The organism is Streptomyces sp. NBC_00637, assembly GCF_045161545.1.
In the GTDB taxonomy this organism is placed as follows: Bacteria; Actinomycetota; Actinomycetes; order Streptomycetales; family Streptomycetaceae; genus Streptomyces.
The window spans coordinates 915,444-1,029,301 of sequence record NZ_CP109046.1 but is presented as its reverse complement, the minus strand read 5'-3'; the positions used below and the strand labels follow the sequence as shown (position 1 = coordinate 1,029,301).

Below are 113,858 nucleotides of genomic sequence, written 5' to 3'. Positions count from 1 at the left end.
ACCTTGTACTCGGGGCCGAAGAACACCTCCGAGTACTCCTTGTACGGGAACATCCGGAAACCGGGGTAGGGAAGGAAGTCGCTGGACGTCCACTCCCACACGTCGCCGATCAACTGCCGTACCCCGAGCGGGGACTCACCCGCCGGGTAGCTGCCCGCCGGGGCCGGCCGCAGGTGGCGCTGGCCGAGGTTGGCGTGTTCGGGGGCGGGTTCGGCGTCGCCCCACGGGTAGCGCATCGAACCGCCGGTGGCCGGGTCGAAGCGGGCCGCCTTCTCCCACTCCGACTCGGTGGGCAGCCGGCGTCCTGCCCAGCGGGCGTAGGCGTCGGCCTCGTACCAGCACACGTGCAGCACGGGCTCCTCGGGCGGCACGACCTCGGTGGCTCCGAAGTGGCGGCGCAGCCACTGACCGCCGTCCCGGTGCCAGAACAGCGGCGCCCGGATGCCGCTGCGGCGGATGTGCGACCAGCCCTCCTTCGTCCACCAGCGCTCGTCGTCGTAGCCGCCGTCCTCGATGAACGTCTGGTACGCGCCGTTCGTCACCGGGGTGGTGTCGATGTGGAAGGGTGCCACCTCGCGCCGGTGCGCCGGCCGTTCGTTGTCCAGCGCCCAGGGTTCGCCGGAGGTGCCCATGGTGAACGGCCCACCGGGCACCAGGACTTCGGCCGGGCCGGTGGACAGCGGCACGGGATCCGGGTCGGGGGCGGTCAGGGCCCGCGGGCCGGCACGGAGCTGATGGGTGATCAGCATGGTCTCGTCGTGCTGCTGTTCGTGCTGCGCGATCATCCCGAAGGCGAAACCGGCCTCCGTCAGCCGGGTGCCACCGAAGTCGGCCGACTCCAGCACGTCCATCACCCGGCCGCGTACCTCCGCCGCGTACCGGCGGGCCTCGTCCGGCGGCAGCAGCGGCAGGGAGGGACGTTCGGCGCGGGAGTGCTCGAAGGCGTCGTAGAGGCCGTCGATCTCGGGACGCATCGCCTCACGGCCGGCGACGGTACGCAGCAGCCACAACTCCTCCTGGTTGCCGATGTGCGCGAGGTCCCACACCAGGGGGGACATCAGCGGGGAGTGCTGGGCGGTGAGCTCGGGCTCCTCCACGCAGCTCGTCAGGAGCGTGGTGCGCTCCCGGGCCGTGGTGAGGGAGGCGAGCACCCGGGCGCGGAGGGTTTCCGCGTCCACGCCGGGGCCGGTGTCGGGGCCGGGAACGGCGTCCAGGGCCGGCCCGGTGTCCAGGGCGGGGTCGGTCATGTGCGGAGGTCCTTCCCGTACGCGCGGGTGTCCGTGCCGCGCAGGCGGTCGAGCAGGTCGTCGGCGGGCGTGCGGCCCCTGAGGACGTACCGCTCCAGGTAGTCCGACACGGCGTCCGTCACCGCGTCGGTGGCGCCGAGGCGGGGCAGCGCCCGCAGCGCCGTGCCGAAGCAGGTGACGGCGGCCTCGTGCAGCTCCGGGTCGGTCAGTCCGTACCGGGCCGCGTCGATCCACAGCGGATTGTGCGGGGCCGGCAGCGGCTGGGCCCGCTCGGCCAGCGGCTTCACCGCGCGGTAGACGATCTCGGCGGCCTCCGGGTCGTCGAAGAGCGCCGTCGTCACGGCGAGCGGCACGATCCAGCCGTCGTCGCCGGGCTGCGCGTCGATCATGCGCAGCTCCAGGTGGCCGCGTGGTCTGACCGGCGGGAACAGGGTGGTGAGGTGGTAGTCGAGGTCCTCCCGGGTCGGTGTCCCGGCCCGGGTCCACTGCCGGAACGTGAGCCGGTCGGGTACCTCCCACGGCCCGCTGTCGCGCCGGACGCACATCACCGGTGCGTCCAGGACGTGCCGGGCCCAGGCCTCGCGCGGATCGCCGTCCAGGACGGGTCCGCCCGCGCGGCCGGCGCCGATCTCCGTCCACAGCAGCTGCCGGGTGGAGCGCCAGCCGGTGGGGGCGCCGCCGAGCAGCGGGGAGTTGGCGAAGGCCGCCACCAGCACGGCGCCCAGCGTGTGCGAGAGCCACCAGCGCCGTCCGTGCCCCAGGGGGCCCGGCTCCTCGTATCCGGCGTCCAGGCAGACCTGCACGGAGGCCGAGGTGCACATCATGGCGCGGCCGGCCGGCCCCGTGCGGTCGAGGCATGCCTCCATGGCGTCGTAGCGGGGTTCGTGGAGGAACCGGCGGGGCGTGCGCCAGGGGTCCGTGCCATGGCCGGAGAGGGCGAGACCCTGCTCGCCCAGGACCGCGCGGACGGCGGTCAGATCGGCGGCGACGGTGCCCACGCACTCCATCAGGGAGGCGGCGGGCGGTGAGCTCAGTTCCAGCTGGCCGCCGGGTTCGACGGTGAGCGGGGAGCTCAGGGGCAGGGTGCGCAGTGCGGCGTAGGCCGCTTCGAGTCGTTCGGGTGGGACGGGGAGCCGCGGCTCGCGCGGCTCGTGGACGAGCCATTCCACTTCGACCCCGACGGTACGGGGTGGTCCGGTCTTGAAACAGATGCCCCTGACCAGGGCCTCCACCTCGGCTTCGGTGAGGGCGCTGCGGGACGGTGTCTCGTCGGTACAGCCACTGACTGAGTCGGACATGTCGGGATCCTCCTGAGATTCCACCATGCCACCGGTCCGGCCTCGGTGTGGCCGGACAGGCATCGCTCGTCCCACCCAAAACCCTCGAACGGATCCGCACAAGGGTACACAGTCGCACATTCCGGACCCAGTTCGAGCTGTTCTCCGGGCGTTCCCGACCGGTCCGCCCAGCGTTCCCCGGCCCGGGAAACCCTGTTGCACGCCATGTCCAGGATCACTCACGATGCGTGTATGAGCACGACGGGGGAGACGGGCGGGGCGCGGGAGACCGCGCGGCGCACGGCCATGGAGTCCACGGGGGTGGCGCCATGAGCGCGCGGCTGCGCGGCATCGCGCGGGAGACGCAGGACATCGTCGCGGCGGGCCGCTACCGCGCGTCCGACGGGCGGGAGGTCCCCCTCGCCGCGGCGATCGAGACCGCCCGCACGCGGACCCGGATGGTGGGACCGGGGCCGGTCGACGTGCCGGCGGAACCGCCCGTCGACTCCGCGTCGCGCGCCCTCGCCGGCACGTCGATCGAGGTCACGGGCGAGAGCAGCCTGGAGGCGGCCCGCCGGCTCGCCCCCGCGGGCCAGGTCGCCGTACTGAACTTCGCCTCCGCCCGCAATCCCGGCGGCGGCTACCTCAACGGGGCGCAGGCGCAGGAGGAGGCCCTGTGCCGGGCCTCCGCGCTGTACACGTGCCTGCTCGGCGCCCGGGAGTTCTACGACCATCACCGCGCCCACCGCGACCCGTTCTACACGGACCGCGTCATCCACTCACCGGCCGTGCCCGTCTTCCGCGACGACCGGGGCCGGCTGCTCGACGAGCCCTACGGCGTCGGATTCCTGACGGCCGCCGCCCCGAACGCGGGCGTGGTGCTGAGGACGGTCCCGGAGCGCGCGTCCGAGCTGCCGGACGCGCTGGCCGTCCGCGCCGAGCGGGTCCTGGAGACGGCCGCCGCGCACGGCTACCGGCGTCTGGTGCTCGGTGCGTGGGGCTGCGGGGTGTTCCGCAACGACCCCGCGCAGGTGGCGGGGGCGTTCCGGACGCTGCTCGGCCCCGGTGGACGGTTCGAGCGGACGTTCGAACAGGTGACGTTCGGAGTGCTGGACCGGACGCCGGGGAGTGTGGTCCTGAACGCTTTCGCGAGGGTGTTCGACCGGAAGGTCGCTCAGGTCCAGCCGTAGCGTTCGTGCAGGCGGTGCCGGACCAGGTTGAACCGCATCCGGTCCAGGGCGCAGGCCTCGCGGCGCATGCCGTCCTCGTGCAGTCGCAGGACGCGGTCGACGTCCACCCAGGAGTCCCGGCCGGACCGGTCCCAGGGTCCGCCGCCGATCGGCACCCACTCGCGGTCGCCGTCGTGCCGCTTGCTCGACAGCTGCACGGCGAGGAAGGTCCCGCCCGCCTCCCGGGCGACGACGAGCACCGGGCGGTCCTTGCCCCGGCCGTCGTTCTCCTCGAAGGGCACCCAGGTCCACACGATCTCGCCGGGGTCCGGGTCGCCGTCGTGCGCGGGGGAGTACTCGGTGCGCACCCGGCCGACCTCGCGGGGGTCGGCCTCGGTGGTGGCGGAGGGGCCGGAACGGCCCGGGACGTCTTCATCGGTAAACGCGGTCACGGGGGCACCTTAAGCGTGCCCCCGTGACCGCGTCGTCAGCGGGTCACTTCTCCTCGACCGGCACCCGCTGCGCGGGCGGGCCCCCGATCCCGTTGAGCGGCGAAGTCCCGTTCGCACCCTGTCCGTTGGTGCCCTGCCCGTTCACGGCCTGGCCGCTCTGGCTCATCGAGGCGAGCAGCTGACGGGCGAGGCCGAGTCCGGTGCCGCCCATGGTGAGCGCCTTGGCGAACACGTCCGCCATGCCGTCGGCCCCGTTGAGCAGCACCATGTTGTCGACGTTGCCGAAGGCGGAAGCGCCCGCCTTCACGATCTCCGGCCAGTTCTCGGCCAGTTGCTGGGCGACGACCGCCTCCTGGTTCTCGGCGAGGGCGGCGGCGCGGGCCTTGATGGCCTCCGCCTCCGCGAGTCCCTGCGCCTTCGCCGCCTCGGCCTGGGCCAGACCCCTGGCCTGCGCGGAGGCGGCCTCGGCCTCACCGGTGGCCCGGGTGGCGGCCGCGCTGGCCTCACCCCGGGTCCTGGTCGCCTCGGCCTCGGCGCCGGCGGCGGCCTTGATCCGGGTCGCCTCCGCGGCGGCCGCGAGTTCCGTCTCCTTCGCCTTGGCCTGGGCCGCCGAGATCCGGGCGTCGCGCTCCGCCTCGGCCAGCGTGCGCTTCTCGTAGGCCTGCGCGTCCGCCGGTTTGCGGACGTCCGCCTGGAGCTGCTGTTCGCGCCGGTGCGCCTCGAGTTCGGCGACCCGTGTCTCCTGGACGACGACCTCCTGCCGGGAGGCGGCGTCGGCGAGGGGCCCGGCCTGACGGGCCCGCGCGCCCGCCTTGTCCCGCTCGGCCTGGTAGCCGGCCTGGAGGATCTCGCTGTCCCGGGTGGCCTCCGCCATCCGGGCGAACGAGGCCTGCTCCGCCTCCGTGGCCAGCCGGTTCGCCTCCGCCTGCGCGATGCGCGCGTCCCGCTGCACGGCCGCCGCGTGCGGCATCGCCATGTTCTTGATGTAGCCGGTCGGGTCCTCGATCTCGTGGATCTGCAGCGAGTCCACGATCAGGCCCAGCTTCTCCATCTCCGTACCGCAGGCGGCACGGGTCTGACCGGTGAGCTTCTCCCGGTCGCGGATCATGTCCTCGACCGTCAACCCGCCCACGATGGACCGCAGATGACCGGCGAAGACGTTGTGCACCCGCTCCGACATCAGCTTCTGCTGGTCGAGGAAACGCCGGGCCGCGTTGGCGATCGACACGAAGTCGTCGCCCACCTTGAAGATGACCACGCCCCGTACCTTGAGCGGAATGCCCTGGTGGGTCACGCAGTCCACATGCAGTTCGGTCTCGTTCAGGTCGAGCGACAGCTTGCGCACCACCTGCACACCGGGCATCACCATCGTCCCGCGCCCCGTGACGATGCGGAAACCCATGCCCGCCTCGAGGCCCTCCGTACGGTGGTTGGAGCCGGAGATGACGAGTGCCTCGTTGGGTTCCGCGACGCGCCACATCATCTTGAACAGACCGATCAGAGCGAGGACGGCGACAACCGCCACCCCCGCAACGACGCCGACAACCATCGGCATACGCCCCCTTTTGATGGTGCCCTTTCGGCACCGAACGAAGGGAGTCTGCGCCTGCCGGGGTCAGGGTTGAAGACGACGGCGCATCCTTGTTGCAATCTTGACGCTTACGTTCCCGAAGACGTACAGAGCGGCTCTCACCTGCGCCGGGGCAGGCTCAACTGTCGTACGCCCGGGTGACGTAGACCGTCCTGGGGGGCAGGTGCTCCACCACCATCACCACCGTGCCGCACTCGATGTGGCCCGAGCCGTCCGCCGGATGCGCCAGGAAGTGTTCGGCCCCGCCACGCACTCTGACGATCACCTCGCCGACGAGCCCGGGCCCGATCGTCCCGGTGACCCGCCCCATGAGCCCGACCATCGACGCATCGTCCATGGTCACAGGGTACGGGCGGAACCCGCTCATCCGGCCGGGGAGTCCGCGACCGCTTCCCGCGGCCAGTGCTCGTGCCAGCGCAGCTCCGCCTCCAGTTGGGCGGCGAGCGAGATGAGCAGCGGTTCGCTGTTCGCCGGGCCGAGCAGCTGCGCCCCGACCGGCAGCCCGCCCGGCGTGAAGCCGGCGGGGACGTTGACGCCGGGCCAGCCCAGCACGTTCCACGGCCAGGCGTAGGGGCAGGCGGCGATCATCGCGCGGTCGGTGGCGAATCCGCTCAGGTGCAGCATGGCCCCGATGCGGGGTGGGGGAGCGGCCGTGGTCGGCGCGAGGACCACGTCGTACGTGTCGAAGAAGCCGCCGATACGGCGGTGCAGGACGGCCTCCGCGCGTCGGGCGGCCCGCAGCGGGACCCCGCCCAGCAGCCGGCCCAGCCGGGCGGCGCCCCGGGTACGCCGGTCGAGAAGCGCGGGGAAGGGGGCCTCCGCGACGCGTTCGGCGATGCCCGCGGTGGCGCGGGGCACGAAGGTGAGCCCGATCTGCCCGTACGGCGGGTCGGCCTCCTCGACGGTGTGCCCCGACGCGGCCAGCCTCTGGGCGACTTCGAGGACCCGGGCGCGCACCTCGGGGCGCAGCCGGGCGGGTACGGCGGTGAACGGCGGCTTCAGCGACAGCGCGATCCGCAGCCGGCCGGGGTCACGGCCCGCCGCCGCCGAGGCGTCGACGGCGGGCGGCCGGTGCGGGTCGTGCGCGTGGTTGCCGCTCGCCGCGTCGAGCAGCAGCGCCGCGTCCGCGACCGTGCGGGCCAGCGTGCCGTTGACCGTGATGCCGTGGAACGACTCGCCGCGCGGCCAGGTCGAGACGCGGCCGCGCTGCGGCTTGATGCCGACCAGGTGCGTCCAGGAGGCGGGGATGCGGACCGAGCCGGCCCCGTCCGAGCCGAGCGCGGCCGGCACCAGCCCCGCCGCGACGGCGGCCGCCGAACCGCCGGAGGAACCGCCCGGGGTGTGCTCGGTGCTCCACGGATTGCGGGTCGCGCCGAAGGCCGGGCCCTCGGTGAACGGCCACTGGCCCAGCTCGCAGGTGTTGGTCTTGCCGACGATCACGGCCCCGGCCGCGCGCAGCCGCCGTACCGCCTCGCCGTCCTCCGTGACCGCGGGATGCGTCCCCTGGCAGCCGAAGGCGGTCGGTTCGCCCGCCACGTCCATGTCGTCCTTGACGGCGACGGGGACGCCGAGCAGGGGCCGCCGGTGCCCGGCGGCCAACTCCCGGTCGGCGGCGTCGGCTTCGGCGAGCGCGGCCTCGGCCCGGACGATCCTGAAGGCGTTGAGGGTGCCCTGGCTCGCCTCGATCCGGGCGAGGGTGCGCTCGACGAGCGCGCGGGAGGACACCTCGCCCTCGGCCAGCGCGCGGGCGGTGGCCGTCAGTCCTGCGGCACGGTCGGGTGTCATGCGGGGCACCTCCGGGACGACGATGTCTACCGCACGGTAACGTCTGGCGGCCCGGCGGCGGAACGGCACGCGGAGGGCGGGCGTTCGACCACCCGCACCAGGGGTGGCGGCCCGCCCGCCACAGACCTCCCACAGGCATCGTCCGTTCCTGCGCAAAGGATTGACGTGTTCCTGCCTCGCCCCTACCTTCTGATCGACTTTCCGAACTCTGTTCGGAATTTCGAACCTTGAGCCGTAGGAGAGCCGCCATGACGACCCGTCCCCCCGCCCCGTCCCGCCGTGCCCTGCTGCGCGCGATGGCGGTCCTGCCCGCCACGGCACTCGTGCTCGGCGAGCTGCCCGGCCTGCTCGGTACGGCCCTGGCCGCCGCGCCGGCCGCCGGATCGGCCACCCGGTACACCATCGTGCCGTTCCTCAACAGCGACGACGGAACGGTGAACGTCTACCAGTCCGACGACGCCACCGACTTCCGGCTGGTGCAGTCCTCCGCCTACACCCCGCCGAGCAACCGCATCCGCGACGCGAGCATCTTCAAGCACACCAACGGCTACTACTACATCACCTACACGACCCACACCTGGCAGGACGCCAGCACCACCATCGGCTTCGCCCGCAGCTCCGACCGGGTCAACTGGACGTTCCTGTACGACTACACCGTCCCGATCGCCAATCTCTCCCGCGCCTGGGCGCCGGAGTGGTTCGTCGACAGCGACGGCAGCGTCAACGTCATCGTGTCCTGCTCGGTGACCAGCGACGAGTGGATCTTCACCCCGTATCTGCTGAAGGCCACCAACACCGCGCTCACCGCCTGGAGTTCACCGGTCGCGCTGTCGGGTATCGGGTCGAACCACATCGACACCTGCATCGTGAAGGTCGGCTCGACCTACCACGCGTTCACGAAGAACGAGACGGCGAAGTACATCGAGTACGGCACGGCGTCGAGCCTCGCCGGCCCCTACACGATCACCAGGACCGGCGACTGGGCGGGCTGGGGCAGTTACCGCGAGGGCCCCTCCGTCATCCAGCTCGACAACGGCGCCTGGCGGATCTTCTTCGACGGCTACGGCGACGGCAAGTACTACTACAGCGACAGCTACGACTCCTTCGCCACCTGGAGCGCGCCCAAGGCGCTGCCCGGCATCTCCGGCACGGCGCGCCACTTCACGGTCATCAAGGAGACGGTGACCGGCGGCCCCACCCTCACGAAGAACGCCACCCGCTCCCTGCGGTCCGGCAACTACACCACCCGTTACTGGCAGGAGCAGTCCGCCCTGCTCAACCTGCCCGTGGTCACCAGCGCCTCCACCACCGCCGAGAAGCAGGCGTCCACCTTCACCGTCGTGGCCGGTCTCGCCGACGCGAACGCGTACTCCTTCCGCGACGCCGCCGGCAACTACCTGCGCCACTACTCCTTCCGGGGCCGTTTCGACGCCAACGACGGCACGGCGTCGTTCGCCAAGGACGCCACCTTCATCGCCCGGACGGGATCGGCGAGCGGTTCGGTCCGCTTCGAGTCGTACAACTACCCGGGCTACTACCTGCGCCACTACAACTACCAGCTCCGGGTGGAGCAGTCCGACGGTACGGACCTGTTCCGCCAGGACAGCTCGTTCGTGGCGTCGACCGCCTGGGCCTGAGCCGGAGGGCCGGGCCCCGGCGGCGGGGCCCGGCCCGGTGGTGCGTGCGCATCCGTGAGCATGTGCGCGGCTGAGCGCGCGGCGTGGGACGGGCCGTGGGCCGGCCGGCCCGTGCCGGCGGCCGGGCTCAGCGACGGGGTGAGCGGCGCACGGTCAGCACGGCGACGTCGTCGTGCGGGCGGTCCGACCCGGCGTACGCGCGGGCGTCCTCGTGCAGTGCCACGGGCAGCTCGGTGGGGGAGAGGTCCAGGTGCTTCATCAGACGCTCGTCGACCGGGTAGAACGCGCCGTCGGGGGCGCGGGTCTCGGTGAGGCCGTCGGTGGTCAGCACCAGCGTGGAACCGGCCGGGAACGCGAACCACTCGACCGTCGTGGGTTCGGCGGCCAGTTCGGCGAGCCCGAGCGGGGCGCCGGTGTCCACCGCCGGCGTGGTGACGGCGCCGTCGTGCACCAACCGCGCCGGAATGTGACCGCAGTTGACGACCTGTGCCTCCGGGCCCGCGTCGACGCCGATGACGAGGGCGGTGACGAACCGCTCGTCGTCGCCGCTCTGTTCGGCGTACGAGTTGTGCCGCACGACCGAGGCGTCCAGGACGTCCACGAGCGCGGTGAGCGTCGGCTCCCGGTGGGCCGCCTCGCGGAAGGCGCCGATGACGGCGAACGCGGCGCCCACGGCGGCCAGCCCCTTGCCCTGCACGTCCCCGATCAGCACGCGCGTGCCGAAGGGCGAGGCGACGACGTCGTAGATGTCGCCGCCGACGAGCCGGTCCTCCTGCACGGGTTCGTAGACGCCGTTGACCAGCACGTCGTCGGTCAGCAGGGGCAGGGGGTGCAGGATGTGCCGCTGCATGGCGGCGGCGGTGGAGCGCAGCCGCAGCATCTCGTGCTCGCGCGCGATGCGCCGGTGACAGGCGTAGACGGAGGCGGCTCCCAGGCCGAGGGTGAGCAGCACCAGCAGCGCCCGGTCGAGCCACCGGCCGTTGTCGTCGGCCCGTACGAGCACGGTGAGGGTGACGAACAGGCTGGTCCACGCGGCGATGAACTTCGTCTGCTGGACGGTGCACAGCGCCGACGCCGTGCCCGGCAGGAAGACCAGCAGTCCGAGAAGCCACACCTCGGACCCGGACAGGACGCCGAGCACCTCCACCAGGACCGTCACCGACAGCACACCGGCGACCGTCTCGGCGTTGCCCGGCGGCTCGATGGCCTCGAGGGTGTCGGTGGGGCGTGTCCGACGGGGACCGGTCATGGGAACTCCCGCGCAGCTGGTGATCTCTCTGTACTGTAGACAGATCGTCGGCGCGGGCGGGGGTGCCGTCGGTCGCGGGGTCGGCGGACCAGCGGGTCAGGAGAGCGGCTACGCCGTCACGGGCGTGGCCAGGGGCGGCCGCCGATGGCCTCGATCCCGTAGTTGAAGCGCCGCAGATAGCCCGCGAAGGCGGCGATGTCCTCGTCCGGCCAGTCGGTCATCACCTGGTCCAGGATGTCGACGATCCCCTCGCGCTCCGAGTCCAGCAGGCGGGCACCCTCGTCGGTGAGACGGAACTTGCGGGCCATCCCGCCCTCCGGGTCGGGGATCCGTTCGATGAGCCCCGCCCGCATCGCCGCCGCCGTCTGCCGGTTCAGCGTGGAGGCGTCCAGACCGAAGGCCTCGCTGAACTCCCCGATCGACATGGGTCCCTGGACCCGGATCCGGCTGAGCAGGATGTAGGCGCTGCGCTCCATGTGACTGTTCTTGCGACGGCCGCCCCCCTGGTTCAGGAACGTGTGGCGGCTGAGCAGCATCTGCTCGTACTCGACCTCGTGCGTCGGCGTCTCCATGTTCCCGGCCTCCTGCTTCCGTGCGCCCGCACCATCCTGGCACATCGCTGTGCACGACCCACAGCATGTGCTTGATACATACGACATGTACGATGCACATCCTCCGCGTCCCGCACGCAGATCCTTCCCGCGGACCTTCACCGCACCTTCCAAGTCGAGGAGTCCCCATGGGCGCCCCCGCTCTCCAGCCCACGGCACGCCCAGGTGCCGTGATCGCCACGCTGGCCTTCGCCGGCACGACCGCGGCGATCATGCAGACGCTAGTCACCCCCCTGATCGCCGAGCTGCCGCAGATCCTGGGTACCTCGTCCTCGAACGCGGCCTGGGTGATCACGGTCACCCTGCTGGTGGCCGCCGTGTGCGTGCCCGTCGTCGGCCGCCTCGGCGATCTGCTGGGCAAGCGCCGGATGCTGCTCGCCTGTTCCGTGCCGCTGATCGTGGGCTCGGTGGTGTGCGCGTTCGCCTCCGACGTCGTGACGATGATCGTGGGGCGCGGACTCCAGGGCATGGGCATGGGCATGGTGCCGCTCGGCATCGCGCTGCTGCGGGACGTCGTGCCCGCCGAGAAGCTCAGCGGCTCCATCGCGCTGGTCAGCGCCTCCATGGGCATCGGGGGCGCCATCGGCCTGCCGCTGGCCGCAGCCGTCGCCCAGTACGCGAACTGGCGTGCGCTGTTCTGGGGCTCCGCCGCCCTGGCCGCCGCCGTCGCCGTCCTGATCTTCCTGCTCGTCCCGGACGTCCCCGCCGGCGCCAAGGGCCAGCGCTTCGACCTGCCCGGCGCGATCGGCCTCGGCATCGGACTGGTCTCGCTGCTCGTCGCGGTCTCCAAGGGCGCCGACTGGGGCTGGGCCTCGGGCACCACGCTCGGTCTGTTCGCCGTCGCCGTCGTCGCCCTCCTCGTCTGGGGCGCGTGGGAGGTGCGCACCACGGACCCGCTGATCGACCTGCGCACCACGGCCCGTCCCCGGGTGCTCCTCACCAACCTCGCCTCGGTCTTCATCGGCTTCGGCATGTACGCGAGCATGCTGGTGATGCCGCAGCTGCTCCAGTTCCCGGAGGCCACCGGCTACGGCCTCGGCCAGTCGATGCTCGCCGCCGGTCTGTGGATGGCGCCCGGCGGCCTGATGATGATGCTGATCTCCCCGCTCGGCGGAAAACTCACCAACGCCCGCGGCCCGAAGTTCACTCTGGTCTGCGGCGCCCTGGTGCTGGCCGCCGGCTACTTCGTCTCCCTGGCGCTGATGGGTTCCGCCTGGGGCGTCATGGTGGTCACGCTCATCACCAGCGGGGGTGTGGGTCTCGCCTACGGCGCCATGCCCGCCCTGATCATGAGCTCGGTCCCGCTCACGGAGACCGCCGCCGCCAACGGGTTCAACACCCTGATGCGTTCGCTCGGCACCTCGATCGGCTCCGCCGTCATCGGCGTGATCCTCTCCCACATGACCACGACCATGGGCGGCCACACCTTCGCCTCCGAGGACGGCTTCCGCACCGCGCTCCTGGTGGGCGGCGCACTGGCGCTGATCTCCGCGGCCATCGCCGCCGTCATCCCCGCAGCCCGCGCCGCGGGGGCCGGCCAGGACACGACCGACCAGGCCGCCGCGCCCGAGCAGGCCAAGGTCTGACACGGACTCCGGGGTCCGAGACGGACACCGGAGTCCGGGACAAGCACGGAGCCCGGGACGGACACCGGAGGGGGCGGCCGCGTGAGGTCGCCCCCTTTCGCCTGCGCGGGGGCGTCGTCACGTCAGGGCCGTGCCAGCCGCCGCATCGTGAGCGCGAGGTGCAGCCGCAGCCGGCCCTGGGGCGTGCGCACCGGCCACCCCAGAAGATGCTCGGCGTGGGCCAGCCGGTCCTGGAGGGTGGAGTGGTGGACGTTGGCCTCGGCCGCCGCCGACCGCAGACTCGCGGTGGCCGTCACGGCGTGCAGGGTGGTGAGCAGCCAGGGGGAGTCCGCGGCGGCCGCCTCGACCGCGAGGACGTCCGCGGGGGGTTCGGCCCCCGGCGCGACGAGGTCGGCCAGCAGGGCGATGCCGCCCAGTTCGTCGGCGTACACGACACGGGGGCCCGGGTCCTGCGCGGTGCCGTCGGCGGTGAAGCGGAGCGCGGTGCGGGCCGCGTCCCAGGAGCGGGGCAGGTCCGGCACGGGCACGGCGGGTCCGACACCCACCCGGCCGGCCGGCACCGCGTCCCGGGCGTCCGCGGGCAGCACCCGGGGCCGCCCGCCGGGCGTGGCCAGGGCGCGGGCCGGGGCGCCGGGGACCAGGCCGAGGCGGCGGGCCGCGTGCAGCCGGGCCGGTTCGGCGGCCGTGGCGTCGAGCAGCGTCTCGACCAGGGCGGGATCGTCGAGGTGCGCCCGTCCGCGGGTGCGGTCGAGTACGACGCGGGCCGCGCCGGCCGCCCGTTCCAGGATCACGGCGTCCACGACGCTGGGCGTCGCACCGGCACGTTCCAGCCACAGCGCGGGCGGCCCGTCGGGCGTCAGCGCCGTGCACGGCCAGTCCGGGGCGGGCGGCAGCTCCGTGTCCCGGCGCGTGCCGTCGGGTTCCACCCGGACCCGCACCCGCCGGCCGGTGTCGACGAGCCGTGCGGGCACCCCGGCGAGCACCGCGGCCCCGCGCACCAGCGCCTCCACCCCGGCCCGGGACTCGGCCAGCCGGTCGAAGTAGGCGATGACCCGCACGGCGGCGCCGGCGTCCGGGTCCAGCGCGGTCAGGCGCCCGGCCAGCTCTTTCATACGGCCATCATGCGCCACCCGGACGCCGACGCCGAGGGGTGCGGCCACCACTTCCGGTCAGGAACCGTCATCGGCGGTCGGTTCCGGGCGCTGTATGACACAGTGGCGAAAAACTGACGGACCGTGTGGGGTGGGCGAGATGCCGGAGCTCGGCAAGGGCGGGAACACGGCGCTGGGGGCCGGACCGGTACGGGTGGAACTGACCGCCGAGGGCGACCCGCTCGACCTCAGCGCCCTGCTCGTCGCCGCAGACGGCCGGGTCAGATCCGACGCCGACCTGGTCTTCTACAACCAGCCCTCCGCCGAGTCCGACGCCGTACGGCACCGGCCCGCCGACGCCGGCGGTCCCGAGCGCGTCGAGGTGGACCCGGCCGCGCTGCCCGCGGACGTCGACCGGGTGGTCCTGGTGGCCAGCTGCGACCCCGACGACCCGACGCGTACGTTCGGCGGCGTCGGGAACGTCCGAGTGCGGGCCGTGCGGGACGGCGCCGAAGCGATCGTCTTCCACCCGCCGGCCCTCACCGGCGGCGAACGCGCCGTCCTGCTGACCGAGCTCTACCGCCGCGGCGACACCTGGAAGCTGCGCGCCATCGGACAGGGCTACGCCGACGGACTGGCCGGCCTCGCCACCGATTTCGGCATCGACGTCGCCGAGGAGGAGACGTCACAGCCGCCCGAGCCGTCGGTCGTGGAGCTCCCGCCCGCCCCGGCGCCGTCCCCGCCGAGCCTGGTCAAGCCGCCCCTGGGGCGGATCAGCCTGGACAAGGGCGGCCAGGTCGCGCTCAGCCTGGACAAGGCCGACCGCGGCCTCCTCGTCACCGCGACCCTGGAGTGGGACGGCGGCAGCGAGCAACGCCGCAGGGCCGGCGCCGACCTCGACCTGTACGCCCTGTTCGTGCCCGCCGCGAAGGCGCTGCGCGGACCCGACGCGCCCGGCACCGTCGTCAAGTCCCATGTGCCGCGCGGCGAACCGCTGCGTCCCGGCGCGGCGGCGCCGTCCGCGGACCCACCGGCGACGGGAAAGAAGCGGAAGAAGGGCGCGACGCACGACGCCGTCTACTACAAACGTCTCGGCTCCTTGACCGAGCACCCGCACATCCGGTTCGACGGCGACTCCCGCGTCCCCGGCCGGGAGGTGGTGCGGATCGCGCGTCCCGACGAGCAGGGCTACGTCCTGCTGTGCGCCTACTCGGCGGTCGGCAACGGCGCCGGGTCCTTCCACAGCTTCGGAGCCAAGGTCGTCGTGGACGACGGTCGGGGCTCCACGGTGACCGTCCCGCTCTTCGAGAAGACCAGCACCCGGTACTGGGTGGCGATCGCGCTCGTCGATTTCACCTCGGCGGACGGAGCGGCCATCCGTCACATCGAGGCCTACAGCGCCCGGATGACCGAGCGCCGGCCCGTCCTGCACCCGGACGGCACGATCGAGATGAACAAGGGGCCCGTGGAGTTCAAGCGCCGCTGAGCCCCCTGCCCGCGGACGATCACTCGGCGAGCAGCCTGCGCAGCCAGTCCAGGTGGGCCGCCCGCGCCGACTTCGACAGGGCGGCCTGCGGCGCGAAACCGTCGAAGCCGTGGAAGCCGCCCGGCCAGACGTGCAGTTCCGCGACCCCGCCGGCCTGCCAGATCCGGGAGGCGTAGGCGACCACCTCGTCCCGGAACGTCTCGGCGGATCCCACGTCGAGAAAGGCCGGCGGCAGCCCGGACAGGTCATCGGCCCGGGCGGGCGCCGCGTACGGGGAGACGTCCGGGCCGCCGCGCCGCTCGCCGAGCAGGGCCGTCCACCCGGTCTCGTTGGCCGTGCGGTCCCAGACGCCCAGGCCCGCCATCTGGTGGCTGGAGGGGGTGTCGTTGCGGTCGTCCAGCATCGGGCACATCAGCAGCTGGCCGAGCGGCCGCGGCCCCTGCCGGTCGCGCAGCAGCAGGGCGAGCGCGGCACCGAGACCGCCGCCCGCGCTGGCCCCGGCGAGCACGATCCGCTCGGGGTCCGCGCCCAGTTCGGCGGCGTGCTCCGCCGTCCACAGCAGACCGGCGTACACGTCGTCGACGGGTGCCGGATACGGGTGCTCGGGTGCCAGCCGGTACTCCACGGAGACCACGACCATGTCCAGTTCCCGCGCCCAGTCGAGGACCACGTCCACGCCCACGCGGTTGTTGCCGAGGACCATGCCGCCGCCGTGCACGTGATAGACGAGCGGACGCGGACGATCCGGAGCCGGTGAGGTGGGCCGGCAGATCAGCAGCGAGATCTCGGGGGAGCCCTCGGGTCCCGGCACCGTCCGGTCCTCGACCTCGAAGGCCCCGCCCAGGGTCAGGTCCAGTTCGGCCAGCAGGGCGATCCCGGGCCCCTGACGGACGGCTTCGATGTCCTCCGGGGCGAGCCCCGGCTGGATCATCTCCCGGATGAGTTCCAGGGCGGCGCCGAGTTCGGGGTCGAAGGGGGGCGGTGCGGACGTCATGGGCTTCTCCTCACGCGGAGCGCGGTTGCGCGGCGGCTCGTGCGGCCATGATCGGCCCATCGACCGCCCGTCCGGGCACCGCCGTACGGCGGGAGCTGCCCGCCGTTCGGCGGGTGACAGCCTGCCCCGATCCGCGGCTTGCCAGGTCATGACCTGTTGTTCACCTGTGCGGGGTGGTGGAACCCACGGCGGCCGACAACGATCTTCACCCCCACACAGGTACCAGGAGTCACCACCGTGAACGTCTCCCTCTCCGTCTGGCTGCTGACCGTCGGGGCGCTGTGCGCGCTCGTCGCGGTCGACTTCCTCATCGGCCGCAAACCGCACGACGTCTCGGTCCGCGAGGCCGGGACCTGGACGGTCGTCTGGGTCGCCCTGGCCTGTCTGTTCGGCCTCGGCGTGTTCCTCTTCGGGGGCGGCAAGCCGACGGGGGAGTTCTTCGCGGGCTACATCACCGAGAAGTCGCTGAGCGTGGACAACCTCTTCGTGTTCGTCCTGATCATGGGCAAGTTCGCGGTGCCCTCGCGGTACCAGCAGCGGGTGCTGATGGTGGGCGTGCTGGTGGCCCTGGTGCTGCGCGCGCTGTTCATCGCGGCGGGCGCGGCGATCATCTCGACGTTCTCCTGGGTGTTCTACCTCTTCGGGGCCTTCCTGATCTGGACGGCGTGGAAGCTGATCCAGGACGCCAGGAAGGGCGCGCACGAGGAGGAGTACGAGGAGAGCAAGCTGCTGAAGGTCGTGGAGAGGCGTTTCGGCGTGGCCGACCGCTACCACGGGACGAAGCTGTGGATCGAGCAGAACGGCAAGCGGGTCATGACCCCGATGCTCGTCGTGATGCTCGCGATCGGCTCCACCGACGTGCTGTTCGCGCTCGACTCCATCCCCGCGATCTACGGGCTGACCGAGGATCCGTACATCGTGTTCACCGCCAACGCCTTCGCGCTGATGGGCCTGCGGCAGCTGTACTTCCTCATCGGCGGTCTGCTGAAGAAGCTGGTCCACCTCGGCTACGGTCTGTCGATCATCCTCGGCTTCATCGGCGTCAAGCTGGTGCTGCACGCACTGCACGAGTCCGGCGTGCACGTGCCCGAGATCGGCATCCCCTTCTCGCTCGGTTTCATCGTGCTCGTCCTCGCGGTCACGACCTTCACCAGCCTGCGGGCCTCCGCGCGGCAGGAGCGGCGGGACCGGCAGGAGGCGCAGGAGACGCGGGCGCGCACGGAGGAGGCGGTGGGGGAGGGCTCTACTGCGTAGGGGCGGCGTCCGCGCGCATCAGCACGCAGTCGAACTCGATCACCCGTCCCGTCGTCGCCTCGCGCGTCACCGGGTACATGCCGGTGATGCCGAACCCGGCGGCCTCGTACACCGCGACCGCCTCACCCATGCCGGGACTGCCCTCGTACAGCTTCAGCACCGCGACCTCGGACTGCATCCCCACGAACTCCGCGATCCGCTCCCCGGCCCCGGCGAACACCTCGAGGTCGTAGCCCTGGGTGTCCATCTTCAGGTAGGGGCGCGGATCGGCGATGCCGTCCAGCGCCTCGGCCATGACCTCGTCCAGCCGGCGGACGCGGATCTCCTCGGTGTCGGCCTGGTGGAACCTGCTGTAGCGGCCCTTGCCGTAGTCGCTGGCCGGCAGCAGGGAGTTCATCGTCTTCCAGCCGACGTGGATCTCGGCCGTCGTCTCCTCGCGGCCCAGTCCGCACCGGTGCACCTGCCAGTCGAGGTCGTCCGCCGCGGCCTTCTCGAGCCGGGCGAACGTCTCCGAGGTGGGCTCGAAGGACACGATCCGGCCGGTGTAACCGAGCTTGCGCAGCCGCCGGGCGTACTGGCCGTTGTTGGCGCCGACGTCGAAGACGCAGTTCACGCCGTAGAGCTCCAGCATCGCGGCCACATGCTGGGTGCAGAGGTACTCCGCGGCCGCCAGTTGGAGTCTGCGCTCGTCCTGGCCGCCCGGGGTCTCCATCAGGAGGAGCGCGCCGGTGTCGCCCAGCCGGACGGCGCCGCCCTCGGCGACCTCGGCGGCCTGCGGCCGTGACCCGTCCCGGGTCCGCCGCAGCACCCAGGTGTCCTTGTCCGCGCCGGTCACCCGGTACGCGCCGCCGCGCCGTGAGACCACCGCCGTCCCCGGTCCGAGGTCGGTCACCTGGACGCCGATCCGGGGCATCAGGCCGAGCAGTCGTCGATAGAGGGTCCGCATCTGCACAGCCCTACCAGACGCGGCCGGAGGCGGTCCGGGAGTTGAACGACATTCGCCGATCGGATTGCCGCACGGATACCCGCGGGCCGCTCCGGCCGGTCGCCCTCGACGTCGAGAACGCTCCAGGGCGGGTACGCCGAAAGGGGCCCGGAAACGTCCGGACCCCTTCATGGTGGGCGGCGAGCCGCCTCGCCGCCTCGCCGCCTCGTCGCCCCGACGTTGTGTCGTCGGGCGGTCAGCGCCCGGCGGACCGGGTGGTCAGGCGGCCGCGACCTCGCTCGCGTGGCCGTGCAGACGGGCCACGACCTCGGTCAGCTGGGCGGCGACCTCGGCGTCGTCCACGGGGTGGGTCTCGGCGAAGCGGGTCAGCGAGCCGGGGATGGAGAGCTTGAGGTCCTCGATGACCTTGCCGCCGGCGATGCCCACGGCCTTGCGGGCCTCGTCCTGGGCCCACACGCCGCCGAACTGGCCGAACGCGGTGCCGACCACGGCGACGGGCTTGCCGCCGAAGGCGCCGGCGCCGTACGGGCGGGACAGCCAGTCGATGGCGTTCTTCAGGACGGCCGGGACGGTGCCGTTGTACTCGGGGGAGAAGAGCAGGAAGGCGTCGGCGGCCTGGGCGGCGGCGCGCAGCTTGGCGGCGCCGTCCGGCACGCTGCCCTCGACGTCGAGGTCCTCGTTGTAGAAGGGGATCTCGGCCAGGCCCTCGAAGAGGTCGACGGTGGCGCCCTCGGGAGCGACCTTGACGGCCGCCTCGGCGAGCTGACGGTTGGTCGAACCGGCGCGAAGGCTGCCGACGAGCGCGAGGATGCGGACAGACATGGGTACTCCCGGAGGCTGAAACATTGCGGTAACGAATACGGACCGAGGTCCGTTTATTGTTCTAGCACTCTAACCGGACCGCGGTCCAGTTTCATTCCCGATGCTTTACGCTGAGTTCATGTCCGTCGTTCTGCCTCCCTGTCCGGAGCCCGAGGAGCGCCCGGCCGAGCCCGAGTTGCTGCGCCTGGGGCCGGCCGGTGACGAGCCGTGCCTGCGCGCCGACGCGGCCCGCAACCGGGCCCGGCTGCTGGACGCCGCCGCCCGGCTGATCGCCGAGCACGGCGCGGCCGGGGTCACGATGGAGGCGGTGGCGAGCGCCGCGAACGTGGGCAAGGGCACGGTGTTCCGCCGCTTCGGCGACCGCACCGGGCTGCTCACCGCGCTCCTGGACCACTCCGAGCGCAACTTCCAGGCGGCTTTCCTGAGCGGTCCCCCGCCGCTGGGGCCGGGCGCGGAGCCCGTGGAGCGACTGCGGGCGTTCGGCGTCGCCATGCTCAGGCGGGCGGTGGACGAACTGGACCTCCAGCTGGCGGCCGAGCCCGGACCGGACCGCCGGTACTCCGTGCCCCCGCGCCGTGTCCATCACAGCCATGTGGTGCTGCTGCTGCGCCAGGCCCTGCCCGACGCGGACGCCGAACTGCTGGCCCACACGCTGATGGGGTTCCTCAACCCCGTTCTCGTCCACCACCTCACCCGGCAGTGCGGGCTGCCGACGGCGCGCCTGGAGGCCGGCTGGGGCGAACTGGTCGACCGGGTGACCAGCGGTGTGCCGAGCGGGTCGCCGGTCAGGGCCCCGCGGTGAAGAGGTCGACGACGGCCTGCGGGGCGTCCTCGGCGAACAGCGTCTCGCCGCTGTGGGCGGAGTCGGCGGCGGCCTTCGCGCTGCGCGGGAACAGCTTCTCCTCATAGGCGGCCAGCGCGGCCTCGCGCTCGCCGGGACGTGCGGCCAGGGCCAGGCCCAGCTCGGCGCCGTCCAGCATCGCGAGGTTGGCGCCCTCGCCCGCGAACGGTGACATCAGGTGGGCGGCGTCGCCGAGCAGGGTGACGCCGGGGACGCGGTCCCAGCGGTGGCCGACCGGCAGGGCGTGGATCAGGCGTGGCACCAGCGGTCCGTCGGCGTCCGCGACCAGCGCCCGCAGGCTCTTGTCCCAGTCCGCGAAGTGCTTCAGCACGTGACCCCTGGCCGCCTCGGTGTCGCCGAAGTCGATGCCGTCCGCCCAGTCCTCGGCGACCCGCAGAGCGGTGTAGACGTGCAGGCTGCCGTCGGGCTCGCGGTGGGCGAGGAAGCCCTTTCCGTCGCCGAGCGCGAAGAGGAACCCGCCGCCGACCACCCCGGCGCTCACCGGATGGCGTACGTCCGCGTCCGGCAGGTCCGTCTCGACGAACGACACGCCGGTGTACGCGGGCCGGGCGTCGGAGAGCAGGGGGCGGATCCGGGACCAGGCTCCGTCGGCGCCGACCAGTAGATCCGTGGTGAAGGCGGAGCCGTCCCCGAGGGTCACCTCGTGCCGTCCGCCGCCCAGCGGCCGCGCGCCGGTGACCTTGGCGCCCCAGCGGACCGTGCCCTCGGGAAGCGAGCCCAGCAGCAGGTCGCGCAGGGCGCCGCGGTCGACCTCGGGGCGTTCGCCGGTCCCGTCGTCGGCCGCTTCGAAGCGGACCACCGCGTCCTTGTCGAGGACCCGGGTGGCCTGGCCGCCGGAGAGGATCAGCGCCCGGAAATCCTCGTGCAGTCCGGCGGCGCGCAGGGCCTCCTGGCCGGAGTCCAGGTGGATGTCGAGCATGCCGCCCTGGGTGCGGGCGGCGGGGGAGGCGTCCAGATCGAAGACGGCCGCCTCGACACCGTGCACGTGCAGCACGCGGGCGAGGGTGAGGCCGCCGAGTCCGGCGCCGATGATCGCTATGGGATGGTGCACGAGTCCTCCTGTGGTCGTTCCTGTGGTCGTCGTCGGGTGGTCGTCATTCGGGTACGGCGGTCCGCTCGATGCCGCCGATCAGGGCCTGGAACCCCCAGGACAGGCGGGCCTGCGGCGGGCCGGAGAGCAGCGGTCCGGCGAGTTCGGCGATGTGCGGATGGGTCCGCTCCGACGCCTCGCGCACCGCGTGCCGCAGGGCGTCCCAGTCCTCCTGGGAGGCCTCGTCGGTGTGCTCGGCTGCGGTCGCGGTGGCGTGCTGGAGCAGCAGGTCCACACCCCACGCGGCCTGCGCGGGCGGCACCCCGCCCTCGTCGAGCAGGGCCAGCAGGGTCTCGATCAGACCCAGGTAGTGCGGGCCGCTGGGCCGGGCGGTGAGCGCGGAGCGGGCGAGGTCCGGGTAGGCGAAGAGCATCGCGGTGTACGAGGTGAGCACCTCCTCCAGGCGCTCGCGCCAGCTCCCGTCGGCCGGGGCGGGTGCGACCGTGCCGAGCAGTTCGTCGAGCACGGCCGCGTGCAGCTCCGCCGTGTTGCGGACGTACACGTACAGGGAGGCGGGGCCGGTGTCGAGCTCCTCGGCCAGGCGCCGCATGGTCAGCTTCCGCAGACCTTCGGCGCGGAGCACCGTGAGGGCGGCGGCCACGATGCCCTCCCTGGTCAGTGCGGGCTTGGCCGGGCGCTCCCGGCGACTGCGCGGGGTGTCGGGGCGTGCTGTCATGCCCTCAGGGTAGCGAACATGTTCGTTGCGAACAAGTACGTGACGAACATGTTCGTTGACGCCTCATCGGATTTCGATGTGCCCCGCCCGGAGGCTCGCTCACAGCTTCTGCCAAGATGCGGTACGTCATGGTGCAGATACCGAACACGCCCGCGCCGACGAAGTCGCCGGCACCGCGCCCCGTGCCCACGAGCGCCGACGTGGCCCGCCTGGCCGGCGTCTCGCGCGCGACCGTCTCCTACGTCCTGAACAACGCCAGCGCCGTCCGCATCAGCGAGCCCACCCGCCGCCGCGTGCACGAGGCCGCCAAGGAACTCGGGTACGTGCCGCACGCGGCCGCCCGCACCCTGCGGGCCGGGCACAGCCGCATGGTGCTGATGCCCACCCTGCCCGTTCCGGCGGGCCCCCTCTACTCCCAGTTCATGCACGACTTCCAGGGGGCGCTGAGCCGCCTCGACTACACCGTCGTCCAGTACGGCGCCACCGGTCTGCGCGGCGACGACGCCGCCCGCGCCTGGGCCGAACTGCGGCCCGTCGCCGTGCTGGTGCCGAGCCCCGGTATCGGTCCTGAGGGGGTCGCCGTGCTCAAGAGGTCCGGTGCCCGGGCCGTGGTGACCCTCAGTCCCGAGGCGGTCGAGGGCGCCCGCGCGCTGCTCCTGGACCACGCCGACGTCGGCCGCAGCGCCGCCGCGCACCTGTACGCCCGCGGCCGCCGCCGGATTGGCGTGGTCGTCCCGGCCGAGCGGGGCATGGAGATGTTCTCCGCGCCCCGCCTGGCCGGCTCCCGGGAGGCACTGCGCGGCACGGACGCCACCGTCACCGAGCTGTCCCTGGCCTACACGGAGGAGTCCGCGGCCGCCCTCGCCGCCCGCTGGCCCGCCCTCGGCCTCGACGCCGTCTTCGCCTACAACGACGAGTACGCCATGCTGCTGATGCGCGCCCTCCAGGACGCGGGCGTGCGCGTCCCCGGTGACGTCGCCGTCATCGGCGCCGACGACCTGATGCTCGGCCGGCTGCTGCGGCCCCGGCTCAGCACGGTGCGCATCACGCTGCCCTCCGGCCTCGACCTCGCCTCGCTGGTCGACCGGGCGGTGCGCAGCCCCGCGGCCGCCCCCGAGTCGCACGAGCCGTTCGGAGCCACCGTGGTGCAGCGCGACTCCAGCTGAACTACGGTCGCAGGGGAGGCGTGCCATGCGTGCGACGGTCGGCATCATCGGCGGCGGCCCCGCGGGGCTGGTCCTCGCCCGGCTGCTGCACCGCGCGGGCGTCGACTGCGTGGTCCTGGAGAGCAGGACGAGGCAGTACGTGGAGCGGCGCCAGCGTGCCGGAATGCTGGAGCAGGGCACGGTCGACGTCCTGCGCGCGGCGGGCGCCGCCGGGCGGCTCGACACCGAGGGCATGGTGCACCGCGGCATCGAGCTGCGCTTCGACCGCGAACGCCACCACCTCGACTTCCCCGCGCTCACCGGCGGTCGCACGGTCACGATCTACGCCCAGACGGAGATCGTGAAGGACCTCCTGGCTCTCCAACTCGCCGACGGGCCACCCCTGTTGTTCGAGGCGGCGGCGCTCGCCGTGGAGAAGCCGCTGAGCGGGTCGCCCGTCGTGCGGTTTTGGCACGAGGGACGCGAACGGACCCTCTCCTGCGACTGGGTCGTCGGCTGCGACGGCTCGCACGGCGTCGCCCGGGACGCCTTCCCGGCCGCCGCGGGCCGGACGTACACGCACGACTACCCGTACTCCTGGCTGGGCGTCCTCGCCGAAGTGCCGCCCTCCTGCGAGGAGTTGATCTACGCCCGTCACGAACGCGGCTTCGCCCTGCACAGCATGCGCTCGCCGCGGATCTCCCGGCTCTATCTCCAGGTCCCCAACGGCACCGCGCTGCGGGAGTGGCCCGACGACCGGATCTGGGCGGAACTCGCCGCCCGCTTCGCCGTCGACGCCGACTGGACGCTGCGCCCCGGGCCCGTCATCGACAAGTCCGTGACGCCGATGCGCGGTTACGTGCACGAGCCGATGCGCCACGGCCGGCTGCTGCTCGCCGGGGACGCCGCCCACATCGTCCCGCCGACCGGAGCCAAGGGGCTCAACCTCGCCGTCTCGGACGTCAGGCTGCTCGGCAGCGCCTTCGCCGAACTGCACACCACCGGGTCCACGAGGCTGCTGGACGGGTACTCGGATCTCTGCCTGCGACGTGTGTGGCAGGCGACCCGCTTTTCCGACGACATGACTAGGATGTTGCACGCTCAACCAGATGGAGATGCGTTCGACCATCGGATGCAGCTCGCCCGGCTGCGCCGGATCACCGCATCCCGCCACGCCGCCGCCGAACTGGCGGCCAACTACACGGGACCTCCCCTCCCCCTGTGAGAGCCGCGAGTCCCGCGGGTCACCGATCGGAGAGCCTTCATGCCGCTGCTCGACCCCAAGAACTGGCAGTCCCGCACTTTGTCGGGCCCCCGGTACACCGTCACCGAGCCCGCCACCGGCGACCCGCTGGGCATCGTCGACCTGGCGGGCGCGGCCGACGTCGGTCCCGCCGCCGAGGCCGCCCGCGCCGCGCAGACCGACTGGGCACGCCTGCCCCACTTCGTCCGCGCCGGTGTGCTGCGCAAGGCCGGCGACCTGTTCACCGCACACGCCGACGAACTGCGCGAGTGGATCGTCCGCGAGTCCGGCTCCATACCCGGCAAGGCCGACTTCGAGCTGCACGTCGCCGCCCAGGAGTGCTACGAGGCCGCCGCGCTCGCCTCCCGCCCGGCCGGACAGGTCCTGCCCAGCGAGGCGCCCCGGCTGTCGTACACCCGGCGGGTGCCCGTCGGCGTGGTGGGCGTGATCTCCCCGTTCAACGCCCCGCTGATCCTGTCGATCCGCTCCGTCGCGCCCGCCCTCGCGCTCGGCAACGCCGTCGTCCTCAAGCCGGACCCGCGCACCGCGGTGTGCGGCGGTCTGGCCCTGGCCGCGGTCTTCGCGGAGGCCGGCCTGCCCGACGACCTCCTGCACATCCTGCCGGGCGGCGCCGAGACCGGCGCGGCCCTGGTCGCCGACCCGCGCGTGCCGGTGATCTCCTTCACCGGCTCCACCGGCGCCGGCCGGGTGGTCGGCGAGGCCGCAGGCCGCCACCTCAAGCGGGCCCACCTGGAACTCGGCGGCAACTCCGCCCTGATCGTGCTGGAGGACGCCGATCTGGACGCGGTGATCTCCACCGCGGCCTGGGGCTCCTTCTTCCACCAGGGCCAGATCTGCATGACCACCGGCCGCCACCTGGTGCACGCCTCCCTCTACGAGGAGTATGTGGAGCGGCTCGCGGCCAAGGCCGACGCCCTGGCCGTCGGCGACCCGCACCGCGCGCAGGTCCATCTCGGCCCGCTCATCGACGGCGGCCAGCTCGCCAAGGTGCACGGCCTGGTGGAGGCCAGCACCGCGGCCGGCGCCAAGCTCGCCGCGGGCGGCAGGCACGAGGACCTCTTCTACCGGCCGACGGTTCTGGCGGGCGTCGACGACGACACCCCCGCCTACGCGGAGGAGGTCTTCGGCCCGGTGGCGCCCGTACGCGCCTTCGGCACCCTGGACGAGGCGACGGCCCTGGCCGCGCGCAGCTCGTACGGTCTCTCGCTGGGCATCGTCACCCGGGACGCCGCCCGGGGTCTGGACCTCGCCGAACGCGTCCCGACCGGCATCGTGCACATCAACGACCAGACGGTGAACGACGAAGCCGTCGCGCCCTTCGGCGGGGTAGCCGCCTCCGGCACCGGCGCCCGCTTCGGCGGCGACGCCAACCTCGAGGCCTTCACCGACGTGCGCTGGACGACCGTGCGCGCGGACGTGGCGCCGTACCCCTTCTAGGGGCTTCCGGGCTTCCGGGCTTCCGGGCTCCCGCGCGTCCGGGGAGCCCGGAGGCTCCGGGCTCTACTCGCCCTGGGCGGCCGGCGAGCCGTCGGCGCCGGCCTTGGCCTGCTCTTCCTCGATCGACTTGCGGACCTCGTCCATGTCCAGCTTGCGCGCCTGTCCGATGACGTCCGTGAGGGCGGCCTCGGGCAGGGCGCCCGGCTGGGCGAAAACGGCGACCCGGTCCCGCACGATCATCAGCGTCGGGATCGACTGGATACCGAAGGCCGCGGCCAACTCGGGCTGCGCCTCGGTGTCCACCTTGCCGAACACCAGGTCCGGGTTCTCCTGCGCGGCCTTGTCGTAGACCGGGGCGAACTGACGGCACGGGCCGCACCAGGACGCCCAGAAGTCGATCAGGACGAAGTCGTTGTCCGTGACCGTCTGGTCGAAGTTCTCCTTGGTGAGCTCCACGGTGCTGCTCATGGCCTGCATCCTTCTTCCCGGTGCTTCCTGTCGGAGGTCTTCCGACATGGAGTGAAGCCGTCCGCGACAACACGGCCGGCCCGACGCGTATTCCGGCCCCTACCCGTGTGGCTTCCCCGCACACCACCCACCAGACTGACCCCATGACGGAAACGGAAACCAACCTGTACGACGTGGTGGTGCTCGGAGCCGGGCCCGTGGGGGAGAACGTCGCCGACCGCACCCGTGCGGCCGGCCTCACCACCGCGGTCGTGGAGAGTGAACTGGTCGGCGGCGAGTGCTCGTACTGGGCCTGCATGCCCAGCAAGGCGCTGCTGCGCCCGGTGATCGCCCGCGCCGACGCCCGCAGGCTGCCCGGCCTGCGCGAGGCGGTGCAGGGCCCGCTGGACACGTCGGCCGTCCTCGCCCGCCGCAACTGGTTCACCGGCGACTGGACGGACGACGGTCAGGTCGACTGGATCAAGAGCATCGGCGCGGACCTCCATCGCGGCCACGGCAGACTGACCGGCCCGCGCACGGTGACGGTGGGGGACAAGGTGCTCACGGCCCGCCACGCGGTCGTCGTCGCCACCGGTACCCGCGCCGCCCTGCCCGACCTGCCGGGCATCGCCGAGGTCGACCCCTGGACGAGCAGGGAGGCCACCAGCGCCCAGGCCGCGCCCGGCCGGCTCGTCGTGGTCGGCGGGGGAGTCGTCGCCACCGAGATGGCCACCGCCTGGCAGGCCCTCGGCTCGCAGGTCACCCTCCTCGTGCGGGGCAAGGGCCTGCTCGACCGGATGGAGCCGTTCGCCGGCGAACTGGTCGCCGAGGCGCTCACCGAGGCCGGCGCGGACGTGCGTACGGGCACCTCGGTGACGTCGGTGACCCGCTCCGGCGGCACCGTCGTGGTCGTCACCGACACCGGCGAGCGGATCGAGGCCGACGAGATCCTCTTCGCCGTCGGCCGGGCCCCGCGCACCGACGACATCGGCCTGGACACGGTCGGCCTGGAGCCGGGCTCCTTCCTGACCGTCGACGACAGTCTGCGCGTCACCGGCACCGACTGGCTCTACGGCGTGGGTGACGTCAACCACCGGGCGCTCCTCACCCACCAGGGCAAGTACCAGGCCCGGATCGCGGGCGCCGCCATCGCCGCCCGCGCGGCCGGTACCGAGCTGCCGGAGAGCGACCCGTGGAGCGCCTACGCCGCCACGGCCGACCACGAGTCCGTCCCCCAGGTCGTCTTCACCGATCCGGAGGCGGCCGCCGTCGGCCTCTCGCTCGCCGAGGCCGAACAGGCCGGATACCGGGTGCGCGCCGTCGACGTCGACATGTCCTCGGTGGCCGGCGCGGGTCTGTACGCCGAGGGCTACAAGGGCCGCGCCCGGATGGTCGTCGACCTGGACCACGAGATCCTGCGCGGCGTCACCTTCGTCGGTCCGGGCGTCGGCGAGCTGATCCACTCGGCGACGATCGCGGTCGCCGGCCAGGTTCCGCTCGCCCGGCTGTGGCACGCCGTCCCGTCCTATCCGACGCTCAGCGAGGTGTGGCTGCGCCTGCTGGAGGCGTTCAGGGGCTAGCAACCGCCGTCGACGCCGGACGGCGAAAACGCCCTCGGAGGATTTCCCCGTCCGGCGGAAAGTCATAGGCGCCGGAGCTTGCTTCGGGCAGCGAAGCGCCGGGCGCGCCGAGCCGGCAGGGGCTGTCGCCCGGCGGCCGGGGTGACCCGCCCACGCAGCCCGCGCGGCGCGGATTGGCGGCTCTCTCGTTGACGAAGAAGAGCGCGGCGGCGGGGAGGGCGGCCCCCGGCATCGACGACGCGCCGTGCTCCTCTCGGCCCTCGCCCGCACGAACATCGGTTCCGTCGGTCCCGCCTCCCGGCCCCCTCCGACGGACAACGCGCCCGGCGCCCTCCACCGATCGGCCGCGGGCCCACCGGCGTCCTGTACGCGACACCCCGCGACGGAACCTTCTGCGCGCCCGCAACCTCACCGGTGGTCCCCCGCATGCCCGGGGCCCCGGGGCCGACGTCTCCGCGCCGGACAGCGCGGGACCGGCGAGCGACCCGGAGCAGCCCGCACGAGCGCCGCCGGTCGTCTCCCGACGCTCCGTCACCCCTCGTGCGGCGACCGCCGACATCGTGAGGGCGATCGTATTTTGTCTGACACTTGCAAGCCGCGTCAGTCGACGTACCTATGAAAAACCGCTTCTTTCTGCACACTTCTTGTGCCGCCTGGGTGGCGGTGTTAGCTTCGCCTGGCTGGTTGTCAGACAATCCAGGCGCTGCAAGGTGGCGTCCAGGGCACGCACCAGCAGCAGAAGCCGGCCCGCCCCGAGGGCCGTCAGCGTCCGTCGGACCCACCACCGTCACCACACCGCCACCCACAACCGCCGCCCCAGGCGCGAGCGCACGGCCCCGCCTCCTCTACCGCGAGGGGGGAGGCCGAGGAGGCAGACATGTCGACCACACAGCGCAACTCCCCGTCGGAGGCTCTCCGCCTCGACCACGTCACGCTGGAGTTTCCCGGGACTCACCGGCCGGCGATCGAGGACGTGTCGTTCGGCATCGATCGCGGCAAGGTCGTCGCCGTGATCGGTCCCAGCGGTTGCGGAAAGAGCACCATCCTCAACCTGGCCGCGGGACTGCTCACTCCCACACAAGGGCGGGTCCACTACGCGGGAAAGCCGGTCACCTCCGTCAACTCCGACGCGGCGTACGTGACGCAGCAGTCCCACCTGCTGCCCTGGCTGACTGTCCAGGCCAACATCGGACTCGCGCTGAAGTTCCGCAGGGTGCCCAAGGCGGAACGCGATGAGCGGATCGCGCACTGGATCGAGCTCGTCGGCCTGACCGGATTCGAGCAGCACTTCCCACGCGAGCTGTCGGGCGGGATGCAGAAGCGCTGCGCGATAGCGCGAGCCCTGATCTACAACCCGTCCATCGTGCTGATGGACGAGCCGTTCGGACCGCTGGACGCCATCACCCGGCTCGAACTCCAGCAAGAACTGCTCAACATCTGGCGCGAGCAGAACGGGACGCTGATCTTCGTCACGCATGACCTCAACGAGGCCATCTACCTGGCGGACGAGGTCATCGTGATGTCGAAGGGCCCCGGCACGATCCGCCGTGTCCTTCAGGTTCCCTTCGAACGTCCGCGCCAGATCGGCTCGCTCGTCGAGTCCCCCGAATTCGCGGAGCTCTACAACGACCTGTGGAGCCTGTTCGCCGCCGAGCGCAAGGCCGCCGCGTAGCACGGCCGAGCCCCCCGCAGCCGGAGCGCGCTGCGCGCCGCCCACCCGTCCCCGGAGCTCCGCACCCCAAGCCGCCACGCCGGTCGTGCCGTCATGCCCTTTGCCCCGTCCGACGTCGCGCCTGCCCCCGAGTGAGGTTCACAGATTTGATATCGATCACGGAAGAGATCGCTGTTCCGAGTCCGCCCGAACGTGTCTGGGAGATCATCTCCGACCCTTCGGCCGTCGTGTCCTGCATCGGCGGCGCCGAACTCGGCGACTCGCACGACGACGGGTCCTTCGACGGCAACCTGGCCATCAGGTTCGGCGGTCTACGGGTCAAGTTCGCGGCCCGGGTCTCGCTGGATCTGGACGAGTCCGCGCGTGAGGGCCGTCTCGCCGCCCGCGGCGCGGATGGGCAGGGCGCCACCCGCTTCAGTGCCGGCGCCACCTTCCGGGTCGTGGAGGGCGACACCCCCGACACCTCGAGGGTCTTCTGCGACGGGGAGATCAAACTCAACGGCAAACTCGCCAAGTTGATCGAGTCGGGCGCCGGGATGGTGGTCTCCCGAATGACGAAGGAGTTCACCGACCAACTGATCCGGAAGTGCGCCGCGACCTCTGCCGAGCCGATCGCGGCGGCATCCCCCGAGCCGGTCGCGGCAGTGTCCGCCGAGCCCGACACGGCGGTGTCCCACGGCGTGCGCCCGGATCCGTCACGGCCGGCCGGCCTGTTCGCCCGCCTGCGGGCGTGGTGGGCGCGGCGGCGGTCCGAGCGTCCGGGACAGCAGACGCGGCAGACGCAGGAGACGCGGGCGCCATCGCGTTCGCGGAGCACGTCCGGTGAAGCACTCGACCAGGGAGGTCGGCGATGACAACGTCCAGGCTCAACAAGGTCGTCGGCGCGCTGGACGCGGGGCAGCACGTCTTCGCGACCTTCTCCGCGGCCGATCCGGCGTCCGCGATCGAGCTGAGCAACTCGGACTACGACGCCGTGGTGTTCGAGATGGAGCACAAGCCCTGGGACGTCAACGCGCTGAAGGACGGCTTCCAGTACCTGCTCAGCAGGCGACGGGTCCATGAGGCGGCAAGTCTCGCGCCGGACGTCACCCCGATCGTGCGCATTCCCGCCAACGGTGCGGAGAGGGCGCAGTGGCACGCCAAGCAAGCACTGGACCTCGGTGCGTTCGGCATCATCTGGCCGCACATCTCCACGGTGGAGGAAGCCCGGAACGCCGTCGCCGCCTGCCGCTACCCGCGGCTGCCCGACGCTCCCCGCTACGAGCCGGCCGGCCTGCGCGGGGACGGCCCGCACGCGGCGACCCGCTACTGGGGCATCTCCAACATCGAGTACTACGCCAGGGCCGACGTGTGGCCGCTCGCCCCGGACGGCGAGCTCCTGGTCGGCCTCATGATCGAGGACCAGCTCGGCATCAGGAACCTGCCGGACATCCTCGACCAGGTGCCGGGCATCGGGCTGGTCCTGATCGGCGAGGGCGACATGAGCCAGGAACTGGGCTGTCCCCGCCAGTACGAACACCCGCGCGTCCTGGAGTGCAAGCGACGGATCCTCGACATCTGCGGTGAGCGCGGGGTCGCCGTGGGCCACCCGCACGTCACCGCCGACAACGTCGAGCGCGTACTCGACGACGGCTACCGGTTCCTGATGTCGGCTCCGGTGCGGACGTACCCCGGACTGCACAGGGCCCGAGAGCTGACCGGCCGCGCCTGACAGGGGCCTCGGCCCCGCCCGCACCCCAGGCGACCATCGCATCGCAATCTTCGGAGTAACTCATGATCATCGACTGTCATGGCCATTTCACCACGGCGCCACCGGCGCTGGGGGAGTGGCGGGAGAGGCAGATCCGGGCGTTCGAGGGGTCCGGCGCCCGGGTCTCGCCCGACGAACTGCGCATCGGCGACGACGAGATCCGCACCGCCATCGAGAACGGCCAGCTGAAGCTCCAGACCGAGCGCGGCACCGACCTGACGATCTTCTCGCCGGGCGCGGGAAAGATGGCCCACCACTACGGCGACGAGCGGACCAGCCTCGACTGGTCCCGGGTCAGCAACGACCTGATCGCCCGGGTGTGCGGCCTGTTCCCCGAGCGGTTCGTCGGGGCGTGCCAGCTTCCGCAGTCGCCCGGTGACGCACTGGCCGCCTCCGTGCGGAACTCCGTCGCCGAACTGGAGCGCTGCGTCGAGGAGTTGGGATTCGTCGGTTGTCTGCTCAACCCGGACCCGTCCGACGGCTACTACCAGGCGCCTGCGCTGACGGACCGGGTCTACTACCCGCTCTACGAGAAGATGGTCGAGCTCGACGTCCCCGCGATGGTCCACGTCGCCATGTCGAGGAACCCGGCGATGCAGGGCACCTGCGCCCACTACCTCGCCGGGGACACCGCGGTGTTCATGCAGCTGTGCGAGTCGGACCTGTTCAAGGACTTCCCGACGCTGAGGCTGATCATCCCGCACGGCGGTGGCGCCGTCCCGTACCACTGGGGGCGCTACCGCGGAATGATGCGGGACCGCGGCCGGCCACCGCTGCAGGAGTCGATCCTGCGCAACGTCTACTTCGACACGTGCGTGTACCACAAGCGCGGCATGGAACTGCTGCTGGACATCATCCCCGCGCAGAACGTCCTGTTCGCCTCGGAGATGATCGGCGCGGTCCGCAGCGTGGACCCGGAGACCGGGCGGCGGTTCGACGACACCAAGTACACCCTCGACTCCATCGGCAGCCTGAGCGACACCGACCGTCAGGCGGTCTACGGAGGCAACGCGCTGCGGGTCTTCGCACGGCTCGACGGCGTCCTGAAAGCGCGGGCGACGGCCGCGGCGAACACTGAGGAGTCCCAGCGGTGAAGGTCTACGAGGCACTGGCCGAGGCGTTCGTCAAGGAAGGCACCAGCGATGTCTTCGGCATGATGGGCGACGCCAACATGCACTGGATGGCCGCGCTCGCCGACCGAGGGGTGCGGTTGTACGAGGTGCGGCACGAGGGTTCCGGCCTCGGCATGGCGGACGGCTGGGCCCGCGGCGCGGGCCGGCCGGGCGTGGTCACCACGACCAGCGGCCCCGGCGTCTCGCAGCTGGCCACCTCGATGCTCTGCGCGAGCCGCGCGGGCACCCCCCTGGTCGCCTTCTGCGGCGAGACCCCCCTGGGTGACGAGAGCGCCACCCAGTATCTGGACCAGCGGCGCTTCGCCGCCGCCGTCGAGTGCGAGTTCCTCCAGGTGACCCGGCCCGAGAACGCGCAGGAGGCCGTACGACAGGCCTTCTACCTTGCGCGGACCAGGTCGAGGCCGGTCATGATCAGTGCGCCCTTCGACGTCCAGGTCGCCGAGATGGACGACTACGACGAGAACTACGTACCGTCCACCGCCCTGATCGAGACGGCCCGGCCGCTGCCGGACCCGGCCAGGGTCCAGGCGGCCTGCGACCTGATCCAGGACGCCGAGCGCGTGGTGATCATCGCGGGACGGGGTGCGCGCAGGGCGGACTCCGGCGAGGAGATCCTCGCCCTCCAGGAACGGACCGGCGCGCTGCTGGCCACCACCCTGCAGGCGAAGAACTGGCTGTGCGACCGCACCGACTTCCACGTCGGCCTGTCGGGCCTGTTCGGCGACAAGCTCTCGATGGAGCTGTTGCAGGAGGCCGACTGCGTGATCGCGGTGGGGGCGAGCCTGAACCACTACACCATCGAGAGCGGCTACCTCTACCCCGAGGCCGCGTACATCCAGATCGACACCGCCCCGCACCTGGTGATGGGGAACGGCAGGACGGCGGACTGCTATCTGCAGGCCGACGCGGTCACCGCCCTCGGCGAGCTGACCCGGGTGCTGGGGGAGCGGTCCGTACGGATCGAGGGATACCACACCGACCAGGTCCGCCAGCACCTGACCGGCCGGCTCCGACAGCCGGAGTACGTGCGGGAGCCCGGGCGGCTCGACCCGCGCGAGGCGATCTGGATCCTCGACCACGAACTCCCCGGCGAGATCGGGCTGGTGCTGGGCAGCGGGCACCAGACCGACTTCGGCACCATGCTCTTCCAGCGCTCCCGTGACGTGCTCTCCAACTACGGCATGTTCGGCGCCATCGGCCAGGCCCCGTTGATCGCCATGGGCCAGCTGGTCGCGAAGGGCAACCGGCCCGGCTTCGTGGTCGAGGGCGACGCGAGCTTCCTCATGCACCTGGCCGAGTTCGAGACGGCGTGCCGGTACGACATCCCGCTGCTCGTCGTCGTGATGAACGACCAGGGTCTCGGCGCCGAGTACCACAAGGCGAAGGCCAAGGGGCTGGACCCCGAACTGGCGACCATCTCCACGCCCGAACTGGGCGCGGTCGCCCAGGCGCTCGGCGGTGGCGGGGCGACCGTCCGCACGGCGCGGGAACTGCGCGACGCGTTGGCGGAGTACGTGCGTTCCCCCCGGCCCACCGTGATCGACGTCCGCATCACCCGTGAGGTGCTGAGCACGCCGTACCGCCGCATCCAGTACGGCGAGGACGTGTGAGCGGCATGCGGGAGACGCGTCCGACGGCGCCGCTGTCCGTGCTGCTGGGCGACTACCCGCACACCCGGCCGCTCAAGGACGGAACCCTCCCCGTGGCCGGGGTGGACTGCGCGTACCCGGAGTCCGTCCCGCTGCCCCCGGCGTTCGCCCGCATGGTGCGCGACTTGGCCTACGACATCTGCGAGATGCCGACGGCCACCTACCTCCAGGCACGGGACGCCGGCGTCCCGGTCAGCCTGCTGCCGGTGGTGCTGGTCGGAAGCACCCACCACCGCTCCCTGACCAGGCTGCCCGACGGTCCGGAACTCGGCCCCCGGGACCTCGTCGGCCGGCGGGTGGGCGTGCGGTCGTACGGCCAGACCACCGGCCTGTGGGTACGCGGCTGGCTGCGCGAGGAGTACGGGGTCGAGTCTTCCGACGTCACCTGGGTGACCACCGAGGACGTCCACGTCGCGCGGTACGCGAATCCCGCGTACGTGGAGCGGTCGGGCGCCGGGAGGGTCGCGGACCTGCTGCGCTCCCACGACGTCTGCGCAGCGGTTCTGGGCCCGAAGGCGATCGGCGGGCAGGGCGCCGGACTGGTCCCGCTCGTGGCGGACGCCGAGGACGCCGGGCTGGCGTGGACCGAACGGCACAAGACGATCCCGGCGAACCATCTTCTGGTGGTGCGCGACGACGTCCTGCGTACCCGGCCGGAAGCCGTGCTCGCCGTGTACCGGGCCCTGAAGAAGACGATCGACGACACGGCCGGGGGGCGGGACGACTCGCCTGCCGGGCGCGCGGTCGCGGCCGGTTGGAGCGCGTCACTGACCGCCTGCCTGGAGATCGCCGGGCGGTACGCCCTGGAGCAGGGCCTCATCGGCGACCCCGTCGATGTCGCGGCCATCGAGAAGAGGACGGCCTTCCTCGACAGGTGAGGAGGGGATCGGCAGAGGTGCGCCGCCGGGCGGCGCACCCGCGGAAGAACACCGAGTGGAGGAGCAGAGATGGGAGAGCCGGTGGGCCTGCGGAAGCGGGGCAACCCGCCCACACGCAAGCCGGAGGTCTGGACACCCGACCTGCTCGAGAAGGTCGCCTGGCGGGTGAAGGCGGCGGACGAGCCGTTCCGGGGAGTCGCCACTTCGCGGGGTGTCGAGCCGGGACTGTTCCCGCTGCGCGGCACGGGTGCGGACGTCCGCGAGGTGTACCGGGCGGCGGAGGACTACCTCGCCGGCCTGACGCGGAAGCAGCTCGCCGAGGGCCGGTTCGCCATGGACGACGTGAGCTGGCGCCACTGGAACAACGGCGCCAGGTACTTCCTGCGCCACGGCCTGCTGCTGGAGGACTTCGACGACGCGGGCCGCGAACGGGCCCTCGCCGTCATACGGGAGAGTCTCAGCGCGGACGGCTACCGCCAGATGGTCGATCTGATGCACCTCAATCTCACCATCGGCGAGATGAGCGGCAACACGGACGGACTCAACGAGTGGCTGTACTGGTTCTCCCTCTACGGCGAGCCGGAGAACGGCGGCCCGTGGGGCTGGCAGCTCGACGGGCACCACGTCAACATCAACTGCGTCTTCGTCGGGGACCAGATGGTCCTCACCCCCTCCTTCCTGGGCGCGGAGCCGGTGGTCGCCGGCACGGGGAAGTACGCCGGAACCGTGGCCTTCCGAGGCGAAGAGGCGCTCGGCCATGAGCTGTTCACCCAGCTCGACGGCCGGCAGCGGGAGCGGGCCGTCGTCGCGGACACGCTGCCGGACGAGCTGTTCGCCGGAGCCTTCCGGGACAACCTCGAGCTCGACTACCAGGGGCTGCCCCTGAGCGGAATGTCCGCCGGCCAGCGGGACACCGCGCTGCGGCTCCTGGGCCTGTACGTGAACCGGGCCGGCGACCGGCACGCCCGGGTGCGCATGGACGAGGTGCGGGCCCACGAGGGGGACACCCGCTTCGCGTGGGCCGGGGACCCCGACGGCACCTTCTACTACCGCTTCCACAGTCCCGTGATCCTCGTCGAGTTCGAGCACATGGCCGGTGTGCTCTTCGACAACGACTACCCCTCGCGCCGGCACATCCACACCATCGTGCGCACCCCGAACGGCAACGACTTCGGCGCCGACCTGCTGCGGCGCCACCACGAGCGGCACCACGCGCCGCCGACGGCGCCCTCCGGAGAACGCCGAGTCCCCGTTCCCGCGGACAGAGACCGAACAGAGGAGAGAGAAGATGAAGTTGGTGCTCGGCCGTGACGATCTCGCGGCAGCCGCGCTGTCGGCGGCCCGCGCGGCGGGCTCGGAGCCGGAGCGGGTCGCCGTCAAGCCGGTGCACAAGGCCTCCCGCGGTTTCGTCAACGCGTCGGACGTGGACCTGTGCGAGCTGGCGATCGTGACCGTCCTGCAGGCCGTCGCCCACGGCAAGCCGGTGCTGCTGCTGCCGGTCACCACCCTCGGACGCCACCAGCACCAGACCCTGGTGACCCTCGGCGCCCTCTCGGTCGCCGACGTGGAAGGTCACCGCGTCGGAGTCCGTGCCTGGAGTCAGACCACCGGCGTGTGGGTGCGCGGATTCCTCACCGAGCAGTACGGCGTCGACCTGCGCAAAGCGCGTTGGAGGACGTACGAGGGCCACCACGTCGACGGCGCCCAGGACCCGTCCTGGGTCGAGCGGGCACCGGCGGGGACCACACTGCCGGCGGACTTCCTGGAAGGCCGGGTCGACTTCGGGATCATGGGCAACGAACTGCCCTCCGACGCCCGTATCCGCACCGCCGTCGCCGGCGCCCACGAGGTCGCCGAACAGTGGTCGAAGGACCAGGGGTTCATCCCGGTCAACCACGTGGTCGGCGTCTCCGAGACAGCCGCCGCCGAGCATGCCGACGCCGTCCTCGCCGCGTACGACGCCATGCGGGCGGTGCTCACCGCCCAGGAGCAGGGCGGCCCGGTCGCCCTGCACCCGGTCGGCTTCGAGGGGCTGCGCGCGGCATTCACCAAGGCGGCCGGCTACGCGCTGGAGCAGGACGTGATCCCGCGGGCGGTGGACTTCGACGAACTCGTCGAGCGGTCCTGCGCGGCACTCGGCGTCTCACCGACGCGCCTCGGCGGCTGAGAGCCGTGGCGCACCGTCGGACCGGAACCGGACACAACGAAGGACGGCACATGGACAAGCTCACCGTGGTACTCGGAGACTTCCCGCACGCGCGGCCGCTGCTGGACGGCGACACCGAGGTGGACGGGTTCCTGATCGATCCCGTGGAGGTCAGGCCGGTCATCGGCGCCTACCGGCGGATGATCCGGGACCTGGAGTTCGACGTGTGCGAACTCGCGCCGGTCTCCTACCTGATGGCCCGCCAGGAGGGCATCGCGCTGACCGCGATACCGGTGTTCCTCAACCGTCGCTTCCACCACGGCGACGTGCAGTGCGCCACCCGGTCCGGCATCCGCGTGCCCAAGGACCTCGAGGGACGCCGGGTCGGAGTGCGCGCTTACTCGGTGAGCACGGGCGTGTGGGTGCGCGGCGTACTGCGGGACCAGTACGGGGTGGACATCGACAAGATCACCTGGGTGGTGGACGACGACGACCACATCGAAGGCCGGGCCCCCGCCAACGTCGAGCGCGTCACCGACGGCCGGTCGCTGGGCGAACTGCTGCGTGCCGGGGAGATCGACGCCGCCCTGACCGGCAACGCGGGAACCGGCCGGGCGGGTTCGCCCCGGGCGGGCTGGACGGCGGCGACCGACCCGGAACCCGCCGGCGACGCCTCGCCCTACCCGCTCTTCCCCGAGGCCGACACGCTCGCCGTGGACCACTACCTGCGAACCGGCGTCTACCCCCTGCACTCGCTGATCTCGATCCGCTCCGCACTCGTGGAGCGCGACCCCGGCCTGCCGACCAAGCTGTACGCGGCGTTCGCGGAGAGCAAGCGTCGCCACCTCGCCGCCCGGCCCGACTGGTCGGCAGTCCCCCGCCTGAGGCGACAGGGGCGCGCGATCGGCGGCGACCCGGTCCCCTACGGCATCAAAGCCAACGAGGCCGGTCTGGACGCGATGGTGCGGTTCGCGAAGGACCAGTGGCTGCTGGACGCCGACTTCCCCGCCGACCTCACGTCGCTGTTCGCCGCGGGCGACTACCCGGACGCCTGAACCGGCCCGTACGGCACACACCAAGGACAAGGGAGCACCACACGTGGACTTCGTCGACGCGCACTGCCACATCATCTCCGAGGATCCGAGCGCTTATCCCAAGGCCCCGATCGGGGGCAAGCAATCGGAGTGGGCCGCGACCCGGCCGGTGACCGCCGAGGGCATGGTCGCCCGCATGGACGACAGCGGCATAGACCAGGCCGTCCTCGTCCAGGCCACCACCCACTACGGCTACGACAACTCGTACGTCCTCGACAGCAGTCGGCGTCGGCCGCGGCGCTTCGTCGCCGTCGGCACCGTCGACCCGCTGCGCCCGGACGCCGCCGCGAACCTCGGCACCGCGGTCGGCGAAGGCGGACTGTCCGGGGTGCGGCTGTTCACCAGCGGCAGCACCGTACCCACGCAGGGCGAGTGGTTCGTCGCCCCGGAGACGTTCCCCTTCTGGGAGCAGGCCGCGAAGCTGGACCTGCCGGTCTGCCTCCAGATGCGCCTCGGACCGGCCACCCGGCAACTGGTGGAACTCCTGGAGCGGTTCCCGGACGTGACGGTGCTTCTCGACCACATCGGCTATCCCGACATCGCCGCCTCGCCCGCCCGCGCCGGCGCCGAAGTCGCGGAACTGGCCGCGCACCCAGGCCTGCACCTCAAGCTCACCCACCGCAACCTCGAACGGCTGCGGGACGCGGGGGAGCAGGCGGACGACTTCCTCACCCCGGTCGTCGAGGCGTTCGGCGCCGGGCGGATCGCCTGGGGGTCGAACCTGCCGGCGGCCGAGCAGTCCCTGCCCGAACTCCGCGCCCTCGCCGAAGAAGTCCTCACGGGTCTGCCGGAACTGGACCGCCGGGAGATCTTCGCCGGCACGGCCCGGCGCCTGTACCCGTCCCTGGGCGAGCACGGGAGCTGACCTGCCTTGCCGTCGGCTACTGTTCCCGCCTCAGATCTCACTATCACGAAAGACGAGGCTGGTCGCGGTGGAGAGCGAAAGCATGGATGCCGAAACGCGGGCGAAGGCGTCCGGCACCCGCTACAGCCACGCCTACGAGGGGCTGCGTTCCCTGTTGCTGTCCGGGAGCATCGAGCCCGGCACGCGCCTGACCGAGGCGGACCTGACGCGGATGTTCGACGTGTCGCGGAGCACGGTGCGCAGCGCGTTGGTCCGGCTGACGCAGGAGGGCTACGTCACCGGCGAGGTCAATCGGGGGGTGCGCACCCGTCACTTCTCCATCGAAGAGGCGGCGGACATCCTGGAGGCCCGCGAGATCCTGGAGTCCGCTCTGGCCGGCAAGGCCGCGGAGCGGGCCACGGCCGAGGAAGTCGAGAAGCTGCGCCACACGCTCCAGGACATGGAGGAGGCGCAGACCCGCGAGGACCAGGACGCCTACTCGCGCGGCAACCGGAGCTTCCACCAGCAGATCAAACACGCCGCGCACCAGATCACCCTGGCGCGCGCCTACGACACGCTGCTCTACCCCCTGGTGATGCGGCAGTACCGCAACCTCTCCGCGCAGCACCCGCGAACCGGGTCGCTGGAGGAGCACCAGGCCATCTTCCTGGCCATCGTCACCCGCAACCCCGACGCGGCGAACGCGGCGATGCGCCATCACGTCGGCTCCGCCCGCAGGGCGCTGCTGCTCGACAAGTCCCCGGAGCCACTGCGCAGCTGAGCCTCGGCCGGGGCGGAAAGGACCCCATGGGCCGCCCCACCGCGGACACCGAAGCGGGACCCGTCGAAGGCATCCTCTGCCGGGACAGGACCGTCACGGTCTACCGAGGCATCCCCTACGCCGCCCCGCCCGTCGGCGACCTGCGCTGGCGGCCGCCGCAACCACCCCCGGCCTGGGAAGGCACTCGGCGAGCCGACCGTTTCGGCCCCATGTGTCCACAGGCGCCGACCGAGGCGGCCGCGACCGGCGTCGACGTGCCCATGAGCGAGGACTGCCTGAACCTGAACATCTGGACGGGGGCGGGCTGCCGTGAGGAGCGGCGCCCGGTCCTCGTCTGGATCTACGGCGGCGGCTTCCGGGAAGGCACCGGGGCGAACCCCCGTTACGACGGCGAGAACCTGGCCCGCGACGGCCTTGTCGTCGTCACCTTCAACTACCGCCTGGGCGCTTTCGGGTTCCTGGCCACACCCGAGCTGAGCGACGAGTCGGCACACCGGTCCTCCGGGAACTACGGGCTGCTCGACTGTGTGGCGGCCCTGCGCTGGGTGCGTGACAACATCGCGCACTTCGGCGGCGACCCGGACCGCGTCACCATCGCGGGCCAGTCGGCGGGCGCCGGCATGGTGAACTTCCTGGCCATGTCACCCCTCGCCGCCGGGTTGTTCCATCGCGCGATCGCGCAGAGCCACGCCCGGTACGCACGCGATCCCGAGCTCCGATACCTCTCCACCAGCTACCGGGTGCTCGCGGACGCCGAGAGCGCCGGCGACCGCTACGCGCGCACCCATGGCGCGAGCACGGCCGAGGGGCTTCGGTCCCTGCACTGGCGGAAGCTCGTGGACGGGCACCACCCCGTGGACGCGAGCGTCGACACCGGCAGCCTCACGTCGCCACCGCTGTTCCGTCCGGTGCTGGACGGCTGGGCGCTGCCCGCGGGCTACGACGAGACGTACGCCAAGGGCCTGCAGAACGACGTCGACTACCTCACCGGGAACAATCTCGACGAGAGCGGTGCGGTACCCGGGACCATGGTCGCCGCCCTGCGCGGCGGGCGCAGGACCGTCCGGCCGGGCTCGCCCGCGGTCAACCTGAGCCTCGAGCAGCATGTCGCGGCGGCCCGGCGGAAGTTCGGGGTGCTCGCCGAGGAGTTCCTGCGGCTGTACCCGGCCGCCTCGGACGACGAGGCCGCACGGGCGAGCAGTCGTGCGGCCCGCGACAACTCCCGTATCTCGACGTGCCTGTGGGGTGCGGAGTGGATCCGTCACGCCACCGGCAGTCTGCACACCTACTTCTGGACCCACCGCGCCCCGGCGCCGGACGGCGGCCCGAGGCGGGCCGGCCACGGTTCGGAGATCGACTACGTCTTCCGCAACCCCGCGGGCGGCACCGGCGCGTGGACCGAGGAGGACCGGGCGATCGCCCGGACCGTCTCCGCGTACTGGACCAACTTCGTCTCCACCGGCGATCCCGACGGCAGCGGCCTGCCGCCCTGGCCGGCCTTCTCGGGCGCCGCCACCGTCATGGAGATCGGCGCGCGCTTCCGGACCGTTCCCGTGTCCGATCCGGCCCGCACCGATTTCTGGAACCGATTCTTCCGTACTCAGCAAGCCTGGTGAACAAAGGAGTTCCCATGAACTACCGCATGAACCGCCCGCACCTGGCCGTGGCCGTCTCCGTGGTGTGCGGTGCCGCGTGCCTGACCGCCTGCGGCGGCGACGGCTCGTCGGTCGGCTCGGACGGCAGGACCACCGTCTCGGTGGGCGTGAGCGGCAACGTGTTCGACATGTCCATCCGCCTCGCGGACGAGAACGGGTACTTCGACCAGCAGAAGATCAAGATCAAGTACGTGACGCTGACCGCCTCCACCGGCACGTCGGCGTTGCAGTCGAATTCGGTGCAGTTCCTCAACTCCAGCCCGACCAGCTACCTGGCCGGCCTCTCCAAGGGCCTGCCGGAGCTCTCCGTGGCCACGAACGGAGGGGGCAACCCGCTCGGCATCGTCGTCAGCACGGCATTCGCGAAGGAGCACGGTCTGACCGCCGAGACCCCCGCCGCCCAGGTCGCCGAAGCCCTCGCCGACTCGACGGCCGGCGCCAGCTCCGCCAACACCAAGGCCGAGGCGGGCATCTTCCTCGAGGCCCACGGTGTCGACCCGGACAAGCTGAAGTGGGTCTCGCTGCCGAGTCCGGCCGCCGACAAGGCCGCTCTCACCAAGGGTGAGGTCGACTGGTTCATCACCTCCGAGCCGATACCGCTGCAGGTCCAGCACGAGGGTGACGGCATCGTGGTGGCCGACCCGGCCAAGGTGCCGGAGTGGGCCTACGAGCAGGCCGGGTACGGCCAGGTCGTGGTCGTGAAGGAGTCCTACGCCAAGAGCGACTCCGCCACGGTCAGGGGATTCGCCACGGCCGTGCAGCAGGCGACCACCTACCTCGACACCCATTCCGCCGACGACAAGGCCGTGCTGGCGGCGGCGCGCGCGAGCCTGCCGGGCGTGCCCGACGACGTGCTGAGCCAAGCCGTCTCACAGGTGGACTGGCCCACGACCGCCAAGCAGGACGCGGCCGGCTGGAAGAAGACCGTCGCCTTCGTGAAGGACGGCATCAAAGCGGTGCCGGACGCGAGCGTGACCTCCGAGAACTGGACCAACACCTACCTGCCGTGACACGGCCGAACCGCACCGGAAGGGAGCAGACCATGGCAACCGTCATCGACAACTCCGTGGCCGAGCCCGACACATCGGGACGGCCCGCCAGGAAGGCACACCCCGGCTGGCACAGCACGGGTTCGGTCATCGCACTGCGCATCCTGGTGATCGCGGCCGCACTCGTCCTGTGGCAGCTGACGAGCGGCCCCGTCGTACCCGAGTACGCGGTCAGCAAGCCCACCGACGTGTACGACGCCCTCACCACGATGCTCGGGTCCGCCTCCGGGTGGACCGACATCAAGGTGACCACCACCGAGGTGCTGGCCGGCTTCGGACTCGGCGTCGCCGCCGGGACGGTGATGGGCCTGGTCCTGGGGTCCTTCCCGCTCCTGGGCAAGGTGCTCGAGCCGCTCGTCGCGGCGGTCAACGGCATCCCGAAGATCGCGCTCGCGCCGCTGTTCCTGCTGTTCTTCGGCATCGGACAGTGGTCGAAGATCACCATCGCGATGACCGGCGTCGCCTTCGTGGTCTTCTACAACATCTATCTCGGACTGCGGCTGCGAGAGCGCGAGCTCGTCGAGGTCGTCCAGGTGATGGGCGGGCGCAAGCACCACGTCCTGGGCTACGTGACGATACCGACGCTCGCCGCCCCCTTCTTCGCCGCGCTCAAGACGGGCGGCCCGCTGGCCATCCTCGGCGTCATCGGCGGTGAGTTCATCGCCTCCTCCGAGGGTGTGGGACACGAACTGTTCACCGCCGCCCAGAACCTCGACGCGGCCTCCGAGTTCGCCGGCCTGATCGTCCTCGTCGCGCTGACGCTCTCCCTCAACGGCGTGCTCACCGCGCTCGACACCTACGCCCTCAAGCGTCTCGGCCTGGCGGCCCGCCGCCGGCCCCAGCCCAAGAAATGAACGACATCAGCCCGGCACGGAGTGAGAGGAAAGCGCCCTCCATGAACGAACTCCCGCACGCGGCCGACGGTGACGGACCACCGGCACCCGGCAGGCCGTCCCGCAGGACCATACTGGCAGCCGTCACCGCGTCGACCGCGGCGGCGCTGCCCCTGCTCACCACCACCTCGGCCGCCGCCGCCCCCCGGCGGTCCGACGACCTGCTCTACATCGGCACCTGGGGTCGCAACCAGGTGCACGCCGTACGGTTCGACCCCGTCCTCGGGACGATGACGCCCCTCGGTTCCGTGGCGGAGGTCAGTGCGAACTGGGTCGCGGTCCATCCGAGCCGCCCGGTCCTCTACGTCGCGGCCGGCCAGCAGGGCGGCTCCATCCGCGTCTTCCGCATCGACGACACGTCGGGAGCCCTCCGGCAGACCGGCGAGATCCAGACGCAGGAGGCCCCGGGCGCCGTCGGCGGACTGTCGTACATCGGACTGAACCGGAGCGCCGACACGCTGCTGGTCGCCGACTTCTCGACGGGCTCCGCGGCGACGGTTCCGGTCGACGCGCACGGCGGGCTGGGGGCGGTGGCCTCCCGCGTGCACGACACCGGTTCCGGCCCCAACCCACGGCAGGCCGGGCCGCACCCGCACCATGTCGTCGTCGCCCCGGGCGGCAGGTTCGCCCTGGTCGCCGACTTCGGTGCCGACCGGGTGTTCGTCTACGACTACGACCGCGCGACGCGCCGGATGTACGCCGGCACGCCCGACGGCCCCGGTGCGTACGCGACGGCAGCGGGGTCGGGTCCAAGACGGCTGGCCTTCCACCCCGACGGGCGGTCGGTGTACCTGCTGAACGAGCTGACCGCGGACATCGAAGTCCTGGCGTGGGAGGGCGGAACGGGCACGCTGACCTCCCGTCAGCTCCTGACGACGAACGCTCCGGGCCACACCGGCACGACGAGCGCCGCCGAACTGACCATCAGCCGGGACGGCCGCCACGTCTACACCTCCAACCGCGGCGACAACTCCCTGGTCGTCTTCTCGGTCGACCCGGGCACGGGGCTGCTCACCGAGGCGCAGCGCCTGCCCTGCGGCGGCGTCACGCCGTGGAGCTTCTCCCCGCACCCCGACGGGCGCTGGCTGTTCGTCGCGAACGAGGCCGGCAGCACGGTCGACCTCTTCCGGGTGGACCCGCGATCCGGGCGCCTGACGGCCACCGGTACCTCCGTCGCCGTCCCCAACCCCGACTGCGTCGCCATCCGCTCCTCCTACGGCGCGGCGGCGCCCAGCCGCCTCTGATCACGCGTCACCGCCGGGCCCGGCCGATCACCGACCGCCGGGCCCGGCGGTGTCGCGTCCGTCGGGGGAGAGCGGTCGAGCGGACGCGATGAGTCCCACGGCCGTGGCGGCGAGCCCTCCGAGCGGGAGGGCGCCGCGCGGACCGCTCGCCGCCGTGATCGCCCCGACAGTCAGGGGAGTTCGAAGCCCAGCGCCCTCGCGGCCGGGTCCGCCGTCGGCTGCGTCCAGCGTTCGAGCACGGCCTGATTGGCCGAGAGCGAGCGAAGTTCGGCCCGGTCGAGGTAGAGCAGCCCGTCGAGGTGGTCCGTCTCGTGCTGGACGATACGGGCGGGCCAGCCGCCGAACACCTCGTCCAGCGGCCGGCCGTGCTCGTCCGTGCCCGTGAGCCGCACCTCGGCGTGCCGGGCCACCACCGCCTGGTAGCCCGGCACGCTCAGGCAGCCCTCGAAGAAGGCGGCGCGGGCCGGACCGAGCGGCTCGTACGACGGGTTGACCAGGACCCGGAACGGCTGGGGCACCCGTCCACGGGCCAGCCGCACCTCTTCCGGCACCGGCGCCGGGTCCTCGATGACGGCGATCCGCAGCGCCACTCCGACCTGCGGGGCGGCGAGGCCGACGCCCGGCGCCGCGTGCATGGTGACGCGCAGGGCCTCGACGAACCGGGCCAGCAGAGCGGGGTCCAACTCGCCCTCGTAGCGCGGTGTGCCCGTCCGCAGGACCGGGTCCCCGGCCGCGACGATGGGCAACGGGCCGCCCGGGGCGAGGAGTTCCTCGATCCGTTCGGCAAGGGGCGCGCGGGGACTGGGAGATGCCATCCGGCCAGCATGCCACGACAGTGCGGTGTGTGACGCACGTCACTCGAATCGGCGGGAACTCGGCACCACCTTCCGCCGACTACTGGTGCGTCACGGCTGAAAGACGTCCCCCGGACCGCTGTCCCCGACCCACTCCTCCTGCCCCCGGAGAAGCCCCGCCATGTCCACCGCTCCCTCGACCTCCCCCAATCCCGGCTCCGCTCGAACGGGGGCACCCCCGTCGGACGAGACCCCGCACGCAGTGGCCCCCGCGCCGAAGTCCCGCGGCCCCTGGGCCCCCCTGCGCCCGCTGGTACTGCGTCTGCACTTCTACGCCGGTGTGTTCGTCGCGCCCTTCCTGCTGGTCGCCGCCACCACCGGGTTCCTGTACGCCGGCGCGTTCCAGGCCGAGAAGCTCGTGTACTCCCACGAGATGACCGTGCCGGTCGGCGACACGAAGCTGCCGATCTCCGAGCAGGTGGACGCCGCCCGCGAGGCCCACCCCGAGGGCACGGTTTCGGCCGTCCGCCCCTCGCCGCAGGACGACGCCACGACCCGCGTGATGCTGTCCGGCGTCAAGGGCGTCGCCGCCACCCACACCCTCGCCGTGTTCGTCGACCCGTACACGGGCAAGGTGCGCGGCGCGCTGGAGCAGTACGGCTCCACCGGCGCGCTGCCGCTGCGCACCTGGATCGACGAGTTCCACCGCGATCTGCACCTCGGCGAGAACGGCCGCCTCTACAGCGAACTCGCCGCCAGCTGGCTGTGGGTGATAGCGGGCGGCGGTCTGGTGCTCTGGTTCTCCCGGCGACGCGCACTGCGCAAGGTCCGCGGCACCACCGGACGGCGCCGCACGCTGGGTCTGCACGGCACCGTCGGCGTATGGGCCGCCGCCGGCTTCATCTTCCTGTCCGCGACCGGACTGACCTGGTCCACCTACGCGGGCGCCAACGTCGACGTACTGCGCACCTCGCTCGGTCAGGCCACCCCGTCGGTCTCGGCGGCCGCGAGCGGCGGCGAGCACGCCGGTCACGACACGGCCTCCGCCGCCGGCGGGGACGGCGAGCACGGCGTCGGACTCGACACGATCCTGGCCGCGGCCCGGACCGAGGGGCTGGGCGACCCGGTCGAGATCGTCCCGCCCGCGGACGCGTCCTCCGCGTACGTCGTCAAGCAGGTGCAGCGCAGCTGGCCCGAGAAGCAGGACGCGGTGGCGGTCGACCCGGCCACCGGGGAGGTCACCGACGTACTGCGGTTCGACGAGTATCCGCTGCTCGCCAAGCTGACGCGCTGGGGCATCGACCTGCACACCGGGGTCCTGTTCGGGCTGGTCAACCAGCTCGCGCTGATGGCTCTCGCGGGCTCCCTGATCCTGCTGATCGTGTGGGGCTACCGCATGTGGTGGCAGCGCGGCCGAGGATCGGCCTTCGGCCGGCCCGTCCCGCGCGGTGCCTGGGCGCAGGTGCCGCCGTACGTCCTCGTCCCGCTGCTGGCGGGGGTGGCCGTGGTCGGCTACTTCGTCCCGCTCCTCGGCATTCCGCTCGCCGGGTTCCTGGTCGTGGACGTCGTCCTCGGCGAGATCGCGCACCGGCGGGGGCGGCGGACGGCCGCCTGACGGCCCTGTCCACGGAAGCGGCCGGTGGGCCAGCACACAGGTGCGGCCCGCGCGCCGCACAGGAAGCGGCCCGGCGGTGTCACCGCCGGGCCGCTCGTCGTACCGGGCTCAGGCCTCGGGGAAGTCCCCGGCCAGCGCCGAGGCGAGGCGCAGGTGCGGTCCCGCCTCCGTGTGCCGACCCTGCCGTTCCAGGGTGCGGCCCAGCATCAGCCGGGCGTAGTGCTCCACCGGCTCTCGCTCGATGATCAGCCGCAACTCGGTCTCGGCACGCCGAAGTTGGGCCGAGTGGTAGTAGGCGCGGGCCAGCAGCAGCCGCGGTCCGGTCTGCTCCGGCACCTCCTCGACCAGGGAGACCAGCACCCGCGCGGCGGCGGTGTACTCCTTGGCGGCGAAGAACAGCCGCGCCCGCTCCCAGCGCTCGGCCTGCGTTCCGTGGGCGTAGTAGGCGGTGCTGTCGGTCGTCTCGTATGTGGTGTCCACTCGTGCCTCCTTCGAGGCCGACAACCGGAAGCGGTGATTGAATATTCCACTACCCGGGGGGTGCCTCTTCCCGGGCCGGGGTGTCATGTGCGGCCGGGTCGAGCGGCACGTCGAGCAGGAGCAGCAGTTCGCCGACGAGTGTGCGCGTGCGTGGGCTCTCCAGGCCGCCCAGCGGTTCCAGCAACTGTTCCAGCAACCCCTGGACCACCTGGACGGCCCGTCGCGTCACGTCCTGGCCCCGCTCGGTCAGGGCGAGCTGCACGGCGCGCGGGTCGCGGGGAGCCCGGGTGCGCTCGATCAGGCCGGCGGACTCCAGGGCGCGCGCCAGCTTGGAGACGTAGAGCGGCTCCAGGCCGGTGTGGTCGGCCAGGCGGCGCTGGCTGGGGCGTTCGCCGGCGTGCCGCATTCCGTACAACGAGGCGACGAGCGCGTACTGGGCGTGGGTCAGACCGAGCGGGGCCACCGCCCGATCCACGGCGACCCGCCACTTCGTCGACAGCCGCCACACCAGAAAACCGGGCGTCGCCCCTCCGGAGCCGGTGGTTTCACTCATGCCGATACAGTACATGGCTAGTATTCCGGTGGCCGGTGGCCGGTGGCCGGTGGCCGGTGGGGAGGGGCGGGGCCTCGTCGTGAACCGGTGGGCCGTCAGGCGGGCGGCGTCCCGGGAGGCGGGTCCAGCAGCAGCGCCCGGCGGGCGGCGCCGACGTGGTGGCGCATCGCGGCGACGGCCGCGTCGGGATTGCGGGTGACGAGGGAGAGAAGGATCGCCTGGTGCTCCTCCAGCGACCCCGACCTCGGGTGCGGGGCGGAGAGGTTGCGGTACTGGCGCATCACGAGGGGATAGACCAGCGCGTCGTAGGCGCGCGCCAGGGTGTTCTGGTGTGCGGCCAGCTTGATCTGCTGGTGGAAGCGCCGGTTGCCCCGCGAGTAGGCCTCCTGGTCGCCGCGGTCCCGCGCCTCCGCCATCTCCGCCAAGGTGCGCCGCAGGTCGGCGATCTCCTCGTCGGTGGCCCGCTCCGCCGCCTTGCCGGCGAGCGCGGACTCGAGCGTCTCGCGGGCCTCCAGGATGTCCACCGCCTCCTCCACGGAGAAGCTTCTCGTCCGCACCCCGCGGTTGACCTCGCTGGTGACGTAGCCCTCCTGGGCCAGCCGCACCAGTACCGCGCGCATGGTGCTCCGCGACACGGTGAACATCCGGGTCAGATCCGCCTCGGTCAGCCGTGTGCCGGGCGCGACGCTCCCCGACAGCAGCAGCGAGCGAAGGCCCTCGTACGCCTGGCTGTAGCGGGTGGACGACGCCTTCGCCTCGCCCGCGACCTCGTTGGTGTCGTCCTGCTGCACCTTGACCACCCCTGTGTCCCGTGAGGATGAGCACCGCGGCGGGAACCCTAGCCGACCGCGGGCCGGCCCCCCGGCTGCGACGAGCGCGGATACGGCCGTCGAGCCGTTCGACCCCAGGCCGTACGGCCCGCGCCGAACGGCCCGACGGCGGGCGCGCGGACCTCGACGGCGCCGTCCCCGGAGTCCCGCAACGAGCTGAGGCCGCGCGCGATTGTTGGACAATGCTCGGCGGCTCGACGGGCGAGGTCGGCTCCGGAAGGCGGCCGGTGGAGGCCGGTCGACGAGGGCTCGCGGCCCGCCCGCGGGGGCGACCAGGCATGTCGGCGTGTGCGGGGGCGCCCGGACCACGCTCGACGGGTGAAGGCTGCGGGCCCGAGAGGCCGACGGCTCGCTTCAGAGGTTGTAGGAAATTTCGTCACGCATATTGCTCACAATATTGCCGGGCGGTTAGGTTCTCGTACACACCGGCAAGCCCCCACGGCACACAGTGCACGTGACCCGCGCTCCGCTCCGGCCGAGCGGTCGGCCCGACCCACCACGGCCGAGCGGTGTCGGCGCGATCTCCGCGAAGGGCGCCTCCCCCCACTCATCGTCGTCCCCCCACAGCAGTTCACCGTTCCCGATCACGCAGTCAGGAGCTGGGAACCATGAATAGAGCGAGATCATCCCACCGCATCGCCGTCGCCATGGCCGCCGTGGGCGTGCTCGGCCTGGGGCTGCTGTCCCCGGTCGCCGCCGACGCCCTGCGGTCCGGAGCCGACCCGGAACCCGCCGCACACCCCTCGTCGCTCGTGGTGCGCACCGACGCGGGCAAGGTCCGCGGCGACAGCCGGACCGGCTACGACGAATGGCTCGGCATCCCGTACGCCGCCGACCCCTCCGGCCCCGACCGGTGGAAGTCCCCGCAGCCCGTGCCCACCTGGTCCGGTGTACGCGACGCCACCGCCTTCGGCAGCCGGTGCGCGCAGAACTCCGGCTGGGACCCCGGCTACGAGAAGGCCGTCACCAGCGAGGACTGCCTCGCCCTGAACGTGTACGTCCCCGACGGCGCCAAGGCCGGCGCCCCCGTCGTGGTGTGGATCCACGGCGGCGGCAACACCGGCGGCGCGGGCCAGGACACCGACCCGCGCAGGTTCGTGCAGCAGACCGGCGCGATCGTCGTGACCATCAACTACCGCCTCGGTGCACTCGGCTTCCTCAACCTGTCCGAGTTGCGGACCGAGAGCGGCAACGGCCCCGGCAACTACGGCCTCCTCGACCAGCAGGCCGCCCTGCGCTGGGTGCACGGCAACATCGCCCGGTTCGGCGGCGATCCGAGGAACGTGACCATCGCCGGACAGTCCGCCGGCGCCGGCGCGGTCTGTGACGAGCTCGCCTCGCCCACCGCCAAGGGCCTGTTCGCGCACGCCGTCATCGTCAGCGGCAGCTGCAACCTGCAGACGGCGGCCTCGGGGCAGGCGCAGAGCACCGCGTTCGTCAGGGCCGTCGGCTGTGACACCGCTTCCGACGTCCTGGCCTGTCTGCGCGCCACACCCGCCGCCGATCTCCTCGCCGCGCAGAAGAAGGCCGGCGTCTCCCCGTCCGTCGGCGGAACGGCCTTCCCGGTGAACCCCGGGACCGCCGTCCAGACCGGCAACTTCCACCGCGTCCCGGTGATGCTCGGGCAGACCGACAGCGAACGCGGCCTGTTCACCTTCCAGAACTACGACTATCTCGGCACCCCCATGACCGCCGCGGTGTACGAGCAACAGGTGCGCTCCACCTACGGCGCGAACGCCGACGAGGTCCTGGCGGAGTACCCGCTCAGCGCCTACGACACGCCGGGCGAGGCCTGGACCGCCGTCCAGAACGGCTCCACCTCCTTCACCCGGCAGCAGCTGTTCACCGCGCTGTCGAAGTGGGTGCCCACCTATGCCTACGAGTTCGCCGAGAGCGACACCCCGCACTTCGCTTCGATCGACCTGCTCCAGCAGACGAGCGAGACGGCGCGCGACTATCCGTTCGGGGGCGCGGTCCACGTCGACGACCTCGGCTACCTCTGGAACTACCTCGGCCAGACCCTGCCCTACGACGACGACCAACTGGAGCTGTCGCAGCAGATGATCGGCTACTGGGGCAGCTTCGCCGCCGACGGCGACCCCAACGGACCCCGGACGCCCGCCTGGCCGACGTACGACCCCCGGACGGGCGACCTGATGTCCCTGAAGGCCTGCGACACCGCTCCGTCGGGCAACCGGGCCCCGGCGGCCTGCTCCAAGGTCACCGACGGCTTCGCCGCCGAGCACAACCTCGACTTCTGGGCCGGCCTGACGGCCTGACCACCCGACGACAGCCGACCACGCCGCTCCGCGGCCGGCCCCCGCCCCCGGCAGACGGGACGGACGCCGGCCGACGGCCCCGCCTTCCACCCCCGCCTTCCCCCCTCCCGCCCTCTCCCGGGGAGCCGATCCGCCATGCCTTCCTTCGCCCTGCCGTCCTTCGGCACGCCGTCTCGCACCCCACCCGGCCCCGCCAGGCGCCGCGCGACAGCGCTACTGCGCACGCTCGCGGTACTGGCCGCCGCGCTCGTCCTCACGGCGGCCGCCGGTGCCGCCGCACACCCCGGCCGGACGTCCGGCGGCACGCCCCCGCTCGCCCCGGACGTCGTCCACACCGGTACCGGCCCCACCGGATACCGCGTCACCTTCCGCTACAAGGACCCCGACGCCACCCGCGTCCAGATCAAGGGCGAGTGGTACTTCGCCGACCCGTACGAACTGGCCGCGCTCAGCACCGACGACGGCACCGCCCTGGAAACGCCCGGCACACCGCCCACCCGATGGCGGCCGGGCGACATCCCCCTCGCGTATCCCAACTCACCCGCCGCCAACTGGCCCGTGACGGACATGAAGAGGGGGCCAGGCGGCGTGTGGACGTACACCACCCCCCTGCCGTCCGGGGTCTTCACCTACTCCTTCTACGTCGACTGCGCCGACGACACCCAGGCCACCTGCACCGCCGCCTCCGACCCGGCCAACCCGCCGTGGAACGAGCACGACGGCAAGGTCCTGGGCACCGTCGAGCGCACCAGCCAGGTGTACGTGCCCGCGGACACGAGGTTCGGGACGGTCGACGCCGCCTGGCAGGGACCGAGTCCGACCGGCCGGCGCGGCACGCTCCGCCACCTCACGTATCCCGCCCCCACTTCGGTCACCCCGCCCGGCGAGAACCACCTCTCCGTGTACACCCCGGCGGGCTACGACCCCCGGCGCGCGAAGCCGTATCCCACGTTGTACCTCTTCAGCGGCGACGCCACCGAGATGGACTGGAGCACCCAGGGCGACGCGGGACACATCCTCGACCACCTGATCGCCACCGGGCAGATCCCCCCGATGGTCGTCGTGATGCCCAACACGGCGGGGTTCCCCGCCTCCACCGGCTACGCCTCCTTCGACCGGAACCTCACGGACACGCTGATCCCGTACCTGGAGTCGCACTACCACGTCTCCACCACGGCCGGCGACCGCGCGGCCGCCGGTCTCGGCTACGGCGCGTCCCTCACCAACTCCCTCCTGTTCGACCACACCTCCGCGTTCGGCTCGTACGGCGTCTTCAGCCCGGGCCGGCGCGGCAACTACACCCTGCCCGCCGCGTCCGCCCTCACCGACGCCCAGGTCACCGCACTCTCGGCGGCGCGCGTCTACGTCGGCGGCGGATGGCAGGACCCGAGCCACGACTACCACGCCGACGAGGTCTCCCTGCTGAGCGGCCTCGGTGTCGCGGTGACCCCCGGCTTCGTCAACGGCGGCCACAGCTGGTCCGCGTGGCGCGTCAACCTCAAGGACTTCCTCACCCACACCGCCTTCTTCCCGCCCGTGGCGGGATGACATCAGGAGATGCGCATGACCGAATCCCACAACCCGTCGGACAGCCCGTCGGACCGCCCGTCGGACGGCCCCCACCCCCGTCCCACGCCGTCGGGGCCGCGCCGACGGGACGTCCTCGCCAGCACCGCGGGCCTCGCCGCCGGCGCCGTCCTGCTGGACGGCCTCGGGGCACAGCCGTCGTCAGCGGCCGTGCCGTCCGCCTCAGGGTCGTCGGCGTCCGGATCGTCGGGGAACGGGCCGGTGCGGACCGAGTCCGGCCTCGTCTCCGGTGTCCCCGCCGCGACGACCGGTGTCACCGTCTTCAGGGGGATCCCCTACGCGGCCACCACCGCCGGGAAGAACCGCTGGCGCCTGCCGCAGCCGGCACCGTCGTGGAAGGGCGTCCGCAAGGCCGACACATTCGGCGACGCGCCCCCGCAGGCGTCGGCCACCCTCACGATGAGCGAGGACTGCCTCAACCTGAACATCTGGACCGGCGCCCGCAGCGGCGGGGAGCGGCGTCCGGTCTACGTATGGCTCTACGGTGGCGGGTTCTCGGCCGGAAGCGGCTCGGACCCCGCTTTCGACGGCTCGGTACTGGCGGGCAAGGGCGTCGTCGTGGTCACCATCAACTACCGCCTGGGTGCCCTGGGATTCCTCGCCACGCCCGAACTGAGCGCGGAGGACCGGCACGGCGTGTCGGGCAACTACGGGCTGCTCGACCAGATCGCCGCGCTGAAGTGGGTCCGGCGGAACATCGCCGCGTTCGGCGGCGACACCCGTCGCGTCACCGTGGGCGGCCAGTCCGCCGGCGCCGGCTCCACCGACATGCTGTCCATGTCCCCGCTCACCGCCGGGCTCTTCCGGCGTTCCCTCGCCGAGAGCCAGGTCCGCCACCCGGGCGACCCGGAGCTGCGCTACCTCGGCGTGTCCCTGCGGAAGATGGACACGGCCCTCGAACAGGGGCCCGCCTACGCGGCATCGAAGGGGGCGAGCACGACGGAGGAGCTGCGGGCCCTGCCCTGGCAGGACTTCACGGACGGCGCCTCGCTCAAGGACGAGAGCGTCGACACCAAATCCGTCGCGAAGCCACCCCTGTTCCGGCCCGTCGTCGACGGCTGGGTGCTGCCCGCCGGCTACATGGCGACCTACGAGGCCCGTGCGCAGCACGACGTCTGGTACCTGGCGGGCAACAACCTCGACGAAAGCGGGGCCGTACCCGAGACCGCCTTCGCGTACTGGCGCGAGGCGGGCTACCCGGACCGCCCCGGAGCGCCGCCCGTCCATGTCACCCTCGACGACCATGTCAGCGCCGCCCGACGGAAGTTCGGCGCGATGGCCGACGAGTTCCTCGCCCTGTACCCGGCCGCCACGGACGACGAGGCCGCCCTCGCCGGTAACGACGCGGTCCGCGACAACTCGCGTGTCTCGACATACCTGTGGGGCAAGGAGTGGACGAAGGGCGCCCGCCGGCCGGTGTACACCTACTTCTGGACACACCGCCCGCCCGGCCCCGACCACGACATCCGCGGGGCGTACCACGGTTCCGAGATCGTCTACTTCTTCGGCAACCTCTACCCGGGCACCCAGGCCTGGACCGACCAGGACCGCGAGATCGCCGACACCCTGTCCTCCTATCTGGCGAACTACATCACCTCCGGCGACCCCAACGGCCACGGGCTGCCCCACTGGCCCGCCTACCGGCCCGGTTCGCCCACGGTCATGGAGATCGGCGAGCACTACGGACCGATGCCGGTGGCATCCCCCGAGAAGGTCGACTTCTGGAGGCGGTTCTTCGCCACGCAGGAGGCCTGGTAGTCGGCCCGCAGCGAGACGAGCGCCTCCCCGAGGCGGGCGGCGACGGCCTCCGCCGCGCCCCTGCCGTAGCGCGAGTTCATCGCGGTGTAGGTGATCCGCTCGTAACTCCCCTCGTCCGCCATGTACTTGGCGGCGCCGTTGACCATGGTCACCACACAGGTGTCGGGGAACGGCGATGCCGCTTTCACGGCCAGGCCGGTACGGGCGTTCAGCTCGGCCTGCACGCCCGCGTAGACGGCGTCGCCGATCCGGACGACGACGAAGGGCGCGTCGGCGGTGCCGTCGGGCGTGAACGCGTAGCGGGTGGCCGGGCGCAGGTCGTGCGGTCCTCCGGCAGGGGGTACCTGGGCGGGGACGCGCACGCTGTCGTGGATCACCTTCAGGGGTGTGGCCGGGGGCGTGGTGCGGATGGTGTCGCCGACCCGTACCGCCTCGGCGGCCAGGCGTTCGCCGAGCATGTCGACCAGCGTGTGGCCGTCGTCGTGGAGGTCGGAGAGGTGCGGTTCGCCGTCCTCGCCGACGACGCTCCGCACGGCGGTCAGATAGGGCGCCTGGTCGCCGGCGGCGCCGATCAGGAAGAGCGCCACCGCGCCGTCACCGTAGTGGTCCTCGATCCGCCGGGTGGCCGCGCCCGCCAGGTCGGCGCCGACCTGGCGTTCGCCGGCGCGGGTGACGGAGCCGTTCATCACCGACGACTGCACCGCGTGGTTGAGCAGGAGGGCGACGGGGGTGCCTTCGGGCCCGTCGACGCGGAGAATGCCCAGGCCGGGGTCGGTCGGACCGGCGTCGTCGGCGCCGAGCCACCAGCCGTGCGGGGTGCGCACGTTCCGCTGGACGCCGACCCGGCAGGTGCCGTGTCCGAAGCCGACGGTGGCGGGCCGCAGCGTGCGGACGGCGTCCGCGGCGGCCCGGGTCACGGCGTGGTCGACGGCCTCGGCCAGGAGGGCGGTCTTCTCCCGCTCGTTCTGGGGTGTGCGCTCGGGCGGCGGGACGTGCGGGGCGGAGAAGGTATGGCTCGCCACGATCAGGCAGTCGAGCGGATCGACTCCGCAGACCCGGCCGAGGATGTCCCGGGTGCGGGCGAGCTGGTCGTCGAAGACGGAGGTCTGGTCGATCACCGTCAGTGCCAGCCGGGTCGTTCCGTCGTCCAGCACGACCACCCGGACGTACAGCGGATCGTGAACCGAGGTGAAGCCGTCCACGGGGAAGAGGGAGGAGGGCAGGTGCACGGCCGCCTTGCCGGCACCGGCGGTGAGGGGGTTCGTGGGGGAAGTCATGGCGTCCGGTCTCCGTTGCTCAGCCCGTGCGGCCGGTGATCATGCCGATCAGGCCGTCGACGATGGCGCCCTCGGCGTGCCCGCGCCGGATCGGGCAGCCGTTGACCGAGTGGACGGGGCGGTCGAAGCGGGCGTCGTCGGGGAGGTAGCCGATGCGGTCGTTGGCGAGGGAGACGAGCAGGGTGTGGGCCAGGGGCGACTCGGTCCCGAGGCGTCGGCCGATGTCGGTCACGACCTCTCCGGAGACCCCGCACAGGGCCACGTCGTTGAGCCGGACGAGGGCCAGCCGCAGCGGCACGCTGTCGACGGAGTCCTGCCGCATCGTCTCCATGACGTCGTGGCCGGACTTCACCGGGCAGGCCACGGTGCGCTGTTCGGCAGTGATGCGGACGGCCGCGGTGGCGTCGCCGATCCGGTCCGCCACCCGCAGCGCTTCGGCGCCGACCATCAGGCCCTGGGCCTCCATCGCCGCGTAGGCGCGGACCTTCTGCCGCTCGGTCGGAACGACGCCGAACGGAAGCCCGAGAGCGACGCGCGGGGCCTGGTCGCCCAGCGGGCCGGGCATCCACAGGGCCACCACGTCGCCGCCGGAGCGCTCTTCGCCGTCACCGCTCTCCCCGGCATGACCGCCCGCTGCTTCGGCGTAGCCGTCCTCGATGTGGCGGCAGGCCGCGCCCGCCAGGTCACCGCTGACCTCGCCGGTGCCGAAGACCACGGTGGAGTGCACCGCGTAGTGGACGAGGAGGGCGAGGGGTACGCCGTCCAGGGTCTCGAACTTCAGGACCCGGAGCGTCTTGTCGGACGGACCGTCGGGGTTGTGCCCGAGGCTCCACCGGCCGTCGGCGTACTCCTCGCGGTTGACGTTGACGTCGGCGGTGCCGGTGCCCACCCCGAACCGGGCCGGGCGGGCGGTCGCCCGGGCCCGGCGCACGGCGGCGACGATCGCGTCGTAGACGACGTCCGTGTACGCGAAGGACTCCGGCCCGCCCGCGTGGGCCAGCGCACCGGGGGAGACGTCGGCGATCCGCGGGGCGTTGTGGGTGTGGGTCGCCGTGACGACCACGTGCCCGGCCGGGATGCCGAGTTCACGCGCGATCCGTTCGCGGACCGGGGTGATGTCGCCGACCTCGATCAGGTCCAGCGAGACGAGGGCCACCTCCGTGTCACCGTCGGTGAGATACAGCGCGCGCAGGAACAGCGGATCGTGGACGCCGGAGAACGCGCCGGGCATGGGGTGCAGCCCGGTCAGGTCGGCCGGCGTGATGTCCGTCTTGGCGACGCCCGCCCGCAGCCGTACCGGACGGGGCGTGACGGGAGGCGGGCCGGGGGACACGGACCGACCTTCTTCTGGTGCCGGCAGCAAGGGTGATTCTCCTGGTCGTTGGTCGTTGGTCGTTGGTCGTCGGGTGAAGAGGACGGGGGGCGGGGTGGGTCCGGCGCCGGTCGCGGGGCGCCGCTCGCAGAGGGCTCAGCCGGCCTCGGCCAGAGACGTCCCGGTGTTCTCGCGCGCGCCGTCGGACACGGTGGGATCGGCGCCGTCGCGAAGTCCGTGGCGGGGCAGCCGGGGGAGCCAGAGAAGTCCGATCAGCGTGGCGACCGCGCCCAGGGCGATCAGGATGGTCATGAACAGGGTCGGGGCCCGCTGCACGAGCGTCGGCGTGAACAGACCGACACCGGCCATGACGTAGCGGGCGGCTCCGAAGGTGAGGCCCTGGGCGGTGCTGCGGATACCGGTGGGGAAGACCTCCTGGCTCCACACCTTGTACAGGCCCTCACCGGCCCAGGTGCCCGCGATGGTGTTCATGACGAACAGGATCACCAGCGAGACCACCGAGAAGCCGCCCACGACGGCGGCGAGGGGGCCGACGGCCAGGGAGACGAGCCCGACGACGAGAGCGTCCCGCGCGCCGGGGAGTCGGCGAGCCGCTGGAAGAGCATGGCGACGCCGATGCCGACGACCATGGTGGCCCAGCCGATGAGGCTGAACACCCGGATGGTGGAGTGGCCCAGGTCGACGACGAGGAACGCGCCGAACTGGCCGATGGTGTTGGGCATGATGCCGCTGATGACGAAGTAGAGGCCGGTGGCGAGCAGGCCCATGCCGTACGGCTTGCGGAAGACCGCCCGCAGGTCGCGGCGCGCGGCGGGCTCTTTGCGGGAGCGCTGCCAGGCCGCCGACTCGGTCAGTCCGCGCCGCAGGAACCACACCACGAGCGACACGAGCAGGAGATGCCCGAACATGATCTTCGCGCCCAGGGGGCCCATGCCGCCGACGAAGAAGCCGAGGACCTGCACGAGGCCGACGCCGGCCAGCCACAGGGTCTGTGAGTAGGCCACGGTGGAACTCTGCTTACCCGCGGCGGCCTCCTCCGCCATCAGGGCCAGCGAGGTGGGCACGTCCGCGCCCATGGCGAGTCCCGTGATCACCACGCCCGCGAACAGCACGGCCTCGTCAGGCGCGAGAAGGATGGTCAGGACGCCGATCGCGTAGACCACCAGGTCGACGGAGTAGACCGCCCGGCGGCCGAGGATGTCGCCCAGGCGGCCGCCGACGACGGCGCCGGTGGCGAACGTGAGCATGAGGACGGAGTTCAGCGCGCCGACCGCCCAGGTACTCAGCGCGAACTCCTCCTGGAGGATGACGGACGACATCCCGACGGTGACGATGGTCGCGCCGTCGAGGTAGGAGGCCATGCCGCCCAGGGTGGCGGTGTACCAGGGGCGGGGTGGCAGCGGGGTGCGGGGCATGACTGTGCCTCGTTTCGGGGGCAGGCGCTCGGGACCGGGTGACGGGGAGTGGGGTCGCCGGGCAACGGGGACGGGGAAGCGGCGTGCCCGCCCGGAAGGCGGGGCGCGATCGTGGTCCGGGCAGGAGCGAGCCGGAGGGGAGCGGAACCGGGTCACCGCCCGGCAGCGCCGGATGACGCGGGGGAGTGCTGGTCGCGGCGTGGCAGGGAAGGCCGAGGTGCCGACTCAGGCGGGGGTGTCCTCGCGGCCGACGCGGCGGAAGCCCCTCAGGTCGGGGAAGGGCGGCGGACGGTCGTCCTGGAGGTCCACCTGGAAGGTGTTCAGGACGAGGGCGAGGGTCGCGAAGGTGCCCAGGCAGAGCACGAGTTCGACCAGGGTCTCCTCGCCGAACTCCGTGAGCGCGGCGGCGTACGTCTCGTCGTCGACGAAGTGGTCCGTCAGCGCCTGGGCGGCGAACCGGTGCAGCACCTCCTCGTCGGGGCGGGTGAATCGCGGGGGTTCGCGACGGGCCAGCCGACCGAGCGCGTCGGGGTCCAGGCCGGCGGCTTCCGCCTTGCCCACGTGGGCGTTCCACGAGTGTTGCGCGTCGAGGTGGCGCGCCACGGTCAGCAGGGCCAGTTCCCGCAAGCGGGGCGGCAGCGCCGACTGCCGCATGCAGGAAGTGCTCAGTTCCTCCAAGGCGCCGCCCAACGCCGGGCTGCGCAGCAGCACTTGGAAGGGGCCGTGGACTCCGCCGCGGCGCGCCCTGAGCCGTTCACGGAATGCGGCCTGGGCCGGTTTCAGGACATGAAGCGATGACAAGCGCAAGACGCCTCCTAGGGCTGCCCGTGGGGGTGAGATGAATGCGACCCGCTTGCAACATGACCGCAGTCCGAGCGCCGTGTCTACGAAGTGAACGTGCCGCAGAGGGAAGGCATACGTTGCGCAGTGAGCGCTGTACACGGCCCGTCCACCGGTGCGAAAGGGGGCTCCACGCGGTGTCCTGGGGGCGATTTCGTGCGCGTCCCGTCAACCCGCCGGAGCGCAACCTCAGGCTGCGGTGAGGAAGCTGTGAGTCCCCGTCGGCCGGTTGTGGCACCCGCGCGTCCCCGCCCAGCATGGGTCGCGGCCCCGCTCGCGGACGGGCCGTACTCGCCACCGTGCGCCGGCCCGGCCGGCCCCGTTCCGACAGGAGACGTAGTGAGCCTGCGAGGCATCCCCACCCGCGGCGCGTCGACGAGCCCGGACGCCGCGGGTCCGCCCCGGCCGGCAGGGCGGAAGCAGGCGGGGCCCGGCGGTACGGACTCTCCGGGCCCCGATGACTGCCTCCGGGCTACCCCTGGCGGTTCCTGCCGCGGCGTACCGGGACCCGCATCAGGTCGGCGCCCAGGATCATGCTGCCGCCGTAGTCGGCCCGGTGCGCGCTGTCGCGGAGCAGGCGTCGCCATGTCGCGTCGGGGACGGCGGCCGGGTCCCCCGGGCTGAGGTGGGTGGCGACCAGTGTGCCGACACCGGCCTCGGCGGCGATCCGTCCGAGTTCGGCGACGTCGGTGTGGCCGGCCAGGATGTGGTCGATGAGGGACTGCGGAAGGCCCAGACCGGCCAGGCCCGCCGGGTAGAGCGCCTCGTGCACCAGCACGTCCGCGTTCCGGGCCAGGGTGACGACGTTGGGGGAGGGGGCGGTGTCGCCGGAGAAGACGACGCTGCCGTGGTCGGTGTCGAAGCGGTACGCGTAGGCGGGGAACACCGCGCCGTGCGGGACGAGGATCGCGCTGACCAAGAGGTCGTCGTTCTCCATGACGGTGAAGGGCCGCATGGCGGGTGCCGTGTTCGTCGCGGAGCCGCCGGCGGCGGCGGGCGGCAGGACGTCGTGGACGTCCAGCAGGGTGGCCGGGTCGATACCGATGTGCTCGGTCATGAAGAAGGTGGGGGCGGCGGCATAGGCCTGCCCGGCCAGCCTGGTCATCTCCACGGTGCCCGGCACGGGCCCGGGCGCGCCGGCCACGGTGGAGGGCAGACCGGCGGGGCCGGGACCGTGGACGGACACGGGTGTCCGGAAACCCTGACCACCGGACGCGCCGGCCGACAGCAGGGGGAACGCGTAGTAGTCGACGATGTGGTCGGCGTGCAGGTGGGTGAGGAAGATGCCGGTCAGCGAGGGCATCGACAGTCCGGCGCGCATGTACTGGCTGACCGCTCCGCGGCCGCAGTCGACGACGTACGTTCTGCCGTTGACGACCAGGGCGGACGAGATGCCGTACCGGCCGGCCAGCGGGGGCGGGCCGGAGTTGGTGCCGAGCAGGACGAGCGACAAGGCCGCGTCGGAGGCGCTCGTGGGGGTCGCGGCCGCGGCCGGCGCCGCTGCGATCAGCGGCGCGGCGACGGCCGAGGCCGCAACGGCGCCCAGTACCGCTCTGCGGGAGGTGCGGCGCGTCTGCTCCGCCTGCGGCGGATGCGCGCACAGGCCGTGGACCGGTTGTTCGTCGTCGTTCTCTGCGGCTCGGCACATGAGGGTCGGCTCCTTCGCGGTGCGCCGGACGGGAGGAGAGCGGCCGGGGCACGGGACGCGGCGGGGCCCTACCCGCGCCTCGTCCTCGCGCCGCGTGCGGCGACCGCGATCATCCGGCGGAATGCTGCCCGCCACCGCGTACGCCGGGGGAGAGCGCGTCACGCAACCTAAGATGGCGCGCCGCTCGCTCGGGTGCGTCCGACGGCCCCGCGAAGACCGATCCGAAGGCCGGCACGATCATCGGGATGGTCCTGGACCCGGGCGACTCGTGCGGGCTCGTGCGCGGTGCCGGGTGCGCGGCGTGCGGGGTGCGTGGCGCGGCCCCCGCCGACGGTGTGCGCCGTCCCGGCCCGGCCGAGGGGCGAGGGTCCGGGGCCAGGCGCTCGGGGCTACCTCGCGGCGCCGCTCGCGGGCGGCGTGTCGGCCAGGGCGGGCCGCGTTGCCGCGCCGTTCCCCCCCCATGCGGGGTGGCCGTCATGAGGCCGCTAGAACGATTTAGTGTTCCCCTGCTAGCATCCTGCCCCATCCCGTCCCCTTGAGCATTCCTCTCCCCGAAGGAACGCGGGATCCAGGAGGTTGCACCGATGCCGACCATGGAAAGTGCCGCCCCCGAGCGGTCGAGAACCCCCACGCCACCGGAAGGGCTTCCCCGGCCCGGCCGCTGTCTGGTGATGGGCATCCTGAACGTGACGCCCGACTCCTTCTCCGACGGCGGCGTGTACGCGGACACCCGGCAGGCGATCGACCGCGGACTGGAGCTCGCCGGCCAGGGCGCGGACATCGTCGACGTGGGCGGCGAGTCCACCAGGCCGGGCGCGAGGCCCGTGTGTCTCGACGAGGAACTGGCCAGAACGATCCCGGTGGTGCGCGAGCTGGCCCGGGCCGGGGTGTGGGTGAGTGTCGACACCCTGCACGCGCCCGTGGCCCGCGCCGCGGTCGAGGCGGGCGCCCGTCTGGTCAACGACGTCAGCGGTGGCCTGGCCGACCCGGCGATGGCGCGGACCGTCGCCTCGGCCGGTGTCCCGTACGTCGCGATGCACTGGCGTGCGCCCAGTCGCGAGATGGACCGGCACGCGCGCTACGGCGAGGTCGTGGCCGACGTCACGGCCGAACTCGGCGCCGTGCTGCACCGGTTGGCGGAGGAAGGAGTCGACCCCGCCCGGATCGTCCTCGACCCGGGACTCGGCTTCTCCAAGCGCCCCGAGCACGACTGGACGCTCCTGGCCGGTCTGGGGAGCCTGCGGAAGCTGGGTCACCCCCTCCTGGTGGGCGCGTCGAGGAAGCGGTTCATCGGTGCGGCCCTCGCCGAGAGGGGCGCCGGCGAGGTGCCGCCCGGGGAACGGGACGTGGCGACGGCCGCCGTCTCCGCGCTCGCCGCCGTCGCGGGTGCGTTCTGTGTGCGGGTGCACGACGTCCGCGCGAGCCTCGACGCGGTGCGCATGGCGGCCGCCTATGTCGAGTTCCGTGGCCGCACATAAAGATTGCGCGACCAGCGCCTCGCTCGGGCGGGATCGCTTTGCTAGCTTGCGCTAGATCGTTTTAGCTTTCTCCAGCCGTCCGCTCACGCGGCCTGCTGGTTCATCTCTGTCGCTAGCTAGATCGATCTAGCTCTTCCGGGACGGACAGCGACGAAAAGGAGCCGTCATGGCAACCCCCTCCCTTCAGAACGGCATCGACAAGGCCGGATCTCCGATCAGGCTGCTGTGGCAGCCGGGCGCCGCGCCGTGGACCCCCGAGGTCGTCGAGCGCGAGTACACGGGCTGGCGTCAGGAGCAGGCCGCGTGGCACGAGGGTGTGGCCCTGCTCGACCTCTCGCACCACATGTACGACATGTGGATCGAAGGCCCGGACGCCACCCGGGTGCTGGCCGACCACGGTGCCAACAACTTCGAGAAGTTCGCCCTCGGACAGGCCAAGCAGTACGTGCCCGTCACCCGCCACGGCCACATCGTCACGGACGGCATCCTGGCCCGCGAGGGCGAGAACAAGTACCTGCTCAGCGGCATACCCGCGGCCCAGCACTGGGTGCAGTACCACGCGGAGAAGGGCGGCTACGACGTCGGCTTCGCCACCGACGCCTCCTCCGCCTTCCGCCCCGGCGGCGGCGACCCGAAACTCTTCCGCTACCAGATCCAGGGCCCGCTGGCCGCCGAACTCGTCGAGCGCGCCTTCGGCGGGCCGCTGCCGGAGACGAAGTTCTTCCACTCCAGTCCGGTCACCCTGGACGGGCGCCCGCTGCGCGCCCTGCGGCACGGCATGGCCGGCCAGGCGGGCTTCGAGTTCATCGGCGACTGGGAGCACGCCGCCCACGTCCACGAGACCTTCCTGAAGGTCGGCGAGCCGCTCGGCCTGATCCAGGTGGGCGCCCTGGCCTACGCGACCCCGAGCGTGGAGAGCGGCTGGATCCCCTCGCCGGTGCCTGCCGTCTACACCGACCCCGAGCTGGCGGACTACCGGGCGTACCTGCCCCTGTTCGGTATCGAGGGCAAGCGGCCGCTGAACGGCAGCTACTTCTCCGAGGACATCGAGGACTACTACGTCTCCCCGTACGAGCTCGGCTACGGGAAGCTGATCCACTTCGGTCATGACTTCGTGGGCCGGGACGCACTGCGCAAGGCGAAGGACGAGGTGCGGCGCACCAAGGTCACCCTCGTCCTCGACGCGGACGACGTACGCACCGTCATCGGCGACGGCCAGGACCCCGGCTTCGTCCTCTCCTACGCCCGTCACCGGGTGGAGACCGCCGCCGGTCTGGTCGGCGTCACGATGCAGAGCGCGTCCATCGACCCGGTGGGCAGGGTCCTGTCCCTGACACTGATCGACTCCGAGTACGCCGCGCCGGGCACCGAGGTCACGGTGGTCTGGGGCGATCACCCCGGTTCCGGCACCGACCCGGAGGCGGACCTCGGCCTCCCCCGCATCCGCGCCACCGTCCAGCCCGCCCCGTTCGACCAGCACGCGCGCACCCTCTACCGCCGCGACCGCTGACATCCGCAGCCCACCGCACGGCATCGCGACCGGCCCGCCCTCTGACGTGACGTCAGGCCGACGGGCCCCGGCGGTGCCCCGGCCGGGCCCGCGGACTCGGCTTCCGCAGGCGAGAAAGCGAGACGAACACGATGAATCCCACCGGCGCGGCGCGAACAGCGGTCGGCCCGGCCCTCCTCGAGGACTTCTCCCTGGAGATGACCGGGAAGGACGTCCCCAAACTGGAGGAAGCCCGCGACAGCATCCCCCGGGGCACCCGCATCAACGTCACCTTCCTCGGCAACGAGGACCTGGAGATGCGGCTGGCCGCCGCCCGGGCGGTGAAACGCCTCGGCTTCGTGCCGGTGCCGCACATATCCGCCCGCCGCCTCGGCTCCCGGGCCGACTTCGAGCGGTTCCTCGCCGGGCTGCACGCGGACGGCACGTCCGACGACGTGTTCCTCGTCGGCGGCGACCCGGCATCCCCCGAGGGGCCCTTCGCGGACTCCCTGTCCCTGATCGACACCGGACTCCTCCGGGAGTACGGCGTACGGCACGTCGGCATCACCGGCTACCCCGAGGGCCACCCCACGATCGACGGCACCGTGCTCTGGACGGCACTGCGCGACAAGCACGCGGCCCTCGCCGCCCAGCCCTTGGAGGCCGGCGTCATCACCCAGTTCGGGTTCGACGCCGACCCGGTGCTCCGCTGGGTGGAGGAGGTCCGCGACCGGGGCATCGACGTCCCGATCAGGGTCGGCGTGCCCGGCCCCGCCGGAGTGCGCCGGCTCATGTCGTACGCCGCCCGCTTCGGGGTCGGCACCAGCGCCTCCGTGGTCAAGAAATACGGGCTCTCCCTGACCAACCTCATGGGGACGGCGGGGCCGGACCGCTTCCTGCGGGACCTCGCCGCGGCCCACGACCCGGCACGGCACGGCGATCTGAAGATCCACTTCTATACGTTCGGCGGGCTCAAGGCCACCTGCGACTGGGCCGCCCGCTTCCGGAAGGAAAGCCTGGCATGACCCTCACGCAAGCCGCCCCGGCCCGCACCGCCGCGGGCAGGGCCCCCGCCCAGCAGGCGTCGCTCATCGTGCAGGGCGCCGACGCCACGGGCATCGTCGCGGCCGTGACCTCGGTCCTCAGCGGACACGGCGCCAACATCGTCTCCCTCGACCAGTACTCCGACAACCCGCAGGGCGGCGCCTTCTTCCAGCGCACCGTGTTCGGTCTCGACCACCTGCGGGCCGTCCTGCCCGCCCTGCGGGCCGACCTCGACAAGCACCTCGTGGAGGAGTTCGGGCTGAGCTACACCCTGCGGGACATGTCGGTGCCCAAGCGGGTCGCGATCTTCGCGTCCAAGTCCGACCACTGTCTGCTCGACCTGCTCTGGCGCCACCGGCAGGGCCAACTGCCCGTCACCGTCGCCATGGTCGTCTCCAACCACCCGGACGTGGCCGAGGAGGTGCGCGGCTTCGGCATCCCCTTCTTCCACGTGCCCTGCCAGGGAGCGGACAAGTCCGCCGCCGAGGCGGAACACCTGCGACTGCTCCGGGGCAACGTCGACTTCGTCGTCCTCGCCCGCTACATGCAGATCCTGTCGGGCGACTTCATCGACGACGTCGGGGTGCCGATCATCAACATCCACCACTCCTTCCTGCCGGCCTTCATCGGCGCCGGACCGTACGCCAAGGCGAAGGAGCGGGGCGTGAAGCTGGTCGGCGCCACCGCCCACTACGTCACCCGGGATCTGGACGAGGGGCCGATCATCGAGCAGGACGTCGTCCGTGTCACCCACGCGCACACCGCCACCGACCTCACCCGCCGCGGCGCCGACGTGGAACGCGCGGTGCTCTCCCGCGCCGTGCTCTGGCACGCCGAGGACCGTGTCATCCGCGAGGGCAACCACACCATCGTCTTCGCCTGACGGCGCGCCTTCCCTCGACGGGAAGCCCGCCCGGTGCGGGGACGGGTGAGCTCGTCGTACGCCCCCTCCCCACCGGCCGAGCCGGCCGGCGGCCCACCCTGGACCAGAAAGCGGTTCGCCACCATGACCACCACGATCGACGGCACCAGGATCGCCCAGCGGATCCGTTCCCGGGTCGCGGCGGAGGTCACCGCCGCCGCCGTCACGGATCCGGGGAGCGTCCCCGGCCTCGCCACCGTTCTCGTCGGCGACGACCCGGCCAGCGCCGTGTACGTCGCCGCCAAACGACGCGCCATCAGGGAGGCCGGCATGCGGGACTTCCACCGCCACCTGCCCCCGCACGCCACCCAGGACCAGGTGGCCGGGGTCGTCGACGCGTTCGCGGCCGACCCGGCGGTCTCCGGCGTCCTGCTCCAGCTTCCGCTGCCCCCGCAGCTGGACGCGGCCGTGCTGATCGACCGCATCCCCGTCGCCAAGGACGTCGACGGGCTCACCACCGCCAACGCCGGCCTCCTCGCCCGCGGGGAACGCGGACTGCGCCCCTGCACACCCAGCGGTGTCATCGAACTCCTCGACGCCGAGGGCATCGCGCTCAAGGGCGCCCGAGTCGCCGTGGTCGGCTGGGGCGACCTGGTCGGGCGGCCCCTGACCCAGTTGCTGCTGCGGCGCGGCGCGACCGTGTCGGTGGCGCACGAACACACCACCGACCTCGCGGACGTCACCCGGCCCGCCGACATCGTCGTGGTCGCCACCGGCGTCCGTGGCCTCGTCGGTCCCGAGCACGTCAGTCCCGGCGCCGTCGTCATCGACGTCGGGATCCACCGCACTCCCGCCGGGCTCACCGGCGACGTCCGCTCCGCCGAACTCGACGGCATCGCCGACCGCATCACTCCCGTCCCCGGCGGGGTGGGCCCCATGACCATCGCCATGCTCCTCGTCAACACCCTGCACGCCGCCCGATGGGCCGCCGAGCGCGCCGCCGTCGCCGCGTAGACCCGCCTCGGGACTCCTGGCTCCCGTCGAAGAGGCGGCGGCCCTCCGGCAGGGGTCGCAGCGGTCCGGTGAGCGGAGCGCAGGATGAGCGTGAGCGGCGGGAACGAGCGGGTCGCGTAGGCTGGGGCCCGCCGGGCGCGCTTAATCGTTCTAGAGGTGTGACAGCCCTTCTGGCGCAGCCGCGCGGGTCGCCGCGTCCGGTCCGACGGAGAGGGAGTGTGCCGGCATGGGCCGTTCTGGCCGGGTGACGTTGAGCGACGTGGCCGAGTCGGCCGGCGTGTCACGGGCGACGGTGAGCTTCGTGCTGAACGACGACCCACGGCAGACGATCTCCCCGGCCACCCGGCAGCGGGTCATGGAGGCGGCCCGGGAACTGGGGTACGTCCCGCACGGAATCGCCCGCGCGCTGCGCGAGGGGTCTTCCCGCATCGTCGTGCTCCACGTCGACCGGGGCATGGAGGGCAACTTCTCCCGCAGCTATGTCCGGGGCCTCGACGAGGAACTGGCCGAGCACGACCACGTCCTGCTCGTCCGGTACGGGCGCGCGGTGCCCGAGACCACGCAGAAGATCCTCGACGCCATCGTGCCGCGGGCGGTGCTGCGCCTGGGCGAGGTCTACATGCAGGACCACGGGCCCATCCAGGCGGACTGGGAGGACAGCGGGTTCGCGGCCAACGCCGCCCTGCAGATCGGCTATCTCGCCGAACGCGGGCACACCCGGGTCGCGATGGCCGTGCCCGACCACGAGTTCCCGCTGACCGAGGCCCGGCTCGGATTCGCCCAGGAGGCCGCGCGGCGACTGGACCTTGCGCCGCTGAGGCGCTTCGTCGTCCCGCGACCACGGGACGCCGGCGCGGCCGCCGTCGAGGAGTTCCTGGCAGCACACCCGGAGGTGACGGCCGTGGCCGCCTTCGACGACGACATCGCGCTGCGCACCCTCACGGCCCTGCGCGACCTCGGGCGGAGCGTGCCCGAGGACATGGCCGTGATGGGGTTCGACGAGACCGAGTACGGCTCCCTCTCCACGCCCGCGCTCTCCACCGTCCACATCGACGCCGAAGTCCTCGGGCGGCTCGCCGCCCGAGCCGCCCTCGGCATCGACCGGTCGGGCCTGGCCCCGGTGCCCGGCCGGATCGTGGTCCGCGCGTCGGCGTAGCCGCTGAAGCGTCGCCACCGACCGGCACCCGACACGTCCACGTCGAACCCACGTCCACGCCCGAGCCCAGGCGTTCGCCTCGCTCATCGGTGAACTCGGCCTGGACCGCGGCTCGCTGGTGACGACCCTGCTCGGCTTCAATCTGCATCGAGCTGACCCAGCTGCTGGTCGTGGCGCTGGTGATGCCGTCGTTGCTGGTCCTGGCCCGGACGGCGGTCTACCCGGCGTTCCGGATCGGGCTCGCGCTGGTGGGACTGGTGTTCTCGGTGTCGTGGATGCTGGAGCGGTCGACCCTGACGTCCGTTGACCCCTTCGAGAGCGCGCAGACCTGGCTGGTCGGGCATCCCCTGCTGGTCGCGGCGGCGGTGGCGACCGGGGCGGTGGCGGCCCGGCTGCTGAAACCGGCGGACTCGGCCGCGCGACGATGACGCGACCCGCGCACCTGGGCCACCTTCCCGGCCGGACGAGGACGCGCGCACAGGACGAGGCGCCCGCAGGTGGCGACCGAGTGACGGCGGGGTCTTCTGCGCCGGGTGAGGAACAAGCCGTTCGCGAAGGGCGAGTCGACGCGACCCTTCTCGCCACCGCAAGGCCGCGGCCGGTGCCCCCGGCCTGTGGGATTGTCGCCCGGCACGGCACCGAAGGCCGGCCCCGCTCTCCGGGGCGGTGGCCGCGCCCGCGCCTCGCCGGCAGGCCGGGCGCGGGCGCGGCGAGGGGGACCGTGGCGGCGAACGCGGCGTCACCACCCGCCGCCACCTGGGCGTTCGCCGTGATGCACGGGTCATCGTCGGCACGGCCGGGGCCCGTGAGCCGTCGTCTCCGCCAGGCCGCGGAATCAGGCTCGATTGTCGACAGAATCGTCGCCGATATCTGCGATACTGGCACCACCGCCGTTGACATGTACCCCACAACCTCGTCACGTGGCCTCGCACGGCCACGCCCCCACATCGGAGGCCGACTTGTCACAGCGTCCCCTCGACTCAGCCCCGGGCCACCCGACCCGGCGCGCATACCGTCTCGCGGCGGGCGTCGCCGCCGCGCTCCTGGTCGCGACCGTGTTCTCCTCCGGGGCGTCAGCTGCCCCGGAGGCCCCGAGCGGCAACCCCGCCGCGGCGGCCGGCTCGGACAGCACGGCGCAGGCCACGGCCGCGGCGGATGTCCTCACCGCGGTCAACACGTTCCTGGGCACCCTGAGTTCGTCGCAGAAGACGTCCGTGCAGGCATCGCGGACCCAGGCGAACCTGTCCAAGTGGTCCAACCTGCCCGACGCGCTGTTCGCGCGCGCGGGCATCCGCATGGACGCGCTGACCTCCGCCCAGCAGACCGCTGTGCTCGACATCCTCGCGGCCGCGCTCAGCCCCGAGGGCTTCACGCAGGTCACCGGCATCACGTACGGCGACGGCGTCCTGAAGGCGCAGGGCGGGGTCGACCTCGACTTCGGCGCGGACCACTACTGGATCCGGATCCTGGGCACGCCGTCCGCGACCGGGAAGTGGACGATCCAGTACGGCGGTCACCACCTCGCCGTCAACATCACGCTGTCCGGCGGCACCATCACCCTCGGCCCGACCCTGTGGGGCGCCCAGCCCGCCTCCTACACGCGCGGCGGCGCGACCGTGGAGCCGCTGGCCGGCGAGGCCTCGAAGGCGTTCGCCGTCGTCCGGTCCCTGAACGCGACGCAGTTGGCCACCGCCGTACTGGACACCCCGGTCAAGGAGATCATCCTCGGCGCGGGCCAGGACGGAAAGACCCTGTCCTACGAGGGCGTCAAGGGATCCGCCCTCACCAGCGCGCAGAAGACGCTGCTGCTCTCCCTGATCAACGAGTGGATCACCCCGCTCGACAGCGAGCAGGCGGCGCCGAAACTGGTGGACGCGCAGACCAACCTCGACGCGACGTACTTCGCCTGGTCCGGCTCCACGACGGTCGGCCAGCCGATCTACTACCGGGTGCAGAGCCCGACCTTCACCATCGAGTTCGCCCACCAGCAGGGCGGCGGAGCGAACGCGGGCGGCGTCACCCACATCCACTCCATCTACCGCGAGAACGGAAACGACTACGGCGCCGAGGACTAGGGAGTGAGTTTCCGACGTCGGTCGGCCCGGTGGGCGGCAGCAGTGATGCTGGCGGCCATCGGGTCCGGCCTCACCGCCCCCTCCGCCGCGGCGCACCCGAGCGACGAGACGGTCCAACAGGTGTACCTGACGCCCACCACGTCCCGACTCGACGTGGAACTCGACCTGACGCCGGGGGTGCTGGTGGCGCCGGCCTTCGCCCGAGCCGTCGACACGGACGGAGACGCGAAGTTCAGCCCGAGTGAGACGGCCGCGCACCTGCGCCGGGTGACGTCGGCGCTCCGGCTCAGCGTGAACGGCAGGCACGTCGCGCTCGAGGCGACCGGGAGCACGTACCCGGCGTACGAACTGCTCGCCGCGGCCGGCGGCACGGTCACCGTCGATCTGATGGCCGACCTGCCGCCCTCCGGGGGGAGCGTGGTGCTCACCGACGGATACGAGCCCGGCCGTACGACGGTCCAGACGAACGTGATGGTGGCGGCCGAGAACTCCAGGAGCGCCGCCGACGTCGAGCGTACGGAAGGGGGACGCACCATCAGTCTGACGCTCGCCGGAGCGGGAGCCGGAGCCGGAGCCGGAGCGGGAGGAGGAGCGGGAACCGATTCGCCGGGCCGCTCGACCAGCGGTGCGCAGGAGGCGTCGGGCGGGGACACGATGCTCGGCGCACTGCGCTCCCCGCTGTCCTCCCCCTGGGCGCTGCTGGCGCTGGTCGGCACCTGCGCCCTCCTGGGAGCGCTCCACGCCCTGACCCCGGGACACGGAAAGGCGCTGCTCGCCTCCTATCTGGTCGGCGCGGACAGCAGGCCCGGGCAGGCGGTGATCCTGGGAGCGGTCATCACCGTCACGCACACGGCCTCCGTGATCGCCCTCGGCGCGGCAGTGCTGTTGGCGGGGGGTCTCGTCGTACCGGGCGTGCTGGTACCGATCCTGGAAGTCGCCAGCGGGATCGTCGTCCTCGTGCTCGGCGCCCGGCTGCTGCTGCGGCGATGGCGGCAGCGACCCGACCACAGGCCTGGTCACAGCCATCCTCACGGCGACGGCCATCATCACCACGACGGCCACTCCCATGACGACGGCCACCGCCACGACCACGACCACGGAACCGGGGCACACCACCACCATCACCCGCTCGTCATGCCCTCGAACTTCCGGGGCATCGCGACCATGGGTGTCACGGGTGGGATCATCCCGTGTCCCGAGGCGTTGAGCGTGCTCCTGCTGGCCATCGGCCTCAACCGCACCGCTCTGGGCCTGACGATGATCGTGGCGTTCAGTACCGGCCTGGGCGCGGTGCTCGTAGCCCTGGGGCTGATCCTGGTCAGCGCGCGTACGACGCTGGAACGGTTCCGACGCCCGCGCGACAGTCCGCTCGTCCAGTGGCTGCCGGTCGTCTCCGCGGCCGTCGTGACCGTCCTCGGACTGGCCATGGCGGCAGGCGGGGCCTCGGGACTCATGGACTGACAGGTCGGGAGACCCCGGCACGCACCCCGCGTTCGCCGGCAGCCCCCGGACGCTCCGCGGCCGAGGCCGTCGGCGCGCTGGGGGCGCTCCGGTCGGGGCCGCCGGGGCGGAAGACCGACTTCCCGCCCCGGCACCTTGCTCATTGCGCGGCCGGGCCGGAACATCATGGGGCAGTCCGAGAAGACGGGTACACCAGACATGACAGCCGAACTCGGCGAGACGAGGCGCGGGTGGCCGCTGCCGCGCTTCACCCTCGCGCTCTGTGCCGTCGCGGTCGCGCACTTCGCGACCGCCGTCGCCTTCGGCCACTCCGTCGGGGAAGCCCTGGGCGCCCTGGCCGAGGACACGGTCATGCTCCTCGTGGTGCTCTCGGTGGTCGCCTACGTCAGGGCCAGGACGCGGCCGAAGGCACCGAGCGGCTGAGTGACTCCGTCCAGCGGCACGCCGGGGGAGCGGATCCCTACGTCGGTGCCTGGAAGCCGCCGATCTCCTGTTCGAGCAGCTCGGCCAGTCGAAGCGGGGTGCGGTCCTCGAACAGGGGGCCGATGAGCTGCACTCCGACCGGCAGACCCCCGGGGGAGCGGCCCGCGGGTACGGCGGTGGCGGGGAGACCGGGCATGGTGGCCACACCGGCCCAGACGAGCTGGTCGAAGTACGGGTATCCGACCCCGTCGATGTCGAGGACGCGCTCTCCCAAGCGGGGGTTGTGGTCGTGCGGGAACGCGGGGGTGGGCGTGATGGGACACACCACGACGTCGAACTCGGCGAAGAGCCGCCGCCAGCCGTGGCGGTGGAGCTCGCGACGGTTGTTCGTCTCGATCCAGTCGCGGTGGCTCAACACCATGCCGCGCAGCCGCGCCGCGTCGAGACTCCGGTCGTCCGCGGCCAGTCCGGCGGCGCGGGTCCGCAGTTGCTCGTAGCCCTCGACGGGAAAATGGGCGACGGAGCCCGAGAACAGGAACTGCGTGTAGAGCACCGCGGCTTCGGACTGATCGGGCAGCAGCGGACTGTGCCGCTCGACGCGGGCGCCGCCGGCGACGAGCGCGTCGGCCACCCGGTTCACGCCCGCCCGTACGGCGGACCCGGTCGGAATGAGCGGGTGCTCGTCGAGGACCAGCACCCGGAAGTCGCGGAGCCGCTCCCGGCGGGCCGGCGGCAGCGTCAACCGCTGCGCCACACCGAGCGTCAGCGGGTCCGGTCCGGCCATGACGTCGAGCAGGAGCGTGAGGTCACGGGCAGCGCGTGCCATCGGGCCGACGACGGCCAGGTCGGGCTCGGTCGGCAGGGCCGGCGCGGACGGCGGGACCATACCGCGGGTCGCCGCGAGCCCGAGCGTCGGCTTGTGCGCGTAGACACCGCAGAAATGCGCGGGCGTCCGCAACGAACCGGCGAGGTCGGAGCCGATGGACAGCGCGCCGAACCCGGACGCCAGGGCCGCCGCCGACCCGCCCGAGGACCCGCCCGACGTACGGCCGTGATCCCACGGGTTGTTGGTGGTGCCGTAGATCTCGTTGAAAGTCTGCACATCCTGCAGTCCCAGGGGCACGTTGGTCTTGCCGAGCACCACCGCGCCCGCGGCCCTCAGCCGCGAGACCTGCACCGCGTCCTCGGCCGGCAGGTGGTCCCGGTACAGCGGCATGCCCCAGGTCGTGGGCAGTCCGGCGATGTCGTAGGACTCCTTGACCGTCACCGGAATGCCGAGCAGCGGCCGGTCCTCACCGCGGGCGCGCGCCCGGTCGGCACCGCGCGCCGCGGCCCGCGCACGGTCGAAGTCCGGCACACAGATCGCGTTGATCGTCTTGTCGTCACGCTCGATACGGGCGATCGCCTGTTCGGTCAGTTCCGCCGAGGACACTTCACCGGCGCGCAGGGCAGCCGCGAGTTCCTCGGCCGTCGGGAAATTCGACTCCATGCACCGGACCGTACCGACGTGCCGGAGGGGCCACGAAATACCGCTTCGCACAACGGGGTTGGGCGTCCCCATCCCTCCCCGTCCCGCCCTCCCGGAGAAGCGGCGGAGTCCTCCTGGACGCGGGTGCGGGTCACGCGTGCCGATCGGCGCGGTCGGCGGTGAGGCGGGCCTCGAAGCCGTCGAGGATGGACCGGAGGCCGAACGCGAAGGTGTTGTCGGGCGCCGCGGCGTACTCCGAGGCCGCGGTGGTGCCGAGGCGTTCGCGCAACCGCGGGAAACCCAGGGCGATCTCGGTGCTGCGGGTCAGGGCGTCCGTCATCGACTGCTCCGCGTTCGCGCCGTTTCTGCTCAGCCGGCGGTTCAGCGAGACCTGCGCGGCCGGTCCGAGGGCGCTGCCGAGGACGAAGACGAGCACGGTGGCCGCCGCCCGGTCCGCGTCGGCGGGGGTGAAGCCCGCCTTCTCGTAGAGGGCGAGGCTGAGGTCGGTGTGGCGGGCCTGGCCGGGACCGTAGAGGGGTTGGCTGCCGAACGCCTGGCCGAGCCAGGGGTGCCGGGTGAGCATCGCGTGCATGCCGGTGGCTTGCGCGGTGGCGGCCGTCCGCCAGTCGGTGGCGTCGAGATCGGGCAGCTCGACCTCGTGCCAGATCGCGTCACCGGCGAGCCGGACCAGGTCGTCCTTGGTCTTGATGTGCCAGTAGACGGCCGTGGCGGCCGAGCCGAGCCGTCCGGCGAGGCTACGCATGTTGAGGCCGTCCAGTCCCTCCTCGTCGAGCAGCTCGATGGCCGCCTGGACGATCCGGTCTGCGGTCAGCGTGTTTCGCGGCATGGCCGTCACCTTACTTGCACTTAGTTCACGCAGGGACTTGCACTTTGTTCGAGTCGCTGCCTACGCTCTCTCTCGTACTTAGTTCAAGTCTTTGGAGGGGGAGCGATGTCGCAGGAGAAGCTGTCGGATGTCCTCGCGTCACAGGCCGAGGCGTTCGGCGTTCCCGGTGCCGCCGTCGGGGTGCTGCTGGGCGGCCGGGAGATCTACGCGTCGCACGGGGTGACGAGCGTGGCGAACCCGCAGCCGGTCGACGAGAAGACGCTGTTCCATCTGGCGTCGGTGTCCAAGACCTTCACGGCGACCGCGTTGATGCGCCTGGTCGCGGAGGGGAAGGTGCATCTGGACGCGCCGGTGCGACGCTACGTCCCCGAACTGGAGCTCGGCGACGAGCGGGCCGCTGAGCGGATCACCGTCCTGAACCTGCTCAACCACACCGCGGGCCTGGACTGGAACCTGATCGACGACGGCAAGGGTGACCGCTCCCTGGCCGGCCTGGTGGCGAAGCTGCCCGAACTGCCGCTGATCGCACCGCCCGGAGCCCGCGCCTCGTACAGCCAGGCCGGGTACGACCTGGCCGGCCGGATCGTCGAGAAGGTCACGGACCTGCCCTTCGAGCAGGCCATGGCCGCGCTCGTCCTGGAACCGGTGGGCCTTGCCGACACCGTGTACGGCCTGGCCGAGGTGATGGTCCGCAAGTTCGCCGTGGGCCACAATCGCGGCGACGACGGCGAACTGCACGTCGCCCGGCCCTGGGGAGCGTTCAAGGAGGGCGCGCGCGGCGACAACCCCGGCGGCGGCCTCGCCTCCTCCGTGAGTGATCTGTTGCGCTGGGCGCGCTTCCAACTCGGCGACGGCGAGGGCGTGCTGCCCGAGTCGGCGTTGCGCCGCATGCGGGAGCGGACGGTCGGGCTGCGCGCCAGCACGCTCGGCGAGGGCTTCGGCATCTGCTGGTTCCTGCACGACCTCGACGGCGTCCACGCGATCGGGCACGGCGGCTCGGGCAACGGCCAGTTCGCCGAGCTGCTCATCGTGCCGGAACGCGACTTCGCGGTGGTCTCCCTGGCCAACGCCGGCCCGGACGGCTACCCCCTCAACCAATCCGTCGTGAAGTGGACGCTCGAGCACTACCTCGGCATCGTCCAGCGGACCCCGGAGCCGGTCCCGTACGACGAACGGCAGGCCGCGCCGGTCGTCGGCCGCTACGAGATCGACGCCATGAACCTCGACATCGCCACCGACGGCACCCGCCTCACCCTCGCGGTCGGGATCAAGCCGGAGATCCGTGCGGCGTCGGACGAGGAGATGCCCCCGGATTACCCGGCCGCCGCCATCGGCTTCCTCCCCGGCGACGGCGACGAATACATCGTCACCGAGGGCGGCCTCGAGGGGCAGCGCGGCTACTTCTCCCGCGACGACGACGGCACGATCGTCGGCGTCGATCTCGCCGGCCGGCTCTTCGGCCGGACGACGAAGGCGAACTGAACCGGACCACGCCGCGCCACGCCGACCCGGGCGCGCGGCGGCGGCACGGGCGAGCGTGAACTGACGCGCAACGCGGCCCTGTTCATCACCGCACCGGGCAAGGCGTTCGCCGACGTGATGGCCGACGACACGGATCTGCTGCTGTCGTCGACCACCCCGGCCCCGCTCGGACGGCACCTCGCCGAGGCCACGGGCCGGCTGCGCGAAGGCCCGCGTCGGCCTGCCGTCGGCCACCAAGGGCTACACCAGGACGGGAAGCGAGGTGAGCCCGCGCACGAGGCGGGTGCGCCGCCACTCCAGTCGATCGGACGGTACGGCGAGCCGGATTCCGGGAAACCGGGTCAGCACCGCTCGCAGGGCGATCTCCGCCTCGGCCTTCGCCAGGGGAGCGCCGACGCAACGGTGAATGCCGTGGCCGAAGCCGAGATTGGAGGCCGCGTCGTCCCGGTCCAGGTCGAGCAGGTCCGGCGACGGGAATCGCTCCGGGTCCCGGTTGGCCGCTCCGAGAGCCACCACGACCGGGACGCCGGCCGGGATCTCGGTGCCGCCGAGTGTGACGGCCTGCGTGGTGAACCGGAAAGTGGCCGTGGTGACGGGGGAGTCGAACCGGAGCAGCTCGTCCAGCGCGGCAGGAATGTCGTCCGGGCTCTTCCGAAGTCGATCCAGCTCGTCCGGGCGCCGGAGCAGCGCCAGGGTGGCGTTGCCGAGGAAGTTGGTGGTGGTCTCGTGTCCGGCCACGAGCAGCAGCACCGCCAGGGAGACCAGTTCCTCCTCGCTCAGGCGATCGTCTCCGTCCCGCGCCGAGACGAGCCGGTCGAGGAGAGAGCCGCCGGGGTCGCGGCGCTTGGCGGCGACGAGGCCCGTCATGTAGTCGGCCATCGCGTGCGAGGCCGCGTCGACGACGTCGGACCGCCCTGCCGCGAACAGTTCCCCGGACCAGCGCCGGACATCGGACCGGTCTCCCTCCGGAACTCCGAGCAGCTCGCAGATCACGATCACCGGCAGCGGTACCGCCAAGTCGGCCACGAAGTCGAACCGTTCGCCGACGGGCCACTGATCCAGCAGCTCGTCGGTGAGCCGGGCGATGAACGGGCGCAGTTCCGTGACGGCCCTTGTCGTGAACGCGCTGGTCACGAGCTTGCGCAGCCGGGTGTGCCGGGGCGGGTCGCAGGCCAGCATGGTGTGGGCCACCGCGGGGTGCAGCCGACGCCGTGACCCCTTGCCCGCCTTGTCGGCGTTGTCGGTGTCTTCTGTGATGTCCGCGTCCGCGAAGAAGGCGGCCGTGTCCTTCGAGAGCCGCGCGTCGCCGAGGGCTTTCCTCGCTTCCGCGTAGCCGGTGACCAGGTAGCCGGGGCGCCCACCGGAACCGGTGGGTATGGCCTGTACCGGACAGCCGGATCGCAGGGCCGCGTAGACGGGATAGGGGTCCTGGAGGAAGCGGGGATCCCGCGTCGGGTCGGTCATGCTCTCGGGCTCCCACTCGTTCCGGATCGGCCGTCGTCGGCGACGCCCCGACACGGTCGACGTAGGCGTCCGCCACCAGGATGAGCCACACCGACGTCAGGCCCATTGACTTTCCCGTGCGGCTGTCACTACCGTCTCGCAGCATTTCGAACAACGTTCGAGACTTCGAACATGAAATCCCTCGCATGAGTGTCCAATGGAGGTCACCTCTATGCGTTACCGCCTCAGACGTAGCAGCCGCGTGTCGGCCGCCCTGTGCGGCTCGGTCATGGTCGTGAGCCTGTTGTCGGCGGGGCCGGGGGCCGGCGCGGCCCACGCCGCCGACGACCCCGACGCGATCGCGCTGGACAAGGACGCGATCCTCGCCGCCAACCAGCTCGACGAGCGGCAGTGGTACAAGGACAACATCCCCTTCGTCGACACCCCCGACAACGACATCGACGACGTCTACTACTACCGCTGGAGCACCTACAAGCGCGCGCTCCGCTACACCGTGCCGGGCACCGGGTACGTGTCGACCGAGTACGACGTGCCGATCGGCTACGCGGGGAACCCGTACACGGCGCTGCCGGACGCGACCGGCTACCACCTGCTCGACGGCCGCTGGCTGCGCAACCGCGACTACGCGGGTGACTACCTGGACTTCTGGCTGCGCGGAGCGGGCAACCCGGGCGTGCGGAACTTCAGCGAGTGGATCACGAGCGCCGCGTACCAGCGATATCTCGTGACCGGTGACGCCGCGCAGATCAAGTCGGCCCTTCCCCACCTGATCGCGCTGTACAAGCGGTGGGACTCGAACCTCACCAACGACATCACGGTGAACGGCACCCCGTCCTCCAGCGACCTGTATCACCAGAGTCCGCTGTCCGACGCCACGGAGTACACCGAGACGTCGATGCACAGCAGCGACTGGTTCGGCGGCGGCCGCGGCTACCGGCCCACGATCAACGGGTACATGTTCGCCGCCGCCCAGGCGATCGGCAAGATCGCCACCATGAAGGGCGACACCGCCACGGCGAGCGAGTACGACGCCAAGGCCGCGCAGCTCAAGGCCGCCGTGCAGAACTCGCTGTGGGACCCGCAGCGCGACTTCTTCATGCAGGTCTACAACACCGACAACTCCAACGGGACACTGAAGCAGACCAGGACGACCTGGCGTGAGCTGATGGGCTACGCGCCCTGGGCGTTCGACCTGCCCGACGCGCAGTACTCGTCGGCGTGGAAGTACCTGACGGACGCGAAGCGGTTCAAGGCGCCGTTCGGGCCGACGACGCTGGAGCGGGTGCACGACTTCGAGGCGGAGCAGGCCACCCGCAACCACGCGAACCTCTTCACCTCGTCGACGGCCTCCAACGGCCAGTACGTCGGGCAGATCGACTTCGACGACAGCTATGTCACCTTCACCGTGGACGCCCCCGGCGCCGGCACCTACCCGGTGACCGTGTACTACGCCAACGGCACCACCGGCACGTCGACCCACACGCTCGTCGTCAACGGCGACACCGCGAGCCCGATCACGGTCGCCTACGCGCCCACCGGTGCCTGGCAGAAGTTCTCCGAGTCGCAGGCCGTCACCGTGCAGGTCCCGATGAAGGCCGGGGCCAACACGCTCAGGTTCACCAAGGGCACCGGCTTCGCCGAGATCGACCGCGTCACGGCGAACCCGTACTTCGACTACCAGGCGATCCCCGCCTCGCAGCAGCGCGACGACGCCAACTGCTGCCACTGGAACGGTCCGAGCTGGCCCTACCAGACGAGCCAGGTCCTCACCGGCATGGCGAACCTGCTCCAGGACTACCCGGCGCAGAGCTACGTCACCAAGGCCGACTACGCGACCCTGCTGGCCCAGTTCGCCGACCTCCAGCACAAGGACGGCAAGCCCTACGTCGCCGAGGCCGCCGACGGCGACACCGGCGCGTGGATCTACGACGGACTCAACTTCAGCGAGAACTACAACCACTCCAGCTTCAACGACCTGGTACTCACCGGTCTGCTGGGCATCAAGCCGCAGGCGAACAACACGCTGGTGCTGAAGCCGCTGATCCCGTCGACCTGGGACTGGTTCGCGGTGGAGTCCCTGCCCTACCACGGGCACACCTACGCGATCCGCTGGGACAAGGACGGCACCCACTACGGCAAGGGCGGCGGCCTCCAGATCTTCCAGGACGGCCGCCGCATCCACCAGTCCTCGACCCTCGGCGACACCACCGTGAACGTGGCCGCCCCGGTCGACCCGGCACAGTCCACGCGGATGATGAACGTGGCGGCCAACCCGCTGACCGCCGAGCAGGACTGGCTCGGCCGAGCCGTCACCCAGCCCTACCCGAAGGCCTTCGCCTCCTACACCAACACGGTCTCCAACGGCCCGCACTGTCACAGCGGCCAGACCTGCAAGCCGACCACGTTCGACGCTCCGCTGCGGGCGACGGACGGCTGGATCCGCTACGACAGGACTCCCGACGACCGGTGGACCAACTCCGGCTCACCCAACGCCACCGACCACCTGGGCGTCGACTTCGGGGCGCCGCGCAAGATCAACGAGGTGAAGTTCTACACCTACGACGACGGCGCGAACGTCCGGGTGCCGGCGAGCTACACCGTCCAGTACCTGAAGGACGGGACGTGGGTGGACGTCCCGAGCCCGACGAAGAGCCCGGCGGCACCGGTCGGCGACAACGCCAACGAGGTGACCTTCCCGACGGTCACGACGGCCCGGTTCCGGGTTGTCTTCACGCCTCAGCCGGGCAAGTTCGTCGGCGTCACCGAGCTCGAGTCCTGGTACCCGGAGACACCACGGGTGAAGATCACCAACAAGAACAGCAACCTGGAGCTCGGTGTCGCCGGCTCCTCGATCGCCGCCGGAGGGGCCGTACAGCAGCAGACCGCCGACACCACCGACAACCACTGGTGGAAGATCGTCCCGGCCGAGGACGGCTACTACAAGATCTTCAACGCCAACAGCGGCCAGGTGCTCGGCATCAAGGATGGCTCGACGACGGCCGGCGCGACGGCGTTGCAGTGGGGTGACACCCTCACGGCCGACCACCTGTGGTCCCTCGTGGACGCCGGGGGCGGCTACGCCAAGCTCGTCAACAAGGGCAGCGGCAAGGTGCTGGGGATCGACGGGATGTCCACATCGTCCGGGGCCGCGGCCCTGCAGTGGGACGACAACGGCACCGCCGACCACCTGTGGCGCATCACCGCGGCCGACGGCTCCACACCCTTCACGTCATGACCGGCCCGCACACCTGCTGACGGACCGTCCGCCGCGGCCCCCCGAGGGCCGCGGCGGATTCTCCTCGCGGAGAGCTCAGCGGGCGGGCTGGATGTCGCCCTGGGTGGTGAGGGCGACGGAATCCCGGTGGGCGAAGGCGCCCGGCGGGATGCCCGGGAGATGGCCCGCCGCCCCGGTGGACTCGCGGGCGGCCGCGGGGCCCAGGGTGAGACGGGAGACGATCCGGTAGCGGTCGCCCCGGTAGACGGAGTGGACGTACTCGACGGGCCGCCCGTCGGTGTCACGGGTGAGGCGCTCGAACAGCAGCGCGGGCGACAGATGGGGGACGCCGAGAAGCTTGGCCTCCGCCTGACTGACGACCGTGGGCTCGATGGTCTGCACGGCGTCGCTGACCTGGATTCCGTGCCCTTCGCGCAGATGGTCGTACAGGTCGCCGGCCTCCAGTTCCCGAGCGGTGAGCGCGGGGACCAGGTCGGCGCGGATGTGCAGATGCTCGATGGCCATGGGGGAGCCGTCGACGAGGCGCAACCTGGCCGCGTAGACGACGAGGGCGGCCGGCGACACATGCAGCTTGCGCCCGACGCGGGCGCCCGCCGCGATGGTGGTGAACTCCAGCAGGCGGCTCGACCAGGCGCCGGAGGCCCGCGGGAGGACCATGGCCCGCTGGTCGGAGACGAGTTCCTGGGTGATCTTCTCCGGCGCGACGAACATGCCGCGCCCGTGCTCGCGGACGAGGAGGCCCGCCGCGACGAGTTCGTCGACGGCCGCCCTCAGGGTCGGACGCGAGACGCCCAGGTCGCTGCAGAGGGACCGCTCGGAGGCGATGGCGTCGCCGGGATTCAACGACTCGATGAGTTCGAGGATGTAGTCGCGGACGCGTTCCCGTTTGAGGACCGCTCCTGACCCGCCAGCGCTCATGTACCGCTCCCACCCGACTGTGTGCGATGTCGCGCGACGCCTTGTCAGCCCTCGTCACGCCCCTTGACCAGTTCCCTCTTTGTTGACCACTTGTCCGGCACTGGTCAGATGCAGTGTAGCCACTCGGGCCCCGCCGGACGGAAGATTTCGTATCCGTGGCCTCAAAACCCGGGTGAACGAGGGGGGTTGACGGCCTGATTGGTCTATGCCACCTTCATCGACCAACAAGAGGTCACCTGTCCAGTTCGGTAACTGGTCAGGTGGCCCGGCGCTTTCTCCCAGGGGTGAACTGTGAAGCTCCGCATGCTTGCAGGTGTCTGCACACTGGTGATCGCCGGAGGCCTGAGCGCCTGCGGCGGTTCCGATTCGTCCGGTGACGCCGCCGGGGGCACGACGACGATCGACGTCTGGCTCATGCGCGACAGCGTCTCGGCCCAATTCCAGAAGGAGTTCGTCCACGGCTTCCAGTCCGCGCACCCGGACATCGAGGTCAAGGTGCAGATCCAGGAGTGGGACGGGATCGGCGAGAAGGTCACCGCCGCACTCGCCAGCAACGACGCCCCCGACGTCATCGAGACGGGCAACACCCAGGTGGCCCAGTTCGCGCAGAGCGGCGGACTGCTCGACCTCAGCGACAAGGTCGGCGAACTCGGCGGCGCGCACTGGCTGCCCGGTCTGGCCGAGCCCGGCGCGTACGAGGGCAAGCAGTACGGCATCCCGTACTACGCGGCCAACCGGGTCGTGGTCTACCGCACCGACCTGTTCGACAAGGCCGGCGTCGACCCGGCCGCCATCAAGACCCGCGACCAGTGGATCGCCGCCACCGAGAAGCTCAACAAGGGCGGCACACAGGGGATCTACCTTCCGGGGCAGACCTGGTACGCGCTCGCCGGGTTCGTCTGGGACGAGGGCGGAGACCTCGCCAAGCCGTCCGGCGACTCCTGGAAGGGGACCCTCGACACCCCCGAGGCCCTGCGCGGCATGGAGTTCTACAAGAAGCTCCAGGCCCTGGGGAAGGGGCCGCGGGACTCCGACGAGGCGCAGCCGCCACAGGCGGAGGTCATGGCCAAGGGGCAGGTCGCGCAGATCATCTCCACGCCCGGCGGAGCCAACGTGGTCACCGAGAGCAACCCCGAACTCAAGGGCAGACTCGGCTTCTTCCCCATCCCCGGCAAGACGGCGGACCGGCCCGGGGCGGTGTTCACCGGCGGCTCCGACCTGGTCGTCCCGGCCGCCTCCGGCAAGCAGGCGGCAGCGTTCACGTTCATCAAGGAACTGACCGGCGACGCCTGGCAGCGCAAGCTCGCCGTCGCGATGAGCTACGTGCCCAACAAGACCACCCTGGCCGACGCGGTCGCCTCCGATCCGGGCACCGCGGCCATGGCGGCGGGCGCGGCGGTCGGCCGGGCGACGCCGAACACCCCCGGCTGGGCCGCCGTGGAGGCGAAGAACCCCATCAAGGACTACATGACCGCGGTGCTCACCGGCGCCGACGCCCGGACCGAGGCCGCCAAGGCCTCCGAGTCCATCACCGAGGCCATGGAATCGGGCTCCTGAGCCGCCGCCCGCGCCCCGTACCGGAAGGAGACGACGTCGTGCCGGTCATCCGCGAACGCACCGCGGCACACCTCCCGCTCGGCCGGCCGTCACGACGGCGGTCACAGCGGGGCTCCGCACCCCGCCCCCGGCGGCCGGCCCCGCCGATCCGCGACCACGACGGCCCGCGCGGACGGCTCCGCCCCGGCAGCGCATGGCCGTACCTGCTGGTCGCGCCGACCGTGCTGGGCATGCTGTACCTGCTGGTGTACCCCCTCGCCCGCGCGGTGCTGATCTCGCTCCAGGACTTCCGGTTGCGTCAGCTCATCAGCGGCGACGCACGGTTCGTCGGGCTGCGCAACTACGAGACGCTGCTGACGGACGGACACTTCTGGCAGGTCGTGCGCCGCACGTTCCTGTTCATGGCCGTCGACGTGGTGCTGATCATGCTGCTGGCCACCCTGGTCGCCCTGGTGATCGAACGGCTCGGCCGGCCGGGCCGCACCGCGGTGCTCAGCGCGCTCGTGCTCGCCTGGGCCATGCCGGTCATCGCCGCCACCACCGTCTTCCAGTGGCTGTTCCACTCGGAGTTCGGCATCGTCAACCACACGCTGACCGGGCTGGGCTTCGACTCGTTCGACCGCTATCCCTGGTTCGCGCACGGCCCGGCGGCGTTCACGATCCTCGTCGTCCTGATCGTGTGGCAGTCCGTGCCGTTCGCGGCGATCACCCTGTACTCGGCGCTGGCCACGGTGCCGCCGGAGCTGTACGAGTCGGCTCGGATCGACGGCGCCCCGGCCGGCCGCATCTTCCGCTCCGTCACCTTTCCCATGATCCGGCCGATCTTCATGCTCGTCCTCTCCCTCGAGGTGATCTGGACGTTCAAGGCGTTCGTGCAGATCTGGGTGATGACGAACGGCGGGCCGGGCGACGCCACCACCATCCTCCCGGTGTACGCCGTCCAGACCGCGCTCGCGAGCCAGCGCTACGACCTCGGCTCGGCGGCCTCCATGGTCACCGTGCTGATGATGGCCGCCGTGCTCGTCGTCTACTTCCGTCAGCTGTTCCGTCAGGAGGGCGAAGCCCTGTGAGTGCGCCGCGCGCCCGACTTCGACGCCTTCCGCTGCACGCCGCCGCGGGGACGACGATCGTCGTCTGCCTCTTCCCCGTCTACTGGATGGTCGTCACCGCGTTCAAGCCCAACCGGGACATCCAGTCGGACAGCCCGCGGCTCCTGCCGCAGACCTGGACCCTGGACCACTTCCGCGCCGCCGTCGACGCCGACGGGTTCGCCCAGTTCTGGCGCAACAGCATCCTCGTCACCCTGGGAGCCGTCCTGCTCGCCCTGGTGGTGGCGCTCGGCGCCGCCTTCGCCGTGGCCCGGATGCGGTGGCGGGGCCGGCGCCAGTTCCTGCTCATGGTGTTCATCGCGCAGATGGCGCCGTGGGAGGCACTGATCATCCCGGTGTACATCATCTCCCGCGACACCGACATGCTCGACCGGCTGCCCACGCTCACGCTCGTCTACTTCATGATGACGCTGCCGTTCACGATCGTGGTGCTGCGCGGATTCATCGCCGCCATCCCCGCCGAACTGGAGGAAGCGGCGCAGGTCGACGGCTGCACCCGGCTCGGCGCTTTCCGGCACATCGCCTTCCCGCTGCTGGCCCCCGGCCTGATGGCCACCTCGCTGTTCGGCTACATCACCGCCTGGAACGAGTTCACCTACGCCAACTTCCTGATCATCAAGCACCAGGACAGCCGCACACTGCCGGTCTGGCTCTCCTCGTTCCAGAACGTCTTCGGTACGGACTGGGGCGCCACCATGGCCGCCTCCACGCTGTTCGCCCTGCCCGCCCTGGCGGTGTTCCTGCTTCTCCAGCGCCATGTGACGGCCGGCTTCGCGGCCGGCGCCGTCAAGGGCTGACCGCCCCGCCTTCCCCGCCCGCGTGACCCCCCCCGGGAGACCACCGTGCCCGCACCCCCACTGGACGCCACGCTGCTGCCCCGGCCGACCAAGGCCCGCACGAGATCAGGACAGTTCACCTTCACCGCCGACACCCGGGTACGCGTCGGCGAGGGGGCCGAGGACGCGGCACGCCTGCTGCGCACCCTCCTCGCCCCCGCCACGGGACTGCCGCTGCACCCCGCCGACGACGGAGCGGTCGTCCTCGCCCTGGACCCGGATCTGACGGGACTCGGCACCGAGGGCTACGGACTCACGGTCGGTCCCCACTCCGTGCTGCTGCGCGCCGCACGGCTCACCGGCCTGCTGCGCGGGGTGCAGACGATCCGGCAGCTCCTTCCCGTGCAGGCCCTGGCGCGGGCCCCCGGGCGCGGGGTGCGGTGGACGCTGCCCTGCGCCGAGATCACGGACGTCCCCCGCCATCCGTGGCGCGGGGCCATGCTCGACGTGGCCCGCCACTTCCAGCCGGTGGAGTACCTGCGTCGCTATGTCGACCTCCTGGCCCTCCACAAGATCAACGTGTTCCATCTGCACCTGACCGACGACCAGGGGTGGCGCATGCCGGTCACGGCCTACCCCAAGCTGACCGAGATCGGCGGCCACCGCACCCGGTCCATGACCGGGCCGACGGGCGACGTGTACGACGGCACCGCACACGGCGGCGCCTACACCCGGGCCGAGCTGGCGGGCCTGGTGGAGTACGCGTCCGCGCTCGGGGTGACGGTCGTGCCCGAGATAGAGATGCCCGGCCACGTCCGCGCCGCCCTGGCCGCCTATCCGCGGTTGGGCAACGCGCCGGACCGGGCCCTGGAGGTCTGGACCCGGTGGGGAGTCTGCGACACCGTCCTCGGCGTCCACGACGAGGTCCTCGACTTCTGCCGCACCGTGCTGGAGGAGGTCATGGAACTCTTCCCGTCGCCCTACCTCCACGTCGGCGGGGACGAATGCCCCCTCACGGAATGGGAGCGCAGTCCCCTCGCCCGGGCACGCATCGCGGCCGAGGGTCTGCACGGGCCCGCCGACCTGCACCGTTGGTTCCTCGCCCGGATCGGCGACTTCCTCGTCCGCAACGGGCGGCGCCCGGTCGGCTGGGCCGAGACCGGCACCGAACTGCCCGACGGCTTCACCGTGATGGCCTGGCGCGATCCCGCGCACGCCCTCGCCGCCGCCCGCCGCGGCCATGACGTGATCAACGCCCACCACCGGGCCACCTATCTCGACCACCCCCAGAGCGCCGATCCCCGGGAGCCCCCCGGCCAGCCGGGAGCCGTCGTCGCCCTGCGGGACGTCCACGGCCACGACCCGGTGCCCGCGGGCGCGACCTCGGACGTCGCCGCGCGCGTGCTGGGCACGCAGGCCCAGCTGTGGACCGAGTTCGCCGCCACCCCCGAGCGCCTGGAGTACCTCACCTATCCGCGCCTGTGCGCCCTCGCGGACCGCGGCTGGAGCGGCCCCACCGAGTGGGGCGACTTCCGGTCCCGCCTCGACCTGCACACCGCCCGGCTCGACGCACTCGAAGTCCGCCGACACCCCTGAGAGCCGCGCGGCCGCGCGCGGACAGCCCGGATCCAGCAAGGCCCAGCACCCTCTATCCAGCACCGAGCCCCCTGCAAGCACCCAGCCCCGGAAAGGAACATCATGACGTCGAGAATCCGTACGAGCAGGCTGCGCGTCGCCGCCGCCTCGGCCGTGGCGGTCGCCCTGGGCGCCGCCGGCCTCGCCGCCCTGCCCGCCACCGCCCGCGCCGCCGCCGCCGACGTGAGCGTCCAGTACCGCACCAGTGCCACGGGCGCCACGGCGGACCAGTCCGAGCCCTGGCTCAAGGTCAGGAACACCGGTGACGGGACCGTCCAGCTCGCCACCGTCAAGGTCCGGTACTACTTCAAGGCCGACAGCGCCGGCGCGGGCTACCGCTTCGCCTGTTCCTGGGCCGTGAAGGGCTGCGCCAACATCACCGGTACCTTCGGCGCACTCGCCCACCCCACGGCGACCGCCGACCGCTACCTGGAGATCGGCTTCACCTCGGGCGCGGGCGCCCTCGCACCCGGCGCCGACACCGGGGACATGCAACTGCGCTTCCACCGTGCCGATTGGCAGACCCTCAGGCAGAGCGACGACTACTCGTTCGGTGCCTCGCAGACCGCCTACGCGGACTGGCCGAAGGTCACCGCCCAGCTGTCCGGCGCCACGGTGTGGGGAACCGCCCCCGCGGGCAACGACCCGACCGACCCGCCCACGGATCCGCCCACCGACCCGCCCACCGGCGGGCAGAGCCTGTTCGACGACTTCGACTACACCACCTCCGGCGACCCGAGGATCGCCGCGAACGGCTGGAACGTGCGCTCGAACCCGGGCGGTCCCGGGGTGCCCGGCGCCACCTGGGCTCCGGAGAACGTCACCTTCGTCGACTCCGCCGGAAACTCCGTGATGAACCTCCGGACGTCGACCGCGGGAACGGCGGACAGCACCAAGCAGACCGAAGTCCTCACCAAGGCGACGAAGTTCAAGAAGGGCACCTACGCGGCCCGGGTGAAGTTCTCCGACGCGCCGCTCTCCGGGCCCGACGGCGACCACCTCGTCCAGACGTTCTTCACCATCAACGACCTCACCGCCCCGATGGCCGACGACTACTCCGAATACGACTTCGAGTACCTTCCCAACGGTGGCTGGGGGGAGACCTCGGACATCCTCTACACGACGTCCTGGGAGACCTACGCCCCGGACCCGTGGCAGGCCGTCAACCAGCACACCGAATCCCGCCGGAGTTACGCCGGCTGGCACGACCTCGTCGTGACCATCGACGACAGCACCATCACGTACTACGTCGACGGCGTGCTCTTCGGTGCCCATGACGCCGCCTATCTGCCCGAGCGGCCCATGTCGATCAACTTCAACCAGTGGCTGATCGACCTGACCGGGCAGACCGCGACGACCGCCCGCGCCTACGATCAGCAGGTCGACTACGTCCTCCACGTCAAGGACCAGGTCCTGACACCGGCCCAGGTCACCGCCAAGGTGAACGCCTACCGTGCCACCGGAACGACGTTCGAGGACACCGTCCCGGCCGGCTGAGCCGTCTTCCGAGGTCACGCGGCGCCTCCCGCCCCGGCGGGAGGCGCCGCCGCACCGCGCGAGGGTGAAGGGCGCACGACCATCCGGACGCCCCGTGCGTGGCGGCGTGGCGGCCCACGGCGCGCGTGGTGTGCGCTGGACCGCCAGGACGGATCACCCGTGAAGGAGACGTACGCATGCTCGGTCAGTCGCAGGCGTTCAGCGGTTTCTCGGTCGACGATCTCGACAAGGCCCGCCGGTTCTACGGCGAGGTTCTCGGCCTTCAGGTGCAGGAGACCGGCAGCGGCGAGATGCGGATGCTCATCCTCGAGCTCGGCAGCGGCGCGCAGGTCTTCGTCTACCCCAAGGAGCAGCACGCTCCCGCGACGTTCACGGTCCTCAACTTCCCCGTGGACGACATCGAGGCCGCCGTCGGCGAACTGCAGCGACGCGGTGTGACCCTCGAGCGGTACCCCGGATTCGACCACGACGAGCAGGGCGTCGTCCGCGGTGACGGCGAAGGCCCGGCGGCGATCGCCTGGTTCACCGACCCCGCCGGAAACGTTCTCTCCCTGCTCCAGGAGAACTGACCCGCCGCCCGGGTCGCCCGCCGCGGCAGCGCCCGCGACCCGGTGTCCGCCTCATATCGGTGACCTTCTCCGCTGACACAGGGACTCCTGCCGTCCGTATTCGTTTGCAGACAGAAGGCCGGGCACGCCGGACGAGACGCGTGCCCGGCGGATCACAGGAGAGCAGGCGCGCATGAACCCCAGTGCTCACATCGAGGCCGTCTACGCACAGGTCTGCCGGCGCAACCCCGGCGAGACCGAGTTCCACCAGGCGGTGGGAGAGGTGCTGCACACGCTGGCGCCCGCCTTGCAGGCACACCCGGAGTACGTCGACGCGATGATCCCCGAGCGGCTGTGCGAGCCCGAGCGGCAGCTGATCTTCCGAGTGCCGTGGGTGGACGACACGGGCCGGGTCCAGGTCAACCGCGGCTTCCGGGTCGAGTTCAGCAGCGCGCTCGGCCCCTACAAGGGCGGTCTGCGCTTCCACCCGAGCGTGAACCTCGGCATCGTGAAGTTCCTCGGCTTCGAGCAGATCTTCAAGAACGCGCTGACCGGCCTGGCGATCGGCGGCGGCAAGGGCGGCTCGGACTTCGACCCCAAGGGCCGCAGTGACCACGAGATCATGCGCTTCTGCCAGGCGTTCATGACCGAGCTGTACCGGCACCTGGGCGAGCACACCGACGTCCCCGCCGGTGACATCGGGGTGGGCGGGCGCGAGATCGGCTACCTCTTCGGCCAGTACAAGCGGATCACCAACCGCTTCGAGGCGGGAGTCCTGACCGGCAAGGGTGTCTCCTGGGGCGGCTCGCAGGCCCGGACCGAGGCCACCGGCTACGGCGCGGTCTACTTCGCGCAGGAGATGCTGGCCACGCGCGGACACGGTTTCGACGGCCGCAAGGCCGTCGTCTCGGGCTCGGGGAACGTGGCGGTCTACGCGATCGAGAAGGTGCACGCGCTGGGCGGGTCCGTGGTGGCCTGTTCGGACTCCTCCGGTTATCTGGTCGACGCGGACGGCATCGACCTGGAGCTGCTGAAGTCGGTCAAGGAGGTGCGGCGGGCGCGTCTGTCGGCCTACGCCGAGGCCAAGCCCACCGCACGGTTCTCCGACCGGGGCTCGGTCTTCGAGGTGCCGTGCGACATCGCGCTGCCGTGTGCCACGCAGAACGAGCTGGGCGGACAGGAAGCGGGGACGCTCGTGAAGAACGGCGTCCTGGCCGTCGCCGAGGGTGCCAACATGCCGTGCACGCCGGAGGCGATCGAGATCTTCCGCGAGGCGGGAGTCCTGTTCGGGCCCGGCAAGGCCGCCAACGCGGGCGGCGTGGCCACGTCCGCGCTGGAGATGCAGCAGAACGCCTCGCGCGACGTATGGACCTTCGAGCAGACCGAGACCCGTCTGGCCGCTGTCATGCGGGCGGTCCACGCCCAGTGCCGCGCCACCGCCGAGACCTACGGAGGCACCCCCGACGACTACGTCCTGGGCGCCAACACCGCGGGCTTCCTGCGGGTGGCGGAGGCGATGACGGCCCAGGGCGTCGTATAGGGGCGGCCTCGCCGGCTTGCGCTGGAGTGCGCTCCAGGTCGTAGCGTCGCAGACACCCGGCGCGCGAAGCCCCGTTTCGTCCGGTACCTCTCACGGGATGCCGGGCGCCGGATTCCGTCGCTAGATGGAGGTGGGGCTCCGCGCGCTCCGACCGACGAACAAGTGTGTAGCGAAAGGCTGGGACACGACATGCAGAAGCGCAGTCTGCGGGATCTCCAGGTATCGGCCATCGGCCTGGGGTGCATGGGTATGTCCGCCTTCTACGGATCCGCCGACGAGGCGGAGGGGATCGCGACCATCCGCCATGCCCTCGACGTCGGGGTGAACTTCCTCGACACCGCGCAGATGTACGGGCCGCTCACCAACGAGTCCCTCCTGGGCGAGGCGATCCGGGGGCATCGCGACGAGTACGTGATCGCGACGAAGTTCAACTACCGGATGGACGGCGCCGTACCCGGAGACATCAGCACGGTCGGCCCGCAGGACGGTTCCGCCGAGCACGTGCGCAGCTCGGTCCACGGCTCCCTGGAGCGGCTGGGGACCGACCACATCGACCTGTACTACCAGCACCGGGTCGACCCGGACGTCCCCATCGAGGAGACGGTCGGCGCGCTGGGCGAGCTGGTCGCCGAGGGCAAGGTGCGGTGCATCGGCCTGAGCGAGGCGAGCGCGGAGACCATTCGCCGCGCCCACGCCGTGCACCCGGTCACCGCGGTGCAGAGCGAGTACTCGCTGTGGTCGCGGGACGTGGAGGACGAGGTGCTGCCCGCCTGCCGTGAACTGGGCATCGGCTTCGTGCCGTACTCGCCGCTCGGCCGCGGTTTCCTCGCCGGGCGGTTCACCTCGCCGGACGAGCTGGACGCGAACGACTGGCGCCGTGAGAACCCGCGCTTCCAGGACGCCAACCTGGCGGCGAACGTGCGGCTGGCGGCGAAGGTGAAGGAGATCGCCGCCGAGAAGGACGTGACCCCCGCCCAGCTGGCCATCGCCTGGGTGCTCGCACAGGGCGAGGACCTGGTGCCGATCCCGGGCACCAAGCGTCGTACGTACCTGGAACAGAACGCCGCCGCGGTGGATGTCACGCTGACCGAGGACGACCTGGCCCGCATCGACGCGGAGCTGCCGGAGGCGGCGGGGGAGCGCTACGACGAGGCGGGGATGCGATCCGTCAACCGCTAGCGGGGGCGCCCGGCAGGGCGTACGCGAGAGCGGCGCCCTGCCGGGTCAGCGCACCCGTCCGCGTGGTTTCAGCGGCACGGCGGGCAGCTCGGGCGCGGGCAGGGGCGCGCCGTCGTAGCCCTTCACCTCGCCGAACCGTGACCCCCGCATCCAGTCCTCGCGCGCCTGCACGATCTCCTCCTGGGAGCGGGCGACGAAGTTCCACCACATGACGAGCTCCTCGTCGAAGGGCTCGCCGCCCAGCAGCATCAGGGCCGCGTCGGACTCGGCGCGCAGCGGCAGTTCGGTGCGGCCGCAGCCGAGGTAGAGCATCGAGCCCGGCAGCACCGGCACCCCGTCCACCCGCGTCTCGCCGGACATCGACAGCACGCCGTACTCGAAGTCGGGCACGAGCGTCAGCCGGACGTCGGCGCCCCGGGCGAGGGCCAGGTCGGCGCCCACGAGGGGGGTGTACGTCGTCCCGGGGGAGGAGGCGCCGTCGAGCGCGCCGAGGAGGACGGTGGCGGTGAGGCCGGGGGCGGTGACCGTGGGCAGGCCGGCGTGGTGCTCGAAGCGGGGGTCGGTGTGCCGGTGGGCGTCCGGCAGCGCGACCCACAGCTGGGCGCCGTGCAGGTACCGGGCGTGCGAGCGCGGGCTCTCCTCGGAGTGGCTGATCGCCCGCCCCGACGTCATCAGACCGAGTTCCCCGGGCCGGATGGTCTGGAGGCTGCCGGTCGAGTCACGGTGCAGCACCTCGCCCTCGTGCAGCCAGCTGACCGTCTGCAGGCCCATGTGCGGATGCGGCGGGACCTGCATGCCGGGCTCGTCGGCGATGTCGTCGGGGCCGTAGTGGTCGACGAACGCCCAGGCGCCGATCATGCGCCGGCCGAGGTTCGGCAGCAGCCGGCGCACCTCGGTCGACCCGCCGAGCTTCACCTGCCGGGGGCTCAGCAGTTCGCGGACGGGTTCGGCGACGACGAATCCACGGCCGCCGCACACACTCGGTACGGGCGCGCGGTCAAGGTTGCTCATGCGGTCAACCTAGCGGTCGGGTACGGCGGTGCGCGGAAGGAGCGGCACCGGGTGGGGTGTGCCCCGGGGCGTGCTGGTCACTCGGCCAGGGTCGCGGCGAGTTCCGTGGTGGCCCGCACTATCTCGGTGTCCGGCTCGGCGAGCAGTTGACGCAGGACGTCGCGCTGGGCGTGGACGGCGTGCCGGGCCGCGCGTTCCCATCCCACGTAGTTGTCGGGGTGGTGCAGCAGCTTGGGATACGCGGCGGCGGTGGTCTCCCACTGCCGGGTGTCGGCGATGCTCTTCAGCAGGCGCAGGATCTCCGCGCGGCAGGTGACCTGGGGAAGCCGGACCAGTTCCCAGAGGAAGGGCACCGTGGCCGCCGTCGCCTCGTCGACGACGAAGCCGAACTGGCAGATGCGGCGGCGCAGTTGACCGAGTGCGGAGCCGGCGCTGTCGGCGTCGCCGCGGGCGACCGTGGTGAGCAGGAAGGGGATGCCCGCCGCGGAGCCGGTGGAATCCTTGATCTCGGGCCATGGCACGTGTCCCAGGTCCTTGAGCGGGGCGGGTCTTTTCGTCGCAGTCATCTCAGGTGTCAGATATCGGGTCGGAGTCGGTGGCGGGACGGGAGCGGGTCGGCAGCATCGCCCAGACGGTCTTGCCCACGGGTGCGCGCCGGGTCCAGCCCCAGTGTTCGGAGAGGGCCTCGATGATGTGCAGTCCGCGGCCGTGTTCCAGGAAGGCGTCCGAGGCGCGCGAGTGGACGGGCAGGCTGTCGCTCGGGTCGGTGACCGCGCACACCAGGTGCGCGCGGCGCAGGGTGAGCCGGAGCCGGATCGGGAACTCGTTCGTCGAGGTGTGCGGGAGCGCGTGCAGGACGGCGTTGGCGGCCAGTTCCGTCACGACGGTGAGCGCGTCGTCGGTGCAGCGCCCCAGGGACCAGCAGTCGAGGGTGCGCTGGGTGAAGTCCCGTGCCTGGGCGAATCCCTCGCGGCTGCCCGTGAGGTACAGGGCGGCGGTTCTGGGGGAGTCGCGGACGGAGACGGACTCGTGGCTCCGGATCTGCGCAGGTGATGACACGGGGCATCTCCCTGAGGCGGCGTCAGGACGTGGAGTTGGAAGTGCGGTTGACGGCATGGCTATTATCCACGCTGACGAGGTCCTCGTGCAATTTCACGAGAAATTGCGCGTACGAGCGAGGAGAGTGCCATGTCGTCAGCGTCGAACGGAGTCCGGGCGAGCTCGCTGGGTGTCCGCTGGATCAAGAGCAGTCACAGCAACGCCGAGGGCAACTGTGTGGAGGTCGCGGCCCTGGAAGGGGGAGGCGTCGCGTTGCGCAACTCCCGCGACCCCGACGGTCCGGCGCTGGTGTACACGCCGGCGGAGGTGGCCGCGTTCGTGGCCGGGGCGAAGGGCGGGGAGTTCGACCACCTGGTCCGATAGAGCTGCATGGAGGCTCAATTCCCGTGCCGCGTGCGCTCGGAGGGCTTCGGATGCGATACTGCGGTCTGTCGTCTGCCGGTCCACGGGGAGTCAGGATGTCCGTCGAGTCGCCTCGAGTGTCCCGTCTCGAACCGTATCTGAACCGGGCCGAGCCCGCCCCGACCTTGCTGAAAATGCTGGTCGGCGTACAGCTGGCGGGTATCCGGGAGGACGCCGGTCTCTCCCAGGACCAGGCCGCGCGGGCCGTCGGGTTCAGTGCGGCGAAGCTGTCGCGCATCGAGGCGGGCAAGGGCCGCAGGCCGCCCGTCGAGGCGGACGTCCGCGCGCTGCTGTCGCTGTACGAGACCGACGACCACGAGGCCTCCGTACTGCTTCGATTGCTGCGGCAGGCGGGTGAACCGGGCTGGTGGCAGCGTTACGACAAGCGGCTCATGCCCGAGTGGTTCGACCGGCTGGTCGGTCTCCAGGAGGCGGCCACCGCGATCCGTACCTTCGAGATCCAGTACGTGCCGGGCCTGTTGCAGACGCCCGCGTACGCGCGTGCCGTCGTCGAGCGCGGGCTGCCCTCGGCCACCTCCCGGGAGGTGGAGCGCCGGGTGGAGCTGCGGACGCGCCGCACCGAACTGCTGCGGCGTCCGGACGCCCCGCGGATCTGGGCGGTCCTCGACGAGTCCGTGCTGCTGCGGGTGCTGGGCGGCCGGGACGTGATGCGCGAGCAGCTCGCCCACCTCGTGGAGCTGGCGGAGCTGCCCCATGTCACGGTCCAGGTCGTGCCGCTGGACGTCACGCACGCCTCCGCGCCGGCCATACCGGTCACCTATCTGCGATTCGGCGGCGTCGATCTGCCCGACGTCGTCTATCTGGAGCAGATCAGGAGCGCGACCTTCCTGGAGGACCGGGACGAGACGGAGGAGTACCGGGTCGCGCTGGACCGGCTCGCCGACGAGGCGCTGGATCCGCGTGCGTCCATGGCGCTGCTGAAGGAGACGGCGGAGCGGCTCTACCCCGCCGCCCCGTGAGGTGAGACGGTTCAGCCCAGACGGCCCACGCCGCCGAACTCGATCCACTCCTGGGTGAGTTGACGCGGCGCGACCTCGGTGTCGGGGCGCCAGGTGGAGACCTCCACGAGCCCCGGTTCGAGGATCTCCGTGCCCTCGAAGAACGAGGCGACGTCGCTCTGCCGGCGCACCCGGCCCCAATGGCCCTGTGTGGCCTTGTCCATGAAGTCGGTGACGAACTCCCTGACCTGGGGATCCTCGCTGACCAGCTGACACATCACCAGGAAGCTGCCGGGCGCGAGGCGTTCCGTCACCCGGCGCACCACCGCCTGCGGGCCGTCGGTGTCGCTGTCGGGGATGCAGTGGAAGACCGAGTTGAAGAGCACGGCCACCGGCTGCGAGAAGTCGATCAGGCGCCGGGTGTCCTCGTGCGCGAAGATCGCCTCGGTCTCGCGCAGATCGGCGTGGATGACGGTGGTCCGCTCGTCCTGCTCCAGCAGGGCCCGGCCGTGCACGAGCACCATGGGGTCGTTGTCGACGTAGACGACATGCGCGGTCGGGTCGACGCGCTGGGCGACCTGGTGCACGTTGTCCTGGGTGGGCAGGCCGGATCCGTGGTCCAGGAACTGCCGGATCCCGAACTCCTGGGTGAGGGTCTTCACGACCCGTTGGAGGAAGCGCCGGTTGTTCAGCGCGAGGGCGCGGGTGCTGGGGACGACCTTGTCGAGTTCCTCGCAGGCCGCCCGGTCGGCCGCGTAGTTGTCCTTGCCGCCCAGGTAGTGGTCGTACATGCGCGCCGCTGTGGGGACGCCCGCATCGATCGACGTGGACAGCTGCTTGCCAGGCTGCATCTCTTCCCCCAGATCGCCGCCGTGCCACGAACGGGCGCGGTCGACAACCCATCCTAGATAAGCGGCAATTGGCGACACCACCCCCTTGATCGACGGTTCCCCTGAAGGTGTCCGCGCGGCCGCCTCCGATCCTGGACTGCTGGTCCAGTGTCTGGACGTGTGGTCTAATCGATGTCATGGAATCCCGGGAGACCGAGCGGGACGTGATCCTGCGTGCGCTCACCCCCGTCGTCGACGGGATCGCGGCGACGTTCGGGCCGGTGTGCGAGGTGGTGCTGCACGACTACCGCCGACCGGAGAAATCCGTCGTCGCCGTGGCCGGATCGGTGACGGGCCGGACGGTCGGCGGGGCGATGAGCGAGATCGGCATGCGGGTCCTCGCCCGGGGCGCCGACGCCGTCGACGAGCTGAACTACGTCACCCGCACCGGCGCCGGACGGCTGGTGAAGTCGTCCACGATGGTGCTGCGCGACTCGGCGGGCGCCGTCTTCGGGGCGCTGTGCGTCAACGTGGACGTCACCGAGGTCGATCGGGTGCAGGGCCTGCTGGCCGCGCTCGCGGGAGCGGCGGGCGGCCGGGCCGAGACCCCGGTGACCACGTTCGGCGACGACATCGACTCCGTCGTCGACGCCCTCCTCGACGCGCATCTGCGGAGGCAGGACCAGACCTGGGCCGGCCTCGACCGGGCGCGGCGCCTGACGCTGTTCCGCAGCCTGGACGAACGCGGCGTGTTCGCCGTACGCCGTGCGATCGAACAGGTCGCCGCCCGCCTAGGCATCTCCCGCGCCTCCGCCTACAGCTACCTCTCCCAGGCCAGGGCCACAGCCGATACCCCGGCCCATGGCACCGCCACCACCGAAGGCACCGACGACCACCCCGAGGGAGCACACCCGTGACGACCACACCCCCGCCGATCACCCTCGACGACGTGCGCGACGCGGCAGCCCGGCTCAAGGGCGTCGCGCACCGCACGCCCGTGCTCCGCTCCCGCACCCTGGACGCGCTGGTGGGCGCCGAGGTCCTGCTGAAGTGCGAGAACTTCCAGCGCGTCGGCGCGTTCAAGTTCCGCGGCGCCTACAACGCCGCCTCCCGGCTGGCCCCCGAGCAGCTCGCCCGGGGCATCGCCGCCTACTCCTCCGGCAACCACGCCCAGGCCGTCGCCCTGGCAGCGCGCGAACTCGGCACCACCGCCGTGATCGTCATGCCCGAGGACGCGCCCCGCTCCAAGCGGGCGGCGACGGAGGGCTACGGCGCCGAGATCGTGACCTACGACCGCTTCACCGGCGACCGGGTGGCCATCGCCGAGGCGCTGGCCGCCGAGCGGGGTCTGGCGCTGATCCCGCCCTACGAGCACCCGCACGTCATGGCGGGGCAGGGCACCGCCGCGCTCGAACTGATCGAGGAGGCGGGCGAGCTGGACGCCCTGCTGGTACCGGTCGGGGGCGGCGGACTGATCGCCGGCAGCGCGACCGCGGTCAAGGGGCTGCGGCCCGGCACCCGGATCGTCGGGGTGGAACCGGAGGCCGGGGACGACACGAAACGGTCGCTGGAGGCGGGCCGGCGGGTCGAGATCGCGGTGCCGCGCACCATCGCCGACGGCCAGGCCCTGAACACGCCCGGGGAGCTGACCTTCTCGGTGAACCGGCGGCTGGTGGACGAGATCGCCCTGGTCTGTGACGACGAGATCCGCGCCGCCATGCGGTTCGCCTTCGAACGGCTGAAGATCGTGGTGGAGCCGAGCGGCGCCACCCCGATCGCGGCCCTCCTCGCCGGGCGGGCCGGTGCTCTGCCCCCGCGCGTCGGCGTGATCATCTCCGGCGGCAACATCGACACGGGCCGGTTCGCCGAGCTGTGCGGCGGCTCCTGAGGGCCGCCGTGACCGATTGGCGGCCCTCGTGGGACGGGCGGAGGATGGAGGGGTGGGGCTCGGCCCCCGACCGGCGACGTCCAGGCCGCCGGGGAGACCGGCCCCGGCCGTGGTGAGGCGCGGCCGGAAGGAGGAGCGTCATGATGGAAGTGAAGGCGCTCGCGAAGCCGGACGAGCGGCGCGATTTCCCCCGCGGTCACCTCGAGGCGGTCCATATGACGGGACTGGACTTCGCCGTGGCGACCTTCGAACCGGGATGGCGCTGGTCCGAGTCGCTGGCGTCGCTCGCGGGCACCGACACCTGCCAGATCCACCACAACGGATACGTGGTCCAGGGCCGTATGCACATCACCATGGACGAGGGCGGCGAGGGCGAACTGGGCCCAGGCGACGTCTTCGTGGTGTCGCCCGGCCATGACGCCTGGGTCGTGGGCGACGAACAGTGCGTGGTGTACGACTTCGCCGGGTCGATGGCCAAGGACTACGCGAAGGCGAAGTAGGGCGAAGTAGGGCCGGACCGAGCCCGGCGGCCCCGGACCGAAGGCGACCGCCCCCGACCCACGGCTTCCCTCCCCGGCCAGGGGTCCGCCCAGGCCGGGGCAACCGTCTCAGACCGGGAGCAACCGCCCTACCAGTGCGCCGAGTTGGTGAGCGTTGCGGCACTCGTGCATCGCGACCGACTCGGCGTACTCGGGGGCCGCCGAGTCGCCCGTGCCCCACAGGGACCGGGGCTCCGGGTTCAACCAGTGCACATGACGGGCCTGTTCGGCGATCTGCCGCAGCGCGGCCAGGTTCGGATCGCTCATGTTCGTCCGGGCGTCGCCGAGCACGAACACCGTGGAGCGGGGGCCGACCGCCGCACCGTACCGCTGGGCGAACTCGCCCAGGGCCATGCCGTAGTCGCTGCTGCCGTGGTAGCCCGTCAGGTTCGCCTCGGACCGGATGCGGGCGCCGAGACCCTCCGGATCGGCGGCGCCGCGTTCGAGCAGGCCGGTCACCTCGTCGACGCGGTTGACGAAGGCGAACACCCGCACCTTGCCGAACTGGTCGTGCAGTGCCTGCACCAGCAGCATCGTGAAGTCGGAGAAGCCGGACACCGACCCCGACACATCGCACAGCAGCACCAGTTCGGGACGGGCCGGACGGCGGCGGCGCAGCACGGGCCGCATCGGAACACCGCCCGTCGACAGCGAGCCGCGCAGGGTACGCCGCAGGTCGATGGTGCCCCGGGAGGCCCGGCGCCGGCGCGCGGCCATCCGGGTCGCCAGCTTGCGGGCCAACGGCTGTACCGTCCGCCGCAGTTCGGCCAGCCGGTCCTTCCCGGCGTACAGGAAGTCGACCCGGTCGGCGGTGGGCGCCACCGCCCGCCGGGCGATCTCGTCCCGCCCCCGGCGCTCCGCCACCCGGCGCCGCGCCTCCCCGGCCACCAGGCCGCGGAAGGCCTCGATGCGCCGCCGGATCTCGTCCTCCAGGAGGCGGTCGGTGAACCCGGCGCCGCCACCCCGGGCGCGGATGTCGTCCCGCACCCGGGCAAGCAGCGTCTGCGGGCGCAGGCGTTCCAGCGTCTGGTGCGACGACCAGCCGTCGGAACCGGGCGAACTCCCGTACCCGCCCAGCCCGTCGACCGCCTCGATCGCCAGCCGGGCCAGCATCGCCGCGTCGTCGGCGGCGAGCGCGGCGGCCAGCCGGTCACGCAGGTCGTCCCGGTCGCCGGGATCTCCCTCGGGCGCGCCCACTCCGTACGGGAAGTACAGGTCGAAGACGGTGTCGAAGACCCGCCGCTGGTCCGGGGCGTGCAGGAGCGTGGCGGCGAGCCCCTCGCGCAGCAGGCCGCGGTCGGCGAACCCCAGTGCCGCCGCCGCCTCCGCGGCGTCCACCGTCTCTCCGGTGCCGACGCGCAGGCCGTGCGCCCGCAGCGCGGCGACGAAGCCGACCAGCCGGTCGCCGACCTCGGCGCTCACACGGCGTCCAGGTCGAGCTTCGCGCCGGCCTTCAGGATGTCGTCCTGGTGCTTGAGGATCACGCCCAGGCTGTCGCGTACGACGTGCTCGTCGAGAGCGGTGGCGCCGAGCGCGAGCAGGGTGCGCGCCCAGTCGATGGTCTCGGCGACGGAGGGCGCCTTGCGCAGGTCCATCGCGCGCAGCGCGCCGATCACCCGGACCACGGACTCGGCCAGCGCGGCTTCGATGCCGGGTACCTTCAGCCGGACGATCCGCCGCTCCAGTTCCTCGTCGGGGAAGTCGATGTGGAGGAACAGGCAGCGGCGGCGCAGCGCCTCCGACAGCTCACGGCTCGCGTTGGAGGTGAGGAGCACGAACGGACGGCGCGTGGCGGTGATCGTGCCGAGTTCGGGGACGGTGACCTGGAAGTCGCCGAGTACTTCGAGGAGCAGTCCCTCCACCTCGACATCGGCCTTGTCGGTCTCGTCGATCAGCAGGACGGTCGGCTCGTCGCCGCGGATGGCGGTCAGCAGGGGGCGGGGGAGCAGGAACTCCTCGCTGAAGATGTCCGTGCGGGTCTCGTCCCATGTCTCGTCGCGGCCCGCGGTGATGCGCAGCAACTGCTTGGCGTGGTTCCACTCGTACAGCGCCCGGGACTCGTCGACGCCCTCGTAGCACTGGAGCCGCACCAGCCGGGCCCCCGCCACCTGGGCCACGGCCTTGGCGAGTTCCGTCTTGCCGACTCCGGCGGGGCCCTCCACCAGCAGCGGCTTGCCGAGCCGGTCGGCGAGGAAGACGGTCGTGGCGACGGCGGGGGAGGCCAGGTAGCCGCTCTCGGCGAGCCGGGCGGAGACATCGTCGACGGACGTGAACAACGGGGCCTCCCGGCGGATCGGTGGTGGTCTCGGCAAGCGTTCGATCACCTATCTAAGCGCTTGTTCACCCTGGTTGTCATCAGCGGCCGGGGGCGTTGTCGGTGGCGGGCGGTACGTTGCGATCATGGGTGTCTATCTGGTGAGCGTCACCGCGCGGGACTGGTCGGAGCCCGGCGAGGACGGGTACGGGGACGTCGCGGCCGCGCTGAACACGGAGTTGCGGCGGCGCGGGCTGCCGCCGTACGCGCCGCGCGCGGCGGCCGTGCGTGGCGCGCGCGGCTGGTTCGAGGAGAAGATCAGCCCCTCGATGGACGGCTTCACCGCGCTGTGCCGGGCGCACCTGACCGGTGCGGAATCGTCCGCCCTCCTCGACTGGTCCGTCCTGGTGCCGCTGCCGCTGGAGGAGGAGATCGTGCTCCCGGTCGCCACCGCGTACACCGGGGACGAGACGTCGGTCGCGGGCGCGGCCCGGGTCCTCGCCCTGGCCGAGCGGCTGGCCGGAGCCGTCGCGTTGCCGCTGGACGCGCTACCGGCGGGTGAGAACCTCGCGCTGAGCCTGTGGTTCATGGAGGAGTTCAAGGGCGGCGGGGCGAGGAAGGCGGCCGAGGCGCGGCCGGGGCCGTGGGCCGACGACCCCGACGCGGCCTTCTATGTCGCGCTGTACCTGCGCGCCGCCCAGTACTCCCTGCGGCACGGCTGCCCGATGACCTACGTCTGACCGTCGATCGCGGCCACGGCCGCGAGCGGGGACCACCATCGCCGCATCGCCGCCGCGGCGCACCCCCGGGCACCGCCGCAGCGGCTCACCGACGCGCCGATTCACCGACTCGCCGACTCACCGGAACGCGGCCGCGTTCCGGCGCGCCCACTCCTCGAAGGGGCGCGGCGCGCGGCCCAGCACGCGTTCCACGTCCGGGCTCACTAGGCGTTCGGCGGGCGTCGGTTCGCCGAGGATGGACAGGGTGGTCTCGACGACCGGCTCGGGCATGAACGCCAGCATCTGCGCGCGCGCCTCCTCCCGCGTCTGCTCGACGAACCGGACCGGCTCGCCGATCGCCCTGCCGATGGCCTCCGCCCGCCCGCGCGGCGTCGTGGGGGCGGGCCCGGTCAACTCGTGGATCCGGCCGTGATGTCCCTCCTCGCGCAGGGCCACGGCGGCGACCGCGGCGATGTCGGCCGGGTCGACGGTGGGCAGACCGATGTCGCCGAAGGGGGCCGCGACGGTGCGGTGGACGCGGACCGGCTCCGCCCAGGCGAAGGCGTTGGAGTGGAAGCCGCCCGGCCGCAGGATCGTCCACCGCAGCCCCGACTCCCGCACGGCGTCCTCGATCGCGCCCGCCAGCCGGCCGTGCGACTCCGACTCCGGCCGGGTCGACACCCCTTGGGACGACAGCAGCACGACGCGGCCGACCCCGGCGGACTTGGCCACGTCGAGGAGATCGCGCGGGCTGAGCAGATGGAGGCCGGCGCCACCGTTCTGGAGGAACAGGGCCTCGGCCCCGTCGAGCACCGGCCGCAGGCTCTCCGCGTCGGTGAGATCCGAACGCGACGGCCGCACGGCGTCCGGGACGTCGGTCTGCGAGATGTTCCGGGACGTGGCGGTCACCCGCTCGCCCTCGGCCGCCAGGAAACGGACCAGTTCACGGCCGACGTTCCCGGTCGCCCCCGTCACTACGATCATGGGTAACTCCTTGTTCCGCATGGGTGGTTGACCTCGCGGAACGACGCTAACACCGCCGGTATAGTAGGTACCCAGAGGAAAGTGGCTTCCCGAGAGGTGCGCATGACCGGCGACCCGACCGATCCCGAACTGGCCTGCCCCATCGCCCCTGTCGTGGACATCGTCTTCAGCCGCTGGACCACGCCGATCCTGTGGACGCTGCACGCCCGGGGCCGTCAGCGCTTCGGCGAGCTGGAGCGCGCGATCACGAACATCACGCCCAAGGTGCTGACCCAGCGACTGCGCCAACTCGAGCGGGACGGGCTGGTGGTGCGCACCTACCACCCGGAGGTGCCCCCGCGCGTCGAGTACGAGATCAGCGAACTCGGCCTCAGCCTGGCCCCGCTCTTCGCCCACCTCGCCGACTGGGCCACCGGAAACCTGCCCAAGGTGGCGCAGGCCCGGGAGGGGTACGACCAGAGGGGATGAGACCGGTCCGCGGCGCCCCGCACCCCCGGCGGCCTTCCGGACGGCGCTCCACTCGCCGGAGCGGAGGTGCTCAGCCGACCAGGATCACTTCGAGGGTGCGCGGGCCGTGCACCCCCTCCACCCGGTCCAGCTCGATGTCGCTGGTCGCCGAAGGACCCGAGATCCACGTCAACGGGCGCGCCGGATCCAGCCGTTCGAGCGCCTGCGGCACGGAGGACACCACCTGCTCGGGCACCCGCACCACACAGATGTGGTGGTCCGGGACCAGGGTGATCCGGCGCCGCCCCTGGTCGGGACCGCCGTCCAGCACGATCGTCCCGGTCTCGGCGACCGCCACCGCGCACGCCGTCACCACGCTGTCCACCCGGTCGAGTTCGGGCGCGCCGCTCTCCGCCCGGTCCGCCACCCGGGTGGCCTCCGCCTCCGCCAGCCACGTCTCGTCGAGGCCGGGCGGCACGAGCACGGTCGACGCCTCGCGCTCCGTGAGCAACCGGGCCAGCACGGACGGCAGTTCGTCCGCACCGCACCGGTGCACGACGGCCCGGTAGTCCGCCAGGTTCTCCGCGAGCAGTTCGACCGTCTCCTCGGTGCTCCTGGCGCCGTGCTCGCGCAGATAGTCGCGCGCGACGGCCTCCCCGTACGGGGTGTCGTCCTGCGGCACATCGGCCAGCGCGCGCCGCACCCGGCCCAGAATCCGCTCCCTGCTGCTCACTTCGCCGACCCCTTCCCGGTGGTCCCGTCCCCGGTGGTCCCGTTTTCGATGTTCACGTTTCCGGTGTTCACGGCGGTTTCGCCGTGGGTACGCCGCCACCAGTCGCGGAACGGCTCCGCGGGTACCGCCGGCAGATCCCGCGTATCACTCCAGGCGCTGCCGGGACCGGGCAGCGTACGAGGGTGGAACCGGCGGGTCCGGGACGCCAGCCGCTGCCCGGCGCGCAGGGCGCCGGGCCGGCCGAACGCCCAGCGCGCCGCCCGCATCGCGGCCCGCTCGGCGCCATGACCCTTGGCCGGCTTCAGCACCACCTTGTTGCCCTCCCGCGTCACCGGGCCGCCCTGGACGACCCGTTCGCGCAGGTGCACCAGCACCTCCGGGATGTCGATGGCGACCGGGCACACCTCGTAGCAGGCACCGCACAGCGACGAGGCGTACGGCAGGGAGGCGTCGATCTCGCTCTGGGTGCCGCGGAGCTGGGGGCTGAGGATCGCGCCGATCGGACCCGGGTAGACCGAGCCGTAGGCATGGCCGCCGGCCCGCTCGTACACCGGGCACACGTTCAGACAGGCGGAGCAGCGGATGCAGCGCAGGGCCTGCCGGCCGACCTCGTCGGCGAGGGTGTCGGTGCGGCCGTTGTCCAGCAGCACCAGATGGAAGGTGCTCGGGCCGTCGCCGTCCGTGGTGCCCGTCCAGGTCGACGTGTACGGGTTCATGCGCTCGGCCGTCGAGGAACGGGGGAGCGTCTGGAGGAAGACCTCCAGGTCACGCCAGGTCGGCACGATCTTCTCGATGCCGACGACGGAGATCAGCGTCTCGGGGAGGGTGAGACACATCCGGCCGTTGCCCTCGGACTCGACGACCACCAGGGTGCCGGTCTCGGCGACCATGAAGTTCGCGCCGGAGACGCCGACCTTGGCGCGCAGGAACTTCTCGCGCAGGTGCAGGCGGGCGGCGTCGGCGAGTTCGGCGGGGGTGTCGGTCAGCCCCTCGGGGGCGGGGCGGCCCCACTCGCTCATCTCGCGGGCGAAGATCTCCCGGATCTCGCCCCGGTTGCGGTGGATCGCCGGGACCAGGATGTGCGACGGCCGGTCCTTGCCCAGCTGCACGATGAGCTCGGCGAGGTCGGTCTCGTAGGCGCGGATGCCCTCCGCCTCCAGCGCCTCGTTGAGGCCGATCTCCTGCGTGGCCATGGACTTGACCTTGACGACCTCCGACTCGCCGGTCTCCTTGACCAGGTCGGCCACGATCCGGTTGGCCTCGTCCGCGTCGGCGGCCCAGTGGACGACGCCGCCCGCCGCCGTCACCGACTCCTCCAACTGCACGAGATAGCGGTCGAGATGACGCAGCGTGTGGTCCTTGATCCGCTTGCCCGCCTCCCGCAGCTCCGCCCAGTCGGACACCTCGGCCACGGCAGCCGCCCGCTTGGCCCGGATGGTGTGCGTGGCGTGCCGCAGATTGGCGCGCAGGGTCTGGTTGCCGACCGCCTCGTGCGCGGCCTTCGGGAAGGCGGGCATTCCCACGAACGTTCCGCTCATGACGCCGGCTCCTCCTTCGTGCTCGCCAGGATCTCCGCGAGGTGCACGGGCCGCATGCCGGTCTCCAGCCGGGCCATGGTCCCGCCGATGTGCATCAGGCAGGAGTTGTCCGCCGCGCACAACACCTCGGCGCCGGTGGACTCGGCGTTGCGCACCTTGTCGGCGCCCATCGCCGCCGAGACGTCGGCGTTCTTCAGCGCGAAGGTCCCGCCGAAGCCGCAGCACTCGTCGGCGCCCGGCAGCTCCACCAGCTCCAGCCCCTCGACCGCCCGGAGCAGCCGCCGGGGCCGCTCCCCGAGGCCCAGGCTCCGCAGCCCGTGACACGTCGGGTGGTAGGTCACCGTGTGCGGGTAGTACGCGCCGACGTCGGTCACCCCGAGCACGTCCACGAGGAACTCGGTGAGCTCGTACGTCTTCGGGACCACCGGCGCCAGGGTGGCGGCGAGGGTGTCCCCGCGGCCCTCGGCCCGGGCCCGCTCGCCCATCCGCGGATACAGCTCCCGCACCATCGCCCCGCACGATCCGGAGGGCGTCACGATCGCCTCGTAATCCCCGAATACATCGGAGAAATGCCGGGCAAGGGGCTCGGCCTCATGGCGGTAGCCGGTGTTGTAGTGCGCTTGGCCGCAGCAGGTCTGGGCCATCGGGAAGTCGACCTCGACGCCCAGCCTGGTCAGCAGTTTCACCACTGCGCGGCCGGTCTCCGGATAGAGCGTGTCGTTGACACAGGTGAGGAACAGTGCGACACGCATCGCGGCTCCTTGCGGTTGGGTCATCGGATGAGTGCTGGGGGCACCACCCACACGCGTGCAGCGTAGTGGGGGAAGGCCGGTGCGGGGGCCCGGGGGGAGACCCCGGCTCACCGCGTGGTGAGCCGGGCCTCCGCTTCGCGCCATCGCCCGGTGCCGCCCTGCGGCTCGTAGCGGGTCAGGGGCTGCGTACGGGCGAGCAGCCGGCGCATGTCGGTCCGGTCGCCGACCAGTCCGTGCGCCCGCGCCTGGACCAGCACGTTTCCGAGCGCGGCGGCCTCCGTCGGACCGGCCACCACCGGCAGTCCGCACGCGTCGGCGGTCAGCTGGCACAGCAAAGTGTTGCGGGTGCCGCCGCCGACGATGTGCACGACGTCGACGGGGTGGTCGGCGAGCCGCCGGGCCTCCTCGACGGCCCGCCGGTGGGCCAGGGCGAGCGAGTCGAGGATGCACCGGGTGATCTCTGCGGGCGAGGCGGGCACCGGCTGTCCCGAGGCGCGGCACGCCTCGGCGATCCGCTCCGGCATCCGCCCGGGCGCCAGGAACGCGGCGTCCCCGGCGTCCACGACCGAGCGCAGCGCGGGCACCTCCGCGGCTTCCCGCAGCAACCCGCCCAGATCGGGGTCGCCCCAGGCCCGCAGACATTCCTGGAGGAGCCACAGCCCCATGATGTTGCGCAGGTAGCGGACCGTGCCGTCCAGCCCGAGCTCGTTGGTGAAGTTGGCGGCCCGGCTCTCCTCGGTGAGGACGGGCGCCGTCAGCTCCAGGCCGGCCAGCGACCAGGTGCCGGTGCAGATGTAGGCGAACCGCTCACCGGTCGCCGGGACCGCGGCCACGGCGGAGGCGGTGTCGTGCGAGCCGACCGTCGTCACCGGCACGGGCCCGGTCAGCCCCGTCTCCTCCAGCACCTCGTCGCGCAGCAGCCCCGCCGGGTCGCCGGGGCGCCGCAGCGGCGCGAACAGCTCCAGGTCGATGCCCAGCCGGGCGGCGGTGTCGTACGACCAGTCGCCCGTCCGGGGATCGATCAGCTGGGTGGTGGAGGCGTTGGTGAGCTCGGTGCCCTGCTCACCCGTCAGCCAGTACGCCAGCAGGTCGGGGATGAGCAACAGGCGGCGGGCGTGGGCCAGTTGGCGTGTCCCGTGGGCCGCCGTGAGCTGGTAGAGGGTGTTGAAGGGCGCGTACTGGAGGCCGGTGGCCGCATAGAGCTCGGCCGCCGGAACGGTCGCCCACACCTTCTCGGCGACCCCCTCGGTGCGGGCGTCCCGGTAGTGCACCGGGTTGCCGAGCAGGGCCCCGTCGGCGTCGAGCAGGCCGTAGTCCACGGCCCAGCTGTCGATGCCGACCGAGTCTACCGGGCCCGCCGCCCGCAGCCCGGCCAGTACCCCCGCGTACAGGGACAGCACATCCCAGCGCAGTCCCTCCGGAACCCGGACCGGCCGGTTGGGGAAGCGGTGCGCCTCCGCCAGTTCCAGGAAGTCCGGGCCCACCCGGCCGACCATGACCCGTCCGCTGGACGCGCCGAGGTCGACCGCCGCGTACGACCGCACGGCCGTCACCGGAGGAACGCGGCCGCCACACCCGCGTCGACGGGGACGTGCAGTCCGGTGGTGTGGGTGAGTTCGCCGCCGGTGAGCGCGAAGACCGCGCCCGCGACGTGTTCCGGCAGCACCTCACGCTTGAGGATGGTCCGCTGGGCGTAGAACTCGCCGAGCTTCTCCTCCTCGATGCCGTAGGTCGCGGCCCGCTGCGCGCCCCAGCCGCCGGCGAAGATGCCCGACCCGCGCACCACACCGTCCGGGTTGACGCCGTTGACGCGGATGCCGTGCTCGCCCAGCTCGGCGGCCAGCAGCCGGACCTGGTGGGCCTGGTCGGCCTTGGTCGCGGAGTAGGCGATGTTGTTCGGGCCGGCGAACACGGCGTTCTTCGACGCGATGTAGACGATGTCGCCGCCCAGCTCCTGCGCGATCATCACCCGCGCGGCCTCGCGCGAGACGAGGAACGAACCGCGGGCCATGATGTCGTGCTGAAGGTCCCAGTCGCGTGCCGTCGTCTCCAGCAGCGGCTTGGAGATGGAGATCCCCGCGTTGTTGACGACGAGGTCGACCCCGCCGAAGGCGAGCGCGGCGGCCCGGAAGGCGGCGGCGATCTGTTCCTCGGAGGTCACGTCGACGGTGACGGCGACCGCCTTGTCGGCCCCGCCGAGCTCGTCGGCGACGGCGGCGGCGTTCTCGGCGTTCAGATCGGCGACCACGACACACGCGCCCTCGGCGACCAGCCGCCGGGCGATGGCCTTGCCGATCCCGCTGCCGGCCCCGGTGACCAGGGCCACCCGGGTGGCCAGCGGCTTCGGCGCGGGCATCCGCCGGAGCTTGGCCTCCTCCAGGGCCCAGTACTCGATGCGGAACTTCTCCGACTCCTCGATCGGCGCGTACGAGGACACCGCCTCCGCGCCGCGCATCACGTTGATCGCGTTGACGTAGAACTCGCCGGCCACGCGCGCGGTCTGCTTGTCCTTGCCGAAGGAGAACATGCCCACGCCCGGGACCAGCACGATCGCCGGGTCGGCGCCGCGCATGGCGGGCGAGTGGGCGTCGGCGTGCCGGGCGTAGTAGGCGGCGTACTCCTCGCGGTACTCGGCGTGCAGCTCCTTGAGCCGCGCGACCGCGTCCTCCACCGCGACGGTGGGCGGCAGGTCCAGGACCAGCGGCCGCACCTTGGTCCGCAGGAAGTGGTCGGGGCAGGAGGTGCCGAGCGCGGCGAGCCGGGGGTGCTCGGCCCGGGCCACGAAGTCGAGTACGGCGTCGGAGTCGGTGAAGTGCCCCACCTGAGGGCGGTCCTGGGAGGCGATGGCCCGCACGTACGGCGCGAGGGCGGCGGCCCGCTCCCGGCGCTCGTCCTCGGGCAGCGCGGTGTAGCCGTCGAGGACCGGCCCGAACGGGTCGGCCTTGCCCTTCTCCGCGAGGAAGGCCTCGGCGGTGCGGATGATGTGCAGCGAGTTGCGCTCGCACTCCTCGGAGGTGTCGCCCCAGGCGGTGACGCCGTGGCCGCCCAGGACCACGCCGATCGCCTGCGGGTTGGCCGCCTTGATGGCGGCGATGTCCAGTCCCAGCTGGAACCCGGGACGCCGCCAGGGCACCCACGCGACCGTGTCCCCGAAGCATTCGGCGGTCAGCTTCTCCCCGTCGGCCGCGCAGGCGAGCGCGATCCCGGAGTCGGGGTGCAGGTGATCGACATGGGCGGCCTCGACGAGCCCGTGCATCGCGGTGTCGATGGACGGCGCGGCCCCGCCCTTGCCGTGCAGGCAGTAGTCGAACGCGGCGACCATCTCGTCCTCGCGCTCGACACCCGGGTACACGTCGACGAGTCCCCGCAGCCGGTCCAGCCTCAGCACGGCCAGCCCGGCCTCGGTGAGCGTGCCGAGGTCGCCGCCCGACCCCTTGACCCACATCAGCTCGACGTCCCCACCGGTCACGGGATCGACATCGGTGCCCTTGGCGGACGTGTTCCCGCCGGCGTAGTTGGTGTTGCGGGGATCGGCGCCGAGCCGGTGTGACCGATCGAGGAGGGCGTCGGCTTCGGGGTGGGTGGACATGCGGATTCCTTACTTCTCGAACGCGGGCGACGGAACGCGCCCGGAAAGGGGCGCGGGGCTGTATCGATGTGCGGCTGCCGCCGCGCGGGCGCGACCAGCCACAACGGGCCCGCGGTCCGCGACGGACAGGTGACGGCTGACGCCTACGCCCCCCACCCCGCCTGCTCCCCACCGACCCGGGAGGCGACGATCTTCTCGGCGTACCCGGACGCCCGGTAGGCCACCATGGGCTCGGGGTCCAGCCCCATCTCCTCCCGGACCTCACGCAGCAGCGGACGGACGTCCGTGTTGTACGCGTCCATGACGACCGCGTTCGCCTCCAGCACATCCCCGGAAGCCTGCGCGGCGGCCAGCGCCGACCGGTCGACCAGCAGCGCCTTCGCCGTCGCCTCCTGGACGTTCATCACGGACCGGATGATCGCCGGGATCTTCGCCTCGATGTTGTGGCACTGGTCGAGCATGAACGCCACGTCGGAGGTGAACCCGCCCCCGCGCACGACCTCGTACATGATCCGGAACAGCTGGAACGGGTCGGCGGCGCCCACCATCAGGTCGTCGTCCGCGTAGAACCGGGAGTTGAAGTCGAACCCGCCGAGCTTCCCCTCGCGCAGCAGCGTGGCGACGATGAACTCGATGTTGGTGCCGGGCGCGTGGTGTCCGGTGTCCACCACGACCTGCGCCTTGGGGCCGAGCTTCAGACAGTGCGCGTAGGCCGTGCCCCAGTCCGGCACGTCCGTGGAGTAGAAGGCGGGCTCGAAGAACTTGTACTCCAGCAGCATCCGCTGCCCGTCCCCGAGCCGCTCGTACACCGCGGAAAGACCCTCGGCGAGCCGGTCCTGCCGCTCCCGGAGGTCGTCCTGGCCGGGATAGTTCGTGCCGTCGGCGAACCACAGCTTCAGATCCGCGGAGCCGGTCGCGTCCATGATGTCGACGCACTCCAGCAGATGATCGAGAGCCTTGCGCCGCACCGCCGCGTCCGGGTGGCAGATGCTGCCCAGCTTGTAGGCGTCGTCCTGGAAGGTGTTGGAGTTGATCGCCCCCAGCTTCACCCCGCGGTCCTCCGCATGTTTCGCAAGTGCGGAGTAGTCCTCCACCTTGTCCCACGGGATGTGCAGGGCGACGGTCGGGGCCACACCGGTGAACGCGTGCACCTGGGCCGCGTCGTCCAGCTTCTCCTGCGGGGTGCGCGGGACGCCCTCCTGGGCGAACACCTTGAAACGGGTGCCTGAGTTCCCGTACGCCCACGACGGCGTTTCGACGGCCTGGGTCTTCAGAGCGGCCTTCACCGCGGCGAGGTCGGTCACTTCGGGCTCCTGAGACATCGGTCCGGAACAACTCCCGGATGAAACGATTCAGAACGGGAAGCTATGAGCCCGAGGGGAGAGTGTCAACCCCTCCGGACTGCAACGCCCTTCGTGACCGCCGCGTGACCTTCGGCTATCGAAAACTTTTCGAGACGTACCCATTGACGTGACATGGCCGGGATGCCTAACGTCCCGGCAATCCAGTTGAAACCTTTCACGACGCCGTGAGGCCACGTCCCGGGCGTCGTCGAGGAGCCATCCATGACCCACCCGTCCGACGCGGGACCGGCCCCGGTGCTGGCGTTGAGGGACGTATCCAAGTCCTTCGGCGCCGTTCGCGCCCTGCGGGGCGTCTCCCTGGAGCTGTTCCCCGGCGAGGTGCACGCCCTCGCCGGCGAGAACGGCGCGGGCAAGTCCACGCTCATCAAGAGCCTCGCGGGGGTGCACCGGCCCGACACCGGTCAGGTGCTGCTCGACGGTGAGCCCGTCGTCTTCCACGGCCCCGGCGACGCCCGCGACGCCGGCATCGCCGTGATCTACCAGGAGCCCACGCTCTTCCCCGACCTGTCGATCGCCGAGAACATCTTCATGGGCCGCCAGCCCCGGCGCGCTCTCGGCCGCATCGACCACAAGGCCACCCACTCGGCCACCGCCGACCTGATGCGACGCCTGGGCGTCGAGCTCGACCCCGACCGTCCGGCGCGCGGCCTGTCCATCGCGGACCAGCAGATCGTCGAGATCGCCAAGGCGCTCTCCTTCGACGCCCGGGTCCTGATCATGGACGAGCCGACCGCCGCTCTCACCGGCAGCGAGGTCGCCCGGCTGTTCGGCGTCGTACGCACCCTGCGCGAGCAGGGCGCGGCGGTGCTGTTCATCTCGCACCGGCTGGAGGAGATCTTCGAGATCTGCCAGCGGGTGACGACCCTGCGCGACGGGGCGTGGATCGCCAGCGAGCCGCTGGCGGACATGACCGAGGACGACCTGGTCCGCCGGATGGTCGGCCGCGACCTCGACGAGCTCTACCCCAAGCAGGACGTGACACCGGGCGAGGTCGCCCTCAGCGTCCGCCGGCTGACCCGTGAGGGGGTCTTCACCGACGTCTCCTTCGAGGTCCGCCGCGGCGAGATCGTCGGCCTCGCCGGACTCGTCGGCGCCGGGCGTACGGAGGTCGCCCGGGCGGTCTTCGGCATCGACCGCTGGGACGCCGGGGAGGTCGCGGTGGACGGCCGCACCCTGACGAACGGCGCACCCTCCACCGCGATGGCCGCCGGACTCGCGCTGGTCCCCGAGGACCGGCGGGCCCAGGGCCTGGTGATGGACATGTCCATCGAGCGCAACATCGGCCTGACCGGCCTGCGCACAACCGTGAAGGCCGGTCTGATGGACCGGGGCGCCGAGCGCAGCCGCTCCCTCGACTGGGCGGTCAAGCTCCAGGTGAAGTACGCCCGGATCGCGGACACCGTCAACACGCTGTCCGGCGGCAACCAGCAGAAGGTCGTCCTCGCCAAGTGGCTGGCCACCGGCCCCAAGGTGCTCATCGTCGACGAGCCGACCCGAGGCATCGACGTCGGCACCAAGGCCGAGGTGCACCGGCTGCTCAGCGAGCTGGCCGCCGACGGGGTCGCCGTCCTGATGATCTCCTCCGACCTGCCCGAGATCCTCGGCATGGCCGACCGCGTGCTGGTGATGCACGAGGGCCGCCTCGCCGCCGAGATCCCCCGTACCGAAGCCACCGAGGAAACCGTGATGGCCGCAGCCACCGGGAGGGCAGCCGCATGACGGTGACCACCTCTCACGAGGCCCCCGTCGCCGAGGTGCCGAAGTCCAGTGGCACCCGGCTGGTCGACCGCGTCTTCAAGATGCGCGAACTCGCCATCCTGGTCGTCTTCCTGGTGATGATCGCCGTCACCCAGGCCGGCAACAGCGAGTTCCTGTCCGAGCAGGGCATCAAGGACCTGCTGCTGAACGCGACCATCCTGGTGCTGGTCGCCACCGGCCAGTCCCTGGTCGTCATCACCCGCAACGTCGACCTGTCGGTCGGCTCCACCCTCGGCATCAGCGCCTTCGCCGCGGGTACCTATCTGCACGGCGGCGGCAACCCGGTGATCGCGATCGTGCTGGCGGTCCTGCTGGGCATCGGCTTCGGGCTGCTGAACGGCCTGCTGGTCAGCCTCGGCCAGGTGCCGGCCCTCGTCGTCACCCTGGGCACGCTGTACATCATCCGCGGTATCGACTCCATCTGGGTCGGCTCCCGCCAGATCACCGCGGCCGACCTGCCGAACTCGTTCGTCGACTTCGGCTCCGGCGGTCTCTCGGCGGTGCCGTGGCTGGCGCTGATCGCGCTCGCCGTCCTCGTCGCCACCGCGTACTACCTCAAGCACTTCGGCAGCGGCCGTGAGCTGTACGCGCTCGGCTCCAACCCGGAGGCCGCCCGGCTCGCCGGCATCCCGGTCCGCAAGCGGATCCTCGCCGCCTACACCTTCTGCGGCGGTCTCGCCGGCCTCGCCGGGGCGATGTACCTGGCCCGGTTCGGCAACGTCGACTCCGGGACCGGCAACGGCTACGAACTCACCGTCGTCAGCGCGGTCGTGGTCGGTGGCGTCGTCTTCACCGGCGGCTCCGGCAGCGTCTACGGCGCGGCCCTCGGCGCCCTGCTCCTCACCTCCATCAACAGCGTCCTGCCCGCGCTCGGCGTCAGCTCGGTCTGGGTGCTCGCCATCAACGGCGTGCTGCTCCTGCTGGCCATCGCGGTCGACCGGGTGGTCGCCCTGCGGGTGGCGGCCGCGCTGAAGAAGAAGTCGGCCGCGGCCCGCACCACCGCCCCCGTGAAGACCACCGTCAAGAAGGGAGACGCCGGCCATGCCTGAGTCGCTCACCCGCGCCGTCCGCTGGGACACGGTCGTCGGCGCCCTCCTGATCGTCCTGCTGCTGTTCTCGTTCTCCTTCGTGGACGGCTTCGGCAACGCCCTCAACCTGTCGTTCCTGATCGGCAACACCCTGCCGATCGCGCTCATCGCGCTGCCGATGACCCTGCTGGTCGTCGCCGGCGAGATCGACCTGTCCGTCGCCTCCACCGCCGGGCTGTCCGGCGCGGTGATGGGCGCCCTGTGGAACCAGGGCCTGACGATCGAGGCGATCATCCCGATCTGCCTGCTGCTCGGTGTGGTGTGCGGGCTGGTCAACGGCCTGCTCGTGACCCGCCTCGGGCTTCCCTCGCTGGCCGTCACCATCGGCACCATGGCCGCCTACCGGGGCATCGCGCAGATCGTGCTCGGCTCCGACGCGGTCACCGACTTCCCCACCCAGTACCTGGACTTCGCGGCCGGCCGGCTCGGGGACACCTTCCTCCCGCAGGCCTTCCTGCCCTTCGTCGTCCTGCTCGCGATCGCCGTGGTCGTCCTGCACGCCACCCCGTTCGGCCGCTCGCTGTTCGCCATCGGCGCCAGCGAGGAGGCCGCCCGGTTCGCCGGCATCCGGGTCAGGCGGCACAAGCTGATCCTGTTCACGGTGACCGGTCTGATGGCCTCCCTCACCGGCATCTTCTGGGCCCTGCACTACGCCAGCGCCCGCTACGACAACGCCACCGGCCTCGAACTCTCCGTCATCGCGGCCGTCCTGCTCGGCGGTATCGACTTCGACGGAGGCAAGGGCACGCTCGGCGGCGCGATCGCGGGAGTCTTCCTGCTCGGCGCCGCGCA

Annotated in this window: 101 protein-coding genes (2 of these 101 cut by a window edge); 59 read left to right on the top strand and 42 right to left on the bottom strand. The window is 71.8% G+C overall.

Translation table 11 applies throughout. The features are described from left to right. Positions 1-1,247 carry the 5' portion of an ergothioneine biosynthesis protein EgtB gene (egtB, locus tag OG440_RS04430; protein WP_406005504.1) on the bottom strand. The gene continues 124 nt to the left of window position 1, outside the view, so the window shows 1,247 of its 1,371 coding nt (coding positions 1-1,247); its start codon is at positions 1,245-1,247; its stop codon lies off the left edge, out of view. After that, complete coding sequence (gene egtA / locus OG440_RS04425) at positions 1,244-2,545, bottom strand: ergothioneine biosynthesis glutamate--cysteine ligase EgtA (protein WP_406005503.1); 1,302 nt, start codon at positions 2,543-2,545, stop codon at positions 1,244-1,246. The genes egtB and egtA overlap by 4 nt, the downstream gene beginning before the upstream one ends. A 308-nt stretch (positions 2,546-2,853) precedes the next feature. On the opposite strand from egtA, the gene OG440_RS04420 reads away from it, so the two are divergent. Further along, positions 2,854-3,714 carry a TIGR02452 family protein gene (locus OG440_RS04420; protein WP_406005502.1) on the top strand — a complete coding sequence of 287 codons (861 nt, stop codon included), beginning with the start codon at positions 2,854-2,856 and terminating at the stop codon, positions 3,712-3,714. Here OG440_RS04420 and OG440_RS04415 read toward each other — a convergent pair. From OG440_RS04415 to OG440_RS04400, 4 genes are all read right to left on the bottom strand, one after another. Further along, a complete protein-coding gene (locus OG440_RS04415) occupies positions 3,699-4,145 on the bottom strand; it encodes a type II toxin-antitoxin system PemK/MazF family toxin (protein WP_171400962.1) in 447 nt (148 codons plus the stop codon). The genes OG440_RS04420 and OG440_RS04415 overlap by 16 nt on opposite strands. Positions 4,146-4,188: 43 nt before the next feature. Further along, positions 4,189-5,700 (bottom strand): flotillin family protein, encoded by a 1,512-nt coding sequence (locus OG440_RS04410; RefSeq protein WP_406005501.1) that lies wholly within the window; start codon positions 5,698-5,700, stop codon positions 4,189-4,191. 154 nt (positions 5,701-5,854) lie between these two features. Further along, entirely contained in the window at positions 5,855-6,073 is a 219-nt protein-coding gene (locus tag OG440_RS04405) for a hypothetical protein (RefSeq protein WP_406005500.1), read from the bottom strand. Between the two features lie 26 nt (positions 6,074-6,099). Beyond that, positions 6,100-7,521 (bottom strand): amidase, encoded by a 1,422-nt coding sequence (locus tag OG440_RS04400; RefSeq protein ID WP_406005499.1) that lies wholly within the window; start codon positions 7,519-7,521, stop codon positions 6,100-6,102. Positions 7,522-7,769: 248 nt separating this feature from the next. Here OG440_RS04400 and OG440_RS04395 point away from each other — a divergent pair, with 248 nt between their 5' ends. Continuing rightward, positions 7,770-9,158 (top strand): glycoside hydrolase family 43 protein, encoded by a 1,389-nt coding sequence (locus OG440_RS04395; RefSeq protein WP_406005498.1) that lies wholly within the window; start codon positions 7,770-7,772, stop codon positions 9,156-9,158. Between the two features lie 127 nt (positions 9,159-9,285). On the opposite strand, the gene OG440_RS04390 is transcribed toward OG440_RS04395, so the two are convergent. Next, positions 9,286-10,407 carry a PP2C family protein-serine/threonine phosphatase gene (locus OG440_RS04390; RefSeq protein ID WP_406005497.1) on the bottom strand — a complete coding sequence of 374 codons (1,122 nt, stop codon included), beginning with the start codon at positions 10,405-10,407 and terminating at the stop codon, positions 9,286-9,288. 116 nt (positions 10,408-10,523) lie between these two features. After that, on the bottom strand, positions 10,524-10,979 hold the full coding sequence (locus OG440_RS04385) for a MarR family winged helix-turn-helix transcriptional regulator (RefSeq protein WP_406005496.1): 456 nt from the start codon (positions 10,977-10,979) through the stop codon (positions 10,524-10,526). A 167-nt stretch (positions 10,980-11,146) separates the two neighbouring features. On the opposite strand from OG440_RS04385, the gene OG440_RS04380 reads away from it, so the two are divergent. Continuing rightward, the gene (locus OG440_RS04380; RefSeq protein ID WP_406005495.1) at positions 11,147-12,604 is read left to right on the top strand and encodes an MFS transporter; all 1,458 of its coding nucleotides are present in this window, start codon (positions 11,147-11,149) and stop codon (positions 12,602-12,604) included. A gap of 122 nt (positions 12,605-12,726) precedes the next feature. On the opposite strand, the gene OG440_RS04375 is transcribed toward OG440_RS04380, so the two are convergent. Then, positions 12,727-13,716, bottom strand: a complete 990-nt coding sequence (locus OG440_RS04375) for a helix-turn-helix domain-containing protein (protein WP_406005494.1) — start codon at positions 13,714-13,716, stop codon at positions 12,727-12,729. Between the two features lie 139 nt (positions 13,717-13,855). On the opposite strand from OG440_RS04375, the gene OG440_RS04370 reads away from it, so the two are divergent. Continuing rightward, entirely contained in the window at positions 13,856-15,181 is a 1,326-nt protein-coding gene (locus OG440_RS04370) for a TerD family protein (protein ID WP_406011248.1), read from the top strand. Between the two features lie 19 nt (positions 15,182-15,200). Here OG440_RS04370 and OG440_RS04365 read toward each other — a convergent pair whose 3' ends face one another. Beyond that, positions 15,201-16,175, bottom strand: a complete 975-nt coding sequence (locus tag OG440_RS04365) for an alpha/beta hydrolase (RefSeq protein WP_406005493.1) — start codon at positions 16,173-16,175, stop codon at positions 15,201-15,203. Between the two features lie 237 nt (positions 16,176-16,412). Between OG440_RS04365 and OG440_RS04360 the strand changes: the two genes are divergently transcribed. Then, positions 16,413-17,429 carry a TerC family protein gene (locus OG440_RS04360; protein ID WP_406005492.1) on the top strand — a complete coding sequence of 339 codons (1,017 nt, stop codon included), beginning with the start codon at positions 16,413-16,415 and terminating at the stop codon, positions 17,427-17,429. Here the strand turns inward: OG440_RS04360 and OG440_RS04355 are convergent. Beyond that, positions 17,419-18,375, bottom strand: a complete 957-nt coding sequence (locus tag OG440_RS04355) for an FkbM family methyltransferase (RefSeq protein ID WP_406005491.1) — start codon at positions 18,373-18,375, stop codon at positions 17,419-17,421. The genes OG440_RS04360 and OG440_RS04355 overlap by 11 nt on opposite strands. A gap of 258 nt (positions 18,376-18,633) precedes the next feature. Continuing rightward, positions 18,634-19,197: an NAD(P)H-dependent oxidoreductase gene (locus tag OG440_RS04350; RefSeq protein WP_406005490.1), complete on the bottom strand. Its 564-nt coding sequence runs from the start codon at positions 19,195-19,197 to the stop codon at positions 18,634-18,636. Positions 19,198-19,315: 118 nt separating this feature from the next. On the opposite strand from OG440_RS04350, the gene OG440_RS04345 reads away from it, so the two are divergent. Further along, positions 19,316-19,999: a TetR/AcrR family transcriptional regulator gene (locus OG440_RS04345; protein WP_406005489.1), complete on the top strand. Its 684-nt coding sequence runs from the start codon at positions 19,316-19,318 to the stop codon at positions 19,997-19,999. Here the strand turns inward: OG440_RS04345 and OG440_RS04340 are convergent. Continuing rightward, positions 19,983-21,110, bottom strand: coding sequence for an FAD-dependent oxidoreductase (locus OG440_RS04340; protein ID WP_406005488.1), 1,128 nt, complete (start codon positions 21,108-21,110; stop codon positions 19,983-19,985). The genes OG440_RS04345 and OG440_RS04340 overlap by 17 nt on opposite strands. Positions 21,111-21,153: 43 nt before the next feature. Further along, positions 21,154-21,825, bottom strand: a complete 672-nt coding sequence (locus OG440_RS04335) for a TetR/AcrR family transcriptional regulator (protein WP_406005487.1) — start codon at positions 21,823-21,825, stop codon at positions 21,154-21,156. Positions 21,826-21,953: 128 nt separating this feature from the next. On the opposite strand from OG440_RS04335, the gene OG440_RS04330 reads away from it, so the two are divergent. Genes OG440_RS04330 through OG440_RS04320 form a run of 3 tightly spaced genes read left to right on the top strand, consistent with a single transcriptional unit; the run spans position 21,954 to position 25,671 of the window. Further along, a complete protein-coding gene (locus OG440_RS04330; RefSeq protein WP_406005486.1) occupies positions 21,954-22,991 on the top strand; it encodes a LacI family DNA-binding transcriptional regulator in 1,038 nt (345 codons plus the stop codon). A gap of 25 nt (positions 22,992-23,016) precedes the next feature. Continuing rightward, the gene (locus OG440_RS04325) at positions 23,017-24,195 is read left to right on the top strand and encodes a 4-hydroxybenzoate 3-monooxygenase (RefSeq protein ID WP_406005485.1); all 1,179 of its coding nucleotides are present in this window, start codon (positions 23,017-23,019) and stop codon (positions 24,193-24,195) included. Positions 24,196-24,234: 39 nt separating this feature from the next. Next, positions 24,235-25,671: an aldehyde dehydrogenase family protein gene (locus OG440_RS04320; protein ID WP_406005484.1), complete on the top strand. Its 1,437-nt coding sequence runs from the start codon at positions 24,235-24,237 to the stop codon at positions 25,669-25,671. A 63-nt stretch (positions 25,672-25,734) separates the two neighbouring features. Here OG440_RS04320 and trxA read toward each other — a convergent pair whose 3' ends face one another. Then, positions 25,735-26,139 carry a thioredoxin gene (gene trxA, locus OG440_RS04315; RefSeq protein WP_020127589.1) on the bottom strand — a complete coding sequence of 135 codons (405 nt, stop codon included), beginning with the start codon at positions 26,137-26,139 and terminating at the stop codon, positions 25,735-25,737. 143 nt (positions 26,140-26,282) lie between these two features. On the opposite strand from trxA, the gene OG440_RS04310 reads away from it, so the two are divergent. The 16 genes from OG440_RS04310 (at position 26,283) to OG440_RS04235 (ending at position 44,486) form a co-directional block, all read left to right on the top strand. Further along, the gene (locus OG440_RS04310) at positions 26,283-27,698 is read left to right on the top strand and encodes a dihydrolipoyl dehydrogenase family protein (RefSeq protein WP_406005483.1); all 1,416 of its coding nucleotides are present in this window, start codon (positions 26,283-26,285) and stop codon (positions 27,696-27,698) included. An 877-nt stretch (positions 27,699-28,575) separates the two neighbouring features. Beyond that, positions 28,576-29,370, top strand: a complete 795-nt coding sequence (locus OG440_RS04305) for an ABC transporter ATP-binding protein (protein ID WP_406005482.1) — start codon at positions 28,576-28,578, stop codon at positions 29,368-29,370. A 146-nt stretch (positions 29,371-29,516) separates the two neighbouring features. After that, positions 29,517-30,224, top strand: coding sequence for an SRPBCC domain-containing protein (locus OG440_RS04300; RefSeq protein WP_406005481.1), 708 nt, complete (start codon positions 29,517-29,519; stop codon positions 30,222-30,224). Continuing rightward, a complete protein-coding gene (locus OG440_RS04295; RefSeq protein ID WP_406005480.1) occupies positions 30,221-31,081 on the top strand; it encodes an HpcH/HpaI aldolase/citrate lyase family protein in 861 nt (286 codons plus the stop codon). Before OG440_RS04300 ends, OG440_RS04295 begins: the two co-directional genes overlap by 4 nt. 62 nt (positions 31,082-31,143) lie before the next feature. Beyond that, the gene (locus tag OG440_RS04290) at positions 31,144-32,214 is read left to right on the top strand and encodes an amidohydrolase family protein (protein ID WP_406005479.1); all 1,071 of its coding nucleotides are present in this window, start codon (positions 31,144-31,146) and stop codon (positions 32,212-32,214) included. After that, on the top strand, positions 32,211-33,863 hold the full coding sequence (locus OG440_RS04285; protein ID WP_406005478.1) for a thiamine pyrophosphate-binding protein: 1,653 nt from the start codon (positions 32,211-32,213) through the stop codon (positions 33,861-33,863). The genes OG440_RS04290 and OG440_RS04285 overlap by 4 nt, the downstream gene beginning before the upstream one ends. Positions 33,864-33,868: 5 nt before the next feature. Next, positions 33,869-34,780 (top strand): hypothetical protein, encoded by a 912-nt coding sequence (locus tag OG440_RS04280; protein ID WP_406005477.1) that lies wholly within the window; start codon positions 33,869-33,871, stop codon positions 34,778-34,780. Positions 34,781-34,849: 69 nt separating this feature from the next. After that, entirely contained in the window at positions 34,850-36,091 is a 1,242-nt protein-coding gene (locus OG440_RS04275) for a DUF3500 domain-containing protein (protein ID WP_406005476.1), read from the top strand. After that, entirely contained in the window at positions 36,069-36,947 is an 879-nt protein-coding gene (locus OG440_RS04270; RefSeq protein ID WP_406005475.1) for a hypothetical protein, read from the top strand. The genes OG440_RS04275 and OG440_RS04270 overlap by 23 nt, the downstream gene beginning before the upstream one ends. 50 nt (positions 36,948-36,997) lie before the next feature. Next, a complete protein-coding gene (locus tag OG440_RS04265) occupies positions 36,998-37,981 on the top strand; it encodes an ABC transporter substrate-binding protein (protein ID WP_406005474.1) in 984 nt (327 codons plus the stop codon). Positions 37,982-38,024: 43 nt separating this feature from the next. Next, positions 38,025-38,885, top strand: coding sequence for an amidohydrolase family protein (locus OG440_RS04260; RefSeq protein WP_406005473.1), 861 nt, complete (start codon positions 38,025-38,027; stop codon positions 38,883-38,885). Between the two features lie 82 nt (positions 38,886-38,967). After that, positions 38,968-39,645: a GntR family transcriptional regulator gene (locus OG440_RS04255; protein WP_406005472.1), complete on the top strand. Its 678-nt coding sequence runs from the start codon at positions 38,968-38,970 to the stop codon at positions 39,643-39,645. A gap of 26 nt (positions 39,646-39,671) precedes the next feature. Then, the gene (locus tag OG440_RS04250; RefSeq protein WP_406005471.1) at positions 39,672-41,261 is read left to right on the top strand and encodes a carboxylesterase/lipase family protein; all 1,590 of its coding nucleotides are present in this window, start codon (positions 39,672-39,674) and stop codon (positions 41,259-41,261) included. Between the two features lie 14 nt (positions 41,262-41,275). After that, a complete protein-coding gene (locus tag OG440_RS04245; RefSeq protein WP_406005470.1) occupies positions 41,276-42,310 on the top strand; it encodes an ABC transporter substrate-binding protein in 1,035 nt (344 codons plus the stop codon). 32 nt (positions 42,311-42,342) lie between these two features. Further along, on the top strand, positions 42,343-43,203 hold the full coding sequence (locus tag OG440_RS04240) for an ABC transporter permease (RefSeq protein WP_406005469.1): 861 nt from the start codon (positions 42,343-42,345) through the stop codon (positions 43,201-43,203). Positions 43,204-43,244: 41 nt separating this feature from the next. Further along, positions 43,245-44,486, top strand: a complete 1,242-nt coding sequence (locus tag OG440_RS04235; protein ID WP_406005468.1) for a lactonase family protein — start codon at positions 43,245-43,247, stop codon at positions 44,484-44,486. 170 nt (positions 44,487-44,656) lie between these two features. Here the strand turns inward: OG440_RS04235 and OG440_RS04230 are convergent, their stop codons facing one another. Then, complete coding sequence (locus OG440_RS04230) at positions 44,657-45,301, bottom strand: peptide deformylase (RefSeq protein ID WP_406005467.1); 645 nt, start codon at positions 45,299-45,301, stop codon at positions 44,657-44,659. Positions 45,302-45,461: 160 nt separating this feature from the next. Between OG440_RS04230 and OG440_RS04225 the strand changes: the two genes are divergently transcribed. Continuing rightward, positions 45,462-46,895 carry a PepSY-associated TM helix domain-containing protein gene (locus tag OG440_RS04225; RefSeq protein ID WP_406005466.1) on the top strand — a complete coding sequence of 478 codons (1,434 nt, stop codon included), beginning with the start codon at positions 45,462-45,464 and terminating at the stop codon, positions 46,893-46,895. Positions 46,896-47,003: 108 nt separating this feature from the next. Here the strand turns inward: OG440_RS04225 and OG440_RS04220 are convergent, their stop codons facing one another. The 3 genes from OG440_RS04220 to OG440_RS04210 all read right to left on the bottom strand — a co-directional run bounded on the left by OG440_RS04220 (position 47,004) and on the right by OG440_RS04210 (position 48,719). After that, positions 47,004-47,375, bottom strand: a complete 372-nt coding sequence (locus tag OG440_RS04220; protein WP_406005465.1) for a tetratricopeptide repeat protein — start codon at positions 47,373-47,375, stop codon at positions 47,004-47,006. 49 nt (positions 47,376-47,424) lie between these two features. After that, positions 47,425-47,928 carry a MarR family winged helix-turn-helix transcriptional regulator gene (locus OG440_RS04215; RefSeq protein ID WP_406005464.1) on the bottom strand — a complete coding sequence of 168 codons (504 nt, stop codon included), beginning with the start codon at positions 47,926-47,928 and terminating at the stop codon, positions 47,425-47,427. 95 nt (positions 47,929-48,023) lie between these two features. Next, positions 48,024-48,719, bottom strand: a complete 696-nt coding sequence (locus OG440_RS04210; RefSeq protein WP_406005463.1) for a GntR family transcriptional regulator — start codon at positions 48,717-48,719, stop codon at positions 48,024-48,026. Positions 48,720-49,366: 647 nt separating this feature from the next. Here OG440_RS04210 and OG440_RS04205 point away from each other — a divergent pair. From OG440_RS04205 to OG440_RS04195, 3 genes are all read left to right on the top strand, one after another. Continuing rightward, positions 49,367-51,037, top strand: a complete 1,671-nt coding sequence (locus OG440_RS04205; protein WP_406005462.1) for a carboxylesterase/lipase family protein — start codon at positions 49,367-49,369, stop codon at positions 51,035-51,037. Positions 51,038-51,172: 135 nt separating this feature from the next. Further along, a complete protein-coding gene (locus OG440_RS04200; RefSeq protein WP_406005461.1) occupies positions 51,173-52,585 on the top strand; it encodes an alpha/beta hydrolase-fold protein in 1,413 nt (470 codons plus the stop codon). Between the two features lie 15 nt (positions 52,586-52,600). Continuing rightward, positions 52,601-54,382 (top strand): carboxylesterase/lipase family protein, encoded by a 1,782-nt coding sequence (locus OG440_RS04195; protein ID WP_406005460.1) that lies wholly within the window; start codon positions 52,601-52,603, stop codon positions 54,380-54,382. Here OG440_RS04195 and OG440_RS04190 read toward each other — a convergent pair. The 6 genes from OG440_RS04190 to OG440_RS04165 all read right to left on the bottom strand — a co-directional run bounded on the left by OG440_RS04190 (position 54,304) and on the right by OG440_RS04165 (position 60,895). Next, complete coding sequence (locus OG440_RS04190; RefSeq protein ID WP_406005459.1) at positions 54,304-55,659, bottom strand: hypothetical protein; 1,356 nt, start codon at positions 55,657-55,659, stop codon at positions 54,304-54,306. The genes OG440_RS04195 and OG440_RS04190 overlap by 79 nt on opposite strands. Positions 55,660-55,678: 19 nt before the next feature. Next, positions 55,679-56,992 (bottom strand): neutral/alkaline non-lysosomal ceramidase N-terminal domain-containing protein, encoded by a 1,314-nt coding sequence (locus OG440_RS04185; protein WP_406005458.1) that lies wholly within the window; start codon positions 56,990-56,992, stop codon positions 55,679-55,681. Between the two features lie 135 nt (positions 56,993-57,127). Continuing rightward, positions 57,128-57,463: a hypothetical protein gene (locus tag OG440_RS04180; RefSeq protein WP_406005457.1), complete on the bottom strand. Its 336-nt coding sequence runs from the start codon at positions 57,461-57,463 to the stop codon at positions 57,128-57,130. Positions 57,464-57,474: 11 nt separating this feature from the next. Further along, a complete protein-coding gene (locus OG440_RS04175) occupies positions 57,475-58,407 on the bottom strand; it encodes an MFS transporter (protein ID WP_406005456.1) in 933 nt (310 codons plus the stop codon). Between the two features lie 225 nt (positions 58,408-58,632). Then, complete coding sequence (locus OG440_RS04170) at positions 58,633-59,208, bottom strand: carboxymuconolactone decarboxylase family protein (RefSeq protein WP_406005455.1); 576 nt, start codon at positions 59,206-59,208, stop codon at positions 58,633-58,635. Between the two features lie 511 nt (positions 59,209-59,719). Continuing rightward, a complete protein-coding gene (locus tag OG440_RS04165; protein ID WP_406005454.1) occupies positions 59,720-60,895 on the bottom strand; it encodes an MBL fold metallo-hydrolase in 1,176 nt (391 codons plus the stop codon). Between the two features lie 584 nt (positions 60,896-61,479). On the opposite strand from OG440_RS04165, the gene folP reads away from it, so the two are divergent. From folP to OG440_RS04115, 10 genes are all read left to right on the top strand, one after another. Continuing rightward, positions 61,480-62,373, top strand: a complete 894-nt coding sequence (folP, locus tag OG440_RS04160) for a dihydropteroate synthase (protein ID WP_406005453.1) — start codon at positions 61,480-61,482, stop codon at positions 62,371-62,373. A gap of 166 nt (positions 62,374-62,539) precedes the next feature. Continuing rightward, entirely contained in the window at positions 62,540-63,883 is a 1,344-nt protein-coding gene (locus OG440_RS04155; RefSeq protein ID WP_406005452.1) for an aminomethyl transferase family protein, read from the top strand. Positions 63,884-64,014: 131 nt separating this feature from the next. Next, positions 64,015-64,887, top strand: a complete 873-nt coding sequence (locus OG440_RS04150; RefSeq protein ID WP_406005451.1) for a methylenetetrahydrofolate reductase — start codon at positions 64,015-64,017, stop codon at positions 64,885-64,887. Then, entirely contained in the window at positions 64,884-65,789 is a 906-nt protein-coding gene (gene purU, locus OG440_RS04145; RefSeq protein WP_406005450.1) for a formyltetrahydrofolate deformylase, read from the top strand. Before OG440_RS04150 ends, purU begins: the two co-directional genes overlap by 4 nt. 123 nt (positions 65,790-65,912) lie before the next feature. Next, a complete protein-coding gene (locus OG440_RS04140) occupies positions 65,913-66,782 on the top strand; it encodes a bifunctional 5,10-methylenetetrahydrofolate dehydrogenase/5,10-methenyltetrahydrofolate cyclohydrolase (protein WP_406005449.1) in 870 nt (289 codons plus the stop codon). A gap of 226 nt (positions 66,783-67,008) precedes the next feature. Next, positions 67,009-67,938, top strand: coding sequence for a LacI family DNA-binding transcriptional regulator (locus tag OG440_RS04135; protein WP_406005448.1), 930 nt, complete (start codon positions 67,009-67,011; stop codon positions 67,936-67,938). A 170-nt stretch (positions 67,939-68,108) separates the two neighbouring features. Then, positions 68,109-68,366, top strand: a complete 258-nt coding sequence (locus OG440_RS04130; RefSeq protein WP_406005447.1) for a hypothetical protein — start codon at positions 68,109-68,111, stop codon at positions 68,364-68,366. 531 nt (positions 68,367-68,897) lie between these two features. After that, positions 68,898-70,013: a DUF3500 domain-containing protein gene (locus OG440_RS04125; protein ID WP_406005446.1), complete on the top strand. Its 1,116-nt coding sequence runs from the start codon at positions 68,898-68,900 to the stop codon at positions 70,011-70,013. A 3-nt stretch (positions 70,014-70,016) separates the two neighbouring features. After that, positions 70,017-71,474: a hypothetical protein gene (locus tag OG440_RS04120; protein WP_406005445.1), complete on the top strand. Its 1,458-nt coding sequence runs from the start codon at positions 70,017-70,019 to the stop codon at positions 71,472-71,474. A gap of 198 nt (positions 71,475-71,672) precedes the next feature. Then, positions 71,673-71,897, top strand: coding sequence for a hypothetical protein (locus OG440_RS04115; protein ID WP_406005444.1), 225 nt, complete (start codon positions 71,673-71,675; stop codon positions 71,895-71,897). A gap of 37 nt (positions 71,898-71,934) precedes the next feature. Here the strand turns inward: OG440_RS04115 and OG440_RS04110 are convergent, their stop codons facing one another. Further along, a complete protein-coding gene (locus tag OG440_RS04110) occupies positions 71,935-73,386 on the bottom strand; it encodes an amidase (protein ID WP_406005443.1) in 1,452 nt (483 codons plus the stop codon). 130 nt (positions 73,387-73,516) lie between these two features. Further along, positions 73,517-74,212, bottom strand: coding sequence for a TetR/AcrR family transcriptional regulator (locus tag OG440_RS04105; protein WP_406005442.1), 696 nt, complete (start codon positions 74,210-74,212; stop codon positions 73,517-73,519). 105 nt (positions 74,213-74,317) lie between these two features. On the opposite strand from OG440_RS04105, the gene OG440_RS04100 reads away from it, so the two are divergent. Then, complete coding sequence (locus OG440_RS04100) at positions 74,318-75,694, top strand: serine hydrolase domain-containing protein (protein WP_406005441.1); 1,377 nt, start codon at positions 74,318-74,320, stop codon at positions 75,692-75,694. Positions 75,695-75,934: 240 nt separating this feature from the next. On the opposite strand, the gene OG440_RS04095 is transcribed toward OG440_RS04100, so the two are convergent. After that, positions 75,935-77,158 (bottom strand): cytochrome P450, encoded by a 1,224-nt coding sequence (locus OG440_RS04095; RefSeq protein WP_406005440.1) that lies wholly within the window; start codon positions 77,156-77,158, stop codon positions 75,935-75,937. 211 nt (positions 77,159-77,369) lie between these two features. On the opposite strand from OG440_RS04095, the gene OG440_RS04090 reads away from it, so the two are divergent. Beyond that, on the top strand, positions 77,370-80,393 hold the full coding sequence (locus OG440_RS04090; protein WP_406005439.1) for an MGH1-like glycoside hydrolase domain-containing protein: 3,024 nt from the start codon (positions 77,370-77,372) through the stop codon (positions 80,391-80,393). A 75-nt stretch (positions 80,394-80,468) separates the two neighbouring features. Here OG440_RS04090 and OG440_RS04085 read toward each other — a convergent pair whose 3' ends face one another. Further along, positions 80,469-81,311 (bottom strand): GntR family transcriptional regulator, encoded by an 843-nt coding sequence (locus OG440_RS04085; RefSeq protein WP_406005438.1) that lies wholly within the window; start codon positions 81,309-81,311, stop codon positions 80,469-80,471. A gap of 303 nt (positions 81,312-81,614) precedes the next feature. Here OG440_RS04085 and OG440_RS04080 point away from each other — a divergent pair, with 303 nt between their 5' ends. From OG440_RS04080 to OG440_RS04045, 8 genes are all read left to right on the top strand, one after another. Next, on the top strand, positions 81,615-82,868 hold the full coding sequence (locus OG440_RS04080) for an extracellular solute-binding protein (protein ID WP_406005437.1): 1,254 nt from the start codon (positions 81,615-81,617) through the stop codon (positions 82,866-82,868). A 38-nt stretch (positions 82,869-82,906) separates the two neighbouring features. Beyond that, entirely contained in the window at positions 82,907-83,938 is a 1,032-nt protein-coding gene (locus OG440_RS04075; protein ID WP_406005436.1) for a carbohydrate ABC transporter permease, read from the top strand. Continuing rightward, positions 83,935-84,774: a carbohydrate ABC transporter permease gene (locus OG440_RS04070; protein ID WP_406005435.1), complete on the top strand. Its 840-nt coding sequence runs from the start codon at positions 83,935-83,937 to the stop codon at positions 84,772-84,774. The genes OG440_RS04075 and OG440_RS04070 overlap by 4 nt, the downstream gene beginning before the upstream one ends. A 45-nt stretch (positions 84,775-84,819) precedes the next feature. Continuing rightward, positions 84,820-86,349, top strand: a complete 1,530-nt coding sequence (locus OG440_RS04065; RefSeq protein ID WP_406005434.1) for a beta-N-acetylhexosaminidase — start codon at positions 84,820-84,822, stop codon at positions 86,347-86,349. A 102-nt stretch (positions 86,350-86,451) separates the two neighbouring features. Continuing rightward, the gene (locus tag OG440_RS04060; protein WP_406005433.1) at positions 86,452-87,885 is read left to right on the top strand and encodes a cellulose binding domain-containing protein; all 1,434 of its coding nucleotides are present in this window, start codon (positions 86,452-86,454) and stop codon (positions 87,883-87,885) included. A 176-nt stretch (positions 87,886-88,061) separates the two neighbouring features. After that, a complete protein-coding gene (locus OG440_RS04055; RefSeq protein WP_406005432.1) occupies positions 88,062-88,454 on the top strand; it encodes a VOC family protein in 393 nt (130 codons plus the stop codon). Between the two features lie 172 nt (positions 88,455-88,626). After that, complete coding sequence (gdhA, locus tag OG440_RS04050) at positions 88,627-89,973, top strand: NADP-specific glutamate dehydrogenase (protein ID WP_406005431.1); 1,347 nt, start codon at positions 88,627-88,629, stop codon at positions 89,971-89,973. 189 nt (positions 89,974-90,162) lie between these two features. Further along, entirely contained in the window at positions 90,163-91,152 is a 990-nt protein-coding gene (locus OG440_RS04045; protein WP_406005430.1) for an aldo/keto reductase, read from the top strand. Between the two features lie 45 nt (positions 91,153-91,197). On the opposite strand, the gene OG440_RS04040 is transcribed toward OG440_RS04045, so the two are convergent. The 3 genes from OG440_RS04040 to OG440_RS04030 all read right to left on the bottom strand — a co-directional run bounded on the left by OG440_RS04040 (position 91,198) and on the right by OG440_RS04030 (position 93,222). Further along, entirely contained in the window at positions 91,198-92,163 is a 966-nt protein-coding gene (locus OG440_RS04040; protein WP_406005429.1) for a pirin family protein, read from the bottom strand. A 77-nt stretch (positions 92,164-92,240) separates the two neighbouring features. Next, a complete protein-coding gene (locus OG440_RS04035; protein ID WP_406005428.1) occupies positions 92,241-92,684 on the bottom strand; it encodes a hypothetical protein in 444 nt (147 codons plus the stop codon). 46 nt (positions 92,685-92,730) lie between these two features. Next, entirely contained in the window at positions 92,731-93,222 is a 492-nt protein-coding gene (locus OG440_RS04030) for an ATP-binding protein (RefSeq protein ID WP_406005427.1), read from the bottom strand. A 129-nt stretch (positions 93,223-93,351) separates the two neighbouring features. Here OG440_RS04030 and OG440_RS04025 point away from each other — a divergent pair, with 129 nt between their 5' ends. Together OG440_RS04025 and OG440_RS04020 are read left to right on the top strand one after the other, a co-directional pair. Then, positions 93,352-93,585 carry a DUF397 domain-containing protein gene (locus OG440_RS04025; protein ID WP_406005426.1) on the top strand — a complete coding sequence of 78 codons (234 nt, stop codon included), beginning with the start codon at positions 93,352-93,354 and terminating at the stop codon, positions 93,583-93,585. A gap of 95 nt (positions 93,586-93,680) precedes the next feature. Continuing rightward, on the top strand, positions 93,681-94,604 hold the full coding sequence (locus tag OG440_RS04020; RefSeq protein WP_406005425.1) for a helix-turn-helix domain-containing protein: 924 nt from the start codon (positions 93,681-93,683) through the stop codon (positions 94,602-94,604). An 11-nt stretch (positions 94,605-94,615) separates the two neighbouring features. Here OG440_RS04020 and OG440_RS04015 read toward each other — a convergent pair whose 3' ends face one another. Next, positions 94,616-95,434 (bottom strand): SAM-dependent methyltransferase, encoded by an 819-nt coding sequence (locus OG440_RS04015; RefSeq protein WP_406005424.1) that lies wholly within the window; start codon positions 95,432-95,434, stop codon positions 94,616-94,618. Positions 95,435-95,610: 176 nt separating this feature from the next. Between OG440_RS04015 and OG440_RS04010 the strand changes: the two genes are divergently transcribed. The 3 genes from OG440_RS04010 to OG440_RS04000 all read left to right on the top strand — a co-directional run bounded on the left by OG440_RS04010 (position 95,611) and on the right by OG440_RS04000 (position 97,801). After that, a complete protein-coding gene (locus OG440_RS04010) occupies positions 95,611-96,330 on the top strand; it encodes a transcriptional regulator (protein ID WP_406005423.1) in 720 nt (239 codons plus the stop codon). Beyond that, the gene (locus tag OG440_RS04005) at positions 96,327-97,301 is read left to right on the top strand and encodes a pyridoxal-phosphate dependent enzyme (RefSeq protein WP_406005422.1); all 975 of its coding nucleotides are present in this window, start codon (positions 96,327-96,329) and stop codon (positions 97,299-97,301) included. Before OG440_RS04010 ends, OG440_RS04005 begins: the two co-directional genes overlap by 4 nt. A 140-nt stretch (positions 97,302-97,441) precedes the next feature. Beyond that, on the top strand, positions 97,442-97,801 hold the full coding sequence (locus tag OG440_RS04000) for a cupin domain-containing protein (RefSeq protein ID WP_406005421.1): 360 nt from the start codon (positions 97,442-97,444) through the stop codon (positions 97,799-97,801). 108 nt (positions 97,802-97,909) lie between these two features. On the opposite strand, the gene OG440_RS03995 is transcribed toward OG440_RS04000, so the two are convergent. Beyond that, the gene (locus OG440_RS03995) at positions 97,910-99,262 is read right to left on the bottom strand and encodes a vWA domain-containing protein (RefSeq protein ID WP_406005420.1); all 1,353 of its coding nucleotides are present in this window, start codon (positions 99,260-99,262) and stop codon (positions 97,910-97,912) included. Further along, positions 99,259-100,116, bottom strand: a complete 858-nt coding sequence (locus tag OG440_RS03990) for an AAA family ATPase (RefSeq protein WP_406005419.1) — start codon at positions 100,114-100,116, stop codon at positions 99,259-99,261. Before OG440_RS03990 ends, OG440_RS03995 begins: the two co-directional genes overlap by 4 nt. Before the next feature lie 124 nt (positions 100,117-100,240). Here OG440_RS03990 and OG440_RS03985 point away from each other — a divergent pair, with 124 nt between their 5' ends. Beyond that, on the top strand, positions 100,241-100,834 hold the full coding sequence (locus tag OG440_RS03985; RefSeq protein WP_406005418.1) for a hypothetical protein: 594 nt from the start codon (positions 100,241-100,243) through the stop codon (positions 100,832-100,834). Between the two features lie 117 nt (positions 100,835-100,951). Here the strand turns inward: OG440_RS03985 and OG440_RS03980 are convergent, their stop codons facing one another. Then, on the bottom strand, positions 100,952-101,797 hold the full coding sequence (locus OG440_RS03980) for an NAD(P)H-binding protein (RefSeq protein ID WP_406005417.1): 846 nt from the start codon (positions 101,795-101,797) through the stop codon (positions 100,952-100,954). A gap of 102 nt (positions 101,798-101,899) precedes the next feature. On the opposite strand from OG440_RS03980, the gene OG440_RS03975 reads away from it, so the two are divergent. Further along, on the top strand, positions 101,900-102,265 hold the full coding sequence (locus OG440_RS03975) for a helix-turn-helix domain-containing protein (protein ID WP_351756772.1): 366 nt from the start codon (positions 101,900-101,902) through the stop codon (positions 102,263-102,265). A gap of 70 nt (positions 102,266-102,335) precedes the next feature. Here the strand turns inward: OG440_RS03975 and OG440_RS03970 are convergent, their stop codons facing one another. The 6 genes from OG440_RS03970 to rhaI form a co-directional block, all read right to left on the bottom strand. After that, positions 102,336-102,977, bottom strand: a complete 642-nt coding sequence (locus OG440_RS03970) for a lactate utilization protein C (RefSeq protein WP_406005416.1) — start codon at positions 102,975-102,977, stop codon at positions 102,336-102,338. Next, a complete protein-coding gene (locus tag OG440_RS03965; RefSeq protein ID WP_406005415.1) occupies positions 102,974-104,515 on the bottom strand; it encodes a LutB/LldF family L-lactate oxidation iron-sulfur protein in 1,542 nt (513 codons plus the stop codon). Before OG440_RS03965 ends, OG440_RS03970 begins: the two co-directional genes overlap by 4 nt. Then, positions 104,512-105,267, bottom strand: a complete 756-nt coding sequence (locus OG440_RS03960; protein WP_406005414.1) for a (Fe-S)-binding protein — start codon at positions 105,265-105,267, stop codon at positions 104,512-104,514. Before OG440_RS03960 ends, OG440_RS03965 begins: the two co-directional genes overlap by 4 nt. A gap of 107 nt (positions 105,268-105,374) precedes the next feature. Further along, complete coding sequence (locus tag OG440_RS03955; protein WP_406011247.1) at positions 105,375-106,811, bottom strand: rhamnulokinase family protein; 1,437 nt, start codon at positions 106,809-106,811, stop codon at positions 105,375-105,377. Between the two features lie 5 nt (positions 106,812-106,816). After that, entirely contained in the window at positions 106,817-108,856 is a 2,040-nt protein-coding gene (locus OG440_RS03950) for a bifunctional aldolase/short-chain dehydrogenase (protein ID WP_406005413.1), read from the bottom strand. A gap of 143 nt (positions 108,857-108,999) precedes the next feature. Continuing rightward, on the bottom strand, positions 109,000-110,160 hold the full coding sequence (gene rhaI, locus OG440_RS03945; RefSeq protein ID WP_406005412.1) for an L-rhamnose isomerase: 1,161 nt from the start codon (positions 110,158-110,160) through the stop codon (positions 109,000-109,002). A gap of 261 nt (positions 110,161-110,421) precedes the next feature. On the opposite strand from rhaI, the gene OG440_RS03940 reads away from it, so the two are divergent. The 3 genes in view from OG440_RS03940 to OG440_RS03930 are tightly spaced (each overlapping or abutting the next) and all read left to right on the top strand, a layout consistent with a single transcriptional unit that may run on beyond the window. Continuing rightward, positions 110,422-111,939, top strand: a complete 1,518-nt coding sequence (locus OG440_RS03940) for a sugar ABC transporter ATP-binding protein (RefSeq protein WP_406005411.1) — start codon at positions 110,422-110,424, stop codon at positions 111,937-111,939. Beyond that, on the top strand, positions 111,936-113,027 hold the full coding sequence (locus OG440_RS03935) for an ABC transporter permease (protein ID WP_406005410.1): 1,092 nt from the start codon (positions 111,936-111,938) through the stop codon (positions 113,025-113,027). Before OG440_RS03940 ends, OG440_RS03935 begins: the two co-directional genes overlap by 4 nt. Next, on the top strand, positions 113,020-113,858 hold the 5' portion of the coding sequence (locus OG440_RS03930; protein ID WP_406005409.1) for an ABC transporter permease. 151 nt of this gene lie beyond the right edge of the window; only the first 839 of its 990 coding nucleotides appear in the window; its start codon is at positions 113,020-113,022; its stop codon lies off the right edge, out of view. The genes OG440_RS03935 and OG440_RS03930 overlap by 8 nt, the downstream gene beginning before the upstream one ends.

Coding starts and splice junctions, on each gene's coding strand:
- egtA (WP_406005503.1), bottom strand. CDS start 2,545: ATGTCCGACTCAGTCAGTGGCTGTACCGACGAGACACCGTCCCGCAGC.
- OG440_RS04420 (WP_406005502.1), top strand. CDS start 2,854: ATGAGCGCGCGGCTGCGCGGCATCGCGCGGGAGACGCAGGACATCGTC.
- OG440_RS04410 (WP_406005501.1), bottom strand. CDS start 5,700: ATGCCGATGGTTGTCGGCGTCGTTGCGGGGGTGGCGGTTGTCGCCGTC.
- OG440_RS04405 (WP_406005500.1), bottom strand. CDS start 6,073: ATGGACGATGCGTCGATGGTCGGGCTCATGGGGCGGGTCACCGGGACG.
- OG440_RS04400 (WP_406005499.1), bottom strand. CDS start 7,521: ATGACACCCGACCGTGCCGCAGGACTGACGGCCACCGCCCGCGCGCTG.
- OG440_RS04395 (WP_406005498.1), top strand. CDS start 7,770: ATGACGACCCGTCCCCCCGCCCCGTCCCGCCGTGCCCTGCTGCGCGCG.
- OG440_RS04390 (WP_406005497.1), bottom strand. CDS start 10,407: ATGACCGGTCCCCGTCGGACACGCCCCACCGACACCCTCGAGGCCATC.
- OG440_RS04385 (WP_406005496.1), bottom strand. CDS start 10,979: ATGGAGACGCCGACGCACGAGGTCGAGTACGAGCAGATGCTGCTCAGC.
- OG440_RS04380 (WP_406005495.1), top strand. CDS start 11,147: ATGGGCGCCCCCGCTCTCCAGCCCACGGCACGCCCAGGTGCCGTGATC.
- OG440_RS04375 (WP_406005494.1), bottom strand. CDS start 13,716: ATGAAAGAGCTGGCCGGGCGCCTGACCGCGCTGGACCCGGACGCCGGC.
- OG440_RS04370 (WP_406011248.1), top strand. CDS start 13,856: ATGCCGGAGCTCGGCAAGGGCGGGAACACGGCGCTGGGGGCCGGACCG.
- OG440_RS04365 (WP_406005493.1), bottom strand. CDS start 16,175: ATGACGTCCGCACCGCCCCCCTTCGACCCCGAACTCGGCGCCGCCCTG.
- OG440_RS04355 (WP_406005491.1), bottom strand. CDS start 18,375: ATGCGGACCCTCTATCGACGACTGCTCGGCCTGATGCCCCGGATCGGC.
- OG440_RS04350 (WP_406005490.1), bottom strand. CDS start 19,197: ATGTCTGTCCGCATCCTCGCGCTCGTCGGCAGCCTTCGCGCCGGTTCG.
- OG440_RS04345 (WP_406005489.1), top strand. CDS start 19,316: ATGTCCGTCGTTCTGCCTCCCTGTCCGGAGCCCGAGGAGCGCCCGGCC.
- OG440_RS04335 (WP_406005487.1), bottom strand. CDS start 21,825: ATGACAGCACGCCCCGACACCCCGCGCAGTCGCCGGGAGCGCCCGGCC.
- OG440_RS04330 (WP_406005486.1), top strand. CDS start 21,954: ATGGTGCAGATACCGAACACGCCCGCGCCGACGAAGTCGCCGGCACCG.
- OG440_RS04325 (WP_406005485.1), top strand. CDS start 23,017: ATGCGTGCGACGGTCGGCATCATCGGCGGCGGCCCCGCGGGGCTGGTC.
- OG440_RS04320 (WP_406005484.1), top strand. CDS start 24,235: ATGCCGCTGCTCGACCCCAAGAACTGGCAGTCCCGCACTTTGTCGGGC.
- trxA (WP_020127589.1), bottom strand. CDS start 26,139: ATGAGCAGCACCGTGGAGCTCACCAAGGAGAACTTCGACCAGACGGTC.
- OG440_RS04310 (WP_406005483.1), top strand. CDS start 26,283: ATGACGGAAACGGAAACCAACCTGTACGACGTGGTGGTGCTCGGAGCC.
- OG440_RS04305 (WP_406005482.1), top strand. CDS start 28,576: ATGTCGACCACACAGCGCAACTCCCCGTCGGAGGCTCTCCGCCTCGAC.
- OG440_RS04295 (WP_406005480.1), top strand. CDS start 30,221: ATGACAACGTCCAGGCTCAACAAGGTCGTCGGCGCGCTGGACGCGGGG.
- OG440_RS04290 (WP_406005479.1), top strand. CDS start 31,144: ATGATCATCGACTGTCATGGCCATTTCACCACGGCGCCACCGGCGCTG.
- OG440_RS04280 (WP_406005477.1), top strand. CDS start 33,869: ATGCGGGAGACGCGTCCGACGGCGCCGCTGTCCGTGCTGCTGGGCGAC.
- OG440_RS04275 (WP_406005476.1), top strand. CDS start 34,850: ATGGGAGAGCCGGTGGGCCTGCGGAAGCGGGGCAACCCGCCCACACGC.
- OG440_RS04270 (WP_406005475.1), top strand. CDS start 36,069: ATGAAGTTGGTGCTCGGCCGTGACGATCTCGCGGCAGCCGCGCTGTCG.
- OG440_RS04265 (WP_406005474.1), top strand. CDS start 36,998: ATGGACAAGCTCACCGTGGTACTCGGAGACTTCCCGCACGCGCGGCCG.
- OG440_RS04255 (WP_406005472.1), top strand. CDS start 38,968: ATGGATGCCGAAACGCGGGCGAAGGCGTCCGGCACCCGCTACAGCCAC.
- OG440_RS04250 (WP_406005471.1), top strand. CDS start 39,672: ATGGGCCGCCCCACCGCGGACACCGAAGCGGGACCCGTCGAAGGCATC.
- OG440_RS04245 (WP_406005470.1), top strand. CDS start 41,276: ATGAACTACCGCATGAACCGCCCGCACCTGGCCGTGGCCGTCTCCGTG.
- OG440_RS04240 (WP_406005469.1), top strand. CDS start 42,343: ATGGCAACCGTCATCGACAACTCCGTGGCCGAGCCCGACACATCGGGA.
- OG440_RS04235 (WP_406005468.1), top strand. CDS start 43,245: ATGAACGAACTCCCGCACGCGGCCGACGGTGACGGACCACCGGCACCC.
- OG440_RS04230 (WP_406005467.1), bottom strand. CDS start 45,301: ATGGCATCTCCCAGTCCCCGCGCGCCCCTTGCCGAACGGATCGAGGAA.
- OG440_RS04225 (WP_406005466.1), top strand. CDS start 45,462: ATGTCCACCGCTCCCTCGACCTCCCCCAATCCCGGCTCCGCTCGAACG.
- OG440_RS04215 (WP_406005464.1), bottom strand. CDS start 47,928: ATGAGTGAAACCACCGGCTCCGGAGGGGCGACGCCCGGTTTTCTGGTG.
- OG440_RS04205 (WP_406005462.1), top strand. CDS start 49,367: ATGAATAGAGCGAGATCATCCCACCGCATCGCCGTCGCCATGGCCGCC.
- OG440_RS04200 (WP_406005461.1), top strand. CDS start 51,173: ATGCCTTCCTTCGCCCTGCCGTCCTTCGGCACGCCGTCTCGCACCCCA.
- OG440_RS04195 (WP_406005460.1), top strand. CDS start 52,601: ATGACCGAATCCCACAACCCGTCGGACAGCCCGTCGGACCGCCCGTCG.
- OG440_RS04190 (WP_406005459.1), bottom strand. CDS start 55,659: ATGACTTCCCCCACGAACCCCCTCACCGCCGGTGCCGGCAAGGCGGCC.
- OG440_RS04180 (WP_406005457.1), bottom strand. CDS start 57,463: ATGAACACCATCGCGGGCACCTGGGCCGGTGAGGGCCTGTACAAGGTG.
- OG440_RS04175 (WP_406005456.1), bottom strand. CDS start 58,407: ATGCCCCGCACCCCGCTGCCACCCCGCCCCTGGTACACCGCCACCCTG.
- OG440_RS04165 (WP_406005454.1), bottom strand. CDS start 60,895: ATGTGCCGAGCCGCAGAGAACGACGACGAACAACCGGTCCACGGCCTG.
- folP (WP_406005453.1), top strand. CDS start 61,480: ATGCCGACCATGGAAAGTGCCGCCCCCGAGCGGTCGAGAACCCCCACG.
- OG440_RS04155 (WP_406005452.1), top strand. CDS start 62,540: ATGGCAACCCCCTCCCTTCAGAACGGCATCGACAAGGCCGGATCTCCG.
- OG440_RS04150 (WP_406005451.1), top strand. CDS start 64,015: ATGAATCCCACCGGCGCGGCGCGAACAGCGGTCGGCCCGGCCCTCCTC.
- purU (WP_406005450.1), top strand. CDS start 64,884: ATGACCCTCACGCAAGCCGCCCCGGCCCGCACCGCCGCGGGCAGGGCC.
- OG440_RS04140 (WP_406005449.1), top strand. CDS start 65,913: ATGACCACCACGATCGACGGCACCAGGATCGCCCAGCGGATCCGTTCC.
- OG440_RS04135 (WP_406005448.1), top strand. CDS start 67,009: ATGGGCCGTTCTGGCCGGGTGACGTTGAGCGACGTGGCCGAGTCGGCC.
- OG440_RS04115 (WP_406005444.1), top strand. CDS start 71,673: ATGACAGCCGAACTCGGCGAGACGAGGCGCGGGTGGCCGCTGCCGCGC.
- OG440_RS04110 (WP_406005443.1), bottom strand. CDS start 73,386: ATGGAGTCGAATTTCCCGACGGCCGAGGAACTCGCGGCTGCCCTGCGC.
- OG440_RS04105 (WP_406005442.1), bottom strand. CDS start 74,212: ATGCCGCGAAACACGCTGACCGCAGACCGGATCGTCCAGGCGGCCATC.
- OG440_RS04100 (WP_406005441.1), top strand. CDS start 74,318: ATGTCGCAGGAGAAGCTGTCGGATGTCCTCGCGTCACAGGCCGAGGCG.
- OG440_RS04095 (WP_406005440.1), bottom strand. CDS start 77,158: ATGACCGACCCGACGCGGGATCCCCGCTTCCTCCAGGACCCCTATCCC.
- OG440_RS04090 (WP_406005439.1), top strand. CDS start 77,370: ATGCGTTACCGCCTCAGACGTAGCAGCCGCGTGTCGGCCGCCCTGTGC.
- OG440_RS04085 (WP_406005438.1), bottom strand. CDS start 81,311: ATGAGCGCTGGCGGGTCAGGAGCGGTCCTCAAACGGGAACGCGTCCGC.
- OG440_RS04080 (WP_406005437.1), top strand. CDS start 81,615: ATGCTTGCAGGTGTCTGCACACTGGTGATCGCCGGAGGCCTGAGCGCC.
- OG440_RS04060 (WP_406005433.1), top strand. CDS start 86,452: ATGACGTCGAGAATCCGTACGAGCAGGCTGCGCGTCGCCGCCGCCTCG.
- OG440_RS04055 (WP_406005432.1), top strand. CDS start 88,062: ATGCTCGGTCAGTCGCAGGCGTTCAGCGGTTTCTCGGTCGACGATCTC.
- gdhA (WP_406005431.1), top strand. CDS start 88,627: ATGAACCCCAGTGCTCACATCGAGGCCGTCTACGCACAGGTCTGCCGG.
- OG440_RS04045 (WP_406005430.1), top strand. CDS start 90,163: ATGCAGAAGCGCAGTCTGCGGGATCTCCAGGTATCGGCCATCGGCCTG.
- OG440_RS04040 (WP_406005429.1), bottom strand. CDS start 92,163: ATGAGCAACCTTGACCGCGCGCCCGTACCGAGTGTGTGCGGCGGCCGT.
- OG440_RS04025 (WP_406005426.1), top strand. CDS start 93,352: ATGTCGTCAGCGTCGAACGGAGTCCGGGCGAGCTCGCTGGGTGTCCGC.
- OG440_RS04020 (WP_406005425.1), top strand. CDS start 93,681: ATGTCCGTCGAGTCGCCTCGAGTGTCCCGTCTCGAACCGTATCTGAAC.
- OG440_RS04015 (WP_406005424.1), bottom strand. CDS start 95,434: ATGCAGCCTGGCAAGCAGCTGTCCACGTCGATCGATGCGGGCGTCCCC.
- OG440_RS04010 (WP_406005423.1), top strand. CDS start 95,611: ATGGAATCCCGGGAGACCGAGCGGGACGTGATCCTGCGTGCGCTCACC.
- OG440_RS04000 (WP_406005421.1), top strand. CDS start 97,442: ATGATGGAAGTGAAGGCGCTCGCGAAGCCGGACGAGCGGCGCGATTTC.
- OG440_RS03985 (WP_406005418.1), top strand. CDS start 100,241: ATGGGTGTCTATCTGGTGAGCGTCACCGCGCGGGACTGGTCGGAGCCC.
- OG440_RS03980 (WP_406005417.1), bottom strand. CDS start 101,797: ATGATCGTAGTGACGGGGGCGACCGGGAACGTCGGCCGTGAACTGGTC.
- OG440_RS03975 (WP_351756772.1), top strand. CDS start 101,900: ATGACCGGCGACCCGACCGATCCCGAACTGGCCTGCCCCATCGCCCCT.
- OG440_RS03965 (WP_406005415.1), bottom strand. CDS start 104,515: ATGAGCGGAACGTTCGTGGGAATGCCCGCCTTCCCGAAGGCCGCGCAC.
- OG440_RS03960 (WP_406005414.1), bottom strand. CDS start 105,267: ATGCGTGTCGCACTGTTCCTCACCTGTGTCAACGACACGCTCTATCCG.
- OG440_RS03950 (WP_406005413.1), bottom strand. CDS start 108,856: ATGTCCACCCACCCCGAAGCCGACGCCCTCCTCGATCGGTCACACCGG.
- OG440_RS03940 (WP_406005411.1), top strand. CDS start 110,422: ATGACCCACCCGTCCGACGCGGGACCGGCCCCGGTGCTGGCGTTGAGG.
- OG440_RS03935 (WP_406005410.1), top strand. CDS start 111,936: ATGACGGTGACCACCTCTCACGAGGCCCCCGTCGCCGAGGTGCCGAAG.